At 40.3% G+C, this 115,343-nt stretch carries 112 protein-coding genes, 3 tRNA genes and 2 riboswitches (2 of these 117 cut by a window edge); of the genes, 57 read left to right on the top strand and 58 right to left on the bottom strand.

Going from position 1 to position 115,343, the window contains the following annotated elements; all coding sequences use genetic code 11:
* The 9 genes from BV375_RS28245 to ntrB all read right to left on the bottom strand — a co-directional run.
* Nucleotides 1-981: the 5' portion of a sensor histidine kinase gene (locus BV375_RS28245; protein WP_086766649.1), read on the bottom strand. 147 nt of this gene lie to the left of the window's left edge; only the first 981 of its 1,128 coding nucleotides appear in the window; the start codon lies at nt 979-981; its stop codon lies off the left edge, out of view.
* Nucleotides 982-1,013: 32 nt separating this feature from the next.
* Complete coding sequence (locus BV375_RS28240) at nt 1,014-1,415, bottom strand: hypothetical protein (protein WP_086766647.1); 402 nt, start codon at nt 1,413-1,415, stop codon at nt 1,014-1,016.
* Nucleotides 1,416-1,913, bottom strand: a complete 498-nt coding sequence (locus tag BV375_RS28235; RefSeq protein WP_086766645.1) for a Rab family GTPase — start codon at nt 1,911-1,913, stop codon at nt 1,416-1,418.
* Nucleotides 1,914-1,928: 15 nt separating this feature from the next.
* Nucleotides 1,929-3,809, bottom strand: a complete 1,881-nt coding sequence (locus BV375_RS28230) for an OmpA family protein (RefSeq protein ID WP_086766643.1) — start codon at nt 3,807-3,809, stop codon at nt 1,929-1,931.
* Nucleotides 3,810-3,995: 186 nt separating this feature from the next.
* Nucleotides 3,996-4,604 (bottom strand): hypothetical protein, encoded by a 609-nt coding sequence (locus BV375_RS28225; RefSeq protein ID WP_086766641.1) that lies wholly within the window; start codon nt 4,602-4,604, stop codon nt 3,996-3,998.
* A gap of 516 nt (nt 4,605-5,120) precedes the next feature.
* Nucleotides 5,121-5,765, bottom strand: a complete 645-nt coding sequence (locus BV375_RS28220) for a universal stress family protein (protein ID WP_086766640.1) — start codon at nt 5,763-5,765, stop codon at nt 5,121-5,123.
* 208 nt (nt 5,766-5,973) lie between these two features.
* Nucleotides 5,974-6,093: riboswitch (cyclic di-AMP (ydaO/yuaA leader) on the bottom strand.
* Nucleotides 6,094-6,124: 31 nt separating this feature from the next.
* Entirely contained in the window at nt 6,125-6,961 is an 837-nt protein-coding gene (locus tag BV375_RS28215) for an ABC transporter ATP-binding protein (RefSeq protein ID WP_086766638.1), read from the bottom strand.
* Nucleotides 6,962-7,013: 52 nt separating this feature from the next.
* On the bottom strand, nt 7,014-8,456 hold the full coding sequence (locus BV375_RS28210) for an ABC transporter substrate-binding protein (RefSeq protein ID WP_086766636.1): 1,443 nt from the start codon (nt 8,454-8,456) through the stop codon (nt 7,014-7,016).
* A gap of 99 nt (nt 8,457-8,555) precedes the next feature.
* Entirely contained in the window at nt 8,556-9,407 is an 852-nt protein-coding gene (gene ntrB, locus BV375_RS28205; protein WP_086766634.1) for a nitrate ABC transporter permease, read from the bottom strand.
* A gap of 88 nt (nt 9,408-9,495) precedes the next feature.
* Nucleotides 9,496-9,680: riboswitch (cyclic di-AMP (ydaO/yuaA leader) on the bottom strand.
* A gap of 425 nt (nt 9,681-10,105) precedes the next feature.
* Here ntrB and BV375_RS28200 point away from each other — a divergent pair.
* Nucleotides 10,106-11,305: a HAMP domain-containing sensor histidine kinase gene (locus BV375_RS28200; protein ID WP_086766632.1), complete on the top strand. Its 1,200-nt coding sequence runs from the start codon at nt 10,106-10,108 to the stop codon at nt 11,303-11,305.
* Between the two features lie 60 nt (nt 11,306-11,365).
* Here the strand turns inward: BV375_RS28200 and rnc are convergent, their stop codons facing one another.
* Nucleotides 11,366-12,046 carry a ribonuclease III gene (rnc, locus tag BV375_RS28195; RefSeq protein WP_086766630.1) on the bottom strand — a complete coding sequence of 227 codons (681 nt, stop codon included), beginning with the start codon at nt 12,044-12,046 and terminating at the stop codon, nt 11,366-11,368.
* Nucleotides 12,047-12,175: 129 nt separating this feature from the next.
* Entirely contained in the window at nt 12,176-12,784 is a 609-nt protein-coding gene (locus tag BV375_RS28190) for a hypothetical protein (protein ID WP_086766628.1), read from the bottom strand.
* A 270-nt stretch (nt 12,785-13,054) separates the two neighbouring features.
* Between BV375_RS28190 and bchD the strand changes: the two genes are divergently transcribed.
* Nucleotides 13,055-15,082: a magnesium chelatase ATPase subunit D gene (bchD, locus tag BV375_RS28185; protein WP_086766626.1), complete on the top strand. Its 2,028-nt coding sequence runs from the start codon at nt 13,055-13,057 to the stop codon at nt 15,080-15,082.
* A gap of 75 nt (nt 15,083-15,157) precedes the next feature.
* On the opposite strand, the gene BV375_RS28180 is transcribed toward bchD, so the two are convergent.
* A complete protein-coding gene (locus tag BV375_RS28180) occupies nt 15,158-15,943 on the bottom strand; it encodes an RNA polymerase sigma factor SigF (RefSeq protein ID WP_086766624.1) in 786 nt (261 codons plus the stop codon).
* Nucleotides 15,944-16,575: 632 nt separating this feature from the next.
* Here BV375_RS28180 and BV375_RS28175 point away from each other — a divergent pair.
* The 8 genes from BV375_RS28175 (at nt 16,576) to BV375_RS28140 (ending at nt 22,805) form a co-directional block, all read left to right on the top strand.
* Nucleotides 16,576-17,304 carry a Bax inhibitor-1 family protein gene (locus BV375_RS28175; protein ID WP_086766622.1) on the top strand — a complete coding sequence of 243 codons (729 nt, stop codon included), beginning with the start codon at nt 16,576-16,578 and terminating at the stop codon, nt 17,302-17,304.
* Nucleotides 17,305-17,451: 147 nt separating this feature from the next.
* A protein-coding gene (locus BV375_RS28170; RefSeq protein ID WP_143842237.1) for a PCRF domain-containing protein occupies nt 17,452-18,556 on the top strand; the annotation gives its coding sequence in 2 pieces (ribosomal slippage) (nt 17,452-17,523 and nt 17,525-18,556; 1,104 coding nt in all).
* 158 nt (nt 18,557-18,714) lie between these two features.
* Nucleotides 18,715-19,837 (top strand): peptide chain release factor 2 gene (prfB, locus tag BV375_RS28165; RefSeq protein WP_143842235.1). Its coding sequence is split into 2 segments (ribosomal slippage): nt 18,715-18,786 and nt 18,788-19,837, totalling 1,122 coding nucleotides; the frame shifts between segments, so codons are not numbered across the junction.
* Between the two features lie 191 nt (nt 19,838-20,028).
* A complete protein-coding gene (locus BV375_RS28160; RefSeq protein ID WP_086766616.1) occupies nt 20,029-20,184 on the top strand; it encodes a DUF3285 domain-containing protein in 156 nt (51 codons plus the stop codon).
* Between the two features lie 42 nt (nt 20,185-20,226).
* On the top strand, nt 20,227-20,754 hold the full coding sequence (gene ybeY, locus BV375_RS28155; RefSeq protein WP_086766614.1) for an rRNA maturation RNase YbeY: 528 nt from the start codon (nt 20,227-20,229) through the stop codon (nt 20,752-20,754).
* Between the two features lie 123 nt (nt 20,755-20,877).
* Nucleotides 20,878-21,339, top strand: a complete 462-nt coding sequence (locus BV375_RS28150) for a diacylglycerol kinase family protein (RefSeq protein WP_086766612.1) — start codon at nt 20,878-20,880, stop codon at nt 21,337-21,339.
* A 95-nt stretch (nt 21,340-21,434) separates the two neighbouring features.
* Nucleotides 21,435-22,034: an aminodeoxychorismate/anthranilate synthase component II gene (locus BV375_RS28145; RefSeq protein WP_086766610.1), complete on the top strand. Its 600-nt coding sequence runs from the start codon at nt 21,435-21,437 to the stop codon at nt 22,032-22,034.
* A 3-nt stretch (nt 22,035-22,037) separates the two neighbouring features.
* Nucleotides 22,038-22,805: an MBL fold metallo-hydrolase gene (locus BV375_RS28140; protein WP_086766608.1), complete on the top strand. Its 768-nt coding sequence runs from the start codon at nt 22,038-22,040 to the stop codon at nt 22,803-22,805.
* Nucleotides 22,806-23,253: 448 nt separating this feature from the next.
* On the opposite strand, the gene BV375_RS28135 is transcribed toward BV375_RS28140, so the two are convergent.
* Nucleotides 23,254-24,573, bottom strand: a complete 1,320-nt coding sequence (locus BV375_RS28135) for a VCBS repeat-containing protein (RefSeq protein WP_086766606.1) — start codon at nt 24,571-24,573, stop codon at nt 23,254-23,256.
* 618 nt (nt 24,574-25,191) lie between these two features.
* Here BV375_RS28135 and BV375_RS28130 point away from each other — a divergent pair.
* The gene (locus BV375_RS28130) at nt 25,192-26,499 is read left to right on the top strand and encodes an aminopeptidase P N-terminal domain-containing protein (RefSeq protein ID WP_086766604.1); all 1,308 of its coding nucleotides are present in this window, start codon (nt 25,192-25,194) and stop codon (nt 26,497-26,499) included.
* Between the two features lie 13 nt (nt 26,500-26,512).
* Here BV375_RS28130 and BV375_RS28125 read toward each other — a convergent pair whose 3' ends face one another.
* Both BV375_RS28125 and BV375_RS28120 read right to left on the bottom strand, forming a co-directional pair.
* A complete protein-coding gene (locus tag BV375_RS28125; protein WP_086766602.1) occupies nt 26,513-27,274 on the bottom strand; it encodes a DUF4058 family protein in 762 nt (253 codons plus the stop codon).
* Between the two features lie 225 nt (nt 27,275-27,499).
* Nucleotides 27,500-27,757: a hypothetical protein gene (locus tag BV375_RS28120; RefSeq protein ID WP_086766600.1), complete on the bottom strand. Its 258-nt coding sequence runs from the start codon at nt 27,755-27,757 to the stop codon at nt 27,500-27,502.
* A gap of 279 nt (nt 27,758-28,036) precedes the next feature.
* Between BV375_RS28120 and BV375_RS28115 the strand changes: the two genes are divergently transcribed.
* Nucleotides 28,037-30,430 (top strand): tetratricopeptide repeat protein, encoded by a 2,394-nt coding sequence (locus BV375_RS28115; protein WP_243714080.1) that lies wholly within the window; start codon nt 28,037-28,039, stop codon nt 30,428-30,430.
* Nucleotides 30,431-30,468: 38 nt separating this feature from the next.
* Here BV375_RS28115 and BV375_RS36305 read toward each other — a convergent pair whose 3' ends face one another.
* Complete coding sequence (locus tag BV375_RS36305; RefSeq protein WP_143842233.1) at nt 30,469-30,675, bottom strand: hypothetical protein; 207 nt, start codon at nt 30,673-30,675, stop codon at nt 30,469-30,471.
* A gap of 122 nt (nt 30,676-30,797) precedes the next feature.
* Here BV375_RS36305 and BV375_RS28110 point away from each other — a divergent pair, with 122 nt between their 5' ends.
* The 3 genes from BV375_RS28110 to BV375_RS28100 all read left to right on the top strand — a co-directional run bounded on the left by BV375_RS28110 (nt 30,798) and on the right by BV375_RS28100 (nt 32,695).
* Entirely contained in the window at nt 30,798-31,268 is a 471-nt protein-coding gene (locus BV375_RS28110) for a PIN domain-containing protein (protein WP_243714079.1), read from the top strand.
* Complete coding sequence (locus BV375_RS28105) at nt 31,258-31,494, top strand: hypothetical protein (protein ID WP_086766596.1); 237 nt, start codon at nt 31,258-31,260, stop codon at nt 31,492-31,494. Before BV375_RS28110 ends, BV375_RS28105 begins: the two co-directional genes overlap by 11 nt.
* 319 nt (nt 31,495-31,813) lie before the next feature.
* Nucleotides 31,814-32,695, top strand: coding sequence for a polysaccharide deacetylase family protein (locus BV375_RS28100; protein WP_166507545.1), 882 nt, complete (start codon nt 31,814-31,816; stop codon nt 32,693-32,695).
* A 33-nt stretch (nt 32,696-32,728) separates the two neighbouring features.
* Here BV375_RS28100 and BV375_RS28095 read toward each other — a convergent pair whose 3' ends face one another.
* The 3 genes from BV375_RS28095 to BV375_RS28085 all read right to left on the bottom strand — a co-directional run bounded on the left by BV375_RS28095 (nt 32,729) and on the right by BV375_RS28085 (nt 33,982).
* The gene (locus BV375_RS28095) at nt 32,729-33,118 is read right to left on the bottom strand and encodes an alr0857 family protein (protein WP_086766594.1); all 390 of its coding nucleotides are present in this window, start codon (nt 33,116-33,118) and stop codon (nt 32,729-32,731) included.
* Nucleotides 33,119-33,134: 16 nt separating this feature from the next.
* Nucleotides 33,135-33,653, bottom strand: coding sequence for an HNH endonuclease (locus tag BV375_RS28090; RefSeq protein ID WP_086766592.1), 519 nt, complete (start codon nt 33,651-33,653; stop codon nt 33,135-33,137).
* 80 nt (nt 33,654-33,733) lie between these two features.
* The gene (locus BV375_RS28085; protein ID WP_086766590.1) at nt 33,734-33,982 is read right to left on the bottom strand and encodes a hypothetical protein; all 249 of its coding nucleotides are present in this window, start codon (nt 33,980-33,982) and stop codon (nt 33,734-33,736) included.
* Between the two features lie 71 nt (nt 33,983-34,053).
* On the opposite strand from BV375_RS28085, the gene BV375_RS28080 reads away from it, so the two are divergent.
* The 3 genes from BV375_RS28080 (at nt 34,054) to BV375_RS28070 (ending at nt 37,792) form a co-directional block, all read left to right on the top strand.
* The gene (locus tag BV375_RS28080) at nt 34,054-34,389 is read left to right on the top strand and encodes a hypothetical protein (RefSeq protein WP_086766588.1); all 336 of its coding nucleotides are present in this window, start codon (nt 34,054-34,056) and stop codon (nt 34,387-34,389) included.
* 786 nt (nt 34,390-35,175) lie between these two features.
* The gene (locus BV375_RS28075) at nt 35,176-37,206 is read left to right on the top strand and encodes a GAF domain-containing protein (protein WP_086766585.1); all 2,031 of its coding nucleotides are present in this window, start codon (nt 35,176-35,178) and stop codon (nt 37,204-37,206) included.
* Complete coding sequence (locus BV375_RS28070) at nt 37,199-37,792, top strand: SRPBCC family protein (protein ID WP_086766584.1); 594 nt, start codon at nt 37,199-37,201, stop codon at nt 37,790-37,792. Before BV375_RS28075 ends, BV375_RS28070 begins: the two co-directional genes overlap by 8 nt.
* Before the next feature lie 110 nt (nt 37,793-37,902).
* On the opposite strand, the gene BV375_RS28065 is transcribed toward BV375_RS28070, so the two are convergent.
* Nucleotides 37,903-37,975, bottom strand: a tRNA-Glu gene (locus BV375_RS28065).
* Nucleotides 37,976-38,177: 202 nt separating this feature from the next.
* Entirely contained in the window at nt 38,178-38,327 is a 150-nt protein-coding gene (locus BV375_RS37240) for a hypothetical protein (RefSeq protein WP_166507544.1), read from the bottom strand.
* A gap of 311 nt (nt 38,328-38,638) precedes the next feature.
* On the opposite strand from BV375_RS37240, the gene BV375_RS28060 reads away from it, so the two are divergent.
* Entirely contained in the window at nt 38,639-40,558 is a 1,920-nt protein-coding gene (locus BV375_RS28060) for a cation:proton antiporter (protein ID WP_086766582.1), read from the top strand.
* On the opposite strand, the gene BV375_RS28055 is transcribed toward BV375_RS28060, so the two are convergent.
* Both BV375_RS28055 and BV375_RS28050 read right to left on the bottom strand, forming a co-directional pair.
* Entirely contained in the window at nt 40,525-41,172 is a 648-nt protein-coding gene (locus BV375_RS28055; RefSeq protein ID WP_086766580.1) for a cytochrome b N-terminal domain-containing protein, read from the bottom strand. The genes BV375_RS28060 and BV375_RS28055 overlap by 34 nt on opposite strands.
* Before the next feature lie 88 nt (nt 41,173-41,260).
* On the bottom strand, nt 41,261-42,037 hold the full coding sequence (locus tag BV375_RS28050; protein WP_086766578.1) for a lipase: 777 nt from the start codon (nt 42,035-42,037) through the stop codon (nt 41,261-41,263).
* Between the two features lie 315 nt (nt 42,038-42,352).
* On the opposite strand from BV375_RS28050, the gene BV375_RS28045 reads away from it, so the two are divergent.
* Nucleotides 42,353-43,966 carry a hypothetical protein gene (locus BV375_RS28045; RefSeq protein WP_086766576.1) on the top strand — a complete coding sequence of 538 codons (1,614 nt, stop codon included), beginning with the start codon at nt 42,353-42,355 and terminating at the stop codon, nt 43,964-43,966.
* A gap of 341 nt (nt 43,967-44,307) precedes the next feature.
* Here the strand turns inward: BV375_RS28045 and petJ are convergent, their stop codons facing one another.
* The 7 genes from petJ to BV375_RS28005 all read right to left on the bottom strand — a co-directional run bounded on the left by petJ (nt 44,308) and on the right by BV375_RS28005 (nt 49,386).
* The gene (gene petJ, locus BV375_RS28035) at nt 44,308-44,652 is read right to left on the bottom strand and encodes a cytochrome c6 PetJ (RefSeq protein WP_086766671.1); all 345 of its coding nucleotides are present in this window, start codon (nt 44,650-44,652) and stop codon (nt 44,308-44,310) included.
* A 645-nt stretch (nt 44,653-45,297) separates the two neighbouring features.
* Nucleotides 45,298-45,714, bottom strand: coding sequence for a plastocyanin (petE, locus tag BV375_RS28030; protein ID WP_086766572.1), 417 nt, complete (start codon nt 45,712-45,714; stop codon nt 45,298-45,300).
* Nucleotides 45,715-45,971: 257 nt separating this feature from the next.
* Complete coding sequence (gene psbV2 / locus BV375_RS28025; protein WP_086766570.1) at nt 45,972-46,469, bottom strand: photosystem II cytochrome PsbV2; 498 nt, start codon at nt 46,467-46,469, stop codon at nt 45,972-45,974.
* A gap of 165 nt (nt 46,470-46,634) precedes the next feature.
* Nucleotides 46,635-47,126: a photosystem II cytochrome c-550 gene (gene psbV, locus BV375_RS28020; protein ID WP_086766568.1), complete on the bottom strand. Its 492-nt coding sequence runs from the start codon at nt 47,124-47,126 to the stop codon at nt 46,635-46,637.
* A gap of 110 nt (nt 47,127-47,236) precedes the next feature.
* Entirely contained in the window at nt 47,237-47,452 is a 216-nt protein-coding gene (locus BV375_RS28015) for a hypothetical protein (protein WP_086766566.1), read from the bottom strand.
* 192 nt (nt 47,453-47,644) lie between these two features.
* Complete coding sequence (locus BV375_RS28010; RefSeq protein WP_086766564.1) at nt 47,645-48,481, bottom strand: carbohydrate ABC transporter permease; 837 nt, start codon at nt 48,479-48,481, stop codon at nt 47,645-47,647.
* On the bottom strand, nt 48,478-49,386 hold the full coding sequence (locus tag BV375_RS28005) for a sugar ABC transporter permease (RefSeq protein ID WP_086766562.1): 909 nt from the start codon (nt 49,384-49,386) through the stop codon (nt 48,478-48,480). Before BV375_RS28005 ends, BV375_RS28010 begins: the two co-directional genes overlap by 4 nt.
* A 360-nt stretch (nt 49,387-49,746) precedes the next feature.
* Here BV375_RS28005 and BV375_RS28000 point away from each other — a divergent pair, with 360 nt between their 5' ends.
* From BV375_RS28000 to BV375_RS27975, 6 genes are all read left to right on the top strand, one after another.
* Nucleotides 49,747-52,101 carry an ATP-binding protein gene (locus tag BV375_RS28000; protein ID WP_243714078.1) on the top strand — a complete coding sequence of 785 codons (2,355 nt, stop codon included), beginning with the start codon at nt 49,747-49,749 and terminating at the stop codon, nt 52,099-52,101.
* A gap of 355 nt (nt 52,102-52,456) precedes the next feature.
* A complete protein-coding gene (locus tag BV375_RS27995) occupies nt 52,457-53,839 on the top strand; it encodes a tetratricopeptide repeat-containing glycosyltransferase family protein (protein WP_086766559.1) in 1,383 nt (460 codons plus the stop codon).
* A 179-nt stretch (nt 53,840-54,018) separates the two neighbouring features.
* Nucleotides 54,019-54,585: a Uma2 family endonuclease gene (locus tag BV375_RS27990; protein WP_086766557.1), complete on the top strand. Its 567-nt coding sequence runs from the start codon at nt 54,019-54,021 to the stop codon at nt 54,583-54,585.
* Nucleotides 54,586-54,611: 26 nt separating this feature from the next.
* Nucleotides 54,612-56,054: a glycosyltransferase gene (locus BV375_RS27985; RefSeq protein WP_086766555.1), complete on the top strand. Its 1,443-nt coding sequence runs from the start codon at nt 54,612-54,614 to the stop codon at nt 56,052-56,054.
* An 81-nt stretch (nt 56,055-56,135) separates the two neighbouring features.
* Complete coding sequence (locus tag BV375_RS27980; RefSeq protein WP_086766553.1) at nt 56,136-57,257, top strand: glycosyltransferase family 9 protein; 1,122 nt, start codon at nt 56,136-56,138, stop codon at nt 57,255-57,257.
* Nucleotides 57,258-57,455: 198 nt separating this feature from the next.
* Nucleotides 57,456-58,721: a glycosyltransferase gene (locus BV375_RS27975; protein WP_086766551.1), complete on the top strand. Its 1,266-nt coding sequence runs from the start codon at nt 57,456-57,458 to the stop codon at nt 58,719-58,721.
* On the opposite strand, the gene BV375_RS27970 is transcribed toward BV375_RS27975, so the two are convergent.
* Nucleotides 58,705-59,940 carry an ABC transporter substrate-binding protein gene (locus BV375_RS27970; RefSeq protein WP_243714077.1) on the bottom strand — a complete coding sequence of 412 codons (1,236 nt, stop codon included), beginning with the start codon at nt 59,938-59,940 and terminating at the stop codon, nt 58,705-58,707. The two genes, BV375_RS27975 and BV375_RS27970, sit on opposite strands and share 17 nt — an antisense overlap.
* A gap of 174 nt (nt 59,941-60,114) precedes the next feature.
* Between BV375_RS27970 and BV375_RS27965 the strand changes: the two genes are divergently transcribed.
* Nucleotides 60,115-61,515, top strand: a complete 1,401-nt coding sequence (locus tag BV375_RS27965) for an MFS transporter (RefSeq protein ID WP_086766549.1) — start codon at nt 60,115-60,117, stop codon at nt 61,513-61,515.
* A gap of 165 nt (nt 61,516-61,680) precedes the next feature.
* Here the strand turns inward: BV375_RS27965 and accD are convergent, their stop codons facing one another.
* The 4 genes from accD to BV375_RS27950 form a co-directional block, all read right to left on the bottom strand.
* Complete coding sequence (gene accD, locus BV375_RS27960; RefSeq protein ID WP_086766547.1) at nt 61,681-62,631, bottom strand: acetyl-CoA carboxylase, carboxyltransferase subunit beta; 951 nt, start codon at nt 62,629-62,631, stop codon at nt 61,681-61,683.
* Nucleotides 62,632-62,669: 38 nt separating this feature from the next.
* Nucleotides 62,670-62,846 carry a hypothetical protein gene (locus BV375_RS37800; protein ID WP_208099202.1) on the bottom strand — a complete coding sequence of 59 codons (177 nt, stop codon included), beginning with the start codon at nt 62,844-62,846 and terminating at the stop codon, nt 62,670-62,672.
* 400 nt (nt 62,847-63,246) lie between these two features.
* Nucleotides 63,247-64,068, bottom strand: a complete 822-nt coding sequence (locus BV375_RS27955; RefSeq protein WP_086766667.1) for an A24 family peptidase — start codon at nt 64,066-64,068, stop codon at nt 63,247-63,249.
* Nucleotides 64,069-64,261: 193 nt separating this feature from the next.
* Entirely contained in the window at nt 64,262-64,531 is a 270-nt protein-coding gene (locus tag BV375_RS27950; protein ID WP_086766545.1) for a hypothetical protein, read from the bottom strand.
* 1 nt (nt 64,532) lies between these two features.
* On the opposite strand from BV375_RS27950, the gene BV375_RS37235 reads away from it, so the two are divergent.
* Nucleotides 64,533-64,694: a hypothetical protein gene (locus tag BV375_RS37235; protein WP_166507543.1), complete on the top strand. Its 162-nt coding sequence runs from the start codon at nt 64,533-64,535 to the stop codon at nt 64,692-64,694.
* A 72-nt stretch (nt 64,695-64,766) separates the two neighbouring features.
* On the opposite strand, the gene leuB is transcribed toward BV375_RS37235, so the two are convergent.
* Entirely contained in the window at nt 64,767-65,852 is a 1,086-nt protein-coding gene (gene leuB, locus BV375_RS27945) for a 3-isopropylmalate dehydrogenase (protein WP_086766543.1), read from the bottom strand.
* Between the two features lie 507 nt (nt 65,853-66,359).
* The gene (locus BV375_RS27940) at nt 66,360-67,034 is read right to left on the bottom strand and encodes a hypothetical protein (protein WP_086766541.1); all 675 of its coding nucleotides are present in this window, start codon (nt 67,032-67,034) and stop codon (nt 66,360-66,362) included.
* A gap of 433 nt (nt 67,035-67,467) precedes the next feature.
* Between BV375_RS27940 and BV375_RS27935 the strand changes: the two genes are divergently transcribed.
* Nucleotides 67,468-68,793, top strand: a complete 1,326-nt coding sequence (locus BV375_RS27935) for an Nramp family divalent metal transporter (protein ID WP_086766539.1) — start codon at nt 67,468-67,470, stop codon at nt 68,791-68,793.
* 59 nt (nt 68,794-68,852) lie between these two features.
* The gene (locus BV375_RS27930; protein ID WP_086766537.1) at nt 68,853-69,530 is read left to right on the top strand and encodes a tetratricopeptide repeat protein; all 678 of its coding nucleotides are present in this window, start codon (nt 68,853-68,855) and stop codon (nt 69,528-69,530) included.
* Here BV375_RS27930 and BV375_RS27925 read toward each other — a convergent pair whose 3' ends face one another.
* Both BV375_RS27925 and BV375_RS27920 read right to left on the bottom strand, forming a co-directional pair.
* Complete coding sequence (locus BV375_RS27925) at nt 69,531-70,721, bottom strand: hypothetical protein (RefSeq protein ID WP_086766535.1); 1,191 nt, start codon at nt 70,719-70,721, stop codon at nt 69,531-69,533.
* Nucleotides 70,722-70,900: 179 nt separating this feature from the next.
* Complete coding sequence (locus BV375_RS27920) at nt 70,901-71,092, bottom strand: CbtB-domain containing protein (RefSeq protein WP_086689557.1); 192 nt, start codon at nt 71,090-71,092, stop codon at nt 70,901-70,903.
* 12 nt (nt 71,093-71,104) lie between these two features.
* Between BV375_RS27920 and BV375_RS38885 the strand changes: the two genes are divergently transcribed.
* The 3 genes from BV375_RS38885 (at nt 71,105) to BV375_RS27910 (ending at nt 73,511) form a co-directional block, all read left to right on the top strand.
* Nucleotides 71,105-71,233 carry a hypothetical protein gene (locus tag BV375_RS38885; RefSeq protein WP_279432975.1) on the top strand — a complete coding sequence of 43 codons (129 nt, stop codon included), beginning with the start codon at nt 71,105-71,107 and terminating at the stop codon, nt 71,231-71,233.
* A gap of 593 nt (nt 71,234-71,826) precedes the next feature.
* Nucleotides 71,827-72,243: a hypothetical protein gene (locus tag BV375_RS27915; protein WP_086766533.1), complete on the top strand. Its 417-nt coding sequence runs from the start codon at nt 71,827-71,829 to the stop codon at nt 72,241-72,243.
* Between the two features lie 614 nt (nt 72,244-72,857).
* Nucleotides 72,858-73,511, top strand: coding sequence for an NIL domain-containing protein (locus BV375_RS27910; RefSeq protein WP_086766666.1), 654 nt, complete (start codon nt 72,858-72,860; stop codon nt 73,509-73,511).
* A 136-nt stretch (nt 73,512-73,647) separates the two neighbouring features.
* Here BV375_RS27910 and BV375_RS27905 read toward each other — a convergent pair whose 3' ends face one another.
* From BV375_RS27905 to BV375_RS27880, 6 genes are all read right to left on the bottom strand, one after another.
* Nucleotides 73,648-73,833, bottom strand: coding sequence for a hypothetical protein (locus BV375_RS27905; protein WP_086766531.1), 186 nt, complete (start codon nt 73,831-73,833; stop codon nt 73,648-73,650).
* Nucleotides 73,834-74,123: 290 nt separating this feature from the next.
* The gene (locus BV375_RS27900; RefSeq protein WP_086766529.1) at nt 74,124-76,661 is read right to left on the bottom strand and encodes an NACHT domain-containing protein; all 2,538 of its coding nucleotides are present in this window, start codon (nt 76,659-76,661) and stop codon (nt 74,124-74,126) included.
* A 697-nt stretch (nt 76,662-77,358) separates the two neighbouring features.
* Nucleotides 77,359-77,625, bottom strand: a complete 267-nt coding sequence (locus tag BV375_RS27895; protein WP_086766527.1) for a Precorrin-3B methylase — start codon at nt 77,623-77,625, stop codon at nt 77,359-77,361.
* Nucleotides 77,626-77,837: 212 nt separating this feature from the next.
* Nucleotides 77,838-78,230 carry a hypothetical protein gene (locus BV375_RS27890; protein WP_086766525.1) on the bottom strand — a complete coding sequence of 131 codons (393 nt, stop codon included), beginning with the start codon at nt 78,228-78,230 and terminating at the stop codon, nt 77,838-77,840.
* Between the two features lie 156 nt (nt 78,231-78,386).
* Nucleotides 78,387-79,058 (bottom strand): glutathione S-transferase, encoded by a 672-nt coding sequence (locus tag BV375_RS27885; RefSeq protein ID WP_086766523.1) that lies wholly within the window; start codon nt 79,056-79,058, stop codon nt 78,387-78,389.
* Between the two features lie 33 nt (nt 79,059-79,091).
* The gene (locus BV375_RS27880) at nt 79,092-79,589 is read right to left on the bottom strand and encodes a DUF4174 domain-containing protein (protein WP_208099201.1); all 498 of its coding nucleotides are present in this window, start codon (nt 79,587-79,589) and stop codon (nt 79,092-79,094) included.
* Nucleotides 79,590-80,336: 747 nt separating this feature from the next.
* Between BV375_RS27880 and BV375_RS27870 the strand changes: the two genes are divergently transcribed.
* The 6 genes from BV375_RS27870 (at nt 80,337) to BV375_RS27850 (ending at nt 84,138) form a co-directional block, all read left to right on the top strand.
* The gene (locus tag BV375_RS27870) at nt 80,337-80,537 is read left to right on the top strand and encodes a hypothetical protein (RefSeq protein WP_086766521.1); all 201 of its coding nucleotides are present in this window, start codon (nt 80,337-80,339) and stop codon (nt 80,535-80,537) included.
* Nucleotides 80,530-80,682: a hypothetical protein gene (locus BV375_RS37230; protein WP_166507542.1), complete on the top strand. Its 153-nt coding sequence runs from the start codon at nt 80,530-80,532 to the stop codon at nt 80,680-80,682. Before BV375_RS27870 ends, BV375_RS37230 begins: the two co-directional genes overlap by 8 nt.
* A 385-nt stretch (nt 80,683-81,067) precedes the next feature.
* Nucleotides 81,068-81,793, top strand: a complete 726-nt coding sequence (locus BV375_RS27865; protein WP_086766519.1) for a hypothetical protein — start codon at nt 81,068-81,070, stop codon at nt 81,791-81,793.
* A gap of 32 nt (nt 81,794-81,825) precedes the next feature.
* A tRNA-Leu gene (locus tag BV375_RS27860) sits at nt 81,826-81,896 on the top strand.
* An 81-nt stretch (nt 81,897-81,977) separates the two neighbouring features.
* Complete coding sequence (gene rplL, locus BV375_RS27855; protein ID WP_086766517.1) at nt 81,978-82,358, top strand: 50S ribosomal protein L7/L12; 381 nt, start codon at nt 81,978-81,980, stop codon at nt 82,356-82,358.
* A gap of 346 nt (nt 82,359-82,704) precedes the next feature.
* Nucleotides 82,705-84,138 (top strand): VWA domain-containing protein, encoded by a 1,434-nt coding sequence (locus BV375_RS27850; RefSeq protein ID WP_086766515.1) that lies wholly within the window; start codon nt 82,705-82,707, stop codon nt 84,136-84,138.
* A gap of 148 nt (nt 84,139-84,286) precedes the next feature.
* On the opposite strand, the gene BV375_RS27845 is transcribed toward BV375_RS27850, so the two are convergent.
* Nucleotides 84,287-84,841, bottom strand: a complete 555-nt coding sequence (locus BV375_RS27845) for a hypothetical protein (protein ID WP_086766513.1) — start codon at nt 84,839-84,841, stop codon at nt 84,287-84,289.
* A 364-nt stretch (nt 84,842-85,205) separates the two neighbouring features.
* On the opposite strand from BV375_RS27845, the gene BV375_RS27840 reads away from it, so the two are divergent.
* From BV375_RS27840 to BV375_RS27805, 8 genes are all read left to right on the top strand, one after another.
* A complete protein-coding gene (locus tag BV375_RS27840) occupies nt 85,206-86,039 on the top strand; it encodes a hypothetical protein (RefSeq protein ID WP_086766511.1) in 834 nt (277 codons plus the stop codon).
* A 5-nt stretch (nt 86,040-86,044) separates the two neighbouring features.
* Entirely contained in the window at nt 86,045-86,683 is a 639-nt protein-coding gene (locus BV375_RS27835; RefSeq protein WP_086766509.1) for a ThiF family adenylyltransferase, read from the top strand.
* Nucleotides 86,684-86,770: 87 nt separating this feature from the next.
* A complete protein-coding gene (locus BV375_RS27830) occupies nt 86,771-87,163 on the top strand; it encodes a hypothetical protein (RefSeq protein ID WP_086766507.1) in 393 nt (130 codons plus the stop codon).
* A 314-nt stretch (nt 87,164-87,477) separates the two neighbouring features.
* Nucleotides 87,478-88,173, top strand: a complete 696-nt coding sequence (locus BV375_RS27825) for a pentapeptide repeat-containing protein (protein WP_086766505.1) — start codon at nt 87,478-87,480, stop codon at nt 88,171-88,173.
* Nucleotides 88,174-88,345: 172 nt separating this feature from the next.
* Nucleotides 88,346-89,308 carry a MoxR family ATPase gene (locus BV375_RS27820; protein ID WP_086766503.1) on the top strand — a complete coding sequence of 321 codons (963 nt, stop codon included), beginning with the start codon at nt 88,346-88,348 and terminating at the stop codon, nt 89,306-89,308.
* 153 nt (nt 89,309-89,461) lie between these two features.
* Nucleotides 89,462-90,673: a DUF58 domain-containing protein gene (locus BV375_RS27815; RefSeq protein ID WP_243714076.1), complete on the top strand. Its 1,212-nt coding sequence runs from the start codon at nt 89,462-89,464 to the stop codon at nt 90,671-90,673.
* On the top strand, nt 90,670-92,676 hold the full coding sequence (locus BV375_RS27810; RefSeq protein ID WP_086766497.1) for a transglutaminase-like domain-containing protein: 2,007 nt from the start codon (nt 90,670-90,672) through the stop codon (nt 92,674-92,676). The genes BV375_RS27815 and BV375_RS27810 overlap by 4 nt, the downstream gene beginning before the upstream one ends.
* A gap of 223 nt (nt 92,677-92,899) precedes the next feature.
* On the top strand, nt 92,900-93,517 hold the full coding sequence (locus tag BV375_RS27805; protein ID WP_134076192.1) for a hypothetical protein: 618 nt from the start codon (nt 92,900-92,902) through the stop codon (nt 93,515-93,517).
* A 162-nt stretch (nt 93,518-93,679) separates the two neighbouring features.
* Here BV375_RS27805 and BV375_RS27800 read toward each other — a convergent pair.
* Together BV375_RS27800 and BV375_RS27795 are read right to left on the bottom strand one after the other, a co-directional pair.
* A tRNA-Arg gene (locus tag BV375_RS27800) sits at nt 93,680-93,753 on the bottom strand.
* 32 nt (nt 93,754-93,785) lie between these two features.
* Nucleotides 93,786-94,883, bottom strand: a complete 1,098-nt coding sequence (locus BV375_RS27795) for a tocopherol cyclase family protein (protein WP_086766493.1) — start codon at nt 94,881-94,883, stop codon at nt 93,786-93,788.
* A 40-nt stretch (nt 94,884-94,923) separates the two neighbouring features.
* Between BV375_RS27795 and BV375_RS27790 the strand changes: the two genes are divergently transcribed.
* From BV375_RS27790 to BV375_RS38880, 4 genes are all read left to right on the top strand, one after another.
* On the top strand, nt 94,924-96,333 hold the full coding sequence (locus tag BV375_RS27790; protein ID WP_243714075.1) for a DnaJ domain-containing protein: 1,410 nt from the start codon (nt 94,924-94,926) through the stop codon (nt 96,331-96,333).
* 113 nt (nt 96,334-96,446) lie between these two features.
* Nucleotides 96,447-97,085 (top strand): DnaJ domain-containing protein, encoded by a 639-nt coding sequence (locus BV375_RS27785; protein WP_086766489.1) that lies wholly within the window; start codon nt 96,447-96,449, stop codon nt 97,083-97,085.
* Between the two features lie 511 nt (nt 97,086-97,596).
* On the top strand, nt 97,597-98,313 hold the full coding sequence (locus BV375_RS27780) for a hypothetical protein (protein ID WP_243714074.1): 717 nt from the start codon (nt 97,597-97,599) through the stop codon (nt 98,311-98,313).
* A gap of 589 nt (nt 98,314-98,902) precedes the next feature.
* The gene (locus BV375_RS38880) at nt 98,903-99,025 is read left to right on the top strand and encodes a hypothetical protein (protein WP_279432974.1); all 123 of its coding nucleotides are present in this window, start codon (nt 98,903-98,905) and stop codon (nt 99,023-99,025) included.
* Nucleotides 99,026-99,184: 159 nt separating this feature from the next.
* Here BV375_RS38880 and BV375_RS27775 read toward each other — a convergent pair whose 3' ends face one another.
* Complete coding sequence (locus BV375_RS27775; protein ID WP_086766485.1) at nt 99,185-100,018, bottom strand: metallophosphoesterase; 834 nt, start codon at nt 100,016-100,018, stop codon at nt 99,185-99,187.
* Between the two features lie 225 nt (nt 100,019-100,243).
* Complete coding sequence (locus BV375_RS27770; protein WP_086766483.1) at nt 100,244-101,074, bottom strand: metallophosphoesterase; 831 nt, start codon at nt 101,072-101,074, stop codon at nt 100,244-100,246.
* A 340-nt stretch (nt 101,075-101,414) separates the two neighbouring features.
* On the opposite strand from BV375_RS27770, the gene BV375_RS27765 reads away from it, so the two are divergent.
* A complete protein-coding gene (locus BV375_RS27765) occupies nt 101,415-102,581 on the top strand; it encodes an AAA family ATPase (protein WP_086766481.1) in 1,167 nt (388 codons plus the stop codon).
* Between the two features lie 46 nt (nt 102,582-102,627).
* Here BV375_RS27765 and BV375_RS27760 read toward each other — a convergent pair whose 3' ends face one another.
* The gene (locus BV375_RS27760; RefSeq protein ID WP_086766479.1) at nt 102,628-103,821 is read right to left on the bottom strand and encodes an MFS transporter; all 1,194 of its coding nucleotides are present in this window, start codon (nt 103,819-103,821) and stop codon (nt 102,628-102,630) included.
* Nucleotides 103,822-104,968: 1,147 nt separating this feature from the next.
* Here BV375_RS27760 and BV375_RS27755 point away from each other — a divergent pair.
* A complete protein-coding gene (locus tag BV375_RS27755; RefSeq protein WP_086766477.1) occupies nt 104,969-105,961 on the top strand; it encodes a zinc ABC transporter substrate-binding protein in 993 nt (330 codons plus the stop codon).
* A gap of 100 nt (nt 105,962-106,061) precedes the next feature.
* On the opposite strand, the gene BV375_RS27750 is transcribed toward BV375_RS27755, so the two are convergent.
* From BV375_RS27750 to BV375_RS27740, 3 genes are read right to left on the bottom strand one after another with little or no spacing between them, the layout of a single operon-like run.
* Nucleotides 106,062-106,478, bottom strand: a complete 417-nt coding sequence (locus tag BV375_RS27750; RefSeq protein ID WP_086766475.1) for a DUF2358 domain-containing protein — start codon at nt 106,476-106,478, stop codon at nt 106,062-106,064.
* A 19-nt stretch (nt 106,479-106,497) separates the two neighbouring features.
* A complete protein-coding gene (locus BV375_RS27745) occupies nt 106,498-107,652 on the bottom strand; it encodes a family 10 glycosylhydrolase (RefSeq protein WP_086766473.1) in 1,155 nt (384 codons plus the stop codon).
* Between the two features lie 36 nt (nt 107,653-107,688).
* Nucleotides 107,689-108,504, bottom strand: a complete 816-nt coding sequence (locus BV375_RS27740; protein ID WP_086766471.1) for a DUF1206 domain-containing protein — start codon at nt 108,502-108,504, stop codon at nt 107,689-107,691.
* 229 nt (nt 108,505-108,733) lie between these two features.
* Here BV375_RS27740 and BV375_RS27735 point away from each other — a divergent pair, with 229 nt between their 5' ends.
* From BV375_RS27735 to BV375_RS27725, 3 genes are all read left to right on the top strand, one after another.
* Complete coding sequence (locus BV375_RS27735) at nt 108,734-109,600, top strand: alpha/beta hydrolase (RefSeq protein ID WP_086766468.1); 867 nt, start codon at nt 108,734-108,736, stop codon at nt 109,598-109,600.
* Nucleotides 109,601-109,911: 311 nt separating this feature from the next.
* Entirely contained in the window at nt 109,912-110,367 is a 456-nt protein-coding gene (locus tag BV375_RS27730; protein ID WP_086766466.1) for a pentapeptide repeat-containing protein, read from the top strand.
* A gap of 850 nt (nt 110,368-111,217) precedes the next feature.
* Nucleotides 111,218-111,652 carry a CAAD domain-containing protein gene (locus BV375_RS27725; protein WP_086766663.1) on the top strand — a complete coding sequence of 145 codons (435 nt, stop codon included), beginning with the start codon at nt 111,218-111,220 and terminating at the stop codon, nt 111,650-111,652.
* A gap of 215 nt (nt 111,653-111,867) precedes the next feature.
* Here the strand turns inward: BV375_RS27725 and BV375_RS27720 are convergent, their stop codons facing one another.
* The 3 genes from BV375_RS27720 to BV375_RS27710 form a co-directional block, all read right to left on the bottom strand.
* Entirely contained in the window at nt 111,868-112,929 is a 1,062-nt protein-coding gene (locus BV375_RS27720; protein WP_086766463.1) for an S-layer homology domain-containing protein, read from the bottom strand.
* Between the two features lie 141 nt (nt 112,930-113,070).
* Entirely contained in the window at nt 113,071-113,616 is a 546-nt protein-coding gene (locus BV375_RS27715) for a GIY-YIG nuclease family protein (protein ID WP_086766461.1), read from the bottom strand.
* A gap of 39 nt (nt 113,617-113,655) precedes the next feature.
* Nucleotides 113,656-113,976 (bottom strand): hypothetical protein, encoded by a 321-nt coding sequence (locus tag BV375_RS27710; protein ID WP_086766459.1) that lies wholly within the window; start codon nt 113,974-113,976, stop codon nt 113,656-113,658.
* A gap of 281 nt (nt 113,977-114,257) precedes the next feature.
* On the opposite strand from BV375_RS27710, the gene BV375_RS36300 reads away from it, so the two are divergent.
* On the top strand, nt 114,258-114,473 hold the full coding sequence (locus BV375_RS36300) for a hypothetical protein (protein WP_143842231.1): 216 nt from the start codon (nt 114,258-114,260) through the stop codon (nt 114,471-114,473).
* A 179-nt stretch (nt 114,474-114,652) separates the two neighbouring features.
* Here the strand turns inward: BV375_RS36300 and bcsA are convergent, their stop codons facing one another.
* A protein-coding gene (gene bcsA / locus BV375_RS27705) for a UDP-forming cellulose synthase catalytic subunit (RefSeq protein ID WP_086766457.1) crosses the window boundary here: on the bottom strand, nt 114,653-115,343 show its end. Its footprint extends 1,922 nt past the window's final position; 691 of the gene's 2,613 nt are visible here — the last part of the coding sequence; the start codon falls outside the window, past its right edge; it ends in the stop codon at nt 114,653-114,655.

Here is a 115,343-nt window from a genome sequence, read left to right as displayed (position 1 = left end):
ATTTTTACCTTGGGCAAATTTTTGAAATAAAGTTTCTGCTACTTCTGGCGCTACCCCTGTACCCCGATCGTCAACTGTCACCAGCACAGATGTTTCATCTTGTTGTAAACCAATTTCCACAATAGAATCTGGTGGGCTATGGCGTAGTGCATTTTCTACTAGATTTGAAATCACTCTATCTAAACGCGAGCGATCGCCAACTACTTTCCAGTCTGCTGCCAAGTCAATGTTGTTAGCAAGGTGTAATTGCATATTATTAACTGCGAAACTAGGAGTTAACAGCTTGATTACCTCTTGTACAGAAGCCAGAATACTGGGTGCTTGTTCAGGTTTGAGTGTAAATGCTTCTAGCGATCGCATCTCAGCCGAGAATGCATTTAATATTTCTCGAATCAGCATTTCTTGCTTCATTGTCTGCTGTCTGCCAATTTCTAACCGTTCTTGTCCTTTTGGTGTTAAGCTTTCAAATTCTAAAAGAGCTAGACAACAATTAATACTACTTAATTGTCCAGCTATATCGTGAATAATACAATGAATCAGAACTTCTTTTTTTTGTTTATCCTTGAGTAATTGTTGATAGCTTAATTGATTTTCTCTAGCCTTTTGAATAATGTATTGTTTTTCTGTATAAGAATTTTCTAATAATTCAATTAATAAAATATTTCTATTATTAAGACAAATTGCTGATGCTTCAAAATGATATTCTTGCCCAGTTAAATCACGATCAGTCCAGAACCCAGAACTGAGTTTTATAGCATTATGATTTCGCCAAAATTCTTCAGCATCAACCAAAAAATTTTCTAAAAAAGGAAATTGCTCTTCCGGTATTAATACCTCCATACCTGATGTAATGTTTGGATGACAAAAACGCCTTAACCAATTTGGGACTGTCCCAGTAACTTTAAAGGAACCAAGATTAAGTCGCTCTAACACCAGAATATTCAAGGCTGCGAATAGATCGTCTGTGATAGAGTCAGTCATGAGCTTAGGTTAGAATTAATTTTTTGTGTAAATTACTGCTTTAAAATTTTAATTAATTTCTCGTGCAACAAACTAAATTCATTAGCTTGTTGTTGAATGAGTGCGCAATGTTTCTCTTCCCAGGTTGCATCTAAAAGCAATACCCAATCACCTTCCTCTGAAGGAAAGAGATGGACATCTGCACAAATACCATATTCACTTTTCATTCGTGGTAGAAATATAGGAAAATCGTCTAATGGCAGTAGACCTTCTAGAAAAAAGATTTGTTCTTTGATATTTTCTTCTTCTTTCAGATTAGTAACTCCGTATGCAGCCAGTTTTCCTCCCCAAGCAGACAAACGGCCATCTTTTTTAACTAAAAGATAGGCAAGAGACCGTTCTTCTAGAATGAAACTCAATAGATAAGCAATAACAGTAGTGGGAACATCTAGCATTTATTCATCCATTATTTTCTCAGCAAGAGTTTGAAAAACTTCTGCTACACCCAGACCATTTTTAGCACTGGTTTTGATCACAGTCCAATTCTTCTGCTTGATTGCGTCGATTTCCACAGGATCAATCTCCCATTCATCTGCTATATCCCATTTGTTCAATATCATAATAAAGGGAACTTTACCAATTGTTTCTTCTACTCTTATTTGGAGGTCAAAAGCTTTTTCAAGAGTATTTTTACGAGTGCCATCCACCACTAATAAATATCCAGATGACCCTCGTAAATAAGACATACGCACTTTTTGGAATTCATCTTCCCCATAAAGATCCCAAAGAATCAGATTGATTGTTTTTTCTTGAATAGTTACTGTTTTCTTATCAATTTTTACGCCTACGGTCGTCTGGTAGTTTTCCGAAAAAATGCTACTAACAAATCTTGCTACTAAACTTGTTTTACCTGTGGCAAATGCACCTACCATACATATTTTTTTCTGGAGCATAAATTGATAATTACTTCAGTTAGAAGTGTTAGTCATGAATATTTTGAAGGATACTTTGCGATTAGCTTCTTGTGCCAATTCTGGTTGTAAAGATAGACTAGAACCTATACCCACAGCGTTAAAGTTACTGGTGTTGATTCCTTGGGAAGCCAAATAGGATAGGATTTTATTAGCACGGGCTTGGCTAAGGAAATTGTTTATTGTTTCTGTTCCAGTAGTACTAGTGTGTCCTGTTATATGCAGACGTATATCTTTACCGAGATATTTGGCAGTATCTAAAAGCTGATTTATTTTTCTCGCTAGATTAGTGAGTTTATCAGCTTCACCTGGAATCAACTCTGTTGTTCCTTCTGCGAAAAATAACTTTTCTTGTTCAATCTGCTGTTTATATAGCTCTAGTTGGCTAAGTTCAATCTCCTGAAGATTTATGTCATTAAATTGACTTACCCCTGGAATAAAACGCCATAATTTTCGTGTTTCTAAAATCCATTGACGAGGTGCAGAACCAGTGGCATTGAGAATGCCATTGTTGTCAACTGTTAATGATACTGTTTTTGGTGGTAACAGTAGTTTTTCAGATCTTATGGTAACCAGTTGTGGATCTAATGATAGATAAGGTTGCCACTGACTGATGACCTTTTGGGGATTAAGATTTTCTTGTTGTATGAGTGTTTTGGGGTCTATTGCTAAAGGATCGCGCATTCCAGAAATTAAATATTTGCCCTGGTGCTGCTTGGTATTAACCACAACGATTCCTGGTTGAGACTCAAGTTTTTGGATATAGGAATGCCAACGAAATTGCTCTCTGAGCGTCAAAATGCCCCAAATCCCACAAGCGATCGCTATTGTACTTAAAAGGCTCCACGCATAAGTATAATTTTTTTTAGGTGGAGATTTATAACCTTCTGCCAGGCAAGCTTCTAAATAAAGTCTACTAGCTGCAAATGGCTCTGTATCTCCATTAAAAGCATTAATTTCGCTACTCAGCTTCAAGTGAATTTTTTCTACTGCTTCTCGCAGAATTAACCTTAATTCTTGAGGTGGTTTTCCTCGAACAATAACTGCTAGTACAGCTTGCGGGCCTTCTTCCACCCAAACGGTGAGTTCTCCAAACTGCAAACTTTGCAGTCCTTCGCTTCTTTCCACACTGAAAGAGTCTTTCACAAAATCCTGGATAGCTGTCAACATCGCTGAGACCAAATCCGGATCTTGAGTTGTTACTTTAGGTGCTACAAGATGTTGCAGCAATAATCCAGTTTGTTTATGAATTAGGAATACTTGTTCTACTTGATAAACCAGCGTCCGGAGCAGGATAATTTCGGCAAATGATTTCCCTGTCCTTCGCGCTTCTAGCCTCCATTGCAAACTCTGTGGTGATACACTATGTTCTAGAGTTTGATTTAAAGATTGCATCATCTCCTCCATAGCTGCGGAAATCGCCTTGCGCGTGGCGGGTCCAACGATGGGAAAAAATGCTTCTGAAAGTATATTGTGGTCTTGCTTGACCGAGGAATGAATAGCTATTTCTACGGTAGATATTACTGCTTCTCCCAATTGTTTATCTTGCTTTGACCGCAAGACCACAGCTTCTGGAAGCAGGCGACTAATATCTTCGGCTTGAATTTGAGGGTTATTTAAGCGTTCATAGAGTTTGTTAAGTTGAGTCGGTTCAACACCGAGCAGCAAACTGCGAAGTGTACTTAATTCATCGCTGATTTTAAGATGATTATTTACAGATAAGTCTGTAGATGCAGAAGTATTTTCCAATTCAGGTGACTGCGTTAAGCTTTGGGTTTCTCCTATAGTTCCAGGGTTTACCGTAATGCTGATTTGGCTACTATTAATGTTAATTTTAGGGGATTCTTTAGCTATTTCATTCGTGGATTTATTACTCATTTTTAAAATCCCCCAATTTCTAACTAATAACTATTTTTAGTCTATCTACTTATATAAATTTAGCAGATAAAATACTTGCTATAATGCAGGTTTATTTTTAATTTTTAATTGATAAACTTATATCTATTGTGAAAAAATGAATAATCAGCAAGGGGATAGGAATGAACTCCTAGCTCCTTGCTTTAATTATGAGTTCGTATCAGACTTTAGCCTGATAGCCAGTTCTGTAAACAGAGATGCAAGCTTAGAACGGTCAGTTTTCTCTCTACGCAGTTCTTGAGATTCTCGTTCTAACAAAGTCAGTATTTCCTCATATTTTTGTCTAATATCATCTTGTAAGCTATTAGATTGGTTGAGGAGATGTTCGCGTAGTTCTCTTTGGCTATTAGTAGTTTGTTCATCAACTTGAGCAATTTTTTTCTCTAAAGAAATAGCAAGATTTCTCTGATCTTCAGCAAGTGATTTCACGCTTGTATCTCGTTCAAATTGCTCATTTTTTACGCGTTCTGTTAAAGAATCAACTTCTGTTTTGATATATGTTTCTAAGTAATCTAAACGCTTTTTTGTCTCATCTCGCACGTTGTTTAATTCTTTAACTAGACGTTCTTCTAAACGTGCAAACCTTTTTTCAACCTCCCGTACTTGGTTACCGAAAAGAATATCTCTGACTTTATCTAAACTGTTAATTTCGCTAAGATTCGTACCATTCAATTGTGGCTTGTTTATATCTTGAATTGATGCCCCTTGCCCTGGTTCTCTCAAATTATTATTGATGTATTCTTCAGGCGGGTTCATGATTATAATCCTTTTTCATGCTGGAATTACTTATACTTATAGTTGTTTTACCAAATCCGGAGATAAAAAATCTCTCCGTAGGTAGCATCATTGAATACAACAAACGAAAGCATCCTCCTTAAGATATAAATAGATAGGTATACTTGTTTAAATTTGTAAATATTAAGTAATGGTTAAAAATTTTCTTGTTTAGAAAAGGGTTTTGAGAATGTCAACCTCTAGCTATTTAGAGTAGAAAGCGAAACAACATATCCAAAGCCAAAGCCAAGAATTGGAATACCATCACAGGGATACTGTAGTGTAAAAATATTTTAAAAAAGATCCGGCGTCCATTCTGTCATTACTAAACTAATGAAAGTGAGAACAGTAATGATACTCAGGATCGCTTGCTAATTTTCCACACTATAGCTGTCACAGTTTATTTGCTTACATTTTAGTTAAAAAAGCCACCTAAGTTTAGGTGGCTTTTTTATAAAACTTAATTAGATGAATAGATACTGAAATTCACCCCAGAGTTTATTCATCAATACAACTAGGGATACCCAAAACAGCACAGGGAAAATCAGAACCTAGAGCCTGAATAATAGGATGATTAACAGAGCGACAACCTATAAATAGAATATCAGCAGCTTCTAATTCCACAACTTTTTTAAGTTCCGTGCCAATAGTACCAAACCGCAAATGAGATTTAAAAGAACCCTGCCATTCCTCAGCTAAACTACGTGCTTGCCAAAGAATTTTGTCGGCTTGTTGCAGGACAGCTAACGATTTTTCTTGTAAATGTGGTGCGATAGCTTGTAGTTTTGGTTGAGTTAAAACGGGTGTGACAGATTTAGATACATTGCTTACTGGGCATTCTAAAGGAGTGATATGTCTGGTAAAGCTTGAGATATCTGAATACTGACTCTTATACTTGTCTGCTACCACATAAACGGCTTGAACTGTTACTGGCTTGTTGGTAGCCAAGCGCGTTTGGTGAGCAATCCAAAAGGCTATATCTAGCGCGGTATGGCTCTTGGGAGATGCATCATATGCGACAATTAAGTTAACTGGTTTTGCTGTAGAAGCTTTTTTAGAAAAGGTTTTTTTTGGCTCTGGTAGCAATACCATTTGCTCAATTAAGTCATCTCGACCGATGGTGCTTTGAAGGCGCACTAACATTGGCTTGATTTTCACAGCGTAACTTCTCTCCCATGAAACAAATGACTAATGAGAAGCAGGGTAACCAATTTTGTCCTTTGTCCTTTGCCCTTGGTCATATGTTCGCCAATTCTTGAACCATGACTAATGACTCACGACTAATTAGTTAATAACTAAAATCGGTAAAAGAAACCCCAATAACAACTGGTATGAAAGCCAAAGTTTTGGCGGTTCCTTCCACTGCCGACGGAGTTAGCTGACGGGCTAAGACTGGAAGGTGTCTCTCATAAAGATTAGCCCCAAACATTGGTTCCTCCGCTCCAAATCCAAAATTTGCCGAATTTGAATTAGGCTACCCACTAAAAGCATGATAATCTAATTTACTCGTCTTGCGTAAAATAGCGATCAAGAAAGTTCAAGGCGTGGTTGCGCAGTTCAAAATATTCTTTTGAATTACGCATGGTAGAGCGATCGCGTGGATGAGGAAAAGGCACTTCTAATATTTCTCCAATTGTGGCGGCGGGACCATTAGTCATTAATACGATGCGATCTGACATATAAATTGCTTCATCTACATCGTGAGTAATCATCATCACTGCTTGGCGATGCTTTTCCCAGATATCTAATACTTGTCGCTGCAATTTACTTCTAGTTAACGCGTCTAGCGCACCAAAAGGTTCATCCATCAGCAACATTTTTGGGCGAATTGCCAAAGCTCTAGCAATACCCACACGCTGTTTCATCCCCCCAGAAATTTCATCGGGATATTTATCAGCAGCCGCGGTCAAGTTTACCATTGCCAAGTGTTCATTTACAATGCTAATTTTCTCAGCACGATTGGCATTTTTTAGCACTTCATCTACAGCTAACCGGATATTTTCTCGTACTGTTAACCAAGGTAAAAGTGAATAATTCTGAAATACCATCATCCTTTCTGCTCCCGGCTGACGAATTTCTTTTCCATCTAGCCGTACCGAGCCAGAAGTTGCTTTTTCTAATCCTGCTACAATTTTTAACAGAGTTGATTTACCGCAACCAGAGTGACCAATTACAGAAATATATTCGTCTTCTCCGATGGTGAGATTAACACCATTTAGTACTACAAAATTACCTTTATCTGGTGTCGGATAAGACTTGACTAAATTTTCAATTTCTAAAAATGCACTGTGGGGCTGAACCTGATTCTGGGTATTGATAGGTAATGCGGTATATTCCATCATCAAATGCTCCTGATAATTTAGTCGATAGTTATTATTGCGACTTGGGAATTTAAGACATGAAGAAACTAGTGGGAGCGTTAGCCCTAATTTCAAAACTATTTAAATAGCCAACAGGATCGCTAGGATCAAAACCTTTTTTATCGATAAATACTTCTGGGGGTTCTACTTTGTAATCATCTTTAGGAGATTCAATACCCATTTCTGAGGCTATCTCTCGATAAAGGTCTGTCCGCCAACCTTTTGCAGCTAATTGTTCAGCATTTTTGGGAAATTGATGAATTTGTCCCCAACGCGCTGCTTGTGTCATCAACCAGATACTTCTAGATCTCCACAAGAATGTCGAATGTTCTCCTGGCTGTTTGGGAAGGTTGTCAGGAATATCGAAGAAAATTGTATTGTCAGCAGCTTTAATGGTGCGATCTTTGCCATCAAACCCACCATAGTTGTAATTGCCGAGAATTGCTGGTCCCGTAAATTTGGTGATTGGGGCACCTTTCTTTTTGGGTTTTGCCCCAGTAAAGGAACGATCTGTAATTAGTTCGGCAACTTCTTGGCGGTTTTCTGGTTTGCTGCAATACTGACAAGCTTCAATCATTGCCTTGACTAAGGAACGATAGGTTTTGGGATATTGTTCGATGAATGATTCCATCACTCCCAATAGTCGATCTGGGTGTCCTAACCAGACTTCTTTACCTTGGGCGAAGGTAAAACCGACGCCTTCGTTACCTGTAATGGCTCTGGTATTCCAAGGTTCGGCAACCATGTAGGCCTGCATCGCGCCAATCCGCACGTTTGTTACCATCTGGGGAGGTGGCACAATGATGATGCGAAACTCCTTGAGGGGATCGACGCCAGCTGCCGCAGAGATGTAACGCACAAAGTATTCGTAGATAGCAGAACTCAGCACTACTGCCCAAACTTTGTTTTCTGGAGATTGCTTGTCAAAGTAGCCACGAAAATCTCTACCAAAGGTTTCTAAAGCATCATCGCCGTATTTTTCTTGGTACTCGTACCACGGACGCAGCCCAAAATCCCACATGGCTTTGTTCATCGTCATGGCGTTACCGTGGCGGTGAATTGTCATGGCAGCACATAAGGGAGCATGGCGTGCGCCTTCTGCACCAATTCTGGCGTTGGTGACTGCACCGGATACTACAGGTGAAGCGTCCAGACGACCAAATATGATGCCATCGCGGGAAGTTGCCCAACTGGCTTCGCGGTTAAGTTTGACGTTTAAACCGTATTTGCGGAAGAAGCCTTTTTTCCAGGCGATCGCAAATGGCGCACAATCATTTACAGGTACGTAGCCAACAGTAATATTAGGTTTTTCTAGGTCTTGCGATCTCACTACTGGTTCTACTGCTAAAGCTTCTTGTGTCAGTCCTTTAGCAGAGCGATCGCCTGAAATTGTACAGGAAGACAGCGCCATTGAGGCGGTTGTTGCTCCCATTCCTAAGAGAAATTCTCGTCGATTCCAGTTATTATCACCCATTTATGTAGCTCCAGCGGTGATTAATAGGGTTAATTAAGCTCATGTTCCAGACCCACACAGTTAAGGAGATTCTTAGCGTGTTGGGGTGAAAAAATCTAATTATTTAGCAACTGTGGGGCGACGGGTTACTAATTCTTGAATTTTACCTACACCGTAATCAAGAATTAATCCAGTTAAGCCAATTACCAACACAGCAAGAAAGACTGAACTCAGATTTAAACGGCTCCATTCGTCCCAAACAAAAAATCCGATACCAATACCACCAGTGAGCATTTCAACAGCTACAATCACCAGCCAGGCAATCCCTAAACTAATTCGCAATCCGGTAAAAATATAAGGCAAACTTGCAGGCCAAATAATTTTTGTAATTCTTCGCCAACGGGGCATTTCTAGTACTCTTGCCACATCTAAATAATCTTGGGGAACACTAGAAACTCCCAATGCTGTGTTAATAATTGTCGGCCATAGAGAGGTAATAAAAATTACGAAAATCGCTGAAGGATCTGCCAAGTTGAAGATAGCCAAAGCAATTGGCAACCAAGCTAATGGTGATACTGGTTTAAAAATTTGAATGATTGGATTTAACGCTAGCATTGCCGATTTGGACATACCAATCAGAAATCCCAGAGGAATCGCCACTACTGCACCTAATAGAAAACCCAGCAATACCCTTCGCAAGCTGGCCAGCAATAACCAACCGATTCCCAGGTTACCCGGGCCTCGTTCATAGAATGGATTTAAAATGTAATCCAGATTAGCAACTAGCGCCTCTGGAGGGGTGGGCATTAATTCGTGGTTGAAGAGCGCTACAACCCACCACAGTAAAATTATCCCTAAGAAGCCTAAAATAGGTAGTATGACAACATCCCTGACAACGACAGGCTTTGTTTTTTTCCAAGCTACTTGCCCAGCAACGGCAAAAACCGCAGCTAAATTTAGTTGTAATACCATTAACAACCTCAACAGATATAAGCACGGGTACACAAATCCGAGCAGTACCAGCCTTGGACACTGATGAGATTACAAAAATGTCTTCTCTTCAGTCTCCTCTCAATGCCTACGAAGTTAGCTGACGGGCTAGGGCTGAGAGATGCCCCTCTCTTTTCAATTGTGAATTCAAAGCTCAAATCCACTAATTAATTGATATAGAGATACGCCCCACAATTTGGTTCCTCCGCTCCAGCGTTACACAGTGTGATGCGCTAGATTAAGCTGACTTACTCTAATTTTGCACAATATAACATGATTTCTCAGTAAAAATATCTGTCCCTTGATTAAAATTGTTGATTTAACTACCCATGTTGCATAAATATTCTCAGTAGTTAGTTATCGTTAAAATTTATATACAGAGTTATTTTCTTTAGCTTAGTATCAATACACAGGGGTAGACAACAGCGAAAATAATCAAACTTGTCACTATTTTGATATTTGGCTATTCATTAAATCCCAATGATAAATATTATACATTCTTACTAAGCAATCGTAGCAAGCCATCAAGCAAACACAGCATTTATACAGAGGTAAGGACAACAACAATCTATATCTTTCGGTAGTTGCAGCTTTTTATATTTTTTTATTCAAACTCTACTCTTATTAAACTAATTGCATATAGAATTTAAGTCATCTGTCTATTTACAGAATTTAAAATAATGGATTTTAGTCAAGTACTGGCTGAAAAAACTGACACTATCCTCCAGCAATGGGTATCAGAGGTTCGTAAAGACAAGCATATTGAAAGCGCTGATGAGTTATCTTACACAGCAATCAAAAATCATCTTCCCGAAGTGATTAAAGCAATGGTAACAGTACTTTCAACATCTCAGGGAAATGATGTAAAATCGATAGTTGTTGCTAGTTGGCAGCATGGAATTCTTAGGGCTGAACAAGGTTTTGAACCAGCAGAAATTGCACGGGAATATCATCTGCTAAAAACAATAATATTTGAGACTATAGAAACATATTTATTGCAGGGAACTCCAGCAGCGATCGTTCGTGCTATGCGTTTGATTGATACCGTAATCGATGAAGCGATCGCTCGCTGTTTCAATAGTTATTTTGAAGAACGCTTACGGGAATTACAACAGCTATACAATTCTCTAACACTTCATAATGACGAACTAAATCGCTTAGTTAATACCAATCAAGATTATTTTACTCAACTAGCGCACGAACTCAAAAGTCCTTTGGCTTCAATTATTGGTTACTCAGATCTGTTTTTACGTCAACAACGACGGCAGAATGGTGAAAATGACACCCAAGTAAATTTAGAACATATTGAGCGCGTGCTACGCAATGGCAGATATTTACTTCGTTTGATCAACGATATACTAGAACTTTCGCGTTATGACGCAGGCAAAATACAGCCCGAATCAGAATTGACTAATGTCTGTGAATTAATCAACAATGTATTTGAAATGTTGGAGCCTGTGGCTAGGGAAAAAAACTTACCGATTGTAATTAATTGCGTTCGTGCTCCGCAACAAGTATCCACTGACGCTTTAAAATTACAACAAATTGTTACAAATCTTGTGAGTAATGCAATCCGCTACACAGAGTCTGGAAATATTAATATAACTTGTCAGGTATTGGACGATCAAAACTGGGCGATCGCAGTTACTGATACAGGAATTGGCATTCCGCCAGAAAATCAAACCCAGATATTTGAACCCTATTTTCGCGTGAATTCTGTTAATAAGTCCTACGTTCCCGGAAGTACGGGATTAGGGTTGGCAATAGTTATTCGCTTAGTAAAACTACTGCAAGGTAAAATTAATTTAATTTCTGAAATTGGTGTTGGTTCAACTTTTTATGTAACTTTTCCCTTGCAGTTGAAGATGTTAGAGAGTTGATTTCGCGCCAAGGTACAAAAGATAATTTTGTATCTTCACACTAATCAAAAATCATTTTCATTACAAACTATGTTTTTTTAATTTAGCCAGTGCATCTTCAGCCGCAGCTTTTTCAGCATCTTTCTTGTTGCGTCCCTTACCTTCTCCGTACTCTTTCTTATCCACAAAAACTTTGGCTAAGAACTCTGGCGCATGAGATAAACCACCGATTTGAACTGTTTCATATATGGGAGGATTTGGAGTAACGTTGCGTTGTACCCATTCTTGAAAGCGATTTTTTGAGTCTACACTAGAGCGAATCACAACAATTTGCTCAGGTACAGAATCAAATAGCGGTTCGACAATTGCGCGCACTGCTTCAATATTGGAATTATTATCTAAATAGTAAGCACCAATAACTGCTTCAAAGGTACTACTAAGTAAATTAGGATTTTGGTAGCCTCCATCTCGAATAGCACCTTTTCCCAGCCGCATCTTTGAGTTTAAATTTATCTCAATAGCAAACTTAGCTAATTGTTTCTCATCTACTAGTGCAGAACGCCGTCGTGTTAATTCATCTTCTCCTTTTTCTGGGTGAAGGCGATAGAGATACTCGCCACTTAAGAAAGTTAGCAAAGCATCACCAAGAAACTCTAGACGTTCGTTATGTTCACCTTCTCCTGGGTTTTCATGAACATAAGAACGGTGGGTAAGCGCACAACGTAAGAGTTTTTCGTCAGAAAATATTAGAAGTTTATGCATTGTGATGTTTTATTTGAGTTGATGCGAAAATTGATTATGGGGTAGCTGTACAAGTTTGATTATCTTAAACAATGAAAAAACCGCCAAGAGCGGTATGTTGAGAAAGCACTTACTTTCTTAATTAATAGGTTAAGATTTACTGTCTGCGATCGCACTATACAAAATGCCTAATATTTTCTTAATATCTTTAATATAATACTCACTCAAATCAATCGAAACTATATTTCCCTCAAGCTTGAGAAACTGCCAGATAGTACCGATAGTCACAGCACCATATATAGACTTAATTTGATTTTGACTTCTCTCGTTAAAAAATTGAGCAGCTACCATCTCGGCAATACACTGCGCTAAACCAGATCTTAAATTCTCATTTTTGCTTTCTACGAGAACAATTACCGGACTGCGCACAAGCAACTGCTCTGAAGAAAGACTTAAGATAAAATCACAAAAACCATTTAGTCCTCTTTGGCTATCAACAGTAAAATCTACTCCGGAAAATAAACTTATTTGATAATTAAACTTGCGCCTTATTTCTAACATAATCGGACTGATGATCATTTCACTTCGTGCTTTCTCTGAACTGATAGCCACAGCCAAATCAACGTTTTCTTTAAGAATAGTAGATAATAGTTCACTACATTCCTGTTCTTGTACACTTGCAAATAATCCAGATGACTCGTGGATAATTAAAGCAAAAGAATCAATAATTTCACTAAGTTTAAAATCGCTATAAGCCATAAAAATTAATATTTGGTCATTCTAAATAGGGCATTTGGCATTAGTAACAAGTATTCTCTGTTTGTCCGTCCGTTCGCGTAGCGTCTCCGACAGGAGAAGTTCTGTTCGTCATTTGCCCTTGGCGTACCCCTGCGCGGAAGCCATCGCTCAGACTTCTCTGTTTGTCTGCCCTACGCCTTTGCTCCCTTCGGGAAAGTTATTACAACACTTATTCTAAATGTGCCAGAACCTTGATATGCTAAGAGCCGAGACTAGCTATATTGCCAAACCATGCCTGCGCCTACTATCATCCCTAAAATCACTTCCTTTCCCCTGACAGCCGTAGTCGGACAAGAAGCGATTAAATTAGCTTTACTCTTAGCAGCAGTCGATCCGGGATTGGGTGGAGTGGCGATCGCAGGACGTCGTGGTACGGCAAAATCTGTGATGGCGCGTGCAATCCACGCCCTACTACCACCCATTGAAGTTGTTCAAGGCTCGATCAGCAACTGCGATCCCAGTCAACCCCAAGATTGGGATGACCAACTTTTAGTAGAATACGCAGATAAAGATGTTCAAGATGTCCCTACCGAAATCATCCCTGCGCCTTTTGTGCAAATTCCTTTGGGAGTGACAGAAGACCGACTCCTAGGTTCTGTGGATGTAGAACAGTCTGTCAAGCAAGGAGACACAATATTTCAGCCTGGGTTACTCGCCACAGCAAACCGAGGTGTCTTGTATGTAGATGAAATTAACTTACTAGACGACCAAATCAGCAATCAGCTACTGACAGTATTATCGGAAGGACGCAACCAAATTGAACGGGAAGGCATAAGTTTTCAGCATTCCTGCAAATCGCTGTTTATTGCCACCTACAATCCAGAAGAAGGTGCATTACGAGAGCATTTGTTAGATAGAATTGCGATCGCACTCTCAGCAGATGGAGTACTCGGCTTAGATCAAAGAGTACAAGCAGTAGAACAAGCGATCGCCTATTCCCAGTCTCCCCAAGAGTTTCTCCAGCAATATAACGAAGACTTAGACGCTCTCAAAACGCAAATTATTCTGGCACGGGAATGGTTAAAAGACGTAATCATTACACACGAACAAATTGCCTATTTAGTAGATGAGGCAATTCGAGGGGGAGTCCAAGGACATCGTGCTGAGTTATTTGCTGTCAGAGTTGCGAAAGCCGCTGCTGCTTTGGAAGGACGCAACACTGTGAATGCGGAAGACTTGCGCCGTGCTGTGGAATTGGTGATTGTCCCACGGGCGACAATTGTGCAGACACCACCACCAGAACAAGCACCGCCACCGCCACCTCCTCCCCCCCCACCAGAAAATCAGGACGAATTAGAACAAGAGCAAGAGGAAGAGGAACAGGAACAAGAGGAACAAGAACAGCAAGAACCACCCAGTATCCCCGAAGAATTTATCTTCGATCCGGAAGGGGTGATACTTGATTCTAGTGTGCTTTATTTTGCCCAAATGGCTAAACGCCAAGGTAAGTCTGGCAGTCGCAGCATCATCTTTTCTGAAGACCGGGGACGCTATATTAAACCGATGTTGCCCAAAGGAAAGGTAAGACGAATCGCCGTAGATGCCACTCTTAGAGCAGCTGCTCCGTATCAAAAAGCACGCAGACAAAGAAACCCCGATCGCAAAGTCATAGTTGAACAAGGAGACATTCGCGGCAAGCGTTTAGTACGCAAAGCTGGAGCGTTAGTAGTATTTGTGGTAGATGCTTCAGGCTCTATGGCCCTCAATCGAATGCAGTCAGCTAAAGGTGCAGTGATGCAACTGTTGACCGAAGCATATCAAAACCGCGACCAAGTGGCTTTAATTCCCTTCCGTGGAGAACAAGCAGAGGTATTATTACCCCCAACCCGTTCCATTGCTTTGGCGCGTAACCGTTTGGAAAGGCTGCCTTGTGGTGGCGGTTCGCCATTAGCACATGGTTTAACCCAAGCTGTCCGCGTTGGCATTAATGCCCAAATGAGTGGAGATATTGGGCAAGTAGTAGTAGTAGCGATCACCGATGGGCGGGGTAATATTCCCTTAGCGCGTTCCTTAGGTGAACAGCTAGAACCAGGAGAAAAACCAGATATCAAAGCCGAATTGTTAGAAATTGCTGCCAGAATCCGAGCTTTGGGGATGCAACTATTAGTAATTGATACGGAGAGTAAATTTGTTTCCACTGGCTTTGCTAAAGAATTAGCACAAACAGCCGGAGGTAAGTATTACCATTTACCAAAAGCGACCGATAAAGCTATTGCTGCCATGACCAAAGGTGCGATCGCTGATTTAAAATCTAGGTAATTAGTTAGGGTCAAAAGTCAAGAGTCAAGAGTCAACAGTTAATAAAACTTTGGACTATAGACTTTTGATTAGTGACTATGACCCTGTTGCTACAGCCTGTGGTTGCAAATAGCAAATTAGATCTTGAATACCCTTTTGCAGATATCGCGTTACTGTCATCGGACTGGTGCCAATATTTTTAGCAGCATCTTTGCGTGAAAGTTCTTTCAAAAATACTAACTCAACAGCCATACGTGGCTTTTCTTCCAACAAACTTATTGCCCCTTGGAGTTGTTGTCGTTCTTCTTCTTGTTGCTGAAGAGCACTAGAACGAGGACAAGGAAGGGCTTCACCTAAAGTTATTTGGCAATCAACATAGTGAACGGCAGTAGCATCTAAACTTAAAGGCATCCGGTTTTGCGCAGCTAACTTTGTTTCTTGCCATTCGTGCACAGATACCTGAAGCTGCTTGGCAATTTCCGAATCTTTAGGAGGTCGTCCCAAAGCAATTGCTAATTCTTTGCGAACCTTTTGCCCTTCATTATATAGTTCTTGCCAACGCCGGGGAATTTTTAATAAAGTACTGCGATCGCGCAAAAAATGCAGCATCTCACCACGAATATATGGTACAGCAAAGGAACTAAACGCATATCCTTGGCTGGGATCAAAGCGCTCAATTGCCCTAATCAAACCAAAGTAACCGATTTGTTCTAAGTCTTCATATGGTTCATTACATTGATGGCTAAATTTATGAGCCATCTTCCGCACTAAACCAGTATGTAGCTGTACAAGTTGATTACGCAGTTTAATAGAGGGATTCTGGTGGTATAAGTGTAATAACTCTATACCATCTATTCGCACAGAGGACTCACTTGCTGCCATATAAAAATTCCTTTGTGGTAACTCCTTTTTCTGAAAAAATGGAGTTGCGTATATTGTCATCAAAGCTGTCATTATTTTCCTTAGACAACGCTGAATAAACCATCGTCGTTATACTGAACTTATCAGGGTCTCTAGTCGATGATTCAGTATTTACACGCATGAATTTTTATTTATATCTGTTGTTGATTAATTTTGTTTTCTGTAAAACAATTGGCAAGGCTAATTGTCTTGAGTTTATGCAATAAAACTCAACTATTGCTGCTGAAAAATATATAAATTACTCAATGTGCACCACTCATGCTGCACAAATTTAAGATAAGTTTTGTATTAATTTTGAAACTAATTTTGTACAATACTCTTTGAATTTGACTGGCAAATCTTTGCGAGTACAGCAAGATTAACGAGCATTTTCAGACATACTTAAAGCTTAGAAAAGTTAGCTCGTAAGACAGTTTTGGCTATTTTAGGTGTATCAGAGAAGTTTATCTACTTTTAGATGTCCTACCATCTTTCTGAGTTGCCCATCAAAGTAATAAAGATTATTTCTCCAGTTTGACTTACTGGTTACTAGCCATGAATTTTAGTAAAAATAGAAGCATACAGGAAATTTATCAGCAAAACACGTTTTAAAGATGAGTAACACCAGCAATTTCCGTGACGCTATTCGTGAGGCTAAAACTCAAGCCCTCATTGGTCCAAATGTAATAGCCAATGCCCTTCCCTATGTCGGTGGCGGTCTTGTACTCACAGCACTGGGAACCTACGGTGGTTTGGGAGTTATCCGTACTAACCCCGGTTTGTTCTTCCCTACCTTCATTGGTGCAGTCATTCTAGAGTTAATTTTGTTCTTTGTTGCCCAAAATGTTGCTGAAAAAGGCAACAAGGGCCTGGCACTTCCCCTACTGGCTACCTACAGCCTCTTATCTGGATATACTCTCAGTGGCTTAGTACACCTCGCCTTGAGAACTCAAGGTGTTGGCATTCAAGGTATTGGTTTGGCTGCCCTTGGTTGTGGTGTTACCTTTATTGTTGCTCGTCAAATTGGTTCAAATCTTTCTGAACAAGACGGGATGGCTTTGACAAAAACCATCTCTCTCGGCATTATTGCCTTGGTAGTTGTCTGTCTTACTCAATTTGTATTTGCCTTGTTCGGTGTTTATACACCAACCTGGCTAGAAATCGCCATTTCTGGTTTGGGAGTATTTCTGTTTGCAGGGGCATCTGTGGTTGACTTCTACATCTTGCCACGTACTTATCGCAACGATCAGTACTTGCCTGCCGCTTTGTCTATGTACCTCACCTACATCAACCTGTTCATTTTTATTTTACGGTTGTTAATTGCCCTCAATGGCCGTGACTAAGCACCTGTAGTTACTAGAAAAAAGTAAAGTTTTATAAATTATCACCGTGGTTTAACCTCAGCAACCACGGTTTTTTAATTGGATGAGATATCGACTTGTGTAATACAATATGTAGTAAGTTATCAGCCGAAAATGAGCAAAACTATGCTGGAACTTCCCAAAATCAAACGCGAAGTAGAAAGGTTAGCGAATATCCTGGGCAAAGCTGAGGATTGTCTTTGACCAGGGAGAACTGACTGTAAGAATTCAAAAATTAGATAAAATAATTGCTCAGTCTAATTTTTGGAAAAATCCAGGGACAGCCTATCAGTTACTTCAAGAAATTGAATATTTTATATTCTATAGGCAGGAAAAATATCGGCGGTGGTGCGCCATTCTAGAAGATATAAAAGCTGCTTTAGAGCTTTTAGAATCCTCAAATGATGAGCAATTATTGCAAGAAACCCAATTAAACCTCAGGCACCTCCAACAAGAACTTGAAACAATAGAAATACAACAGTTACTATCTGACCCCGATGACCAGATGGGTACATTGGTGACCATTGCTGCTGAAGGAGATGGTGCAGAAGCTCAAGACTGGGCATATGTTTTAATGAGGTTGTATTGGAATTGGGGAAAAAATCACAATTACCAAGTTCATCTAGTAGAGATTGTTGATGGAGATGGCGGTGGAATTAACTACGCTACTTTGGAAATTGTAGGGCGTTATGTATACGGATTTCTCAAATCAGAAACAGGCATACATCAACTACAACGGATATCTCCCTTTAACGCCAATGGCAATTTGCAAACGAGTTTAGCTAGGGTAGAAGTCATACCGATTTTGGATGAATCTCTTAATTTAGAGATTCCAGAGAAGGATTTAGAGATAACTAAATGGCGTTGGCATGATGGAGGTGTTAACCGCTCAGAAACTTGGGTAAAAGTATTTCATATTCCTACGGGAATTACTATCTTTTGTGACCAAGAACGCAGTCAAATGCACAACCATGAGCAAGCCTTAGCTATTCTTAAAAGTAAGTTATGGGCTTTAATGCAATCCCAAGGTGTTCAAGATGTTACCGCCATTCAACCTAGCAGAATAAAATCGCTCTCTGAAAAGCCCATCCGTGAATATATTTTGCATCCCTATACAAGGGCCAAGGATTTGCGTACTCACGTGGAAACAACATCTGTGAGGAAGGTTTTGAATGGCAACATTGATTTGTTTATCAAAGCTTATCTGCAACAGCAATATCAAATCTGGGAGTGAGCCTATATATTTTTGTTGCTTGGTGTATTGCCGGACAGTTCCAGTAATTTTAGCCACTGGAACGAAAGAACTTGTCCAACTACAGCTAAAATCAAAAAGACAAATAGACTCAAGCGCAATCTCTCAAAAATCAAAGCGCTCTATCTTTAGTAAGCACTATGGATGTTTTAGAACTCAAACGCGAAATTGAAACGTTGTCTTACCGCCTGGGTAAAACCCAGGACTATCTTTGACGTACCTGCACTCACTGCCAAAATTCAAGACCTAGAACAAATATCAGCCCAGCCAGAATTTTGGAACGACCAAACCAACGCCCAAGAAACGCTACAAGAACTCAACGACCTCAAAGCCCACATCCAGCAGTATCATCAGTGGCAAGCTAGTCTGGAAGATACCAAGGCAGTTGTTGAGTTATTGGAGTTAGAAACTGACGAAGGGCTATTGCAAGAAGCAGAATCTACTATTACCAAGCTGAATAGCGAACTCGATCAATGGGAGTTACAACAATTACTTTCCGGTCCCTACGACGATAAAGGGGCAGTACTGACAATTAACGCTGGTGCTGGTGGTACGGATGCCCAAGATTGGGCATTTATGCTGATGCGGATGTATACTCGTTGGGCAGAAGCCCACGGTTACAAGGTAACTTTAGCTGAAGAGTCAGAAGGTGATGAAGCTGGAATCAAATCAGCTACTTTGGAAATTACTGGTCGCTATGCCTATGGTTATTTGCGATCAGAAACTGGTACACATCGCTTAGTGCGGATTTCACCATTCAACGCCAACGGTAAACGCCAAACCAGTTTTGCTGGGGTGGAAGTGATGCCACAAATAGATAGTTCTGTACAACTAGACATTCCCGAAAAGGATTTAGAAATTACTACATCCCGTGCTGGTGGTAAAGGTGGACAGAACGTCAACAAAGTAGAAACAGCAGTACGAGTTGTTCACCTTCCCACCGGTCTAGCTGTGCGTTGTACAGAAGAGCGATCGCAACTGCAAAATAAAGAGAAAGCTCTTACCCGTCTTAAAGCGAAACTGCTGGTTATCGCTCAAGAACAACGTGCCCAAGAAATTGCCCAAATTCGTGGCGATATGGTGGAAGCTTCTTGGGGTAATCAAATTCGTAACTATGTGTTTCACCCATACCAGATGGTTAAAGATTTGCGTACCAATACAGAAACGACTGCCATTACCGATGTGATGAACGGTGACCTTGACGCGTTTATCCAAGCTTATCTGCGGCAAGAAAACCAATTGGTAGAAAGTACTCCTGCTTAATTGGGAATCGACAGACAGGGATTAGGGGCTAAGAGGATAGGAAGACAGGGGAAACAAGAGAAGATACTAATAACAAATGTCTCTTGACCCTTGATCCTTGACCAATAATAAATCCCCAATCTTAAAAATGACAGTTTTACACTAGGTTAACTGTTACATTTATATATAAAAGAGTTTGTTATCAAATCATCATGAGCAACTCTCCTTCAACGGAACCTCAACCTAGCTACGTGAAACTCGCCATGCGCAACATGGTGCGCAAAGGTGGTACTTCCCTAAAGCATTTTTTGCTAACCGCTATAGGACTTTTAGCTGTCTTCGTAGGTCTTGCCTACCTAACTCGCTGATCATAAACCACCACCTCGAGTTACTAGGAGACTTTGTAGCTAGTGCAAGTTGAACTAGATGTACAAGATTGCTTTTATGAATCGTCCCCGGAAAAAACTGAAAATTTTGGGGTTATTAATTGTCGGATCTCCGGCGAAACTTGGGAACACTGGTTTGATTGCTGGTTAGAAATACTTCAACCACATCTTCCGTCAGCAGTAGGTTACGAAATCGGGCTGCGATTAACAGATGACGCTGAAATTCAGACGCTAAATTCCCAGTATCGTCACCAGGACAAACCTACAGATGTTTTAGCCTTTGCTGCCTTAGAGGTAGACTGCCCTCAAAGTGAAGAAATGTTTGCCTCTATGCCTTTGTATTTAGGGGATATTGTAGTATCGGTAGATACTGCACAGCGTCAAGCCCAACAGCAGGGACATAGTTTGCAAACCGAACTGGCCTGGCTAGTAGCTCACGGTCTACTGCACTTATTAGGCTGGGATCATCCTGATGAAGCAAGTTTGGTAAGAATGTTGAAACAGCAAGTACTATTGCTGAGAAGAATAGGTATTGCTCTTGACATAGAGTAACTACTATTATTTATCTCTGTTCTCCAAGAACTTCTCGATAAAATTGCCTAAAACTTAATTACGCCATTAAAATCGGCGAATATTCCAAACTTTACCAACTTCGACTCTATGATCTTTAAGCCTATGTCCCAACAAATTTCTCCTCCACCAACTTCAAACCGCTTACCAACACTTGTGACTAAAGAACGGGAATTCTCCTGGCAAGTCGCCACGAATTTATTGATTAGTTTTAAGTACGCCTGGGCTGGAATTAGCTATAGTTTTCAAACTCAACGCAATTTTCGTATTCATGTAGGTGTCTGCGCTGTGGCGATCGCCTCCAGCATTGTTCTACATTTATCAGCTGTGGAAATAGCGGTAATTGGTATTACTAGCGGTTTAGTCTTGGCTTTAGAGTTACTGAATACAGCCCTCGAGTCACTGGTCGATTTAACAGTAAAGCAGACATATCATGATTTGGCGAAAATTGCCAAAGACTGTGCTGCTGGTGCTGTGCTTGTCTCAGCTTTGGTAGCTGTTTTAGTAGCGGGTATGCTCATACTTCCGCCTCTGGCAACTTTAATTATCTCGGCTTTCTCAGCGTGACCTTTTCATTTCATAATTGATGACGTTTACAGCAATTCAAATCTGGTGACAACTAAACAAAATAAGAGAAGTAATATGGCCAGGAGTTATCAGCTGTGATTATAGTCATCGATAATTACGATAGTTTTACTTATAATTTAGTGCAGTATTTAGGAGAACTAGCGGCAGAGTTCCCCGCAGCAACTGATATTAGGGTTTTTCGCAACGATAAAATATCTGTGGATGAGATTCGGGCTTTAAATCCTGAGCTTGTAGTTATTTCTCCTGGGCCAGGTCGCCCTGAAGATGCCGGAATTAGTTTAGATTTAATTGAACAGCTAGGTTCTAATTTGCCAATTTTGGGTGTCTGTTTAGGACATCAAAGCATTGGTCAGGTATTCGGTGGTAAAATCGTTTCTGCTCCTGAATTGATGCATGGCAAAACTTCTCAGGTATCTCATACCGGGGTCGGAGTTTTCCGGGGATTAGAAAATCCTCTAACTGCAACCAGATATCACAGTCTGGTTATTGACCGCGAAACTTGCCCCGATGTGTTGGAAATAACTGCTTGGGTGGAGGATGGTACTATTATGGGAGTACGACACAGGAACTATCCGCACATTCAAGGCGTCCAGTTTCACCCAGAGAGTGTCTTGACATCTTCAGGCAAGCAATTGCTACGAAACTTTCTGGAACAATTACAGTCGAGAGAGTAATTAATGAAACGACGACAGTTGATGGGCTATGCTGGGGCGGGTTTGGCAACAGCTTTTCTGACAAACTTGGGTTCTGCATTTCAAGCTGACGCGCAATCTAGCGGTTTATCAGTTCAGTGGTTGGGTCATACTTGCTTTCTGTTGACGGGTAGCGGTGTGAAAATTCTTGTCAATCCATTTCGCTCCGTTGGTTGTACGGCTGGGTATCGTCCCCCAAAAGTCGCAGCAGATTTAGTCATGATTAGTAGTCAACTACTGGATGAAGGTGCAGTAGACGGACTTCCAGGAAAACCAAAACTCATTTACGAACCAGGAGTGTATGAGTTCCAAGGTATTAAGTTCCAAGGAATTGCTGTAGACCACGATCGCAAAGGTGGTAAGCAGTTTGGTATTAATACTGCTTGGAGTTGGAAACAAGGCGGAATTAATATCCTCCACTTAGGAGGCGCAGCAGCGCCCATCTCCGTTGAGCAAAAAATCCTCATGGGGCGTCCCGATGTAGCATTTATTCCTGTGGGGGGCAGTTCTAAAGCCTATAATGCCCAGGAAGCCAAGCAAGCGGTTGAAATTTTAAATCCCAAGCTGGTGATTCCTACTCACTATCGTACACAGGCAGCAGATGCTTCTAAGTGCGAAATTTCACCAGTGGATGAGTTTTTGAACTTGATGCAGGGTATAACAGTACGTCGTAGTAATAGCGATACTATTAGTATTAGCCCTGGTAACTTACCAGAAAATAGCGTAATTCAGACTTTGAGTTACAAATTTTAATGCTATGAGCAAATAGCATCCTTGTATCGGTCTAACAATTAGATCGCCAAAATAAGTTATGGTTGGGCGACAGTATCATGCAACCCAACCAAAAAATTGACTATTTTGATTCTAGAACTCCAGCAAAATTTTCTGGCAAATTGGAATCACCATATCATTTTAAGCAGAGGTATTGATATTACGGTAGAGTTACCTTGATCCTCTGCTGTGTTCCGGACTCAGATAGGACTTACGCACTCGTGACGAAAAACTAAGCCTTTGCGATTACTTCACTTCGCTCGTAATGACGTAAAATCGTAGTCCTTGCGTAAGTCCTGTCAGAATGAAACTTTCTGTTTAAAAGCCAATGAGTAGAAGCAGAAAAAATTGTGGCTCAACTCTACTCAATCTGGCTACCATAGCTTAGCTAGTCTTTGTGCGATCGCGAATAAACCAACTCAACTATTTTCTAGAAAGTCATCCACTTTTTCAGAGGCAGACCATCTGGGCCTAGGATTGGATTACCATCTTCTCCTACTTGTATTGGGGAAAGCTTATCTGTGTCAGCAACAGGAGTTCTAGTTACTGTTGTACCATCTGCATTTGTTGTCCAAATTTCGTCTGCTCCTGTTGAGTAATCGCGGAAGTAGATGTCGGTTCTACCATCGTTGTTGAAATCGCCAAATGTTGCTTGTGCGGTAGTTGAACTGGGTGCGAGGAACGTTTCAGTCACAATGGTTCCACTATCCATCAACCATGTAGTGTTTTCACCAGTGGCCTGATTGTGCCAGAAAATATCAGTCTTACCATCGCCATTGAAATCAGCAATGCTAGATGTCCAGTTTCCGTCTAGCGTTGTCAGAGATCCCTCGGTGAAGAAGACGTTATTTGGGATGAGAGAATTTGTTAGCCAAACTTTGTTTTCACCTGTTGTCGTGTTCCGCCACAAAAAGTCAGAACGCAAATCACCGTTAAAATCGCCAACGGTAAAAGTCCAGCTGGGATCTTGTGATTGAAGAGTACTCGCATTGACTTGCGTACCATTCATGAACCAAGCGACGTTTTCACCACTAGTGCTGCGCCAGAAGACATCTGTTATGCCATTACCGTCGAAATCGACCATAGTAGGAGTCCAGCTTGGATCAACAGTGTCTAGCAAGGTTCCGCTTTTAATGACTTGGCCTGGGTTGCTACCATCTACTAGCCAAACAGCGTTTTGACCTGTTTGAGTGTTACGCCAAAAGATATCAGTTTTGCGATCGCCATCGAAATCACCAATCAGCGGTGTCCAGGATGAGTCTAGTGAATCTAGCGGAATCAGATTTGCAACGTTTGTACCATCCATTAACACAATGGTATTAGCACCTGTTACTTGATTGCGTAACAAGAAGTCAGTCTTATTATCGCCATTAAAATCGCCAATTTTATAAACCGTTGAAGCTAGATCAATTTGACCCAAAGAACCCTTAGCAGCAACGGTTGTGCCATCCATTAACCAAACCTGAGTTTCACCAGTTTGAGCATCAACCCAGATTTTATCTGTTTTGCCATCGCCATTGAAATCAGGCACAATCGCGGCACTAGTTAAGTAAGGATTAGGATTAGGATTTGCTCCTCCAAATAGAGATTGTGTGGATACAGAATTTGGTGTTTCGCTTATTGGTAATTGCGAAGAACTGCTCTGACTATTAAAATAATTAGTTTGTTCATCAAAAGGTGATGCCAATATATTTGATTTTTGGTAAGGTGCTGATGACAAACTTGTATCCAAAGATGATTTCTCAGGCATGATGTGTTTTTATGACTGGTTGTGATCAAAGTTTTAACTTTTTTGGTTAATAAAATTCTGTTCTTAAATAACATTTGTTTAGCATTAAATATTTTTTATTCCGTTTTGAACACATGTCAGCATTTATCAATATTTATTCGAGCTTATGTAATCTTTTATTTTTAAGTTCATGATAAACAATAAAATAAATATTTTTGTTCATGTTATGCTTTAGAGATAAATCTACCAATTAAGATAAATCCAGCTATGTAGACCCTGTGATGTCATATGTAGCAGTTTTTTATTAAAAATAATTAACCCCATAGGCGCGGATAAAACATAATAAATAATTCTATTATTTATAAGGAATATATAATAGTTAATTTTTATAAATATTAAACAAGATAATAAATAATGAATTCAAAGTCTTCAATTTAAATATTGTATAATCGCCAACCGATTTATCCAAAAATTATCAAATGGTAACTTTTGGTTCTGGTAATAACTATAGCTGCTAGCAAAATCAAAAAATATTGCCTAAAATAGCAGAAATTACTAACACCTATAAGAGATGTGATATATGCAATCTGTAGTGTTTAAAGGTTAAGATATCACCATAATTGGAGATATAAAGTAGCTATGCAAGCAGAATATCAAAAGCGTCGTCAGCAGTTGATGTCAAAACTTGGCAATGGAACTGCCATTTTTCGGAGTGCGCCAATGGCGGTCATGCACAATGATGTTGAATACACTTATCGCCAAGACAGTGATTTCTTCTATCTGACTGGTTTTAACGAACCGCAAGCGGTAGCTGTGTTAGCACCCCATCACCCAGAACATCAGTTTGTGTTGTTTGTCCAACCCAAGGATCGGGAAAAAGAAGTTTGGACGGGTTATCTCTGTGGAGTCGATGCAGCCAAAGAGTTGTATGGCGCTGATGAAGCTTACCCCATTAGCGAACTAGATGAGAAATTACCTCAATATTTAGAAAAAGCCGATCGCATTTATTATCATTTAGGACGCGATCGCACTTTTAATGACACAGTTCTCAAACATTATCAAAGTCTGCTACGCACTTATCCGAAGCGGGGTACAGGGCCAATTGCGATTGCAGATACAGGCCCAATTCTCAACAGTATGAGATTGGTAAAAAGTGAAGCTGAGTTGGAATTGATGCGTCAAGCAGCCGCGATCGCCACAGAAGCCCACAATCATGCACTCAAAGCCACCACACCTGGACGTTATGAGTATGAAATCCAGGCAGAAATTGAACATATTTTCCGCTTACGGGGAGCAATGGGGCCTGCTTATCCTTCAATTGTCGCCTCTGGTGTTAACGCTTGCGTCTTGCACTACATCGAGAATAATCGTCAAATGCAGGATGGCGAATTACTGCTGATTGATGCAGGTTGCGCCTATGGTTATTACAACTCAGATATTACCCGGACATTTCCTGTGGGTGGTAAATTTACGCCAGAACAAAAGATATTGTATGAGATTGTTTTAGAAGCCCAGAAAAAAGCGATCGCTCAAGTTCAACCAGGTAATCCCTTCAACTTAGTTCACGATACAGCCGTGCGCGTCCTTACAGAAGGCTTAGTTGAAGTTGGTATCCTCAAAGGTGAAGTTGACAAATTAATTGAAGAAGAAAAATATAAGCCCTACTATATGCACCGTACCAGTCATTGGTTAGGCTTAGATGTTCATGATGTCGGTGTGTATCAGCACGGTGAAAACCCCCAGATTTTACAGCCAGGACAAATACTGACAGTAGAACCAGGACTTTATATTGTGCCAGATACTAAACTCGCAGAAGATCAACCAGCAACCGATCCTCGCTGGGTGGGGATTGGGATTCGCATCGAAGACGATGTGTTAGTTACCAGCACCGGACATGAGGTGTTAACGGCTGGAGTTCCTAAAGCAGTGGATGAAGTTGAGAGATAACTTTTAATACTCATCAGCCTCTCAATAAAGTTTCCGCCCACTGTCTATCATTCTCAGACAGTGGCGGCTGCGGTGGCTTAGTGTAATCAATTGCTAAGTAATAGCGCCCTTTTTCATAAACATAATCCAGTAAAGATTGTAAATTGAGAGTTGGCTCTGCTTCACCTGCCATCAACGGAATCTGTACGGGGGGAATAGACTGCCGTAAGCTAAATGCATACAGTTCTCCAGTAGGGCGGCGATCGCCCCGACAAATTAAAATGCGATAATCCCCCAAATTGTCGCTCAAAATCGGAAAAGGTTTACCACTCCGCAGTAAATCAATTTCAACTAAATGAGTAGAAGTAGCTAACACCTGATTGCGTTTGCGTTCGTAAGCTATGCGTCCCTCACCAGAACGCTTATTTTTGGGAGATAGCAGCTCAATTACAGTCACGACGGTACCAGTAGCAACTTCTCGAATTTCCAAATAGCGTTCGTTCACTTCTTCGGAAATGGGAATTGTCACCTTCTGCGGTTGTACAGGCAATGATACAGTAACAGTAGATGATGTTGGTTCCCCCGTGCCTGTTATGACTGCAACATCGGGAATACCAACTAAAACACTCTCCTCATCACTACTAAAGTAAGTCTGTTTCTCAATTTCAACTCGATATTTCTCACTTAAACGATCCACCAAATCATCTGCGATCGCTACAATTAATCGATTATGTACCGCTGACCATAGTTCTGGGTTTTCAAGATAGGGATTCATTCCCACAAAAGGCGATCGCATAATAGTAAGACTAATCTACAAAAACAACGATCAAAGTTGCTGCCCAGATCCCCGACTTTTTGAAAAAGTCGGGGATCTAAATCTCGCTAAAGTAAGTGACATTCGCCTCTATACTTTGTGATTACCATAGTTCTACTCTACCGCTTCTTCTGTTTTCCTCCAGTTCCAGCAATTCAATTAGGAAAATTAACTCAATCGCAATGGCTGAAACAGCTATGTGCTAAATTATTTTTTCCGGCTTGGTATAACATCTTTCTCTGGTGCTAAAGTTTTGACTAACTCAGTCATCGCCATAATTACAGTTGCAACTCCTGCTATACATAGAGAGCTTAAAATTGCTGTTGCGAGGATGATTTCTGTAGGACTGTAACCGTCGCGCATCCAAGCAGAAGGTTTTTCAATTATTGGGGAAGATGTAGTAATTAACTGTGCAGTTTGAGTAGATGGCTGAGAGTTGGTAGAAGTTTTTAAAGAAGTATTCATGGCGTGAATCTCCGCTTGATTGACTGTTTTTATGGTATTTCTGCCCTTAAAGCCGGAGATTCCTGACAAATAGAGATGAAGTAGAAGCAAGGTATAAGATAAGTAGAATCAACCTCTTTTCCGAATGCAAAATTTACCCTCATCCCCCAACCCCTTCTCCCTCAGGGAGAAGGGGAGTAAATTTCAAAGTCCCTCTCCCAAGCTTGGGAGAGGGATTTAGGGTGAGGGCAAATGATTCGCGCAAGAAGTCTCAATTAAGTAAAATTTTTCAGGCTGTCTATGCAATGGGATGAGTTTTTAAGACAAGAAGCTGCTACTCATGAGTTATCCCCAGAGCAAACAGCAGCCTTTATAGTCAGGTTGCAGGTAGAAAACTCCGGTAAGGGTGAAGCGAAACTAGCAAGCGAGATTGATATTAGTGCGGATGCTTTCAAAAAGCACATGACTCAGGTGTATGGTAAGTTTGCTCAGAGTTGCCCTCAGTTAGCTAGCCCTAAACGCGGAAAGCTAGAAAAATTAAAGGCTTATCTAACAGCAAAATATAACGGTAAAGGTATTCCCCGTACTCAAACAACAAAAGAAATTCATCATAATATTCCCTTCAGTGGGGTGGTGGAGTTTGTCGGACGTGAAGCGGAATTGGAAAACCTCCATCATTTGTTACAGGAAAATCAACAGGTAGCCGTTGCGGCTATTGTGGGGATGGGTGGAGTCGGGAAAACAGAACTAGCACTGCAATATGCGAATTTGCACCGCGTCACATATCAAGGCGGAATTTGCTGGTTGTCTGCATTACAGGATGTGGGGCTGCAATTGGTGCAGTTTGCGCGTAATCAGCTGCAATTAAACCCCCCAGATGATTTAGATTTACTTGGGAGAGTCCAATACTGCCTCACAAAATGGCATCAGGGTGAGGTTTTACTGGTAATTGATAACGTCACCAACTATAGAGAAGAAGTCAGGTGTTATTTAGAGTCTGTTCCTTCCCGGTTTAAGCAATTAATTACCACACGGGAAAAATTACAGTTGCCAATAGTGCGATTAGATTTAGATGTGCTGACACCACTCGCGGCAATGCAGTTATTAAAATCTTTAGTTGGTGAGGAACGACTGCGACGTGAAGCGTTAATTGCGAGAAGACTTTGTAAGTGGCTGGGATATTTGCCCTTGGGTTTGGAATTAGTCGGGCGTTATTTGTTAGGTGATGAGGAATTATCCTTAACAGAAATGCTGCGGGATTTGGAAAATGAGCGTTTGAAGAATCCGGCTTTAGATGAAGCTCAACCAGAAATGACTGATAAATTGGGTGTTGCTGCTGCTTTTGAGTTGAGTTGGCGACGTTTGGGAGAAAATGCTCAACGTTTAGGCTGTATTCTGAGTTTATTTGCCCTAGCTCCGATTCCTTGGGAGTTGGTGGAGGGTATAACAATAAATAATGAGGCTCAAGATTGGAAAAGAGCTAGACGAGGTTTGTTACAGTTACATCTACTCCAGCTCAAAGGTGAAGGAATTTATCAACTACATCCACTATTGCGGGAGTTTTTCCAAGATAAGCTTACAGGTTTAGAACAGGCAGAGGAGTTGAAGCGAAGTTTTTGCGGGGTAGTGGTAGCAGTTGCAAAAGATATTCCTCAAACTCCCACAATTCAGCAAATTAAGGATATCACTCCAGCAATACCTCACTTAGCAGAAGTAGCAAACAATCTCATTCAGTATGTCACCGATGAAGATTTAATTTGGTTTTTCGTCGGTAACGCCGGATTTTACAATGGAAAGGGATTGTATAATCAAGCTACATCTTTGCTTGAACAGTGTCGAAAAATTGTCGAACAACGCTTAGGTAACGAACATCCAGATATTGAAATTCTCCTAAACAACCTGGCAGTACTCTACCATTCACAAAGCAGATATAGCGAAAGCGAACTCTTGTTCCAGCAGATTTTGGCGCTAAAGCAACATTTACTGGGAGAAAAACATCCTGATATTGCCTTTACCCTCAACAACTTGGCAGAAGTTTACCATTCACAAGGCAGATACAGCGAAGCCGAACATCTGTCACTAAAAGTTTTGGCGCTAAGGCAACGCTTATATGGAAAAGAGCATTTAGACGTTGCCCAAACCCTTAACAGCCTAGCAGGAATCTACTTTTCCCAAAAGAGATATAAAGAAGCCGAACTTCCATTCTTACAAGCTTTTTTACTAAGACTAAGCCTACTGGGAGAAGAACATCCTGATGTTGCTATGAGTCTCAACAACCTGGCTTATTTCTACTATTCTATAGGGAGATACAATAAAGCCGAACTTAGCTACCAGAAAGCTTTGGCATTATGGCAACGCCTGCTGGGAGAAGAACATCCTTATTTTCTCACTAGCCTCTATAACTTAGTAAATCTTTACAGTTCCCAAGGGAAATATAGTAAAGCTAAACTTCTATCACTGCAATCTGTAGTATTGAGTATAAAAATCTGGAAAAAGCAAAACCCTGATGTTGCTAATAGCCTCAACAATCTAGGGAAACACTACAAATCTCAAGGAAAATACAGCCAAACAGAACCCCTCTTGCAGCGAGCTTTGGAAATTTTTGAGCAAACTTTAGGGAAGAATCATCCTGATACTGTTTATATGCGTGAAAATTTAGCAGATTTGCGCGATCGCCTAACCTCAGAACAGTAAAATTCAAGTTCCCCACTTCATCATTCAAGCTTTTATCTTCAAGTTTCGAGTTCCGAACTCGAAGTTTCATGTTCTGAACTCAAAGTTTCGTGTTCCAAACACGAATGTTCATGTTCCAAACGAGAACGTTCTTGTTCTGAGGTGGAATGATGGTGTTCCGAAGGCGATCGCTCTACCTTTTTAATCGAAGTTTCGTGTTCGGAGGTGGAATGATGGTGTTCTGAGGGCGATCGCTCGTGTTCCAAACGAGAATGTTCCTGTTCTGAAGTGGAATGATGGTGTTCTGAAGGCGATCGCTCGACTTAAATTGTAGAATGATGAGCGATCGCTTGTGAGGGTTGAGAGATGAGTGTGAGAGCGATCGCTTTTGTTGAGAGACGATGTTATAAAAAGCTATATGACCAGGGTTTATCTAGACACCAGTGTTTATAATCGTCCATTTGACGACCAAACACAGCCAAAAATCTTTCTGGAAACACAAGCAATTATCTTAATTTTACAAATGGTAGAAGCAAGATTAATAGAATTAGTCAGTTCTTCAGTTCTAGAATATGAAAACAGCCGTAACCCTTTTATTGTCAATCAGCAATCAATGGAGCGATACTTAAAAATAGCTACTTTGAGAGTATTAGTAGATGAAAATATTAGAATTAGGGCAGAACAACTACAACAACAAGGAATTAAACCTATTGATGCACTTCATGTAGCTTGTGCTGAAGCTTCTAGAAGTGATTATTTTATCACTTGTGACAGAAGACTAATCAATAGATGTCATAATTTATCACTTAAAGTCATCAATCCAAGTAACTTTATTCTTGAGGGAGAAAATGACAATTAAAGTTATTAACGAACAAGAGAATTTACAAGAAGTAATGCAGGTTTTACTCACCCATTTAGAACCATCAAAGGTAATGAAATTTTGGGCAACCTGCAAAATAAGCGAAGGTGAATATTTGCAAATTAAAGAAAAATTGTTTGCTCAAGAAACCGTTGCTAGTTTATATACCAAAATCAAAGAATATCAAGATACAAATAGTAAAGAATCACCAGAATCAAACCTATAGTTATAAAATCATAGATAAATCAGATGGCTTAGGTGTAGCCCATCGTACCCTACGAGGAAGCAAGCTAAATGTGCGTCTCCCATAGAAGACATTGCTCTTGTTCAAAGTGTCAAATTAGATGCGAGCGATCGCCGTTGTTTTCAAACTAGTAAAACTTCTTATGCTAATTGTCTTATCAGTATTCTAAGAAGTAGCTAAAATCATCCTCAAATCTGCTCGCCTATTCTCCAATGAGCTTCTCCACACACTATTAACTCATCAACTTCATTACAAATTAAAACTTGCCGCTTATGATGGTGTGAGTTTTTGGCACCCTGATGTGACACACAATCAATACCAGCGACAAAAGATAATTAGTGGAGTAGCGTTGATGCGGAGCATCTTGCCATTAGGCATCGCCTTTTCAGTAACAGCTTGTAGTATTAATCCAATAGGTATTAACTCACCATTAAAAACTCAACATATAACTACTAAACTTCACGCTGTAGCAGTACCGCAACCAAAGATTATCAGCCAAGATAATCCCCAATCGCAGCCATCAGCTAAAGTAGAAAATCTAACTTTTAGCGTTCCAGTGACATTTCAGGGAACAACAGTTTATCATGTACAACCCAGCAATAACGAGAAAGTAATTGCCCTGAGCATTGATGATGGTCCCTGGCCAAATACCACATTAAAAATGTTGGATATTCTCAAGCAAAATGATGTGAAAGCAACATTTTTTTGGGTAGGACAAGCTTTACAAGCTAATCCCAAAATTGCCAAGCAAGTTGTAGCCCAAGGTCACGCGATCGGTAATCATACTTGGCATCATTGGTATCGACACATGGATGAAGCTACAGCCAAGAGTGAAATTGAGCGCACGAACGAACTTATATACAAAACTACAGGAGTTAAAACTAATTTGTTCCGCCCTCCAGGAGGCGTTTTAAATAACGGATTAGCTGCTTACGCTAAAAGCCAAAAAGATGCTGTAATCATGTGGTCGCAAACTTCCGCCGATACCGATCCTCATGCTAAGTATCAAGTATTTATCAAGAACGTTTTAAGAGATGCCAAACCAGGATCTATTGTATTAATGCATGACGGCGGTGGCGATCGCCAAAGAACTGTCCAAGCTTTGCCAGAAATCATTAGCGGACTCAAACAACAAGGCTATCGATTTGTGACAGTTCCCGAACTACTAGAAATGCAGAAATAATGGGTAGGTACCATACCTAACCCATTACTCTGATTATTCACTGATGGCGGAGGCGCAGGCTTGCGCTTCCTGCCAAATTTTATGGAGGAAGAACTCAGTGCGATCGCTCATAGTCGTGACGAACACACCAATAGCTTCCTCTGAACCATCAGATAGCCAAGAACCCCGGAGGGTGACTTCCAGATATTCAGCATCACAGGTAGACAGTTCCATAATTTCACTGTCATCTCGTTTTACCTCAGCCTTGAGCTTTTCTACTCCTGGTAAATCAACAGGAAGCAAAAAGGAAGCAGTGCTGGGTTCAACACAAAGAGATTGACCGACTCGCAGTGCCAAAATTACGCGCTGTGCTACCCATTCCTCCAGCGATAGACTCAGGCACTCTAAGTAAAAGCTCCTTTCGGTGTAAGTTAGTTTCAGCATTCCTTCTGCTCTCCTGTTATTCCAGGTTTGCTTGCATATTGATCCAGAACTGCTCGGCAAAAGTAATCGCCGGATGCGCTGGTGCTTTCGGTTTGGTACGCAGATGCATACCAGCCTCAAAAGGGGTGCGATTCCCTTTATGGGAGTTACATTTTTCGCAAGCTATGACTACGTTATTCCATGTGTGAGGACCGCCTTGCGATCGCGGAATCACATGATCTAGTGTTAGAGATTTTTTACTACCGCAATATTGACAACTGTGATGGTCTCGCCGCAACACTTCTCGCCGATTTACTGGCGGAACTTTCCACGTCCGTTCACCAGAAGCAATTTTTAAACGAATGTGTTTTGGTACTTCAAGTATCAAGCTGGGAGAGTGGATTTTCCAACCGGCTTCTGTAGATAAACTTAATGGTTCAGCTTTGTTTGTTACTAACAGTACAATTGCCCGCTTGATATTGACCCGACACAGTGGCAAGTAATTTTGAGAAAATACCACTACGGACTGCTCTAACACTTGCATCGCGATCGTCACAGCTTGACTCCTTATTAAAAAACCCCCGCTTCTTTTTTAACTGAAGCGGGGGTGGGAAATTGACCTCAAAGTTTTCTGGTCTATATCGGTACAGTATGACTCTGCCTGTACCTCCCGCTTCTTACGTCTAGTTGTGGTTTTGCATTCAGCCTAATAATGCTGAGATATCTAAAATCATAATTACCCTCTGTGATTTGCCCATCTTTTTGGCCACCATTACCCATAAAAAAATACTCCACTCCCAAAGATGCTAATTCCCGACTGGCTCGGCAGTTGGTAGCACGCAAAGAAGTAGAGATGGAGTTAATGGATTTCACAGAAAATTTCACCTATTGAACATTCCTTTAAACATACTACACTTGTATTACTATCCTGTCTATACCTTAAAGGAGAAAAAGTCATGCATACAATCGCTCGCACCCCAACCACCGATATGGAAGTTACCAGCATCCGTCTAGAGCGCGAACTCAAAGAGAAACTCAAAGATATAGCTGGCAATCAGGGCTATCAAGCCCTAATTCGAGATATCCTCTGGAATTATGTGCAGCAAAAATCAGGTGAGTGGAAACCTCGATTTTCGCGAACTGATATTCGAGCGAGCATAGCAGCCACGGCTCAACAAGAAGAACGCTGTGTACTTACGGGTCAAGTTATTCAACCACAACAACCGATGCTCTTAGGACTCACAAGAAATGGCGATATGGTTCCTCTGAGTATCGAGAGTTTGGCTGGATAGTTTTATATTCATCAAAATGCAGCCTAGTTAGTACTTAGCGAAACTGGGCTGCATTTATTATGGAATGCTATCTAACTCATAAATAAATATTATATAAAAGTAATTAGACACATATCTCGTTAAATTTCATAGAGAACAGCCTTGACAGCTAGGCTTTCTCAAAAAAATCGCTATTTCCGGCACAGGGGGTTTCACATCACTTGACAGATTCTAACCATCGGCATATTAAATAAATGATTATCGAGCATAGGAGTTAAGCAACAATACCCATATATACTTGGTTGCTAATATCAAGCAGGTATCAACATTGTTTCTGAAACTCTGCCTAAATCGGATTTTACTTTGAGCAAGACCTACAAAAGGCTAGCTCACCGAACAATGGAATTGTGAAATAAATATGACGTTTTTTTGAATTGCTCTCAGTGTTAACACTGAGAGTACTAGCGGACTTTTTGCCTCAATTCCAGAGAAATTACGGTTTATGTATAGTTACGGACAGGATATTCTAAGTCAAAGTTAGTAAATTAACCGAAGCCAATCGAGTTAGAAATTATCTAGCAAAGGCGTTCTACTATATCTTAGGTATCTTGTTACCTGTGTAAAAATTCGTTTTAATATACCAAAAACTTAGTCATCTGAAATAGAAAGGGGCTATAACAGGTGAGAGAAAGTCTTCATCAAATATTTGTAATTCATCAGGGTGCACCAAACATAGGAAGGGTGAACAAGTAAGCCAAGAGGTTGGGTGCAAAAAAAATGGGGTCGTTATCCAAGAGCGTGCCAGGAATGAAAAAGCGTTTATCATCGCCGCCACAGTGCCCAGATGACGTAGATCGACTACAATCATACCCAGTCAAGCTGATGCAGCATCCGGAAGAACCAGCCCACCAGTTGTTACAACAGATTAATCAAATCATCGCTAACAGACCAGCGACGATATTGATGTTACAAGATCTGGCAAAATTGCTGGGAGTTGCCTTTGGAGTAGATTGCTGCTTAGTTACAGTGATGAGCGAGCCATCTACTGAAGTGACTACTGCTAGTTGGTGTACAGAAGAATATCTAGGGTTACCACACTCAGACGAAATCTTCTCAATGGAACAGTTGCTCATGGAACTGCATGTAGTTCAATGTGCGGCTGAACCATTAAATATTGAGGATATTTCCACAATTCAAAAAAGTCTGGAAATTGGTTGTCAATCTTTGCCACTACCAATAAAAGCTGTTTTAGCAATTCCTACCCGCTTTCGGGGGAAAAATAATGGGGTAATTAGTCTGATTAATTTTCAACCCCATAATTGGTCTCAGTCAGAACAACAACTTTTGAAAAGTATAGAGTCTTCTTGCGCGATCGCTGTTTCTCAAGTAGCACAATCACAGTTGATTGCGGCTCAACAACAGCATTTGAAAAAGAGCGATCAACATCAAAGCTTGATCAAGCAATTAACTATACTGAGCCGGAGCAACTTGGAGTTAAATCAAATGCTCCAGTTAGCGATCGCCTCTACTGCCGAATCGCTACAGGCAGATCGGGGTCTGTTTATCATGTTGAAATACACAGATCCGCTATTTCGGAATCGGTCTAAAAAGCAAATTCCTAATGCCAAAGCCACCGTAGTTAGACAATGGACTAGAGATATCCAGAGTTACCCTAGCAGTACATCAAATATTTTAGATCAGTCCTTTGTGATTTCAGATTGTGGTTTATGCCAGCGCGTATTCACGGAATCAGGAAAACCAGTAGTCATTAATGACTATTCAGAACAAAAAGATATTTTGACAGCGGCTCCACTGTTTGCAGTAGAGCAGTTCCCAGCTATGCTGTTAATGCCATTAGAGAGTCAAGGCAAAGTCTTAGGATTTTTAGTTTTACAGCAAGCAGTGGCTCGCACTTGGCAATCAGCAGAATTAAATCTAGTGGAAATGGTCTGTGCACAAGTAAGTAATGCGATTATTCAGTCACAGACATTGCGACAAGTGCAAAATTTGGTGGATGAGCGAACAGCAAAACTCCAAAGCAGCCTGGAACTGCAAGCAAAATTGCACGAAAGAACAAGGCAATATGTTGAGCAGTTGCGAGAACTCAATGAACTCAAAGATGAATTTTTGAGCAATATGAGCGATCGCTTACGTTACCCGTTGACAAATATGCTCATGTCAATTCGTAATTTGCGTTTACCAGGAATAGCAGCAGAGCGTCAGAATAGATATTTCGATATCTTAGAGCAAGAATGTACTAAAGAAATCAATTTAATCAATGACTTGCTTACACTCCAAAAACTAGAGTCTCAACAAGCAACTCCACAATTTGAAACTATTGATTTAAATACACGAATTCAGGATTTAGCTGTCTCTTTTGAACGAAAACTGACAGAGAAAAGTTTAAGTATTACCCTAGATTTACCAGAGGAGTCGTTAAGACTACAAACTGAAGTCGAAAGTTTTGACCGCATCTTGCAAGAGTTACTAACTAATGCCTGTAAATACTCAGAGCATGACACCATTGTTGATTTGCAAGCCACTCACCAAGTCAATCAATTGGTCGATCAAGTTATTATTAAGGTGACAAACACAGGACGAGGTATCTCTTCTGAAGAAGCGACTTACATATTTGACAAGTTCCGTCGTGGTAAAGGGCGTTGGACTCCTGGGACTGGTTTGGGTTTAGCTCTAGCCAAGTCTCTTGTACAACATTTAAATGGCACAATTGCCGTTGAGAGTATGCAAATTTCAGATTCCGATCTAAGCAAAATTTGTTTTACCCTTACTTTGCCCCAGTTTTCTGACGAAAGCAAACTATATTCTGAAAGTGACTGAACAAACTAACACTTCAGCGGGCATTGATTTCAACGCCGCTAGTGACGAAACCAACCTAGAAGCAGATTTGGTCATTAATACAGGTGCCGAGCCATCTGTGGAAATCCAAATTGAGAAAATAGCAGAGCGACAACGGCAAATCACCGCTAAAATCCATATACCTCAACCAGTAGAGCAAATCTGGAAAGTGCTGACAGATTATGAAGCCTTAGTTGACTTCATTCCCAACCTTGCTAAAAGTCGGCTCTTGGAGCATCCTAACGGTGGTATTCGTCTAGAGCAAGTAGGTTCTCAACGCCTACTAAACTTTAACTTTTGTGCACGTGTAGTGCTTGATTTGGAAGAATATTTCCCTAAAGAAATTAATTTCCGCATGGTAGAAGGAGACTTCAAAGGTTTTGCTGGTAGCTGGTGCTTAGAGCCTTATTCTTTCGGTGAGGCTATAGGCACAAATCTCTGCTATACAATCCAAATTTGGCCTAAACTCACTATGCCAGTGACAATTATTGAAAATCGCCTCAGTAGGGATCTGCGGTTAAATCTTTTAGCTGTTTATCAGCGTGTAGAACAGTTAGCTAATCAATAAGTTTGACTATAATAAACCCACCCTGAATTCACATCAATTTCCAGGATGGGTTTATCTTTTAACCAAATAAACACAAATTACAACTTCTTACAGTTGAATTTCATCTTCAATACCCCCAGGGGAATTCGAATCCCCGTTACCTCCGTGAAAGGGAGGTGTCCTAGGCCTCTAGACGATGGGGGCGTTTGGACTCAGACCTTTTATAAATTAACGAATTTTCCAGCCGATGTCAACAGTCTCTGCAAAAATTTTTTTTAGCTAAATCCGATGCGATTCACCTCTGTGTGACCTAGATTGACAGGAAATATCCGCTGATATCGTTTCCTGTGAAAATTGATCGTGTCTTGGGGAGCCACTGCGTTGGGAAAGGTTCCCTCCATTGCAGCTATTGCCTCAGATCTCCCAGCTTGTAAACCGCCTCCAAGCGGCTTCCTGTTAGTGTTTCCGTTAGAAGAAGAGTAGGATAGCGGTTGGCGTAGCAGCGAGCAGGTGAGTTTTTGCTACCGATGCTACTGGTATTACCGAGCAATGTCATCTACAAAAACTCACTGTGAAATTTGGGTTATACATAAGACATTGCCATAGCAAATTTATCAAGTTTTTTGATGAGATTTATGCGTAATTGCAAAGCCAAATTTACTCTATCGTTTACCTTTTTAGCTTGATATCAGCCATTCAAAAAATCCTGCTTTTGCCAACCAGATGGAAATAGAGTATTATCAGAAACTAAGTATGAAAAAAAGTTTGATTTTAACAAGCGAAAAGGGTGTGATGTTGTACCCTTTAAAGGTAATATTTACTCTTCTTTACAAAAGATTTTGATATTTATCGCTCAAAATCTACAACATGGAAGCATCTTTTGAAATCACCTTACAGATGGTGACTGCTGTCGTTGCAGGTATTAGCGCCCAAGTGCTCGCTGCTTATCTTCGGGTTCCTAGCATTGTTTTATTGCTGCTTTTGGGCATCTTGCTGGGGTCTGATGGTATTGGTTTATTGCATCCCCATTTGCTAGGCACGGGTTTGGAAGTTATTGTCGCTCTAGCAACGGCAATAATTTTGTTTGAAGGTGGACTTAACCTAGATTTGCGAGAGTTGGGTAGAGTTTCAGTTAGCCTACAATTGCTCGTCACTTTGGGAACGCTAATTACACTGCTGGGTGGGAGTATGGCTGCACACTGGTTAGGTGAATTTCCTTGGAATATCGCCTTTCTCTACGCTTCAATCATCGTGGTTACAGGCCCAACTGTTATTAATCCACTACTGAAACAAATCAATGTCGATCGCCAAGTGGCAACGCTTTTAGAAGGAGAAGGGGTTTTAATTGACCCAGTTGGAGCTATTTTGGCTTTTGTTGTTCTCGATACGATTTTAAATGGTGATGCAGACCCACTAAATGCCATTATCGGTTTACTCATGCGTTTTGGTATTGGTGGGGCAATTGGGGCTGCTGGCGGTTACTTAATGAGCTTGATTTTCAAACGCGCTAATTTCTTGTCTTTTGAACTGAAAAACTTGGTGGTGCTGGCGATACTTTGGGGGCTGTTTACATTAGCGCAGACTATCCGCAGTGAATCGGGAGTGATGACTACGGTGATTGCAGGCGCAGTATTTGCCAACTCATCAGTACCTGAAGAAAGACTTTTGCGACACTTCAAAGGTCAACTGACAATTCTCAGTGTTTCTGTATTGTTTATTTTGTTAGCAGCCGACCTATCTATTGCCAGTGTATTTGCCTTGGGTTGGGGCAGTTTATTCACAGTTTTGGTACTGATGTTTGTCGTCAGACCAATTAACATCCTCTTATGTACTTGGAATAGTGACCTCAATTGGCGACAGAAATTGTTTTTAAGCTGGGTTGCACCTAGAGGAATTGTTGCGGCTTCTGTTGCGTCTTTATTTGCGATTTCCTTGACACAGCGGGGGATCAACGGGGGTGATGCTATTAAAGCTTTGGTCTTTTTGACAATTATTATGACGGTTGTCTGCCAAGGTTTAACAGCCGGACAGATTGCTAAGTGGCTGCAAATTACCTCAAAAGAGGCAACTGGGGCAGTAATTGTTGGTTGCAATCCTTTGAGTCTGTTGATTGCCCGATTCTTTCAAGAACGGGGTGAAAATGTCGTGATGATTGATACAGACCCGGATTGTTTTGCTCAAGCCGAAGCCCAAAATCTGCGGGTGATTGCTAGTAGCGCATTAGATACTGTTGTTTTAGAAGAGGCGGGACTGGCCTGTATGGGTACTTTTTTGGCTATGACTAGTAATGGTGAGGTAAATTTTGTCTTGGCGCAACGAGCTGCTGAGGAATTTAATCCACCGCGTGTATTAGCGGTTTTTCCTCGTGACCCGCAAGCAACTACTTCTGCAACTAGTAAAGTTAACCAAGCTTTTGTTTCTGACTTGGCAATTAAAACTTGGAATGAGTACTTGAATGATGGGCGAGTGAAGTTAGGAACAACGACACTCAATGAGTTGGAATTTGCTAGTCAGCAAGATCACATCCAAGAAAAGATTCGGACTGGAGTATTGATACCGTTATTGGTAGAACGAGAACAACGCTTACAGGTAATGCCAGTCAACCAAGAATGGGAAGTAGGCGATCGCATTATCTACCTTTTACACGACCCCAGACCAAATCTTTTAAAACGCTTATCTGGTAGTAGTCAGTCTACTCCTCTAGCTTTGGAAAAGTTACCTGAGGTGGAAGAAGTTCCTTTGGCAAAACTGGCTCAACTTTCCACTAGTGAAGCTTCTGGTAGTTGAGTAAAGTCGCTGGGTGAAACTTCCTCTGCATACATTTCCCTCTCTTGCCACAGTAAAGCAGATAAATGCACTACAGCCAGAAATAGAGCGACAGGCGAAATAATATAACTGTTTAAGGCGTAAAGGTGTTGAACAGTGATGGTATTAATTGCTCCTCCTCCAGTCAGGATTTCTCGCAATTCTCCACCAATAAAAGGAATTGCTTCGATTGTTCCTAGCTCAATGCTAAAACGCCAGTATCCTTCTTGAGTCCAGTCTAGAAGCATTGCTGTCCAATCTAGAGCGATCGCACTCAGGGTAAACAAAATTCCACTAATCCACGCAGTTAGCCAACTCTTGCGAAATTGCCGTCCTAAAAACATCACCACAATTTGAATTAGGGCGATCGCAATTACGGCATTACCAGCAATATCATGGGTTTTGTGGAATAACCAGCCGTAGGGCACTTGTGTATTAATCATTTTCAATGACCGATAAGCGCCGCCTGCTGTTGGTTCGTAATAAAAAGACAGTAAAACTCCAGTAGTGAGGTCAATCAGGCATAAGGTCAGAATCACGACTGATAATATTGTTGCTAGTCGCCGCAAAATCCTATCGAACTGGGTACTTTGCATGGCTGACACCTCTTTATATTAGTTAAATGTGTATTATTATTACAATATTAACTAAGAAATATTAAGAAACTTTACCCTTTGGATATATTTAAGCCAAATGTTGTGCCCAAGTTTGTAGTGTTTCTGGTGAACCGTACCAAATACCAGGGCTTCTGGGTGAATGCCTAACGCCTTCGATGACAATATTTTCAGCACCATCAAGATGAGCAGCTGCAATGGGCGTGATTCCATCTCCCCAAGTGTTGCCTTGACCACAGGTTAATTGGTAGCTACTGTAAGCCAACCAGCTACCGGGTCGCCTTTTCCCAAAAATAGTTTTACCAGCTACACAAACGTAACGAACATTCTTGTAAAAAGCTCCAGGGTAATTATTGCTGACAAAATCTAAATTCCAGCGTGTCCAGCGTTCTTGGCTAACATGAGGTGTACCCAAGGTGATCAAAGTAGCAACCAAAGGGTGAGCTTGCCAAAGGGAAGATTGGACCTCACCCTTCGGGTTCGGAAGTTCGGACTCGACGGGAACCGCCCGCCGAAGGATGCCCGAAGGGCTGTAGACTCCGACTTCCTCACCGCGTCCGAAATAAGGCTTCTCTCCCATGTATATCCGAGATATCCAACCACCTGCCGAATGACCAATCAAGTTAATTTGAGAAGTGTTGTACTGCTGTAATATCTGCTTTACCGTGCGATCAAGTTGCCACAAAATTGGTGTGACTGGTCTACCGCCAAGCAAGGCTATCCAGTCGCGGCGGCGCAAAGGTACTGTAACTGTCGGAAAACCCAACTGCTGTAGAGATTGTTCTAGTTGGCGGTAAGCAATCGCGCTTTCTAAATAGCCAGGTAAAATAACTGTAGGTAAAGGCATTGGGAATTATTAAAGCAGTTATCAACGCTCAACAGAAGTTTCAGTTGGAACTGTGCAAGTCATAAAAACCGGACAGATTAATTTATCACTTGCTGAGTTGGTAAATGCAACTTTGAAGTACAATACTACTTTATTACAAAAATTAAACCTAAAAAAAATGGCAAACTGGCCGTTTTGTGTCCAGTATAGGAAGCTATTATTTTTAGAGGGATGCATCTATTAATATAGAGCCGGAAAAATAATTTAGAGCTTGAAAAATAATTTATTGATAGTCAACTAGTCAACTGCAACCGAGCCGAGTGAACGATAACAGCTATGTCTTACGTCTCCCTGCTAAAAAATCTACCAGAAATCTTAACCCAGCCAACTGGGATAGCAGCTATAGCCTCTCTTGGCATCCACGGTGCTATTGCGTTGATTGTGCCATTAGTACCTGTAGACTCCAATAAAACCAAAGAATCAGCATCATCCAAAACGGTTGGAGTCATGGAATTAAGCCAAGCTGACCAAAATCGGCTGCCACAAATTCCAGGCTCATCTGCACCAATTAATCCACAATCCTCAGTTCTGCTACAACAATCCCAAATTCCGCAGATGAATATGGGTGCCCAATCGAGTTTACCTCCTTTGCCACCACCACCTGCGCCTAGTCCTAGTCAGCTGGTATTGCCACCCATCCCCTCATCACCAAACAATTACCGCATTTCCTCCCTGCCAAAACAGCAGTCGTTACGGTCATACTCCAAGAGAGATTTTCGATTTGACACTTCTGGTTTCAATGGCAACAGCAAATTCTCTACGCCACCAGCGCCGCGTTTTAATAACAGAGAAATAGCATTAGGAGAAGCTAAGCCTTTACCTATCAACAAATTGCCCGTATTGCCAGAGGCTAAACTACCAGATGGTTTGCCAACCTCTCCAGCGCCTCTTCCTGTGGACGCTACCCCTATTACACCAGGAGATGTTAGTAGCACTGCACAAACTACTCAACCTGGCGATCATACATCTACAGTTTCTCAAAACGACCAGCTAATAGCTCGTATTGGAACTACTCCACAAGCTGGGGATAATTTAAGCATAGCCACACAAGGCATACCACAAGGAAAGTTGGGAGCTACGCCGAATATATCTAATGATTTGCCTGCGCGAGGAACAGAAAAGGCGATCGCCCAGATCAACTCTTACGAAGAACTGAGAAAAACAGTCCAGCAACAGTACCCAAATGCTGTAGAAAAAAGCGTTATCCGTGACAGTATTACTACAGATAAACCTGATATGGCAGGTTTAGTATTAGGGCGATTAGTAGTAGACCCTGATGGTAAGGTTTTAGATATCAAGTTTGAAGGGCAGTCAGTCTCGCCTGCTTTGCAAGTAAAAGCAAGAGAGTATTTCAGTACACATCCTCCAAAGGGGGATAAGCAGATTGCTCATCATCCATTTAGTCTGGATTTCAAAAATAGCAGCAACAACGCTGCTGGGGATACTCAAAAGCTTGCACCCGCATCGGCAACTACTCTCAAACCATTATTAAATTCGACAGTCAATAACAGTCAGCCTGTACCCATATCCGGGCCTACTCTCAAACCGTTATTAAATCCGACAGTCAATAGCAACCAGCCTACACCTGCATCGGCGACAACTGTCAAACCATTATCCAATTCATCAATCAATAGAATCCAGCCTGTACCTGTACCAGCGACAACTGTCAAACCATTACCCAATTCATTAATCAATAAACTTCAGCCTGTACCTGTACCAGCAACTTCTATCAAGCCATTAGCTGCGCCTGTGTCGACACCAGCAACTTCTATTAAGCCATTAGCTGTGCCGGATACCAACACAAGTCAGCCAACTCCCACTGTGGAATCTGGCAAAAAACTCATACGGCAGTTGCGTGAACTGAAGCAAGAACGGCAAACTTCTAACTAAGACAAATAAAAACAGTCTGGAATTTGTAATTGAGAAATTGAAAGAAGAGTAACAGTAAATAAGGATGAATCATACCAGCGATCGTTCATCCTTATTTCTTTTATGCAAATCTCAGCTTGTTTAGGAAATTTGCTGACAATTAAGAAACCCTCTAGTAATCTAAAGGGTTTTACTATTTCCCATGTAAACATCTGAGATTAACGTGGGATAGTTATTAATACTTGAAATAGCTAAAACAGCCTAATGATATGATGTCCCGCAAATTGCCCTTAATATGTCCGTAGCGAGTGCAACGAAGTGGAACGTAGACCCGAAGTTGAACAGACATGCTATGAGTTAGTTTACCAGCCTGTTTCTGCTTTCTGGAAAACGTAAGCTGCTACCTCTAAAATTTCCTCACTGCTTAACTTGTTTTTGAAGGCGGGCATAGCATTTTTGCCGTTCTGAACCTGGTGGATAATTGCTTTAATAGAGTCTTGATTATAATTTTCCAAATAATTCGATAATGCATCTTTTTTCAAAGTTTTATGGCTAATTAGAATGTTACCGCCACCTATATGGCAAGAAGAACAATTAGCATCAAATATTTTGGCTCCATCGGATGTTTCAGCAGCTAGTGCTGGAAGAGTAAATGTGAATCTAAATAGAGCGATCGCTAACAGTAGTATAAATAAAAGTATTCTCAATAGATTTTCCTCGCAACAACCATTCGGAAACTGCAAAACCTTCTCCAGTAAGTTTTCTATGGCTGCTAGAAGCCTTAGAGATTACTAAATGCTATGTGTACTCTACCCTATGAGGCGCTAATTTCTGTAACTTATACACTCTACAAAGCAAAAGAGCATTTAATTTATAACTTATATTTTATTTGGCTTTGGCAGCCTTCAGTCTATCCTGCTTTAGAGTTACATTGTCTGAAGAACTGACAGTACCTATTGGGGAGCCTTACTTATTAGTTAGTAGATGAACAAAGCTCAGATTAGAACAGGACTTACGCAAGCAAAATTTGTCATTGCGACCGGAACGAACGTAGTGTAGGAAAGCAATCGCAGAGTTTGAGGCGATTACGTCGCTACCCTACTCTTCGAGAACGGCTTTGCCGAACGGGAACGACTTCGTCGAACGCTCGTAATGACGTAATTCCATGACTTTTGCGTAATATTAAAATTAGCGGTGACGAGCTTATCCCTTCCATTACCAAGATAGCCCAATAGTCAGCATTCTAGGCAGAGATAGGACTCGAAACCGCTTATTATCCATCACTGTAGGATTATGGTGGTTTGCTCTGTGCTAATTTTGCTCAGCAGTCAGAAAAATCATTGACTGTCTAGTTATTCGACAACGATTTTGCCAACCATACCAGCGCCACGGTGGGGTTCGCAGTAGAAAGTATATTCACCAGCAGGTGCATCTGCGGGGATAGTGGTTTTTTCAGTTTGACCAGGACTCATCAACAAGTTCTTATGAGACAAAGATTTAGCTAAATCACCACTTTTAGCCGGGTTGAGAGCAGCATCAAACACTACATTATGGGGAGGAACTTTGTTGTTCACCCATTCAATTGTATCACCTGGTTTAACGGTTATCTTCTTGGGTTCAAATGCTAGTTGTCCTTTATCAGTACCTAGTTTCACCTTATAAGTTTCAGCTGATGCGCTGGGAGTAAAAATAGCGAAGCTGCTAACAACTAAAAGAATTGTCAACACAGCTAGGACAAAGCGACGCAAGCTTGCCGCAATTAATTTCATGGCGTTCTCCTAACAAACGGTTTTTATTTTCCCTTTCTTATTTTAAATAAAATCAACACTAAATATGACAAACTGTCGTAGATGAATTTTTTTTTAATAATGGAGCAAATTAAATAGTGAAAATTTGTGTAATCTAGGAATAAATACTAGAGTGGGTTATAACAAAATACGTCTAGTTGAAAGACAACGAAGGTAAGCATGAGGTAAAAACTAAAAGCAAGAATTTTATTTTTTCTTTAGAAATGCTCCCTAGCTTTTCAAAAATTTTCCGTACCCCAACCTGGGGCCTTTTGTGCTGCGGTGAGAATGAAAGCTGCTAAACTTTCCACTTGCTGTTGTGAGAGAAAGTTAGGGGTCAACTGACGACACCAATAAGTTTCTTGACTCCCATCATAGGTCATCGGCTGGCGCATAAAGACAACAAAAGCATTAATGCGATCGCGGGGCGGATTAGCATCCTTGAGTGTTTGAAGAGACAAAGATACTTGGGGATCGGGCAAAGTTGCACCACCAACATGACAATTAATGCAGTTGTTTTCAAACAGTTGTTTACCAGCAGACAACTCCAATGGTGAAAACAGACGAGTATTGCCTTGTCCATCTACCTCTAAAGCAATTGGCTCAGTGATATGTAAATACCTTCCTATATAAGGATCGATATTGGCAGCTTGGGCAGGTAAATTACTGCTGTTATATTCTACTAAGACAATGACTAGAACTAGGAAGAGATAACGAGCAAATAATCGATACAGCATTAGCAGCTAGTTGAGATATTGTGAGGTGCATCAAAATGTACTGCTGAGTTCTGAGTTCTGAGTTCTGAGTTTGATAGGAAGCGGGGATTCTAGAGTGGGTCTTCCAAAATCCCCAGTTCCTTTGCTCAGCACCCAGATCTCAGTACTCAGTACTAATTACTGGCTTTAGTAATAGATTTTGCCACCTCCCCACTTCTGTCCAACGACTTTTGGTTGCAGAAGAATATGACCAGCGATCGCTTTTAAGTCTTCGTCTGTGAGATTTCTCATTTCTGTGAAAATATCTGCACTCTTGGTGCTGGGATGTACTTCAGAAATCTCCTCTTCTCCATCATAAGTTGTTGGATTTTTAAGGTAGTCTACCAAACCTTCAATATTGTTACGGTTTGGTGTTGCCAGTGCTAGTGCTTCTGGTTCCAGCCCGACGTTTTGGTTAGTCTTGGTGACGCCCCCTACATGACATTGAGCGCAAGCGTATTGAAATAAGCGTTTACCTTCTTTGACTTCTTTTAGGCTGAGTACAACGGTATCACCCTTATCATTTAATGGCACTGTTCGGGTAGCTTTATCCAGTTCTACGGCTGTCGCGCTACCGACAATCAACTGAAACGTTAGCAAAACAGTAGCTACAACAACGCCAATTAATCTTCTAAACATGTTTCCCCTTAAAGATTTTGACACTCAACACAGCTAGTTAGCGTTACTCAATCTCCATGTTGCTAATTGTTCTTTGTCATGAGCTATAAACCAAAGCCCCAGATAGCCCTTCAGGTAGCTTTGGTAGCAACCATCAAGTCGCTAGTAGCTTTTGGGTATTTCTCAGACAATATTTGGAAAATAATTGCCTTTGCAGCCTCCAACGCCAAACGGGTCTTTTGGTGTTTATCGGCAATTAAGAGGTGGTTGTACAGAGAAAACCTTTTGGCCACAGGAATACTGTAGTCTGTTGCTATCTCTGCGATCGATAGGTCTGCAACACCCATAATGTTTTGTTAACTGATATATAGAGATTGAGTCGCTGTAATACCAATATCACGTTAAGAGTGCAATTTGTCGCCCAAAATACGGTTCTAGTTCCAGTGGGGATCGTGAGGGATTAAGGGAACAAGGAGGACAAGGAAGACAAGGGGATGAGGGAGATTAGGGTAAGCAGGGGGAAAAATGACAAATGACAATTACCCTTTCCCGCCAGTAAACGTGACACTTTGAATAAAGTAGCGGTTGAAAAAGGCGTATATTCCTAAAGCTGGTAAGGTAAACACCATAGAAGCGGCCATGATGTAGTTCCAATAGCTGATGTATTGACCTTTGAAGGTGTTCAGTCCTAAGGGGAGAGTAAACATTTCTGGGTCAAATAGAATTACCACAGGTAGCAAGAAATTATTCCAACTACCCATGAATACAAAAACTGCTTGTGCTGCTAAGGCTGGTTTTGCTAACGGTAAGACAATATGCCGAAAAATCCCCAAGGTATTTAAGCCATCTAGTTGCGCGGCTTCTTCTAATTCCCTGGGAAAATTAACAAAAAACTGCCGCATCATAAAAATGAAAGTGGCATTGACCATACTAGGTACAATCATGCCCTGGTAAGAATTTAACCAACCGATCGCTTTTAAAATCAAAAAGGTGGGAATGAGGGTAATCTGGGCTGGAACTGCTAGGACTGCTAGAATCAGCAAGAACCAGAAGCGTTTCCCAGCAAAGCGAAGTCTGGCTAAGGCGTAACCTGCCATTGAGTTAAGTAGCAAGTTTAAAATTGTAACGCTAACGGCAATTAGCACACTGTTAAATAGCCAGCGCCAAAACAAGGGTTCCTGTAAAAATATTTGTTTGTAGTTGTCGAGAGTAAAATTTTGTGGGAGGAAATTAGGCGTACCCCCGACAATTTCTGATAAGGGCTTAAATGATGCAGAGAGTGCCCACAAAAAAGGAATTAGAGTGATTACACCATAAATCGTGAGTAAGACATATAGCAGTACTCTGAGCCAGGAAAAGCGAGAGATGTTAGTCAAGGTTTTTCACCTCCAAAGAGTCGCTGCTGAATCAAAGTGATCGCAATAATGATCGCTGCTAATAAAAAAGCGATCGCAGCCGCATAACCCATCTGTAAATTCCGAAATACAGCTTGGTAAATTAGTAGTACTACGGTTAGGGTGGCATTGTTTGGCCCGCCAGTACCACCAGAGAAAATATAAGACTGGTCAAATAATTGAAAAGTACCAATCACCCCCATCGCTACGACAAAGAAGGTTACAGGCTGGAGTATAGGAATTGTAATGTGAATAAACTTTTGCCACCCATTCGCTCCATCCAGTTCGGCGGCTTCGTAAAGTGACTGGGAAATATCCTGCAACGCCGCTAGGTAAATCACCATATAAAACGGCGCTGTTGACCAAATATTCATGATCATGATGCCTTTGAGAGCAACAGCTGGATCTCCTAACCAGTTATATGTAGGTAGCCCTAGAGAAGCAAGAAAATCATTAAGTAGCCCATCGGTATTGTAAATCCACATGAAAATCAGTGTTAGCACGGCTGAAGAGGTGACTGTCGGCAAAAAATAAAGGATACGCCACCAGTTTTTCCCTTGAATTCCAGAATTCAGGGTGACTGCTAGGACTAAGGCGAGGACAGTTTGAGTTGGAACTACAATTGCTACATATTCTGCTGTATTTCTCAAAGCAATCCAAACTCTTTCATCATCAAGCAAGCGCGTGAAATTGCGAAAGCCGATGAACTGGTAGTCAATACCGCCGAGAAGTTGGACTTTATGTAGGGATAGGAAGACAGCATAAAGAATTGGCAAGACTACAAAAATCCCCAAAACCACAATGGTGGGCATCATAAATAGATATCCAGCCAGGTTTTCTGTAATATTCCACCTGGGTTTTCTGTGCCGCCTACTAATTTCAAACACAACTAAACCTCCGTTTAATCGCGCATCAACCCAGCTGTAGTGAATGGTTATGCATGATTATTTATCGTACTCCTACTGGGAAAGCTTTGTACTGAAATAAACGTACTAACAAAAAGCCTAAATTCTAGGAGCGATTAAGTATTTATGCTAAATAAAAACCGCTTTGTTAGGAGACATCGCCTGTTTAAGTTAACTGTATATGCAAGTTAGGGAAATATATGTTTGATATCCTTGGGGATACTCACTTAGCTAATCAAGATAAAAAGATACAAAATGTCATATATAACATACTTGCGCTCAATCAAAAACGAACTTCAGCGCACTGGTAGAGTCAAAAAAAGCTTACGAGTCAAAACAATTATGGAGCAGTTTGGCTATCAGCGCCGCAGTCAAGCGTTCATAGATGATTTTAATCATGTTCTAGATGAATTAGGACTTTGTACAGAGCCAAAATTTGATTTATATATTCCTTTAGATACTAAAATAGCTATTTCGATTAAAGGTATAGATTTCAAGAACTCAGTTGCTGATTCGCAACCCATTTTAGCCAAATTAAATGCAGCATTTCCAGTCAAACATGATTTTTTCTATTATTTATTTGATTTTGGTTCTGAGCAAGAATATGAACGCTTCCAGGCTTGTTTAGACTCAAACCAACCAGTAGGACTTTTTCTGATTCCACAGTTAGAGGATTTCTTTTCTAATATTGTTGTCAAAATTTTAAATTACGAACTAATTAGAAAATATCAATATCGTGGTAACAATACTATACCTAAATCTTCTAATCAAAAATTTACGACAAATATTGCTTCAGATGACGATGATGAACAAGAAAATACACTATCTGATGCCAATATTTATCACTTTTATCTTTCAACTATGACTAGTGTCATACTTGGTACTACTGGTATAGATCTACTAGATTCCGAAAAATTTGATGAGCAGTTTGAACAGATCTCGTTATACGCAAATAAATATAATTCTGAACAATTTTTTATTTTGTTTCATTGCCCACCAGCCGCAGAAATTCAAGCGCAGCAGCAAGAAGATGCTCTCGGACACTTAGTAGACAGAGTTTCTAGTAAAATTCCTTTTACATTTACTCTCAGATGTAAATACCCGAATGAATCCTCTATTGAGTATAAAGAAGAAATTTATGCTCATTTGCGTCTATTGCTAGAACTTCCTTATTACGACATAGAGGAAGATGAGGCTTCTTTATGGAATTACTTTTTAGAATTACAAAAAGCTCAAATTCAAGCTGAATCACAGTTATTGCTGAGGATGAGATCAGAACATTTCTACGCTTTAAAGTGGCAACAAGAAAGTACAGAGTATATCTATCTCAAATATTTTGCAATTAACACACTGGAAACTTTAGGCTATGAATTATTTAATATTGCTTGTGAAGTAGAGTTGACTTCCAGGGATGAAGAAACCACTGATGAGGATACCTCAGATTATGATGAAGAATACCAAAGTGAAATCATAGAAATATATATAGAAAAAAAAGTTATTGTTGAAATAGAGACTTTTAAATATCAAGATTTCCAGGACAATAATTTATTTTTAGACTCACTAAAGCGAATTTTAAGAAAATCAAAAGTATGGCCTAACAAGTTAGAGAGCTTTTGGCTAGTAATTCCTGGTTTTGAAATTGCACGCAACTATTACCAAATCAAAAAAGTTAAAGAAATACTAGAATATAAACTATCTAAATATTATGATAGCGACTTTAAGATTATTATTATGGCTCCCGACTATGAAAAGTACCAATTAGTTCCAGTTTCATTTGATTTTATTAAATATCCATCTTTTGAGTATCAAGATAAGCAGCCTAATTTTATTAAAGTAGGTCCACTTAGTAAACGCATCACAGACTTAGAGCTTGATTTTAGCCAAGTCAAAGGTTTAAAGGAAGAGAAAGAAAAATTAAGTAAACTCCTCAAGCTACAATCTAAAGGATATAAAGATGCTATAAGTGGAATTCTTTTCTATGGCTTGCCTGGATGTGGTAAAACTCTCTTGGCAAATGCATTCGCTAACGAGTCTGGTAGATATTTCTTTAAATTTTCTCCAGCTGATATTGTAAGTGTATGGATAGGTCAGAGTCAGAAGAATATTCGGGATATCTTTGCTCAAGCTAAAAAGAAATCTCCTTCTGTCTTATTTATAGATGAATTAGATAGTATTGGCTTTAATCGTAATGAAGACAACGCCCATACAGACCAAAAAGCCACAATTAACCAATTGCTGATTGAACTGAATAATCTGAGAAATAGTAATGTAATTGTGATTGCTGCTACTAACTATTTAAGTGGGATTGATAGTGCCTTGAAACGTTCTGGTAGATTGGATTGGAAGATTCCTATCTTCCCCCCAGATGAATCTGAAAGAAAGGAGTTGTTTAAACACTATTTATCAAAAATAGATTTTAGTCAGATTATTAACTTTGAAATTTTAGCCGATAAAAGTTCAAGATTTACTTCATCTGATATCGAATTGGTGTGCAGAGAAGTTAGAAATGCCATCTTGCTAGAAGAAATAAGTTCATCTTTGACAACTTCCGATATCATCACTTACATTAATAACCTCCAAGATGGTGGGTTAACTCTTCACGAAGAACAGGTACAAGAATTTTTGGAGGAGTGTAAGCGGTTAAGTGTGAAGAATCCTAAATTGGAAACCCTAAAGTTAGAATGGGGATTGACTTAAGAGTAAGATCAAGCTGGCGATCGCTCTTTTAAAATTATTGGAAATTAACATCTCTGGGGAATCTGGGGACTGATAACTGAAGAGAATTGAGGAGCAGAGAAAGTAATTTGTATCAATAATTTCGTGAATTGGTATAAAAGTGGTAATTTACCGGACTCTTATTGGTCTGGTTTGATAATGCGATACCAGACTTGGTGGCTACAAAATGAGATAAAACCTTCAAGGGCAGAAGTTACAGTCATAAAGTAAAGTTTTATTAACCACCAATCAGTATACTGATTATCAAAGTTATTAAACCTTGCAATTAGCTACTTGCCTGCTTATCACTACAGAACTTATACTATTCCTGCGATAAATGGCGATCGCACAAAATTATCACATGCATGATGACCAAATCCAAAAGCAGCTTGCATTAGGAACTCAGTATTATCAATCTGGAAAATTGCCAGCAGCACAAGGTTGTTTTCAGCAGGCGTTACAGATGCAACCAGATAATGCTAATGCTTGGCATTTCTTAGGACTAGTTGCAGAACAACAAAATCAATACCAAACTGCTATTAAATGCATTAATAAATCTCTAAAGATAAATCCCGAATCGGCTATCTTCCATACCAACTTAGGTAATATTTATCAAAAACAAGGAGATTTTCAACAAGCTATTTTACTTTATAAAAAAGCACTTAGCCTTCAACCTGATGATGTTCATGCTTATTACAACCTTGGTTTTGCTTATCATGAACAAGGACAATTACCGCAAGCTATAACAGCCTACAGAAAGACAATTGAGTTAAAAAATGACTTAGCTGAAGCACACAGTAATTTGGGGATTGTACTTCTCTCATGTGGTAGATTTTGCGAAGGTTTTGCAGAATTTGAGTGGAGATTTAAAACAGAAACATTTCTGCATACAAAACCTAAAAAATCCATGTGGGATGGTTCAGATATTCAGAGAAAATCTATTGTTCTCTGGAATGAACAAGGTTTAGGTGATGCGATTCAATTTTCTCGCTATGCGAAGTTATTGCGAGAACGAGGCGCTAAGGTTGTCTTTAGTATTGAGCCAGCTTTAATGGTGCTGTTTCAAAAATATCTGCAAGAAAAGTTTGAAGTGATAAACAAAAACTTTTGTAATATCTATGCTTATGATTATCACGCTTCGTTGATGAGCTTACCTCGGATTTTCAACACTACCTTTGATACCATCCCTAGGACTATTCCTTATATATTTGCACCAAATCCGTTACCTTCTCGATGTATTATTCCCGCATCTAAAGCATATCGCATTGGCATTGTCTGGTCAGCAGGTAAACTTAATCCTCAGTTTCATCAAAAAAAGTCGTGCTCACCAGAATTATTGATAGATTTATTAGAAGTAGGGAATGTATCTTTGTATAGCTTGCAAGTTGGGGATGATGCACCGCAAATTCAACCTTGGCTAAACTGTGATCGCGTTCATGATTTGAGTCCTGTACTGAATGATTTTGTCGACACAGCTAGCGTTATTCAGCAATTGGATTTAGTCATTACCGTGGATACATCTGTAGCACACTTAGCTGGCGCAATGGGTAAACCTGTATGGGTATTATTGCCTTTAATTCCCGATTGGCGTTGGCAATTAGAGAGTGAGGAAACGCCTTGGTATCCTACCATGCGTTTATTTCGCCAAACGAGTCGGGGTGATTGGAAAAGTGTTTTTTATCAAGTGAAACAGAGACTGGCGGAAGTTATCCCAGTCTAGCCATTAATTAATATCTTGAATATGTCTATGATGTGGGAATAATTTTTAGTTTTAAAAGATTATATATTTAACTGATTAGTGGTATAGATCTATCGAATGGGGAGTAGGCGATCGCTTACAAAAGTTATTCTAGAAAATACATCAAGAAATACCCATTGCTTAACCTTGAGGTTTTAAATATGATTGCTTCTCCTAAAATCTACCTCACCCCTGAAGAATACCTCCAAATGGAGGAAAAAAGCGACATCAAACACGAATACATCGACGGCTATATTTATGCAATGGCTGGAGCGCTTGACCCCCACGTTACCATAGCTGGGAATCTATTTGCTCTGCTTCGTAATCATGTACGCGGTTCAGGCTGTCGTGTGTATATCGCTGACATGAAAGCACGTATCGAAACTCTAAATCGATATTACTATCCTGATGTGATGGTGACTTGCGATCAACGAGATCAGGAAACTCCTGCATATAAAAAATTTCCTTGTTTAATTGTCGAAGTTTTATCTAACTCTACAGAAGCCTTTGATCGGGGAGACAAATTCGCTGATTATCAAAGTTTAGAAAGTTTGCAAGAGTACGTTTTAATTAACACCAAACGTCAGCGAGTAGAGTGTTTTCGCCGTAATCATGAAGGACTGTGGGTTTTGCAATCTTACACAGCAGAAACTACATCATTTCGACTACACAGTATTAATTTTGAAGGAACAATAGAAGAGCTTTACGAAGATGTAGTTTTTGAATAGGCTTACACAAATTCAGGAAATTTAACATGCTCAGTTCTTTTTCAGTTATAGTACCAGCATTTAATTGTGAGAATGTTGTAGTCAGAACCTTAGAAAGTATTATCCAGAGCATTGATTTTTTCCAGAAAAGCTACATTCATTCGCAACTAATTAATGCAGAAATAATTATTGTTGATGATGCTTCAATTGATAATACTTTATCTCTTGTAGATGAGTTTGTCTGCAAAAACTCTTTTTGTAATGTCGTAAATCACAGTTTCAATCGAGGTGCAGGATCAGCTAGAAATACAGGCGTAAAAAATTCGCAAGGTGAAATTATATTTTTTTGTGATGCAGACGATTTATTTTTACCAGAACATATCTATGTCTGCTTTATGCTATTACAAGATAAGCCTGCAAATATTTCATCTTTTCAACTTGCAAGTGATAATTATAACTTGACAATTAAATTGCCAGAAAAGCGTTTTGATGTAATTAGGTCTAAGGTCAAAACTCAAGATAAAATTCATCCATATTGGCAAGATGCTATCGAAAAAAGTCTACCTCTAAACTTGTGCGTTAGGAGAGAGTGTCATGAGTTTATTGAGGGATTTTTTGAAGATGAGATACATAAACAAACTAAAACGGAAGATTGTGCTTATCAGGCTTTGCTCTCAAAATTTTTTACTATTGGCAAAACTAACTTAGAAACTGTCGAATATATCCGATATCCTGATAATGCATTTGATAAACAAATTACGAAGTTTCAATTACCGCCAGGTGAATCTCAAGAACTATATCATATAAAGCCAAATTTATTGGAGCAGGCTTATAAAATTGAAGAGGAACATTTTTTATATTTACAGCGCCAGCAATATTTAAAAAATTGTATATATAAAGGTTATCAATTTACTCAAGATTGGTTTAGTATTCATATTTGTCTTTGGCAACAGGTATTAAAAAACTTTGCAAATTTACCAAATCTCAAGTTTTTAGAAATAGGTAGTTGGGAAGGAAGAGCGACTAGTTGGCTGCTTGATAATATCTTGACTCATGAATCAGCCAAAATTACCTGTATAGATACATTTGAGGGAAGTTGTGAGCATCAAAATTTAGATGCGGATTGTATTAAATCTCTAGAAACAAGATTTGAATTTAATATAGCTCTAACAGGCTCAGCTGATAAAGTTGAAAAAATTGTTGGTATATCTCAGGAAGTCTTGCGAACGCTTTCTTTAGATACTTATGATTTTCTCTACATTGATGGTTCTCATATAGCCTCTAATGTGCTTGAAGATGCTGTCTTGAGTTGGCGTTTAGTTAAAGTCAAAGGAGTAATAATTTTTGATGATTACAATTGGCCTGAAGTTCAGAATAATCTCACTCAACACCCTAAGCTGGCTATAGATGCTTTTTTAACAATTTTTAGAGATAAAATTCAGATTGTATTTAAAGGGTATCAGGTTATTATTCAAAAACTTACTAGCTAGATAATTTAGTAAAAAGTAAAAAGATTCCCGACTTCTTTAAGAAGTCGGGAATCTAAGAGACTGTTGCCATATTTTATCATTATGGAAATTTTTTCTAATCAACCTTTGCGTGCAAATCCTCATATAGCTGTTTTTTCTTCTACTAAAGTGGGTAATTTTGTAATAACTACACCACTTTTAAGAGGTCTGAAAGAAAAATATCCTAATTGCATATTAGATTTTTTTGGCAGTGAAATTACCAAGGATTTTGAAATTCATAGTCCATATATTGACTGGCGATTTTCACTTTATGCTGACAGTCCAGACTTCCTTGAAACCCTTGCTAAAGCTGTTCGTCAACGTTATGAAGTTGCTGGTTCTTATGATTTAGCAATTAATTGTGATGAGTTTAGTGAAATTAACTTAGTCACGGTTACTGCTATCCGCCCTACGTATGTTGCAGGAGGTGCTTTATCTGAAGATTTTCGCCTCAAGCTAGACGCTAGTCACGACCTAGTACAGAAGATTATTAGCGATCCAGACTGGAACAGTCCAGCATTTATCCAAAGACATCAAGAGATTCTTAGTAGTAACTATATCAGTGAAATTTTCTGTCGAATTGCCTATGTAGAAACCGATTTTTTAAAATTAGAATTACCTAGTAAACAGCCAAATTTTTCTGTCCCTGATGTAATCATTAGTGTTACAGCCACGCGCCCTGCCAAAATGTGGCCAGTAAGCTACTGGAAACAAGTAATTAACTGGTGTGAAAGCCAACGACTCACAGTTGGCTTAGTTGGTAGCAGTCCGAAAATTCAGCAGACTTTATACTACTCTAATAATACAGAAGAGGATTTGTTAAAAGAAAATTCCTTGATCGACCTGAGAGGGAAAACCTCGCTAACTGAATTAGCTGGTACATGCTGCCAGGCGAAAGTTTGTATTACTCTTGATAGTGGGCTACTGCACATTGCTGCTGCTGTTGGCTGCCCCACAGTCGCAATTTTTGGTAATGACGCAGATGGTGACGGTGCTAGTCCAATTAGGCTTTGGGCACCCCGACAACCCCATGTAAAAATAGCCCTGTCAGATTTTAAGTGTACCATCTGCCAGGAGCACCATTTTAAAAACAAGTTCTGCTTGGTTGAAAATCATCCTTGCATGACTCACCTAGCTCCCAAAACAGCGATTAATTATCTCAAAGAGCTTCTGGAGATTGATTAACAAAAGTCAACCAAAAGAGCGATCGCTGTTTAGAGAAGAACTCACAGAGGGATAGTGCGTCTAGATTTTTTATGAGACTTCAAGCTGCAATAATTACAGCAGATAAAGAAATAGCAATATTTGGTAAATTGCTGAAGGCAAGGTTTAAAATCAATCAATTATGTTGATTATCAGTGCTGCTGACTGAGAGACAAAAAAGTGAGTCGTATTGTTTTAACCACCATTGGTTCTTTTGGCGATCTGCATCCCAAAATTGCGATCGCACTGGAATTACAAAAGCGTGGTCATGATGTAGTATTTGCAACGCACAAAGAATATGAAAGCAAAATTACAGCTTTGGGATTCGAGTTTTATCGGATGCGCCCTGACAATACTGCTTTGAGTAATCCTCAAGAGATGACACGGATGATGGATTTAAAAGCGGGTACAGAATATGTTATCAAAAATTGGGTTGTCGCGAATTTACGTGAAACCTACACAGATTTAATCAACAGTGCGAAAGATGCAGACTTGATCGTTACGGGTGAAGGGGTCGTGGCGGCTCGGTTGGTTGCAGAAAAATTAGGGATTCCGTGGGCGTTCGCTGTCCTGCAACCTGCCTCATTTCTCTCTGTTTACGACCCATCGGTAATCCCTGTATTTCCATTTCTAGCCAAACTGCGCGGGTTTGGTTCTGTTATCAACCGAGGCATTATTCAATTATCAAAAGTAGTTGCTAAATCTTGGGCGGAACCGATTGATCAACTGCGGCGCGAACTAGGCTTACCTGCACTCGTTGGCAATCCCTTCATTGATGATAAGTATTCTCCCTACCTTGTGCTAGCAATGTTCTCGTCAGCATTCGCCAAGCCTCAACCTGATTGGCCGGTAAATACGGTCATTACAGGATTTACATTTTATGATGGCAGCGAGAGCGGAGTGAAACTGACACCAGAACTCACACAATTTTTGAATTCAGGTGAACCGCCAATCGTTTTTACCCTTGGTTCAGCCGCAGTCATGGCTCCTGGTAGCTTTTACCAAGAGAGCATCGCAGCTGCAAAGCTCCTAAATCGGCGTGCAGTTTTGCTGATTGGCAAGAATGCGCCTCCAGAGAACCTCACACAAGAGATTATTGCTGTGAACTATGCGCCATATTCTCAGATTTTTCCTCGTGCTTGTGCAATTGTTCATCAAGGTGGCATTGGTACAACGGCTCAAGCATTACGGGCAGGTTGTCCAACGCTGGTGATGCCCTATAGCCATGATCAGCCAGACAATGCAGCAAGAGTTGAACGTCTGGGAACTTCGCGTAATATTTCCCGTAAGCAGTATTTAGCGGCACGAGTAGCTAAGGAGTTACGTGAATTATTAGAAAATCCCAACTATGCAGCTAAAGCAGCAGAAATCGGACGTATTATTCAAGCAGAAAATGGGGTTGGGATGGCGTGTGATGCGATTGAGCGTATTACTGCATCGCTTTAATTTGCTTGTTCGCTTCAATTTCTGCCCGTATCATTGTCTGCTTTAATGGTTGTTGCCCTAACAAGGCGCTAATAAACTGGTTATCAAAGTTATTGACGATCGCAGCTGGATATTTACCTGCTTGCCAAGGTGTAGCGTAGGCCACACCACTGACAAATGGCGATCGCAACGGGTCTTTGTCGTAGCCTAATTTCTCTGCTACAGATTTCCTTGTTGGTAGCGCAAACCCTGTTCCCGTCCACTTTTGCATCCCTTCTTTACCTGTAAGATAGGAAATTAATTCCCAAGCTTCAGCTTTGTGTTTTGCTTGTTTATTCATCACGTAGGCAACGGTAAAAACCATAGTGTTTTTTATGCCATTCATTGTCGGCAATTCTGCGGTAGCAAACTCCAGATTGGGAAAAGTGTCATTCAGGTAAGGAATTGCCCAGTTGCCTTCAATTACCATTGCCACCTTATTCTGACCAAACATTTCGCTACCTGAACTCGTTCCCACATCAGATTTTTGGGCGGAGGAATGGTCTTTTTGATACTGGTCTACTACCAACTGCAATCCCTGCAAACTCCCTTCCCTAGCAAAGGTTGCGTAATCATTTTGACCAATGATTTGCCCGCCAAAGGCTTTGATTTTATAAGCTTGACGTGCTAGTTCGGGAATTTCCCCAAAGCCATATTTGTTCAGTTTGCCTGTTAACTGCCGAGAGTAGCTGCGTAATTCCTCCCAAGTAGTTGGCGGACTAGCCAAGCCTGCGGTGGCGAAGGCTTTTTTGTTGTAAAACAGTGACAGGGTGGAATAGTCTTTGGGGAAACCGTAAATTCGGTTTTGGTATTTGAAGCTATTAAGTAGGTTAGTTTCAAAGTCTGCTAAGTCAAATTCGGGAGTAATGTAAGCATCTAGCGGTTCCAAAACATCTTGACTCATCAGGAAAGGAGCCTCCAGCGCATCCAGATAGAAAACATCGGGTGCGGCTTCCCCAACCAAGCGAGTTTTGATTACGTCCATGTATTGGTCGGAAATCACCTCATACTTGACTTGGATCTTGGGGTGCTGTGCTTCAAAGTCTTGTAATACCTGTTTGAGGAGTTTTTGCTCAACTTGATTGCCTCCCCAACCGCTAAGTTTGACAGTAACTTTTGTGGATGCGCTTGGTAGTGATAGACTGTGGCAACCAATAATGGCGATCGCGATCGCTATTGCCAGTCCGAAAAACTTGAACAACCTGCTTCTAATCACGTAATAATTACAGTTTCTCTGTCCTTACTTATATCGTTTGTAGTTGATAACTGAGGTTTAACGAATCTGAATTTTTATTGAGAGAGGCAAGATAGAATGACGAGAAATTATCGGCAACTAGACTCATCCTACGGTACGTCATCCGTAAAAATTTAATTTATGACTTCTGTTCCGATTCAAAAAGCCGCGCCTGTGGCTCTGGAAATTACCCAGATTACTACGCCACAATCAGCACTGGCTTCTACCACAAAAACCAATCCTCAAGTTTTTAAGGATGGTATTCGCACCAGTTTGAGAGCTTCTACTCTAGATGCTGTCTTTGCGACAGTTTTCGGTGTGGCTACTGGGGGAATTTTACTCAGCAATTTTTTGTTGGAGTTGGGTGCTAGTCCAGTGGTATTTGGGATGCTGTCATCTATCCCCATGCTAGTGAATTTAATTCAGCCGTTGGGTGCTTACTTGTCAGAACGCAGCAGTAGCCGTTTCTACTATTCCGTTAGGACTCATGGGATTGCTCGTTTACTATGGTTGATTCTAGGTATTGGCATTATCGGCTCAAGCTGGCTCGGACTGACTTCTGGGCAGTTAATACTATTAACATTATGGGTTGTCCTGTTCAGCAGCCTTTTAGGGGGGCTAGGAACTGCATCATGGCTGAGTTGGCTGGCCATGATAGTTCCTCGGCGATTGCGGGGTAGCTATTTCGGCATCCGCAATAGTGCAGCTAGCTTGACTAATTTGCTCTGCGTACCTTTGGCGGGGCTAGCTGTATCACATTGGTATGGTGGAACTCTACAAGGTTATGGAGTAGTTCTGCTTGCAGGTATCGTGTTTGGGCTAATTAGCTTGGGATGTCAGTACTTTCAGGTGGACATGAATCCAGCATTACAAAACAGTAGTCTTGTAAAGTACCAGCAAAGCAGTGAATATGCTGACACTGAAAAAGACAAAATACCTACTCCACCAAACGAGTTTGCTAGCATCTGGAGTAACTGTAACTTTTTAAGGTTTTTACTTTATTTCGGCTTATGGATGCTGGCTGTTAACATCAGCGCTCCTTTTTTCAACTTCTATATGCTAGATCAGCTTCATCTAGATGTGAGTTATGTGACGCTCTACGGTAGCCTTCAGGCTGGAGCTAATATGCTTTTGATTGTTCTGTGGGGTAAGTTGGCAGACAAAATAGGCAATCGCCGGATTTTGATGTTGATTGGAATTTTAGTGGCATTGACACCGTTGTTGTGGATGGGTGTTAGTGCTAATACTTGGAATATTTGGCTGTGGTTGCCGCTATTACACATCTTCACTGGAGGAACTTGGGCGGCAATCGATTTGTGCAATAACAATATGCAACTGGGAATTGCACCAGTAAAAAATCAATCAATCTATTTCGCGATCGCATCGGCTGTAGCTGGAGTGAGTGGTGCTTTGGGCACAACTATTGGTAGCTTTATCGCTCAATTTGGTGAACAAGGCGGTTTACTAGGATTGTTTGCCCTTTCTAGCGTCTGTCGCTTAGTAGCGATTGTGCCACTCATGTTTGTTAAAGAACCGCATTAGGAGGTGGGAATTGGGGCTGACGCGGCGACATAGAGACTCAGTGACGCGGAGGATTTTTGAATGAATGTTCTCGGCGTCCTGTGTCGGCTTATTTAAGTGCCATTGAAAGCAAAAGGGCAATCTCCTCATATCCGCGTCCCCGCGTCCCCTAGTCCCTCATTCCTCTTATTCAGCAGCGGTAGAACTCAAGCTCATGCTCTCCCACAAAACCATGTGGGGGGCGGTAGGTATGGGCTGATGCAAAGCAATCAATTGGGCGAGAGTGTTCTTTAACTGGGTACGGGGCACAATATCATCTACAAAACCATGCTTGAGTAGATCTTCAGCAGTTTGAAAATCTTCTGGCAGTTTTTCCCTGATGGTTTGCTCAATCACTCGCCGACCAGCAAAACCAATAGTAGCCTTTGGTTCTGCGAGAATGATATCGCCCAACATAGCGAAACTTGCTGTGACACCACCAGTAGTGGGATGAGTCAAAATTGGAATATATAAAAGTTTAGCGTCGCGATGGCGTTGTAGGGCGGCGGAGATTTTAGCCATCTGCATCAAGGAGAGCATTCCTTCTTGCATTCTTGCTCCACCAGAAGTGCAGACGATAATTACCGGATAACGCCCCTGAGTTGCTTGCTCAATCATGCGAGTGAGTTTTTCGCCCACAACTGAACCCATACTCCCACCCATGAACCGAAAGTCCATGACTCCTAGAGCAACGGGCAAACCATTAATTTGACCCAACCCAGTTTTAACTGCATCTATTAAGCCGATTTTTTCCTGCATTTCCCGTAAGCGATCGCTGTAGGGTTTGCGATCGCGAAATTGCAGGGGATCGGTGGGACGCAGATGCTCGTCCATCGGTCTCCAAGTGTTTTGATCGATTAATTGGCGGATGCGTTCATCGCTATCCACCCGATTATGATGACCGCACTCAACGCAAACCATCTGATTTGCTTTCAGGTCTTTTGTATATGTCAATACACCACACTTAGAGCATTTATGCCATAATCCATCAGCAATTTCACGTTCTTGAGGTTCGAGGCTGATAGTTCCGGATTTCCGCCGATTTGCAAACCAATCCAATAGTGACTTTAAACCGCGTGATTCTTCGTTGTTTGCCATTTTTATCTTATCAAGTAGGTAATGAGGTCGAAAACGGGTCAAAAAGCTACGGGGATTACAAAATCGAGTGTTGAGTGTTGAGTAATACTCAGGTACTCAGTAGGTGCCGAGCCTCTGGTGTGCGAAATTTTTTGCCCAGACAGAAATTTGATACCCCGTTCTTGTGGGCGGTCTTTTAACTCAGCACTCAGTACTCTTAACTCAGCACTCTTCATTACATCGTCAAATTACGCTTGTAAGCAATTCAGACCTTATTTTGCATCTTTGGTTGCCAGCTTAACGAAAATGCTTATGCCAATACAAGTCTGTTATTTGTTTTATCTTGTGAAGGTATCGGTAAAGGTCTTGGCATATTAACCCCCCAGCAGGATGCCCTTCCCCAACCCCTCCAGGGGATACTTGCTCCCAAATCAAGAATTCGTATTGCTAGGTTATGAGCGATTAGCTCGTTAAGAGGGTAATACTGGTCACAGGATAATATTACCAAAATCTGAAGAACCGATGGCGTAATGACGGTTACAGTCATGGGGGATAGCAGTTTCTTATGATGGACTAAAGAGATGTAAAACTAGAGATTTTAAATTTTGAAATTTTAATTTATTTTTCCTCCTATATTTAACTTACTGGAAAAAATAACCGTAGGTAAGCAGATAAAATTGCTTCGCCGCCAAATAGAGCGATCGCAGCCCCAAAAGCCAGAAAAGGACCAAAAGGTATCTTTTGTCCAAATCTGCGCTGGGATAGTGTAATTGATACAACGCCTACTAACGCTCCCACGGCACAGGCCATAAAACCTGCTAAAAGCAAATATTTCCAACCCAGCCAAGCCCCCATCATGGCAGCTAATTTGGCATCTCCTGCTCCCATTGCTGTTTTACCTAGAGCAATTGAACCTAGCATGGCGATCGCATCAAATAGCCATAACCCCAGCACAGCGCCGACAATCCCCATCATCAAATGTTTGATCGATCCCACCCAGCTACCATCTGGGAAAAACCCGATAACTATTTGAAATATAATTCCCAATACCAAACCCGACTGAGTAAGTTGATTGGGTAGAGTCATCGTATCTAAGTCAATGAGTGATAGGGCTAATAACCAGCTGCAAAAAGCCCAATATCCAATTGTCAAAATAGAAACTTTAAATAATAAAAAAACTAGCAGAAAAATTATGCCTGTTAACGCTTCTACCACAGGATAGCGGACAGAAATCTTGCTTTTACAATAACGACACCGACCTTTTAACCACAGCCAACCGAACACTGGTACATTATCGTAAGCTCTTAGCTGGTTGAGGCAATGGGGACAACGGGAGGGAGGCCATAGAACCGACAAGCCAGCTGGTAGCCGATAAACTACAACATTAATAAAGCTGCCAATAGACACACCCAAGGCGAAGACAATCACACTCGCCGGGGCGATCGTTAAAATATCCATATAGTCATTGGTCATTAGTTCTGTGTCATTTGTACTTTGTCCTTTGTTCTTTGTCATTTGTTATTTGTCATTAGTCCTAGTCATGTGTCATGTGTCCAACGACCAATGACTAATGTCCAGTAATTAATATCTAATGACGAATAACTAATGAATAATGGCTAGTGACTAATGACTAATGACTAATGACCGATGACTAATACATATGAGATTCAATTTGACTCAACGGGACAAAACATTCTTGTGGCAAGAGAACTGGTTGGTTCGTAAAAATCACCTTGCCGCGATGGGTAGTGCGATTAATGGCTACTCCTGTAGCTTGCCCAGTTACTTCGGGATGTGCTTCACAAAGAGTGTAGTAAATTTGACCAGCAGCCCTGATGACAGCGGGATCAGCCAAAGGAGGCTGGAGATGCTGGTTGTTGGGAGCCGTATAGTTTTCTTGTCCTTGTCGTAAAGCGTACACTATGAATGTTATTTGCTTTCTAGATTTGTCTCTAGTTTATATGAAAGTTTCCGCAACGGTTGCCAAAATGATCCAGTTCTGTTTAGAAATTGGGCATTGGGCATTGGGCATTGGGCATGGCGCATTGGAGAGCCAGTCGCGTGAACAGGTTTCCCCCCGTTGAAGCCAGTGGCGTCGAACTGGCGTCATTGGACAGGGGAGACACTGACAACTGACAATTGACTATTGACTCTTTTTACCCTTGTATCGCTTGAATGAGTGCATCACCCATAGCACGACAACCTAAAAGCTTGGTACCGGGTGAGAGAATATCTCCAGTGCGATCGCCTTGTTCTAAAACTTTTAACACAGCATTTTCAATGGTATCTGCTGCTGCTGGTTGGTCTAAACCGTAGCGTAGCATCATCGCTGCACTCAATACCTGTGCTAAAGGATTAGCTTTATCCTGCCCAGCAATATCTGGGGCAGAACCATGAACGGGTTCAAACACACCAGGCCCGGAAGCACCTAAACTAGCAGAGGGCAGCATCCCAATACTACCAGTGAGCATGGCAGCAGCATCAGAAAGAATATCCCCAAATAAATTGCCTGTGACGATGGTATCGAATTGCTTGGGAGCGCGTACCAATTGCATCGCCGCATTATCTACATAGAGATGAGATAGTTCGATATCGGGATATTCTTGGGAGAGTTTGGTAATGCGATCGCGCCACAACTGAGATACTTCTAAAACGTTCGCCTTATCTACCGAACAAAGTTTGCCGCTGCGTTTGCGTGCTGCTTCAAAAGCTACTCTGCCAATGCGATCGATTTCCGATTCGGTGTAAACCATTGTATTTACACCGCGTTTTTCTCCAGTCTCAGTTTCAAAAATTCCCTTAGGTTTACCAAAGTAAATTCCACCAGTGAGTTCGCGTACCACCATAATGTCAACGCCTTCCACAACTTCCCGTTTCAAAGTTGAGGCGTCAATCAGCTGAGGCAAAATCTTGGCTGGGCGCAAATTCGCAAATAATCCTAAACCTGCACGCAGTCCCAACAAGCCTGCTTCTGGGCGGATATGAGATGCTAGAGAATCCCACTTGTAACCACCAATAGCAGCAAGTAATACAGCATCGCTGTTGCGACAACTCTCCAAGGTAGCAGCAGGTAGAGGTTCGCCTGTAGCATCAATTGCTGCACCACCTATCAAAGCTTCTTGAAAATCAAACTTCAAATCAAATTGCTTCCCCACGACTTTCAGCACGTCTACCGCTACAGCCATAATTTCGGGGCCAATGCCATCGCCGGGGAGTAGGGTAATGCGGTAGTTCTGGGTCATAGCTAGTTTTTACTGAGTAAATGCTTGCAGAATAAATATCATACCGAGCAAAGTGTACTGATGAGTGAATAGATCTCTGGCAAAAATTAGATTTAAAACAAAAAATAACTACAGATGAACACCGATGAACATAGATAAACCTTATCCATGTTAAAATCTGGAATTTTGAGTTATTCAGTTGTATTATTGCGGCGAAGGAAGCAATCGCAAAACTTTGGTAGGACTTACGCAAAAGTCACGGAATTACGTCATTACGAGCGTTCGACGAAGTCGTTCCCGTTCGGCAAAGCCGTTCTCGAAGAGTAGGGTAGCAACGTAATCGCCTCAAACTCTGTGATTACTTCCCTACACTACATTCCGGTTGCAATGACAAATTTTGCTTGCGTAAGTCCTGTTTGGTAAAAAACTACAGTTCTCAAGTTAGACGAGGTTTAACTTATCGATGTTTATCTGTGTGCATCTGTGGTTTGATATCAAAAATACTGCCTTATCCAAAAGCTCTAATCGCTACTGCTCTGGGTTAAGTACAACATTTATTTCTGATATACGTATTCCCAGAGGTTGCCAATGGGGGTCGCTAGAAGAAAAAGTGCCATCGCCTGATACTGCTTGGTAATCTTTTGGGTGATTCTTGTAAGCACTAGGAGCAGCATCTACTTGTAGACTCAGTTTGCCGAGATAACGAGATAATTGGCTAGTCTTCAACAAGATTACGCCGCTATAGTCCCAACCCAAACCGAAGAGTTGAAAGTTGCCTAACTTTTTGCGTAACTCACTTAATGGAGTACCTATACTTAAACCTTCAGGAGTTTTCCAACCAGAACCGAGGATATCTATACTAAGTGGTTTAGTACGAGTTTGATCGCTCCAAACTACTAGGAACGATCGCTCTTTACCGAGATTTACCTGAGTAGCAGCAAAACTACCTATCCCTTCCGCGCCAGAAATCGTTTTATCAACTAAACATGATGCACCAAACAGCTTGACTAAATCTTGCTTGGTGGTTTTGCGTGTCACGGGGCCAACTCTTTCGCCGGGAATAATTAAATTGTCTGAGACTTTTTTTGCCTGCGCGACGGTAACTGGATGATTAGGTGTTTGGGGTACAGCGAATACTGGGTTTGATGTATAGCTGAGTAGCAAAACTAAGGTAGTTGTCGCAATCTGTGTAATGGAATTCATGGGTTCTGTTCTGGTGTGTGAAGAAAGAAACAGACGCGATCGCTCGCGCCTGTAACTAAGTTAGGAGTGTTAAATGAACAAGTTTTGACTTCTTGCTGTTATCTACTACAAACTCGCAATACCTAATTCCAGATTGTCAGTTGTCAGCGATGCACTGAGTTTCGACCTCGCGGTAATCGAGCGAGATCGAGATTCAACTCCCGCTTGCCAAAGTGTTGTTGTTGGAAGGAGTTTATTACCCCATCGGTTATTACTTGTTTTACTAATGACCATTGACAAAAACTCCATCTCTCCGTGGGTGGTGTTTTTTATTATTGAAATTTGTCATTAATTTTGAGTGAAAGTTAAGATTTATAACCTTACGAATGCGGGTATATTTATCAGTACTTCTGAGAATTATGAGAAAATTATGAAAAATTGAGAGTATCAACGAATGCCTTTTTCAGAAAATCCGGACAGAAAGCCCAGTTTACCTGAAGTTCATCGCAGTATAGCGATTCCTAAGACTAAAAACATCTGGCGCAAGATGTTAGCTTATGCAGGCCCAGGATATCTCGTCTCAGTAGGATATATGGACCCTGGTAACTGGGCGACTGACTTGGCTGGGGGTGCTAAATTCGGTTATGCATTACTAACAGTAATCATGCTTTCTAACTTGATGGCGATTTTAATGCAATCGCTGTGTGTGCGGTTGGGAGTAGCAACAGGAAGAGATTTAGCACAGGCTTGTCGAGATTATTTCAGTCCGCGTGTGAACTTTTGCTTATGGGTACTTTGTGAGATCGCGATCGCGGCTTGCGACTTAGCGGAAGTTTTAGGAAGTGCGATCGCACTGCAACTTCTTTTTGGCATTCCCCTAAGTTGGGGTGTATGTATAACGGCGCTAGATGTAATTGTACTGTTGCTGCTACAACACAAAGGTTTTCGTTATACAGAAGCTTTGGTAATTATGTTAGTAGCAACTGTTGGACTCTGCTTTCTGGCAGAAATCATCTTTTCGCGCCCTGACTTTGGGGGAATTTTGTTAGGTTATGTTCCCAAAATAGAAATTTTGCAGAATCCAGAAATGCTCTACATTGCCATTGGCATTTTAGGGGCAACAGTGATGCCGCACAACTTATATTTACACTCATCAATTGTGCAGACGCGAAATTGGGAAGTAACGTCTGAAAAGAAATGGGAAGCTATTAGTTTCAGCACAATTGATTCAACAGTAGCCTTGTTTTTCGCATTGTTTATCAACTCAGCAATTTTGATTGTTTCTGCTGCCACTTTTCATTTTTCTGGTTATCACGATGTAGCAGAAATTAAAGATGCTTATAAGTTGCTCTCTCCCATATTGGGCGTGAATGCAGCGAGTGCAATTTTTGCTTTGGCATTACTTGCTTCCGGGCAAAGTTCAACTCTCACTGCAACCTTGGCAGGGCAAATTGTCATGGAAGGATTTCTCAATTTGCGCTTAAAACCTTGGTTGCGTCGGTTGATAACTAGACTAATTGCAATTATCCCAGCATTGATTTCAATTATATTTTTTGGTGAAAAAAGTACAAGCGGTTTACTAATTTTCAGTCAAGTTATCTTAAGTTTACAACTATCATTTGCGGTTGTACCTTTGGTAATGTTTACAAGTAACCGCCGCTTAATGGGTGAGTTTGTTAATCCTTTATGGCTGAAAATTTTATCGTGGTTAGTAGCGATTGTGATTGGTAGCTTAAATGTTTGGCTACTATTGCAAACTATTTCCGCGTTACTGTCCTAGTTAAAATAGTGACATGGGTCAAATCCCAACTCATGCTGCAAGTATGAAGGAGTCAAATTATGAACCATATTCAGCGCACAATCACCTACTTGGGAATCACAACTTTATTTGCTGGAACACCTATTGTTGTTAATGCACAGGCACCACAAACGCGCATCAACCAGAGGAATTTTCAAGAATACTATAACCAAGGAGTGCAAAAACTTGAGCAAGGTAACTTCAGTGGAGCGATCGCGGATTTTAACCAAGTAGTAGCGCTTAATCCTCAATTTTATGAGGGTTTCTGCCTCCGAGGTTTAGCTAAATCTCAAACAGGCAACTGGAAATCAGCTATTTTTGACTTTAACAAGGCGCTGCAACTTAATCCTCACCATGCAGATGCGTATAAAAGTCGAGGGATAGTTCATGCAGAACTAGGAAATCTTCAGAAAGCGATGTCTGACTTTAACCAGACAATAAAAATTGATCCGAAGTCCATAGATGGCTACTATAACCGAGGACTTGCCTATTTAAAACAGAGAAATCCCCAAGCAGCCATCAAAGATTTTAACCAGACACTAAGCCTGAATCCCAACCTGGCTGATGCCTACGGAAATCGGGGGCTTGCTCAATATGCTTTGGGAGATAGCAAGAGTGCTCTTGCAGATCTCCAGCAAGCTGCAAGACTGTTTCGTCAACAAGGGAATACCCAAGGCTATCAACAAACACAAGCTCTGATCCAGCAGGTTGAGCAGTAGTTAACTGTGCAAAGGCAAATTCTTTCTAAGTCGTAATCCTACTAACAATCCCACAATCACAAAAGCTGTCATGTAAGCCAGACTAATAAACCGTACTGAAAAAGGCGGTGCAACTCCTTCTACATCTATGTCTTTTTGCACTTTAAACGGCGTAAATTGGCGGGAAGCATTGGGTTGAGGAGAAATTTCCACCTCTAACTTGTGGGGTGCGCCATCAAAAAACCCTTGTTCCCAGGAAAATTGTCCTGTGGTATCGGGAACACCCTGGTATGCAAAATTAACCCAACCATCCTCAAGCTGGGTGGTTTTGATATTTAATAGTACTTCTTGGACAGGCTGATTGGTGTTTTCGTCAGTAACTTTTACCTGTAGAGCAGCAGGTTTGCCTACGGTGGCGCTATCATCTCCTAATAATTGCGCTTGGAAACCCTGTTGGCGAACAATTCCAGAGTTATCAACTGGCGCTGCGGTTGCCGCTCCATGATCGTGATGATCGTGGTTATGTGCGTGCCCTGAACTCTGTGATTGGGCAACTTCTGCACTGATGTTAACGAATAATAGAGCTGAGATCGCTACAACAATTACCCCACTCAATAATAATCGCACTTGCTGGGGTGCCATTTCTCCTGGTGCGATCGCTTGTCGTCCACCAATTATCCAACCACCACCTAGTCCAACCAGTAACAAAATTACAGTGAGAATCGCAAAATTCCGGTATTTTACCCAATTCTCTGCCACTGGTAATGTCAGGGTTTGCTGAATTGGAGTAAAGGCATTAGCTACCACTGGGGTAACATTCACCTTGAGTTGGTAATTTCCCCGAATTGGCAGTATTTGTTGGAATTCTAGCTGCCCTTTAGGAGCGATGGTCTCTATATCTAGTAGCTTGGTTCCCTCCACTATGGGAAAATCTGTTGTGAACCAAGGGGTTGGAGGTGGCGTGAAAATTTGCAGGTTAAATTTAGCATTATCTAAAGATTTATCTGTGGAATCTTCTGCTTGCAACGCCAATTTGACTGGAGATTGGGGTGTAGTGGCTTCAGCTTCAAAGGGTATTAATTGACTTGCTGGTGTTGGGCTAATCAGTCGCACATGCGGTTGAGGCGACTGGGAGAAGCCCGCAAAACTATAAAAAACTACACTCATCATACAAATAGCGCTGATGAGTGTATAAAGCTTAAATTTCGACATTGTGGCTGTGGATCTCTACAGTACTAAAGGAGCTTATCAAACTCGATTGACCCAGCGTACAAGTTTTCATGTACTGTATTTGTCGGTTGATCGTGGGAAATCTTGAGCACTAGGTCGTAACGCTGATGATTCCCCCATTCCCAGCAGGATATGGGGGTTCAAAAATAGTTGCTAACTATTTAGTGACAAGGCACCAGCAAAGTGTGGTGACGTGGGCTGTGTACGCGATCGTGGATTGCGGGATAGGTCGTAAAATAAACAGTCCAGAGTGTCAACGTGCACAGTGAAACGAAAAGTGTTGCTTGTACAGGCTTTGATAAAGTCAAGCTTGCCGTCTTTTGCAACACTGAAGGATGAGTCTGAGTTGTCATTATATACCTCGTATGAATCTAGAACAGTTAACGCATCGGCGGGCATTCCGGCTAGGGCTTGCTTTAGCAACTGCTTTCTTTTTGAACCTCGAAATTCATACCCAAGTTTTCCCATTACCTTTAGTGGTTGTTCTCCACTAAAACCGATTATTACGCAAATAACACAATATCTTAGTTTTTCCTAGCGTGCCACTCTGTATATTTATGCAAAGACATTGAGTTTGAGAGCAATAGCCCTTGTTGGTTACAGGCAACACACTCTAATACTTTGTCACAACCATAAATGTTCATAGCAAGTATGAAAGTGCTTTGAAAAGAGTCTAAGCCGCTTAATATAAGTCTTTAGATTATCAAAAAAAAGGATATAGCGTTTCTCAATTCAGCGAGGTATGGGAAGAAGTAATTAACCACAGATGAATTCGTACTTCAGTAGACTAGAAATCGCTATAATATGAGGTTGGTAAAAAAAGAAAGACATAATCTTTATTTCTAACAGTTGCGCTCACATTCATTTACTATTGCTATAGAGATGTTAATGCTTAATTAGACATATAAAGTACACAAAATTGACATTGTATTGATAAATACTAGTGGTAAGTTTTTATAAAAAAGCTATCTAAGTTATTTAGTAATTAAGTATTTACAGATTTAATGCTAAGTAATTATTTTGTATTATTTATCTACAAATAATTTTGATGCTTTTTGTTAAATGCATTTCTCTGTGGAGAGTTTGTATGAAGAGAATTGTTTCATCTTGTTTATTAGGTGTTTTACTGATTTCTAGCGTTTTGGCCAAACATGCATCCGCTGAAACTGCTGAAAGTAAAAGACATAGCAACATTGAGCGACGCGAACAACAAGAATATAGACAGCACGAGCAATTAGAGCGGCATAGTCAATGGCTCGCGCAACGTGAGCGTGAGCGTAAACATCGTGAAGAAACTGGGCTTGCGCAACGTGAGCGTCAACATCGTGAACAAAGTGAACAATTGAAGCTTAGACATAGTCAATGGCTTGCGCAACGTGAGCGTGAGCGTCAACATCGTGAAGAAACTGGGCTTGCGCAACGCGAGCGTAGACATCGTGAACAAAGTGAACAATTAAAGCTTCGGCATAGTCAATGGCTTGCGCAACATCAAAGGAGGAAATAACTTGCAAGGTATTGGAGAAATCAAAGAATACAATTAAAAACAATAAATCTGATTAAATCATTAAATAGGAGGGTATTAACCTCCTTTTATTTTTGTTAATTCAAAGGAATAGGATATTATAAAGCACATTCTTTAACGTGAGTTTGACGATTGGAAAAAGGCAGAAAGGTTGCGGTTATTCAATAATTTATATAGAAAATTTATAACAATATTTTGGCAGCAGAAGGCAAGGAGTTGGGAACTGTTGCCTATTACTCGTTCTCCATTCCCATATTCCAAACATCCACTGCCTCTCTATGCAATGTCAAGATGTTTGGCATAAGTCACGCTAATCAATATGAGGGCTATTGAGCTGCGATCGCGCTTCTAGAAAAAACTGTTCGATATACTGATTGTTTTTTTGTGGTTTTTGTGCCATCCTCCTTTACATAAGCGCTTAATACGATAAACCGATAGGTTTACAGTATTTTAATAAACGAGCTAGAAGAGGAGAAGCAGCATGAAACTTATGTTTTGTCAAAAAAATTTGCACAAACTAAATTTTGTTGGCTGTCAATCTTCTATCTTTGTTACAGCCTTCTTACACGATTCAATTCCAATGGGAGATTAAAGCAGTGTCTCCCGATAAATCGCAAAAATCCTCACCAGTCCATAGCCGTATTTTGGTACCTCAGCGATATCACAGGCAACCTGTTATTTCGCGGCTAATATCTCGTTATGGTTTAACCATAAATATTACAGCAGCATCATTAGTATCAGATAGCGAAAGCGATGGCTGGTTTGATTTAGAACTTTTAGGAAACCCCCAACAACTAACCAGTAGCCTATCTTACTTGCAAGGGTTAGGAGTAAATTTAGTAGAACTAGCGATCGCCAACCAAATTCAATCTGATCAGCATTCCCAACCATTTCCAAATTCACCGAACAAAGTAATTACCAGTCAATGTGAAACGCTTAAATCTCAGTGGACAGAAGAATTCCAAGCATGGATTTCTCAAGGTCAAACTAATCGCCTACGCCTACAAATGTGCATCTTGAAAACCTATTACGAGAAACCTGTCATTTCTCAACTAGTTTCTCGCTATGGATTAACAGTGAACATTACCAGTGCCTTTCTTAACCCTGACATGCAGGATGATGGCTGGTTTGACTTAGATTTATGGGGCAGAACAAGGCAAATTTACTCTAGCCTGAGTTATCTAAAAAAACTGGGATTACCAATTTGGCCTGATTGGTCTAGTACAGTACGGCAAAAATTTTTGGAATAAAAAGTTTTTTGAATTACTTACGCTCTAATGACAGCATTAGAGATCGCATTTTTGCTGAGGATCACCTGATAACTAATGGAAAAAATGCGATCGTTATTGCATCCAACGTTAAATCAAACCTTTTGAATCTCCTCTCTTAACCCGCTGTAGCTTCTGCTAAGCGTTGTACCTCTGTTTGCGTTGTCGGAGACTGCTCAAAAGTAGATGCGATCGCATGAGACTTGATAGAAATATCATCCACTGGGGGATTTTGGGTACAACAACCGTCTGTCCACAGTTCGCCTGATTTATGCTGACATATTTTTTTGATTTGCTGGCCCATAAAGAGTAGCAATTTTTTCCAAATGCTGTAGTGTGCTTATTGATCATAGTATTAAATGGTAAAATCCGGCAACAAGCGGTAATGAGTGGTAACACTTATACAAATACCTAGCAGAATCTATCCTTCTGGGTTGAAAAAAGGTGTATGAATATATGTATGTATTCAGTAGTGTAAAGAATATTCCTTTTTTATGCTTGATTGTAGATACAATGTGCGTTTGACGTTCGGCTGGAAAATACTACTTCGACAGATATCGATGTAGATACCCCAATGCTTCATACTTACTTTTTCTAGCTAATAGTTAAGAGTTCTGATGGAACACGTTGACTTGGGAGTAACATATGGTCAATTAGTTGATTTCGCAACTCTTTAGTAGAGTAACTATCACTTTTGATGCATTTGAGTAGCAAAATGTTTGCATAAAAATAATCTTTTAAAGCCTTGATTTCCTGTTGCGTAAATTTAACGTCATTCCAGCCAATATTTAAATATAATCTCATTGCCGATCGCAATCTATTTGCCCAGTCCAGCCAATCTGACTCCGGAGCTTGTTCATCAGGTAGACTTTCTTTTAAAAAAACAAGAAAATCTGCTAAATCCTCATTGATATTGTTTTGGTTTTCAACAGAATTGTTTTCATGATGATAGCTATGCTCGCTGTGAGCACCAGTTTGCATAAGAGGATAATCTTCGTGTTGCGGGAGATTTTTATCTTCTTGTTTGGTAATACTGATGACGTGACTATCCTTATCAAAACTTACTTTACTGCGTAGTTGAGGTATTCTAACTGGATCATCACTAGCAGGAAGTTCTTTTTTTAACAGTGGGCTTAGTTTTTGAGATTCAAACCCCTTTTCCCCAGTTTTACTAGAGACTAATTTAGCATGAAAGTCAACTAAATTGAAGGCAAAATCAGATAGTAATGACCGAGGATAAATTCGTTTTCTTTCTTTATTTACTTCTCTTAAGCTGACGGCCAGTTCCTGGGCCAGATTATAATCAACTTTTGTCTGTAAGTTGCTGTAGAGTTCAAATACCTGATCGACCAATAAATAAAATGCTCTCCATGAACTAGATTTAACAGCATGTAAACTAGTTACATCGTCCAACCAAGTCAACATATCTTGCAAAGCTTTGTTTTCTACAACCAACGTATTGATTTGGCGAAACATTAGTTTAAGAAATTCATCGGTATTTGCGAGCCGTCCAGCAATCATGAGAAATACTTCTCGCCATTGATGATTTGTTAAGTGCTGTTTAATAACTTCGTTTAAAGTTTCAGTGTTGCGTTTCTCCACTATGTAATGAGCAACGAAATATTCTTGAAATGTAAGATGAGAAAATGAGTATAAATCTTTGGCTTGCTTAATCAGTAATCCATGATTTGCCTCAATTGCTCTCAAAATATCTTGACTATGATTAACCAGAGTTTCTGGAGTTATTTCTAGAATATTTTCAATATAATTTTCAATTATTTTTTCTAGCTCTCTTTGCTGCCAAAAATACTTTTGTGGTTTTTGATTAAAAGCTTCATAAGCTATCTGACTCAGCAAATTGATTTTTCTCTGATATGGTAGGTTAAAGTTATTATGTGAATTACGCTCTATTCGCCTACCAGCATCCCATTTTCGTAAAAGTATATTTACAGCATCCTCTGTCAGTAAATACCGATTTCTGGGAAAGTCATAGTTATCCTCAAATACCAAACACAACATAGTCAGTAGCAACGGGCTTGTGGTTAGTTCTTTAAGAGAACTATTTCTTTCAATTTCAGCTAAAAATTTCTCTCCTAACTGTGGTTCTTGACATAATTCAAACCATCTATTGACAAACAGCAAAACTTGGTTTTCATTAAAATCTGCTATTTCTACCTCAGTAAAGTGCTCAAATGTATAATCTGAGGCTCCAGAACGGCAGGTTAATACAAATATATTTTTTGAATATTGTTCTACTAATGCATTAATATTGCGATAAATTCTATTGCTCTCTGTTTCTACGACTTCATCTAATCCGTCTAACAAAATTAAAAAATGACCTAGCTCTAGTAAATCTTGGACAATTTGAGATGGTTGAGAAACGAATTTAAGAAACTCTCGTTGGATTAAATCAGAAAGGTTTGGTTTATCTGCTTCCTCTGCAAATTCTTTTAATGAAATAAAAATTGGTATAGGTTGCTTTTCCAATTTAGCAGAATACATTGCCAGGTGTTTAAGAAATGTAGTCTTACCTGCTCCCGGATTTCCCCACATAAGAAGCTTTTGGTAATGATTTACGGCATCAAAAGCTGCCATATTTTTGGTGCTTACCCGATAATTAAGGCGACTAAAGCTGATATTTTCGTTTGATAAATGAGTCAGAATTTCTTCTATCGTTTTTTGCTTTTTAGCTTTAACACTTTCTAGAATATTTACATTTGTATAAATACTATCTAGTTGCACAGGCTGGGTCATGGTGAGCACTTTCATTGTGCCGCATTTTGTCCTTATATATTCTTGGTAGCGCTCAATCCACTCTGCATTGACATCAAAATCTGGCTGTTCTAAATTTTCTAAAGCTGTTTTTTGTCTTAAAGCTTCTTGATAACTTTCGCAACCTAGTAATACACCGCATAAGAAGTTAAGATTTTTCTCTTGCACCTTCATGGGTTCAGTTCTATTAAAAAAGTTGCGAACGGTTTTATCTGAGATTACGTCTTTACTACTGTTTATTTTATCTTGATAAATATGATTAAGCTCGGCAATTAGTAACTTAGGTGAACCACCAAATTTTTCTGCGTACGCTTGCTTTAATTTTTCCCATACTTGTTGATTGACTACGATTGCTGTCATTTCTATGTTCTCTACTTATTTTCAATCTTTGAGTATTCTAGAGATTAGAGCTTATGTATGAAGCAAATCATAGATAAATAATCGTTTTAACATTGAATAATTGATACTTGATAAATATAGTGTTGTTAATTATTAAAATCTCAATGTCATCTTTACTCAAGCTGAAAATATGGTTAGTACGCTCTCTGGCAAAATTCAAAAAAGATAAAGTAAGATTTTAAATTATTTTGAAGATACGGAGCAGCTTAAGGTCAAGTATTAGTTGGTTGGTGAAAGTCAAGAGCGTTTGATAAGCTCCCCTTAAACTTTGATGTTACTAATTTTGTAGGCTTTATAGGGTCATTAGTAGATGTATTTTAATGTATAAATACTCATACTACTAGTTAGCTATCATCTCAAGCTTTAGTTTTATTTTTACTTTACAAAGAGCTACTTGGCAGTGCTTAAGTATGCTCAAAGCTAGTTAGTAACATCCTGATATCATGTCCGCCTCATCGCTAACAAGTTAAACTAGGGAGGATAAATGTGACCTATGGCAGAACCAACAATCTTGCACCGAAAATCTCCTTAGCGAGTACGTCTACTATGTTGGTAATAATTAATAAAATCTTCAGTGCCGTGAATTACTAAAGCTGGAATATTTATTTCTCTAAGCCTTGATTTGAGGAGCAACAGACAAGTGTTGATTTATTAGGGGCTATTTTGATTTTCTTACCGACTTGGGCGGCGTTCGGTGTGCGCCAAAGTATTTCTCACTGCGATAGCGCAGCCATACCCGCAAAACTTGCGGAATCTGCTCTTTTTGTTCCTGCGAGAGCGTGTTGTAAAGGGCTAACGCGCGATCGCGCTCACCCCGACAAGCAGCGTTGTTATGAGCATCCCAATAGCTGCGGGCTACCCGAATTCGCCGACAGACTTCCTTAATCAGGGCTTCTCCAGTGAGTGGAGCGTCTTGCTTTCCCATACTCAGATACTATAGAGTTCTAATGCTATCGTAGCGAGTCACACTCATCCTCACAATCGCAACCAAAATTGAGCCAAACCCAGCGGAGCAGTTCAACATCTCGAACTACCTTTGGTAATTCCTAATCTCATAACTCAAGCTGTTGTGTCCAATGCATTTCCCCATGCGCTCCTGCGATCGCTGGGACTGATTTGCCAACCTATTTCACCCTTCTATACTGCATGACCCTCTTTCAGCACTTGATCTAAAAGGTTTCTAGCTGGTTGTGCTTTAGTTAGCGCTGCTTGATGGTCGCTATAAGCACGAACCAGGCGAGAAAGACCGCTGACACCTGCTTTGAGTTGTTCAAGCTCTTCACCAGCAATTAGTTCTCCATCTAGCACTCGCCCGATCAAAGGTTTGACATCACCCACTTCCTGCCGGACTTTTTGCAGTTTTTCTAAAGCACTCAGCAAGCTTTTTAGTGAGTTCAAGATCTCGTCAATATCCTGGGTTGCTTCCACTACTTCTGACGAATCTTTGACTGTCGCCGTATCCTCAGTGTCTTTGTCTGCGGGCAATTCTTGTGCAGACGTTTCAGTTTTCGCCCCATTTGTTTTTGCCATCAATACTTCCTCAAGAAATTTTCCTTAGTTTATCGCTCTTATAGCAAGTTGCCAAAATATAGTTTGCTGGTAATACCATTTAAGGTTTGTACTCTTCAAGCAGGTAGGAACTTTCTACTTGTCAAGCTTATGTACAATACAAATAATAATTTTCACTTAATTCAAAAGCTCGTAAGCACCGCCGCGATCAAGCGCACGCTGGTAAGCTGGACGTGTATGGATACGATCTAGGAATGCCATGAGTTGCGGACGGCTCGCATTCAGTCCTGCCCGTACAGCAGCCGCTTCCAGAGGGAAGCTCATCTGGATATCAGCCGCAGTAAATTCGTTACCAGCAAACCATGTGCTTTTTCCAAGCTCCGCCTCCAGATAATCTAGGTGCTGCGCGATTTGAGGTTCAATAAACGAACTCTTGACGCGTTCGGCGATCGCCTGAGCGATTGGTCGCACGAAAAAGGGCATTTGTTCATTCTCGATGCGATCGAAGACAAGCTTCAGTAGCAGTGGAGGCATTGCCGAGCCTTCTGCGTAATGCAGCCAGTAGGTGTAACGCAGTCGATCCGGTGTACCCAAAGCCGGAACTAGGCGTCCGCTACCGTAGCGTTCAACCAAATATTCAATGATGGCACCGGATTCCGCCAGGGTCAGCGCACCGTCGGTAATCACTGGTGACTTGCCTAGCGGATGTACCTTGCGAAGCGACGCTGGTGCTAACATGGTTTTCGGGTCCCGCTCGTAGCGCTTGATTTCGTACTCGATGCCGAGTTCCTTCAGCAGCCAGAGTATACGCTGAGAACGGGAGTTGTTCAAGTTGTGGACAGCGATCATCAGATTTATCCTCTAAGCTGTATATTTATGCAATTAAGGTGAATTTATGCCTTTTTTTTGCATCTCTTGCTGCCGCATGGGCATAGCATCAATTTCCGCAAAAATTGCTGTGGCTTGAACTGGTGTCACATCAGTGCGCTTAACACCACCATCTTTGCCCACCAAAATGACGCGAAAATTTTCTTTGTCAATCCCAAAGTGCTCGCGCAACTTGGCAGCAGCAGACTCATCTATTGGCTGTCCGTTGGCATAGCTCTCATCTGTTACCAGAATCTCTACGAGAACCAAATCCCGATCTGCAAAACCGCTTTTTTGCTCTTGTAATAGCTGTATCTGCTGCTGATAGGCTTGGTTATCAACCGATGGTGCAAAGACTAGTAGCACCCGGTTTTTCCATTTGTGGGAACTGAGATTAAATGAAGACATTTTGAGAGCATAATTACTTGAACCTTGAGCAGTACCCGCTTGATTAACTGGCGACAGCATTGTAAACGCTAATAGAGCAAGGGCAATTAATACTGACTTATTCACAAAGGGGGTTTTATCTGCTTTTCATGCTCTTAAGCTATCATCACCTACCCCACTCATCTTCTATCTGGTGATATATAGCAGTTAAGGGAACAGGGAACAGGGAACAGCATAGAGAATCTGTAATTAATTTTGTTTAGGTACTTATCTCTTCGCTGGCTAACAATTTTTCACTTCCCAAAAAGTTTGTAGTATCCCCTTGACATCATGTAGCGTTTGTATTACAAATGTAGTATAAACAAACAAGCTTCCTCAAGAAGCAAAAGTAAAACCTCTCAGAACCTTGACAATTGCATAGATGCCAGTTTTTGAGGATGTAGCTCAATAACTCTCATAGGCAATACCCACTTTTGGGGCCGCGATTGGCGTTCGACTGCTCCGAAACCAACAAACGGACGGTTGCAGGAGTCGGGTTCAATTCCCGACGGCTCCATTTGCTTTGACTTTGATTGAAGTCGCAATGACCTCAATCAGAGCATCGCAATCACGCAAACTTGGGTCTGTAGCTCTAACGGTAGAGATCCCGGATGTCACTTGTGCCCTAACAGAAAAAGCTTACATACTAGCTCAACAGTAGAGCGATCGCTTTCTAAACGATAAGTTGCAGGTGCGATTCCTGCGTGTGTTACCACAGCTTTTTTGACTCGCATGAGGTGTGAGTGCAACTCTCACAGGGAGGGTATCGGTTCAATTCCGATCAGATCCACTAATACAATTCGTAATTCGTAATTAAACAAAGAGGTGATGACAATGGTTCATATTCGATTTGAAGGACGTTCTGTTGATGTTGCAGAAACACAACTAGGAATTGCAGCAGGCATGAATGATGTGACAGTGAAGGAGCAGGTTGCGCGGCATTTAGATGTAAATAGCGATCGCCTCTCTGCTTACATAATTGATCGCCGCCCTAGTGGTGATTTGATAGTTCGTCCTGAAGCAGTTTATGGTTGAAGAAGGCAGATGGCAGGGAGCAGATGGCAGAAGGGAAGAAATCTGTTTTACCTGGCTTCTAACAACCATCCGTGCCCTAACAGAAGAAGCATACATACACATTGATAACGGTCCTAAGGTAGTAAAATTCGAGCGATCGAACTAGCGAAGCACGATTTCTAGGTCTCTTGCAGATTTAGCGTGCGTGCCCACTGCCAATATTTGGTAAGAGCGGCCGTGCTGTAAAAAGCTTCTTGAACTTGCACGGAATCATTTAATACTTAATTCCGCGCCCGAACTTGTAAAGCCTACACACCATCCAGCAATGGATATGCAGGTTCGATTCCTGTCGCTCCCTTTGATGGGAGCGTAGCCAAACTGGTAAAGGCAATTGTGAAAACTGCTTTGCTAACTTGCGCGGAATTTCAATTATTTAAATTGTATTTATCTACAACGTTAACTCAATCACACGGAGGTGAGTTCAATGATGTCCGCTAACTCATTTGTAATAACGACTCAATCAGTAAAACTATCTTTAAACAACATGAGTTATGAGCGAACATCGTTTGAGCGAGATTGTGATTGAACGCCCTCGCGGTGGGAGGAGAATCAGTCTCAAAAAGCTGACAGGTTTTAAAAAGCAGTTAGACAAAATCACCGAGGAAGCAACTCAGGATGGATTGTTGAATCCTTACCTGATCAAAGCTACAAATAAATCCAAGCATCTTTCAGATCATCTTGGCCCCCTGCGTCGATTTTTGCGCTCGAAAGTCGGACAGCCGTGGAATGATGTTTACAGCGAATTGTGCCAACGATTAGATCCCAGCACAATGGCAGGACAGCACGTTATCGATCATGTGTGGGATTACGTTGAACGTCATGTAGAAATAATTGATGGTGGACTTTATAGCAAGCCTTACCGAGGGTATCAACTTCAGTTAAATGGGAGTTACCGCGATCGCTTCTATATCCATCCTCAAACTGGCATTCTTTGTGCAGTCGAGAAAGTACCTCGAAAACAGAAGCGAAAGCCGGAACAACCCAATGTTGTGATTGTTGATGATTATCATCATTACCACAAGCTGAATGAGATTTGGTATCTAATTACCTTTAAAGATTTTCCCCCACCACCAACTGATTATGTGATGGATGTTTTCAAAGGTTTAATTCACCGTTCTAGCGCAACTTATAGAGGTCGCAAAATTTACGCTGCTAATAAACAGCAGTGTAATAAAAAAGAAATTCGATTTATTTTAAATCAACTTTCTAAAAAGTAAAATTTTCACTTCGTGCCCTAACCGAATAAGCTTACATACTAGCCGAATTGGAACAGGCACTTGACTTAAGATCAAGCTATTACGGGTTCAAACCCCGTGTGTGAATCAACAGCTTTTTCAACTTGCACGAAGTGATTTTATTAATTATCAATTATGAGTAAACTGCAACTCATTGGAGGTTGCCATGTCTGTGAAAACTCTAGAAATTTTAGAACAACTCAAGTCTCTAACTGTTACTGAAACTGCTCAACTAGTGAAGCAGATTGAAGCAACCTTCAATGTTGATATTTCCACACCGAAGCTCATTCAAATTGATAAGCGAGATGAAGATGAGGTTCAACCACAGATTCAGACCGAGTTTGATGTCTTGTTGGTATCGGTTCCAGCAGAGAAAAAGATTGCCCTACTCAAGGTCATTCGCACGGTGACTGGACTGGGACTCAAAGAAGCAAAAGACTTTGTAGACTCTCTTCCTAAAGTGGTGCAGACAGAATTAAACCAAGAAACTGCCCAAGTACTCAAGCAGCAGTTAGAAGAAACAGGAGCCGTTGTTTCTCTCACATAGTATCGAAATCCAAATTATCTTCTCTGCGCCTCTGCGTCTCTGCGTGAGATTCTTTTTTAAACGAACCGCAAAGGGTGCAAAGGACACGAAGAGAAGAAAAGAGATAGAGGATTTTACGAGTGAATTAGGGCTCCTATCTACAAACTCAAATTTATTAATTGGCAGTTGTTGCCGCGCCCCGATCGCAGAAGCTTACATAACTCTGAATCAGTTATACACAATGCTTCTACAACTTGCGCGGTGACTCGATCGCCCCGCGTGCAACATCTGCCTCCTTCAATGTTGGATTTTAGATTGCAATCCAAAATCTAAAATCTAAAATCTAAAATTCTTTGAGGAGGTTATTATGAATACCGCAGAACGTGACCTGCGCTTGGAAATGCTCAACAGTTTGCTGACTACCCCTCACCGCAAGCTTGAGCAAGTCGCAGAAATTCATAAGTTAATTGTTGAATTAGATCCGCTTTTTTACGGACACTTGGCAGTTTGGTATCAGCGTCATGGTGATGTTCGCGACCACAAGGAAGTATTTGTGGCTCATTTGCTCACCAGTAATCTAACCGAACACAGAGATGCTGGATTTGTAATGCTACAAGAGTTTCCGCCCTATCAGGTGGCTCGGATAGTGGACTTCATGAAGCAGCAGCAAAATAAACTGCCTCGTTCGGCTCGTACTGCGGTGCGACGTTACTTGAAGGCACGAGAAAGCAATCCGGCTCTATTCGATCGCGCAGCTTTGCGAGGTCGTAAGGCGATGAAGCACCTATATGCTTCGCTGCATATTAAGCCGAATGAACGGGCAAATGCGATTCTGTTCCGCGATACTCCGCCAGAGGGTTCGTTAGCAAATGTGCTGAAGCAGCTTGCTAAGGCAGAAAGTGCCGCAGAACAAGCACGGCTAATTGTGGAATTCAACATTCCCTACACGATCGCAATCGGTGCAATCAAGCAACTTACACCAGTTGTGTTGGTGGCGTTGATAAATAGCATGACTCCCCAGGAAACGATCAATAACCTCAAGTCACTTCAGGCGAGAGGTGCAATGGATCACCCAGAAGTCAAAAAGTTAATTGACTCCAAGCTGGAGGAAGCATCTAAGAGTGGGCGTGTGGCTGCATTCAAAGCACAGATTGCCGCAGACGCCGCAGATTTAGACGCAGACACCGTTGCAAAGTTGGAAAAAGTGACTAACGAACAGGTGAAGCGACGTGGTGTGATCGCTCGTCCAACCGCCCTACTGGTTGACAAGTCCGGCTCAATGGAGAATGCGATCGCAGTTGGTAAGCAACTTGCTGCTCTCATCTCTGGTATCACCCAGGCAGAACTATTTGTCTACGCCTTCGATACAATTCCTTACCCCGTCACCGCACAGGGCAAAGAGTTGACCGACTGGGAGCGTGCCTTCCAGCACATCAAGGCGGGTGGTGGTACTAGTATCGGCTGTGCATTGGAAGCAATGCGCAAGAAAAAGCAGGTAGTTGACCAAATCATCATAGTCACGGATGAAGGCGAGAATGGTGCTCCTTACTTCAGTGAAGTCTACAAGACCTATTGCCGAGAGATGGCAGTGATACCCAATGTAGTAATTGTCCGCGTAAGTACTTATTACAACTGGCTGGAGAGTCAACTCAAGCAGCAGCAAGCACCTGTAGAAACCTTCACTTTCCAGGGTGACTACTACAGCTTGCCTAACCTCGTTCCACTCCTAACGCGCCCCTCTCGCCTGGATTTGCTGATGGAGATTCTGGATATGCCGTTGCCTGTACGGGCAGATAAGTAAGGTTAGAATATGGCATTGCTCAATAAATAAATTTTTGGGCAGTGCCATTTCCAATTTTGCTACTGTCGTTCAATCTGGAACAGTGTCTACCGCTTTCCTAATTTTGCTAATTCTTTGAAGTCTGATTTCCGAATTCTAAAACTTAGATTTATATTAAATCATCTAATTGAGCAATCTTCTCTTTAGAGAAATCAAAGTTTTCTTGAAAGAGTCGTAGTGATTCTTGTAATTCTTGTTGAACTTTTTCTAATTTATCTATCAAAAGATCCAATTCATTTTTGCCTGGAGAAAAATTATCCTCAATATAAGCCATTACTCTCTTCCGTTGTTTTTCGGCAGATTCTAAATATACGTAAAGTTTTACTATACTATTTGATAGTTTATTATCAAAAGTAGACACTTCCTTTCTAAAAATAAAATATAAATCTTTATCTCTATATATAGAGATAACCATTATTTCAAAATTTTGCTTACCTTTAAGATTTAAAATAATTTTATTTATTAGTTTATCTCGGATAGAAAATTCTTGATACATAGCATAAGCAATATTGGTTTGCTCATATTTCTTTTGTCTTTCCCAATTTTTAGCTAGAGTACAATTAGAAGAAAAAAATCCAATTACACCACCAACGATTGTACTAGTCAAAGAAGCAATCATGATAGGCAAAGCTTTTTCCAGAATAGAAATATTTTCTGAGTGCATACTTAATCCAAAATTTTTATTACTCTTGCTCAAAAAGTGTCGAATATTTATTGTAGTATATTGTATTATATTAACATCCTGCGTGCCCTAACTCTTGGAGCCTACATACTAGTACGAGAGGAAAGGTAACACTGTCAAATACAGTGGGCGTGTGTGAACGGGGAGTGCGAAGAACCTGGAAAGTCGGCTTAGAAGTAGCCATCTTTAAAAGAGTGTGTAACAACTCACCAGCGGAGTCCCTCTAGTAACTGAGAACACGCAATGCTCCACCAACTTGCACGCGGGAAATCATTATATAAATTCTCTAACTTTGCTGAATTTACGTATAAATTCTTCTTTGCGCCTTTGCGGCTTTGCGTGAGCTATGACTGACATCCGTAAGCTAATCAACCAAATTGCTAGCGCCGAAGCACAGTTATGTGCAACCCAATTTATCGCGCCTTGCGTTAAAGGTGGACGAGTTCGCACACGGGTAGCTGGGATGGTTTACACCTTTACGCCAAAGCCTAGTCAATTTGAAGGTTGGGGTATCTTTCAGCCTGTGGATGCGAAGACAGCAACGGTTGTGGAAGAAGCAGACTTACCTCAAATTGCAGAATACTTGCAACACTTTTCCCAAATACGGCTGCGATTAGCATATCAACTGCGGGGACAAACTTGGTTAGCATATCCTGTGAATGAAGTAGATATGCGTCAACGGTTGAAGGTAGTCAAACCGATCGCAGTTCATCTAGTAACTGAGGGTGTTGTCTTTGAGCAAATTATCGCCCGTTGGAATGGACAGTCTTGCTGGTTTGAGGAAATCGATCGCCGTACCGATCCGGAAATTGTGGAAACTCTGCAATCTGCTGTTAAGCAACTGACTCCATCTGAGGAATTGCAGTTTAAAGGGATTACTCCTGAAATCCGCACAGTGTATGAATTAGCAACTCGGCGGATTGAGGGATTTGCTCAACCGCAACAGGATGAAAAGCGATTGAGAAAAGCATTGCGAATGGGTGGCGGTGAATTACGCGAATTTCAGGATCGCGGTGATTACTGGACAGTTGATTGGAGAACGGCTGATGGTGTTCGCCACACTAGTGCGATCGCCAAAACTGATTTGACTGTAATTAGTTCTGGGATTTGTCTGAGTGGACGCGATCGCGATTTTGATTTGCAATCTTTGGTAGCTGTGATGGAACAACAAGAGTGGTGAGGACAATGAGCATATTTTTTCACGAACAGCTTTACCGCAGCAATGCTGTGATGGCAAAGCTCAAGAATTATCCTATAACCATTTGTGGGGCTGGAGCCTTAGGAGCTAACATTGCTGAAAACTTAGCTCGGTCTGGTTTTGATAAACTTACAGTCATCGATCGCGATCGCATTGAGGAACGGAACCTTTCCACCCAGCCTTACTACCGTTCTGATGTCGGAGCATTCAAGGCGAAAATTTTAGCGAATAATTTATACCGAGCAATTGGTACTAAAGTTGATGGCAAAACAAAGGAGTTGACATCAGCAAATGCAGCGCAACTACTTCAAGACAGCCACCTAATTATCGATGTCTTTGACAACAGCTTGGCACGTCAAGTAGTAAAGGATTATGCCGATAAATCAAAAATTCCCTGCCTTCATGTTGGGCTAGCAGCTGATTATGCAGAAGTAATTTGGAATGATGTCTATCGCGTTCCTTCTGATGTGAATGATGATGTCTGCGATTATCCTTTAGCGCGAAACTTGGTGATGTTAACTCTTGCTGTGGCGTGTGAGGCGATTATCGCATTTATTGCTACACAAGAACAGCGTAATTTCACCATTACTCTTAAGGATTTGACTGTTCAATCTTTATTTTTGTAGGTTGCGATCGCTTTGATTAACTCCACAGATTAAATTTATGTTTTAAAGTTAAAAATAGGTTGATAAAATGCGATTTTTAGTAAACCTATGAAACTGTTAGGGTTAATTCTACCTACTTTTTTGCTGTTGAGTACGCCTGCGATCGCAGTTGAGTTCAACGGACAAAATATCGATGGTCAAAAGCTGCCAGCGAAAGCTTACTATTATGGAACTGGTGGAATTTATAACGTTCAAGTAAGCTTTCACAACAAACGAGCAACAATCTATTTTGCTGATGGCAACCAAACCACCATACAGTTGAATCAGCAGGTAATAACCGATTCCAAGAATATTGTAGGCTTTGGTAAATTAGGACAATTTCCGATAAATAGAAATTTCAGTGTTGGGTTAGTGTATGACAATGATGGGGTTGGTAGCAGTAGCAACCAATTGCAACAGTCCAATCCGCTTGAAGGTTTCTGGAGAATAAGTTTGGACTGAAGACTTGCTTAAAGAATTTGGTAATTTACAAGTGAATTTCACTTCAGTTTTATTTTCCGAACATGAGACTTTTTCCCAAACATCGAGAGGCTCAGATACCCGACTTCTTCAAGAAGTCGGGTATCTTTTTATTCGTAAATCATTTATGACTGCTATACAAATCATCTGTAGGGGGCGGGTTTTCCTGCCCTTTGCTGAAGGCATAATTGGATTCATGCAAGATATTTATTAAATACATACAATAGTAATATGACACCGATTTGTCTATCAAGTCGATGTAATGCTTGATTGTCTAAATTCATATCCAAAGATAAATGCAAAATAATATATTAATTAGCTTGATTAGCTCTTTAAATCAGAAGAAACAATCTGTTTTACTATTTGATTCAATAGCTGCTGCTAATGAAATTGCTTTGATGCTAAATGGTCAATGGGATGGCTGTAATGGAGTAATATTAGACCAATGTGATGAGGTTGCTGTTAATACTGCTACCAAACTAACAGAAGCTACATGGTGTTATCAAGGCGCTGCAAAAGCTGTTTTAGCCAGATTAACAACTGACGAATTATTGCGACGTTACGCAATAGGAGAAAGGAATTTTATTAATGCCAACTTGAGATGTGCAGTGCTGACATCAACGAAGCTGAATCAAATTAATTTCAGCCATGCAAAATTGAGTTGGGCTGTACTAAATCAAGTTGACCTCAAGCAAGCTAATTTAACAGCAGCAGATCTTAGTGAAGCTAATTTAACTGGAGCCGATCTCAGAGAATCACAGATAGTCATGACAAACCTAACTCAAGCAAACTTGCAACAAGCAAATCTGAGAGGGGCGAATCTAACTAGGGCGAATTTAAGTGAGGTTAACCTGACTGATGCAGATTTAACAGGAGCAAATCTAGCACTAGCAGACTTAAGAGGAGCAAAGTTTCACTTCTGTAATTTAAGTGGGGCTAATCTAACAGGTGCAAAGTTGATTGAATCTGACTTAGCTTTTGCTAGGCAATAATATTCTGGAGGTCATTGCGACCGTAGGGAAGCAATCTCAACAACCTGACAATTGCGTCGTTCCACTCGCAATGACATATTATTGCACTTTGCAATAACGCAGAGAAGGGCACAAAGTTATATGTGGCAAATGGGTACATTAACTTCATGACATTCACCAGTGATGAAGAAAAATGGAGAATTCTTACCCAAAAGCTCATGATTTGCCCAGCAAAGAAATTTATCAACGAATTTTTAACAATATTCAAAAGGTCATAAAAGGGCAATCAGCAGCAATCAGGAAATTGCTGTCAGCCTTTGCTAGTGGGGGACACGTGCTGCTAGAAGATTATCCCGGAACTGGTAAAACCACTTTAGCGAAAGCCCTAGCATACTCTGTAGATGTCAGTTTCAAGCGCATTCAATTTACACCAGATCTATTACCTTCGGATATCTTGGGTATTTCGATGCTTGACCCCAACGAACGCACCTTTCATTTCCACGAAGGCCCGATTTTCGCTCATATTGTTTTGGCTGACGAGATTAACCGGGCTTCACCGCGTACGCAATCTGCGCTACTAGAAGCTATGGCAGAGTTTCAAGTCAGCATTGATGGGAACTTGCGAAAACTTAAAGACCCGTTTTTTGTCATCGCTACTCAGAACCCAGTGGAATCCCGTGGTACTTACCCGCTTCCCGAAGCCCAAATGGATCGTTTTGCACTTCAATTTAGTTTGGGATACATATCACCAGAAGACGAAGTTAACCTGCTTTCAGACCAAATTCAACAACACCCTATTGATTCAATTCAACCTTGCATTGACTTGCAGGACATCATTACTTTAAAACAGCAGGTCAAGCAAGTTCGTATCTCTCAAGACTTGAAATGCTACTTAGTAGATATTGTAAATGCTACTCGGTTTTCCCAAGGCGTGCAATTAGGGGCTAGCCCAAGAGCTTCTATTGCTTTAATGAAAATTGCTCAAGCATTAGCCTTGTTTGATGGCTATGAATTTGTCACACCAGAACATATCCAAGAACTTGCAGTATCTGTAATTGCGCATCGCTTAGTTATGGAACCGCAAGCGCGTTTCTCTGGCAGAACCGCCACAAGTGTTGTTGAAGATATCCTTAAATCTGTTCCTGTTCCAGTTTGATATCAAACTTGCAAGATGAAACTTTTTATCTATCGTCTTTTCTATTTTAGTTATGGCATTTACCGCAAGCTAACAAGACGAGTTACTGTTAGTGGAAGAGTTATTTCATTATTAGCGATCGCAGCGGCTTTAACTGGGTCTAGTAATGCAAGCATGAACTATCAGATATTTACTTTTTTATTATCTATTCTTATCATATCTATAGTTTCCAGCCTGCTTTTTCGTGATCGTTTTAGTGCTAATCGCAATCTACCTAGATTTGCAACTGTGGGTGTAAAACTAAAGTACAAAATTGTCATTAATAACAAAAGCAACAATATTCAAAAAGGACTAAAACTATTTGAAAACTTTGCCGATCCTCGCCCCAATTTTAAGGAGTTCATAGAAACACTTGAAACTAGAAAAGTTCGGCACAATTCATTTATTCAAGCTTTTGGATACGATCGCTGGCTTTGGTTAATTTCTCGCAAACAATGTGCTATAGCTTTACCAATAGATTTACCCTCCCTGGCACCTAATAGTAAAACAGAAGTTATTGGTGAAATTTTACCTACTCAAAGAGGAATTTTTCGCTTGACAGGGATGACAGTAGCTAGGACAGATCCTTTTGGACTTTTTAAAGCTTGTAAAACTATTTCTTTACCCCAATCTTTATTAATTTTACCTAAGTTATATCAACTGCCATCAGTTCAACTTCCTGGTATAAAGAAACATCAATCTGGTGGTGTGGCATTAACCTCTTCTGTAGGAGATTCAGAGGAATTTAGATCTTTGCGGGATTATCGTCCGGGAGATTCGCTGCGCAAAATTCACTGGAAAAGCTGGGCAAAAGTTGGTAAACCAATTGTCAAAGAAGAACAGGATGAGTTTTTTGTCCGACACGCCTTGATTTTAGATACATTTCAAAGCGTTAACTATAGCGAAATTTTAGAAGAAGCAATATCAATTGCCGCTTCATTAGCTTGTGAAGTTCAAACCCAAGAATCATTATTAGATTTAATGTTTGTTGGTAATGAAGCTTATTGTTTTACCTTTGGTAGAGGACTCAGCCATACTGATAAAATGCTAGAAATTCTCGCATCTGTTGTCGCTTGTCGAGATAAATCTTTTGATTCTATTATTCCAGCAGTGCTTGAGAAACTATCTTTATTAAGTGGCTGTATATGTATCTTTTTGTGTTGGGACGAAGATAGAAAAAGATTAGTTAATTATCTCAAGAGTGTAGGTATCCATACCTTAGTGTTAGTCATTACAGATAAAGAAGGTAAAGTAGCTAACTTCGATTTAGATTCTATGAACGATCGATTAACAAGATCCCATATTTTAAATTTGGGCAAAATTCAAGAGGAACTAATGCATATATGAAACCGCCAGTGCTTCTCCTGAGTGGTGCTTTAATCTTTTGGGGTTGGCAGACAGGAATGTGGATTTTTGCCATACCAATGGCTGTGATTTTAGCAGGATATCGCTTGAGCAACTCGCGGTGGGATTTCTCTCATGATGACTTCCGACGCATTGCTAATCTGTGTTTGATGATTCTGATTATTGTATTTGTTTCTCTTCTAACTACTAATCGCTCAATCTACTTAGTTTACAATCTATTGCAGTGGTTTCCATTAGTCTTTTTCCCTCTGCTGGCTGCTCAAACATACTCTGTAAATGAAAATATTGATATTCGCACACTTTTTGTATCGCTAAAAAATGTCATAAAACCAGAATCAAATCACTACAATATTAGTTTAAGTTACCCCTATTTTGCCCTTTGTATGTTATCTGCTGGGGCTGCTAATACTAAAAATATCTCTTTTTATATCGGGATGTTTTTACTTACAAGTATTGCTCTATGGTTTATTCGATCGCCGCGATTTTCACCTGTTATCTGGTTATGTCTAATTATAATTGCTGGAATTCTTGGTTTCATAGGGCAAATGGGTGTGTATCAACTTCAACAGAAGTTGGAGGATACTGTTGTTGCATGGTTAAGTAATACTAATAGTATTGGACAATTAACAAACTCAATAACAAAACAAACAAGTATCGGTGAGATTGGAGTTTTAAAGCAGTCAAATGAGATTATTTTTCGAGTAGCATCTAATACTCCAACAGTTGCTCCTGGATTGCTGAAAGAAGCAACTTATGATAAGTATAAGTCTGCTTTTTGGGTAGCATCAAATTCTACATTTACTCCTGTACAACCTGATATTGACGGTAAGACTTGGCGTTTAGGAAGTAGATCAGATGATAATTCAATGCTCACAATTTCCGCAACGCTTAATCAAGGTAAAGGCTTATTAAGGCTGGCTGACGGAACATTTGAAATTGACGAATTACCAGTTAGCCAAATGGAGAAAAATAAATATGGTACGGTGAAAGTAGAAGGAAAAGATAATGCGATCGCTTACCGAGTCTTGTTTAATAAGAGTCTTTCTTTAGATAGCCCACCGACAGAAGAAGATCTACAAATCGCCAAACCTGAAACAGAAGCAATAAATCAAGTTATTAACCAATTAGATATTAAAGGCAAATCGCCCCAAGCCATCTTACAACTTGTAGATAGCTTTTTTATAAAAAATTTCCGTTATTCCTTAAAACTTATCGGTAGCAATCATCAGTCAACGCCTTTATCAACATTTTTACTAAAAACTCGCGCTGGACATTGTGAATATTTTGCGACTGCAACTACGCTGCTTTTGCGTGCTGCTGGTATACCAGCACGTTATGCTGTAGGATATTCAGTTCATGAATTTAGCTCATTAGAGAAACAATATATAGTTCGTAGCCGCCATGCTCATGCTTGGACATTGGCATATATAAATGGTCGATGGCAAGCCTTTGATACTACACCTTCTGATTGGGCTACTATTGAGAATGCAAATACTTATAAATTAGCATTTATCTCTGATTTATGGTCATTTTTTAGTTTCAAACTCTCAGGCTGGTTGCGTTCTGGTTTAGTTAGCAATCTATTCAAATATGCATGGTGGCTAGTTTTGCCATTAATATTTCTGCGGTTGTGGAAGTTTAATTCCCAGAATAAAGTTCGCCGTTTATCTACAAGACAGAAATTAAGTAAACAAGTAGTTAAATCAGATTTAGCTAAAAAAGATTACGAATTTTATTTAATTGAGAAGAGGTTAAACGAGTTAGGTTTTAGCCGTCAAAATTCAGAGTCTTTAAAAAACTGGATCAAGAGGCTGCAAGAAGAATTACCTAGCTCACCTTTAATTGATGACTTAACATCGCTAGTTGAACTGCATTACCGCGATCGCTTCGATCCTCAAGGTATTAAAGAGGCTGAAAGAGCAAGATTAAAATCTGCTGTGCAAGCATGGCTGGTTATGTTACAAAAGCGTTTTCATCAGAGTTAATCAGCGCAATCACACCACATTAAAGTACCGGAATCGCCTTTGCCTTATACTATTCCATTAGGTAGAAGCGAAATTGTATTCTAATTATTTAAAGTTAGTATACAAAGGTAATACCAGCTTTTTTTATATGTCTGGAGCGTCTCGGCATGAGATTTTTATAATCATCAAACGGGATACCCTTTAATAGCTAAATCAACTCAGTATTAAGCATATTAATCGTCAAATGTATAGTCACAAGTACAGTTTAAGCATCATGCAAAGCGATGGGAATTTTGTCAGTACAAAGTCATGGCTGAGTAGAGCAACGCTTTTAACACTGTTTGTAAGTGGGGTGACTGCTTGTGCTCCCGAACCAAAGCAACCTGATGTTGTTGTCGTTCCTACGCCACAAGCAACGGTTACTGTCACTGCTACACCACAACCAACAACTACCGTTGTCGTCACTCCTAGCCCACAAGTAACAACTATTGTTAAGACTGAACCAATCACAGACGTATTAGTAATTAGCAACGCCAATAAACAGACACTTGTAAATAGACCAGTACAGTTTACAAATGTAAATGTTCAAAGTGTAGTAGGCGATCGCACTTTCTGGGTTGGTTCAAGTAATACTCAACGAGTATTTGTGGTTTTAGCTCCCAATTTAGATGCGGGAACTGCTGAAAACAAAGTTGTTGTGAAAAAAGGACAGACCCTAGATTTAGCAGGTGTGCTCAAACCAGTGCCAAGTGTAAAACAAGCACAGCAGCAATGGAAAGGATTGACTGCTGCTGAAGCTCAAGGATTAAAAAACCAAATCATTTACCTAGAAGCAAATCAAATCAGGTTTAAGCAAACTTGACAATAATTCTGCTGTATCATCTACTCGTAACCTCGCGCTAGGGATGCAGCAACCTTATTTATTCCTCACAGCTTAGAGTATGAATTATTAAATTTCCATAAGCATCCAAGATTGCTTACTTTAGCGATAAAGGTATACTAGACACGCCATTAAAAAGGAGTACGGGACTGGTGCGTCTCGAACGCACGACCTAGCGCTTAGGAGGCGCTCGCTCTATCCAACTGAGCTACAGCCCCAAGACGAAGCATATATAATGATAGCAGTAGTTTTAACCAAACTGCCAAGAATCATCCCAAGGACCGCCACCAGTTTCTACGCCACACAAAGAACTTTGTGCTTTCAAGATGATTTGAGGTTTTCCATCACAGATTTCTCGCAACTGCAAATCTAGTTGTCCTTGCATGGTGTCTCGACAACAGTAGATTAAACCATTGGCTGTGGGCGCACGTAAAGGTGTACCGGGTAAATCTGTAGTTCCGATTAAGTCAATTTCATATTTTGAGTTTCGTGCTTGCATTTCCCATCTACCCCAAGGCTGAATATTCCAGCTAACTTGTGAGTTCCAGGGAACAAATTCATAAAACTTGCCTTGATAATGTAAGCCAATCATCGCTACAGATTCCATCCACCACAAAACACCACGTCGTCCACCACCTGCGGTTAATGCCAAATCGGGTTCGTTGTGGAAGCTATTACAATTTAGCCAAAACCATCTTTGAGGAAAAGCACCGCCCCAATTTTTCTCACCGTAGGCTGGGGCATTGGTGAATTCGTAGATTTTGCCATTCCAATCAATCCAGCCACTAGCCAAACCGTGAGCCATTAAGATTTGCCATCCAGGTTCAAAAATTTGCAAAAATGATAGCCAGCCAGCGGTTGACTGTTGCATACTGCCATGATTACCCCAACCATACACTGGCTTAATTTCATACTGCCAACGACAATAATTACCAGTAGCAGGGTCGCTAATCATGCCTTGATTTAAGGTGGCTGTAGCTTGATAGCCTTCTTGAACATGGTGTTCAAACTCTCCTGGGAGGAGGTAGAAGGGTTGGGTAGGTAAATCTGTTTTGCCCCAATGGCCTAAAGCTAAGACATCTCGACTCGCCCAAAACTTGTTGACATCAGGGAAAGTACGACACAGATATTCATCTTGAGGTCCGAGAATTTGGGCTGCACCGCCACTGTGAGGCTGATTACCAATAGGATCTTCAATAGAGTACATAAAGGCAAAGGTTTGGCCGCAATCAGGTAAGGTGACGCGATAATACCAGCCTTCAAAGAAGCGGCGGTTACTACCATCCCAGTGATAACCAGAATGGGGTGTTTGGGTAGTATCGAGTAAATTTCTGGGAATACTAAGCATAGTTTCAATGTGTTGCCTATTTTCCAGTATGCGCCTTGATATGAATCATGCCTACGAAATCCTGGAGTTAAAAGCTGATGCATCACCACAGGAAATCAAGCAAGCTTACCGTCGTTTGGCTAAAATTTGGCATCCAGATAGTTTTCTTGAACCTCAGCAAAAGCTGGTTGCAGAAGAAAAAATTAAAGAAATTAATCAAGCTTATGACAGGTTAAAGTCTAATCAGGCAGAGGAGATCAACCAATCTCCGCCGCCTCATCAAACAAAGGTTGATATTAATACATCCAATGCCGAAACTTTCTACAAACGTGGCATGGAGAATGCTCAACAAGGAAGATATACTGAAGCAATTGAGGAATTTACCCAAGCAATTCGCCTTAATCGTCACTATTTTGAAGCTTATAAATATCGTGGACTAGCCTGCTCAAAATTAGGATACGAGAATAGAGCGAAATCTGATTTTAGAAATGCAATACAGCTGGAACTTCAACAGAGAATAACACAGCCCAAAGCTGCATCTTCACCACCACAGCCACCCACATCTGAACCAAAAACTCAAGCTTCGCCTTGGAAATGTGTACATACCTTAAATCATTTGAATTGGGTTTGTACAACTGCAATTAGTCCAGATGGGCAATTACTCGCTAGCGGTAGTAGTGACAACACTGTTAAAATTTGGCATGTCAAAACAGGAAAATTACTACATACTCTGACTGGTCATACTAAGTCGGTCAGATGCGTTTCCTTTAGCCCTGATAGCCAAACTTTAGTGAGCGGTAGTAATGACTCTACCATTATGGTTTGGCAAGTATCTACTGGTAAATTAGCCAGCACTCTCAAGGTTCATTCAACCCCTGTTGTTGCTGTCGCTATAAGTTCAGATGGTCAAACTCTGTTTAGTGGCGGTAGTGATACTGTCATCAAGATTTCGCATATAGCTATGGGGCAATTACTACACATCCTGAAGGGACATTCTGATGTGATTCACTCCCTTGCTATTTGTTCCAAGCAGGAGATTTTAGTTAGTGGTAGTGGCGATCGCACTATTAAAATATGGAATTTGAGAAATAAGAAGCTGTTGCATACTTTCACTGGGCATTCAAGCTGGGTAAATTGTGTTGCTATCAGCCCTGATGAGCAAATTGTCGCTAGTGGTAGTTATGACCAGACTATCAAGCTATGGAATATAAGTACAGGTAAGGAAATTAATACCTTTGCAGGTCATCACAGCTATGTTTGGTCTGTTGCATTTAGCCCCGATGGTGAGTATCTTGCTAGTGGTAGTGCAGACCAAACTGTGAAAATGTGGCACGTTAAAACAGGACAACAGGTTTACACATTGGGCAATCATTCAGACTGGATTAATTCCATCGCTTTCAGCCCTGATGGTAAAACCCTTGCAAGTGGTAGCCGAGACATGACGATTAAAATTTGGCAGCGCGATGTTTAGTATGATGCCATCGCCAATCGTTCACAGATGAAAGCAGTTTGGCTAAAGTCCAAGAAATTTCTCTGAATCGTTAGCATAGATTTACATAGTTACCTATTTCTTCAGTCTGCGATATGTCAAATGACCAGCCGCGATCGCATTTACACCTTAATATCAATGATTCTTTGGAAATTCTAGGGCTGAAACCCGGTGCATCGCAGGCGCAGGTAAAGCAAGCTTACCGTAAGTTGGTGAAAACTTGGCATCCCGATCGCTTTTTTGACTTACAGCAAAAACAGGAAGCTGAGGAAAAAATTAAACAAATCAACATAGCTTACAACCATCTCAAATCTGAACAGCTACCTACTACTGTTGAACCTCCACCTTCGTCAACAAATCGCACCAAAGTAGCTACCAATCGCTGGGATGCAGAAACTTTTTATGATTTGGGCGTGCAGAACGCTAGCCAAGGGAGATATCAGGAAGCGATCGCAGACTTTACTAGAGCAATTCGCCTCAACCCTCGCTACATTGATGCATACAAATACCGTGGGCTAGCTTGCTCTCAACTAGGATATGAATATCGAGCTACATCAGATTTAAATAAAGCTGCACAGCTAGAACAAGATTTAACAGGTTCAAACAGTCCGTTTGCATCGTCATCTTCAAGATGGTCAACGCCATCAAGACCTGCATCAAATTCTCGACCTTTAGTCAAAAGATGGTGCCAAAAAATTAAAAGTTGGTTGAAGCTAAACTGGCGTTGGGGATGAAATGGAAATAGTTTTCAGAGTTCTGTGAATTTGAAACAACCCTTCAGATAGCAAGACTGTATGCTGTAGCTTTCAGCAGCAATAGTCAAATATTTGTCAAACGTAGGTAATATCCAGTAGAAAGTGTGCGCTAATATTGTAAATTGAGTGTTTTTGATTACCTGTACATAAAAATCTATTTTCAATTTTCTAATTATAAAGATTGCACCTTGAGTGAACTCATTACGTTTAAAGATTTCATAAATTAGCAAAACTATGAGATCGCTAACCTGTTAATAAGCTAATAGTTATCAAACTCTTGCCAATAATACACCTTTGGATGGAGGAAAAACTCCCTACCCGCGATAGAGCCATTGACGCGATCGCAGAGGTTATTCTGAATCTAGTAAAGGCGTTAGGTAACAAATAGAACACTATTTAAAACCTACATAAAAAGATTTTCAAATGCATTAAAACCTTTGGTTATTGCAAAGTTTAGTTCGTCAACTTTTTCAAATTGAGGAGTGAAATAATGACTATGAATAATCCAGGCGATCGCGAAAATTATCGCAGCGAAAATCGGCAAGAAACCTACACTGATGCTAACGGTGAGATTCGGACTCACGTGCAGAGAACTACTGAAACAGTTAACAACACCCCTAATCCTAATGCTTACAGCAGCGGTTATGTAACTGGTCGTGACAGTGAGCGCAGATATCAGCAAGCTAATTTAGCAGAGCGTGATAACACTAATGCTGCTAATGGCTTACTAATAGGTGTTATCCTCACTTCCCTAGTTACTTTGGGTGTAGGAGCATTTTGGTACTTCAACCAACGCAACAATGCAGCGGTTGACAATGGTACGCCAGTAGTAGTTCCTGTACCTGTACCAAATAGTGCTAGTCCTTCTCCGGCTGCTAGCCAATCTCCTCAATCACGAACCACAATCATTGAAAGAACCAGAGAAGTACCTGTTGTAATTCCACAACAGCAGGCTCCCTCTCCATCTGCGCCTACACAACCAAATATTAATATCACTGTTCCCTCTCAGCGACCTGCTGCTGAAAAAGCCCCAACTACATCACCGATTATTCCCAGCCAACAAAGTCCTAGTACTAAATCTCCTGTTGAAGATAACAAGAGCGACACCCCGAAAACTTCTCCGCTTACAGGCGCAGACAAGTCAAACACCAATAGCAACGGTTCTTCATCTTCTGGAAATAGCAGCACTGACAGTTCTGCTCAGTAATAACTAAGTTTCTAGCTCGGTAGCCTTTTCCACCTTTGGAGAAGGCTACTGCATTTTTGAGTGAGAGTTTGACTCTGCGGTTGGCTGAATTCTGATGGCTATCTTCTCTTAATTAAGAAAGATTGCCAAATTGTTGCAGAAAATTAATACCGTTCAAGTTTGGTAAATACATGGTGATGCATTAAAAAGTAGGTGCTACATTAAGAACAAGGTACAAAAAGGTTAAAAGTTCATCACAACATTTCAGATTAGAGCCTGTACCTCCTGCTCTAATGTCCTCGCAATCACTACTCAGTTGTCGCATCCGTTGAAAGTGTTTTCGCCTTAAACTCATCAATAATTGTTGTGGAGGTGATCGAACGCACAGCCAGAAATACCTGCCTAGTTGGATCAAGGATGCACAAGTAGTTCTGGAGAGATAGAGTTGCGAAGATTGTTCGTAAGTTCACCTTAGTTTAGCTATATTCCCTCTGATTTTTAAAATTTTCTCGAACGATTGCATATTCCACGAACCGCCCTAAGCTGCCGATATTCTCCCATCGTAGCTTGAGGCGGTTTCAACTATGATAAGTCAAGAGTCAACAGTCCAATGACAAAAGCGCAAAGTCGAGCCACTGCGTTGCGGGGGTTCCCACGGCAGTTCCTACCCTTCGGGAACGCTTCCAGCGAACAAGTCGGCAAAGCCGCCCAACGGACTGCCTCCCCATTGTAGCAAGTGGCGTCGGAGCGCCGGCTTCCGGTGATGGCTTCTGCTAAGGGAGACGCTGCGCGAACGCCAACGTCTTCGACGAACAGATGGCAATTCCTTTAAGCGGGGGAACCTCGCCAACGGACTGCCGCAACTTTGTAAGAGAGGACAAATGACCAATGACTATTGACTAATTAAAGTAATTACAGTGACTTCTGGTGGACAAAATAAGCGTCCTGGTCGATAAGTCCCTAAGCCACGATTAACGTATAACTGATTATTTCCTACTTTGTGAAACCCTTGGGCCCACTCCCAATATCGTACTACTTTCGAGAAGTCTCCTAACAAGAACGGAACCCAACGCCGCAATTTTTTGGGTAGTTTTTTCAAAAGCTTTTTATAATGGAAAACTAGAGGGCCGACACCTGGCAATACGATATGACCTCCGTGAGTATGACCAGATAGCTGTAAATCTACTCGCCATTGTTGCAATATCTTGGCTGTATCTGGGTTGTGAGATAAAACGATGCGGGGTATGGCAGAATCTAATTGAGTGATTACTGGTGCAGGTTGAAAATCTCGTGACCAATAATCGGCTAATCCGACGAATGGCAATTCTGTTCCTAGTGGATAGGCGATTTCATTCCACAAGACATGAATTCCAATCCTAGTAAAAGCGTCTGTAACTTCTGCTTGGGAGTGACTGTAATGGATGTCATGGTTACCAAGTATGGCGTAGATACCATAACGACTTTCTAAATATTTAAGCCGTTGTGCCAATTTGTGAATAGGGGTGGGATCGTCAGTAACATAGTCACCAGTTAATACTACTAAATCCGGTTCTGCTTCATTACTCAGTGCGATCGCTTCTTCTAGCATTTCTTCTGACAGCCGCAATCCATCGTAATGAAAATCTGACAATTGCACCAGCTTTGTGCCTTCTAAAGACACAGGTAAATCTGCAATCTTAACCGTGATTTTATCTACTCTTAAATGTCCTGTAAATAACCAATGCATAGCGCAACAGACACTCCTGATAGCAGCGCTTACAGCTTACCAAAAAATAAAATATATCTTGATTAATTACTATAAATTGCAGCAGTTTTTATTTAGATAGACTCTAGATATTTAGACACAATATATTATGTCTCTACAATCACCAATATGTAATACGTTTGAAAATGCTTGTATGTCACAAAAAATCAATTTAATTAGTAATTTGTTTTAAAGTTTGCCTCTAAATTACTCACTTTGTAACGTAATAAGAGTAACTTCCGGAGGACAAAATAAACGTCCAGGAAGATAAGTTCCCAAACCACGATTGATGTATAGTTGATTTTTTCCTACCTGATGTAAACCCTGTGCCCATTCCCAATGGCGGATGAAAGAGAAATCGTTTTTCAAATATGGAATTCTACGGCGTAATTTCCTGGGTATTTTTTGCACAAGTTTTCTATAATACAGTACCCCCGGCCCCAACCCTGGAATCACAATTTGGCCACCATGAGTATGACCAGATAATTGTAAATCCACTCGCCAAGCTTGCAATATTTCCGCAGTATCAGGATTGTGAGATAAAACAATCCGAGGAGTAGCGACGTTTAGCTGGTTCATCACTGCTACAGGGTTAAATTCCTTTGAGTAACGATCCGCTAATCCTACCAAGGGCAATTCTTTCCCTAATGGGTAAGCAATTTCATTCCACAGAACATGAACACCAATTTTATTTAAGGCGTTTGTAATTTCTGTTCTTGAGTGTTTGTAACATATATCATGGTTGCCCAATACAGCATAAATACCAGCACGACTTCGGAGATTTTTGAGCCGTAAAGCTAAGTCGTGAATTGGTTTTGGGGTGGTAGTTACATAGTCACCAGTCAATAAAACTAAATCAGGTTCGGCTTGATTGCTAACTGCGATCGCTTTTTCTAGCATTGCTTCCGATAGCCGCAAACCATCATAATGAAAATCCGACATTTGCACCAGCTTTTTACCATGTAACGATGCAGGTAAGTCTGCAATCTTAACCGTTAATTGCTGCGTACTCAACGGCCCAGATAGTAACCAGTGCATAAAGCGCTCAAAATCCTGAATATTAGCGCTTATAGCTTAACTAAAAATTATGCGATCGCCTGTTCAGCTTAAACAACTTCTTGAAAAGTTCATGAATGCGATCGCTTTTCTATGTATTTATACTTAGAAAATCTAAATCTAGTTGGGCTATCAAGTTATACTAAGCTGGAGTATAGCAATAGCAATTTAAAGGTGGATTTTAGACTGCAAGAGGGTTTTCCTAGAAGGTAATTTAGATTGCCTGTATAAATTTACTATAATTAAATCGCATTTCGCTTAGACAGCGTACTTAAGCACACTAACTCATCATTCTAAAGCACAAAACCAAAAGCTGTTATTTATGCCATCATCTTTAGAGCAAGAATACATTCAAGACTTTACACATTTTGAGCAGCACGTAGCCAAACTGATTTATAGAGCAGGTTGGACAGTTGAAACTGCTAAGCCTAACCAGCGTGGTTATGATTTAGTTGTAAAAAAAGGAAACCTTGTCGGTGCTGTTCAAGTTAAATGGCTCAAAAGTAATGTGACAGCACCGCAGCTTTTAAGTTTTGCTAATTTTTTAGATAGTGACGAAGGTCAAAAATTTAATTTTGGTTGGTTCATAACTACAAAAGGTTTCGGTGGCCCAGCACAGGCATTAATCAGATCCTGGGATAAAAATAGTAAAATTCGCTGTGGAATAGCTTTGGAAAATAAGCTGGTTGGGGTTGATAGTATGATTGAGATTGATGTCGGAGGTAATACGGGAGATAACCCAGAAAATCTATCAAAAAAAGTTTATTTTGGAGTTTTCACTTGCAAAGGAGGGGTGGGTAAAACAACCGTAGCAGCACACTTAGCAGGAGCATTAGCACTGCAAGGATTTAATGTTGCTATTGTGGACTTAGATCCAGAAGAAAATCTCCAAAAGTTAGTAGGAGATGGTGTGTTTGTTCCTAATCCAAAAGGTGTTGGTACGAATATTCAAGTATTTCAAGCAGAAAATTGGCATGAAGATTCCGCGCGTGATTGTCAAATAGTAATTTGTGATTGCTCACCTGCATTAGAACGTAATCCTGAAGAACTAGTTAAGCGATTAGACTATTGCATTATCCCAACAACTCTAAATCCACTAGGAATCAATAAGCATGGCAAAGTTATCCAAGAGACTGTCAGAGAAATACGTGAAATCAATAAGAATGCTCATTTATTTGTGCTAGTCAACAACTTTAAAGATCCTGGTATAAGGCGTTTCAAGCTTCTCAAAGATGTCTATTTCGATGCTTATAAAGAAATTAGTAAAATAGATGATAAATTTCATTGTATAGACCCAGAGGAAGTTTGTATCCGAGCTAGTGACTTACTTTATTACTGGGGTATACATATTCTCGAAAACCCAGACAATCCTGCCAGTAGATTAGCATTTGATCTCATTGGTGGAAGATGCTATCCGCGTGAGGATTTTATTAGCTTAGCTGATTACATTGAAACCAAAGCTGGTATAGGAGTTTTGCGGTCTTACTAAGATACTTCCTACTTTTGTTAAAAATAGAGCCAGAAGCGTGAAGGAATTAGCTAATTTGTATTTTCTTAGTAATCACAATACATCCAGCTACTACGAAAAAAGCAAACTCAGCTAATAAAAATGCTCCCAATGATGCGATCATCCCTTGTTTGATTAAAAGTGATACTAGAGCAGTAGCTCCAGCGCTACCAGCAAAATATAAGCCAGTAGCTAAACCTGCCTGATGAGAGGGAACTTTTCCTAAACAAAAGGGAATCATGCTGACAAAAATTAAGCTAAAGCTAATACCAAAAGTAACTATAAAACCTACTACGAATGTGTCGATGTCGTTTAACAATGCCAATCCCATTAAGCCGGTCATTGTACCCAAACCCAATAACATTGCTTTATTCGCACCTATTTGAGCCGTCCATTCTCCCAAAACAACTGAGGCGATCGCAGATACTAAAAGTATGCCAGAGGTAATAAATTCTAATCTAATACCAGGGAATTGAATTTGTAATTCTTGCGGAAATATCGACATTAATAGGTTTACTTCTAAGCCTGTACCCAAACCAACTACAAAAATTAAAATTAATAATAAAGTAGGCGCGCTAGATAAGACATCCTCATGGATAGTATAGGGCTTTAATGTATGTACAGGAGTTAGCGATCGCAAAATATATCCTCCCATCACCAAGGCGATCGCTCCTAACAAAAAAGTCATTGATGCACCGATACTATTGATAAAAATTTTTAATACTGGCTCAATAGCGCCGATGAATCCAAATACAAAGACCAAAACAGCACTAGCTTGGGGTAATTCGGTCATAGGTACAAACTGTGTTAATAATGCGATCGCTGGACCTCGAAAAAGAATCATGGCTATTATCCACACAGTCATCAGTACAGGTACTAACCAACGTATACCTCCTGATAAATTCTGTTCTGCTAACAGCGAGACAATCACAAAAATCGCACCTGCCAGTGTTACCCCTACACTTATAATTGGTAAGCGATTACCTAAGCGCTGTTGGATGCGATCAGAAAATTGCCCCACAAAAGGTTCGATGACTGTGGCGAGTAACCCTTGCATTATCCCTAGCCAACCTGCCAATTCTACAAACTCCAGTTTTTGTAAAATTTTTGGTTGATAAAAACTGTAAGCCATCCAACTGAAGATGATTCCAGCCACTAAAGCAGCTAATCCCCAAACTTGCCGCCATAAAATATCAGGACGGGAATCGAAAGAGTTAACCATAACTTTTCTTCACTTGCTTGCGTTAGCGGTGCGATTCTAGAACAAATCTGCTCAGAAAAATGGCATTATAAATAGCATAATGCTGAGGTCGCAAACCACATATTAATTGTTACTTAGATTTAGCTCGAAGGAAATATGCACTCCTCAATCAGAAACCCTCTTCTTTGCTAATAATGAACAAACAACTCATCTTAGAAAGAATTTTATTCTGCTGATACTAAAGTATGATTTTTAACTTTAGATGGCTATTATAATAGTCTCTCCACAGAGCAGACATTGGTAAAATCTTCCCCTGAGCAAACAACTGATATCTTTATATTTTATAATCCGTGTAGTCAATTTACCTGAGGGTTTATCCTCATTTACGAAGTATAAATATTAAACAAATCTAAAGTATAAAATTTCAATTTATTACCAATTATTAATCAGAGCAGTAGCTTTTTCAGCAACTATAATTGTTTGACATTAGTGCTGGTTTGAAACAGTTTCAGGAAACAAGCACAAATATGTATTACTTGCTGGTTGTCAGTTCTTCATGCTTCTAGCAACAGTACAGTGATGTTTAAGTCTGCTATGAGACGGTTAGTAAACACATAACCTGCTAAACTAGCATCGACTCTTGTTGAATGTGTCAATTTAGCAACTTGATGGAAATACCAGTTAATATCGCCACAGGTGGCAAAGTCATCGCTACAATTTCCTTAAATCAGGACTAGTCAAACGGAACCGCAAATCAACATACCCGTTGCATCTACAAAACAGCCCAAACGCTTATAATACAAGCTGTTTGAATTTATCGTAACGGTACTATGCTTGCAAAACTAACCCAACCTATATGAGTAATAAGCCCTCTTGATTACCAAATTCACCACCTTAACCAGAGTATCTCTGTCAGTTGGTATCCTTTGTAGTCTATTAGCGCGATCGCATAATTGTTGCTTTAACTGATGGCGAGAGAATCTCAATCAACTAATGAATTCAGGAGCTAAACCCTGCATGGTCTTTATTTTCGTAACTTACTCTTGCGCCCCTCAGGTTATCAGACTATAAAGTGTCAATATTTGACAGCAAGCCGCGAAATTTGAATACTTCACTAATTAACTAACGATCATATTTATTTTTATTTTCAAATCTACTGGAGCAGATAATGTTAAAAAAAATATTTAATTTTGGCTTTGCACGTAATGTTTCGCTCGCATTGACAATGGGATTTGTTGGCTGTGTAAACCAAGCACAAAGCACTTCATTCACTCAAACTACCACTAGGGTTAACTATAACCTTCCACAAGTAGTTGCAACTACAAGTATAATATGCGACTTAACAAAACAGATTGCGAGGAATACAATTAATCTTACTTGTTTGATTCCCCCTGGAGCAGACCCCCATCTTTATCGCCCAAAGCCTGAAGATCGTAAAGCTCTTGAACAAGCGAATCTGATTCTCTATAACGGCTATAACTTGGAACCAGGATTGGTCAAACTAATTAAAGCAACTAAGACCACTGCACCTAAAATTGCTATTGCATCACTTGCAGTTCCAAAGCCCCAAAAGTTTCGGGAAGATGATAGTATAGTAGCCGATCCTCACATCTGGCATAATGTGAAGAATGCTATCAGAATGGTAGAAGTAATTAGCAGCAACTTGGGCAAATTAGATGCAAGCAATGCCCAAACTTATAGTAATAACAAGTTAAAAATTAACAACGAACTCATCCAACTAGATCGCTGGATAAAGTCCAGAATTAATAGTATCCCCACTACTCAACGCAGATTAATTACAACTCATAATGGAATGAGCTATTATACTAAAGCTTACGGTCTTTCATTAGCAGGGACGTTAGAAGGTATTAACACCAATGAAAGAGCTACAGGTACACAAGTAAAAAATTTGGCGAAAAATATTCAGCAGGCTAAAGTGCCAACAATTTTTTCTGAGACAGCAATTAAATCTGATGTTTTTCAGTCTCTAGCTGAAGAAACCACCGTTAAGGTTTCTGAAAGAAAACTTTATGCTGATGGGCTAGGAGAAGCAGGAACTGACGGAGACAGCTATCAAAACATGATGGCTGCCAATACGCGCACAATTGTAGAAGGGTTAGGAGGAACTTACCTGATATTTGAACCGAAAGCTTCAAATTAGTGTTAATAGGCTGAAGACGGATTTGAGTAATTACTTCAGTCTTAAAAAATTCATTTAATCGTTTATTAAATAGGAATTGGAGACTAAGCGCTCGCTCAATTTATCTGTCTTCACCTTTATCTAGAAACTGTCGCAAAATTTTTCCTGGTTTTCTATCCCAAGTATCGATATGCTCATAGATTAGTCCATCTTGATTAAATTTATAATTTGAATAGCCATTGAAAAATATCTTCGCTTTCCACGGAACACGCAATACACCACGTACTGTCCATTTAGCTAAGATTGTGTTCTCGGCTGACTGATATACTTCATGTAAATCAAAGGAAATTTGAGTAAAAAATAGTCGAGCGTGAAATCGCAAAGTCCAAAATATAATGCGATAGTTAAATTTATATTTGAATTTGTTTACTGGATCTCGAAAGTAGATATCCTGAGTATATATATCATAAGAAATATCTTTCTCAAAAAGAGTCGGCAAATCATTTTTAAGAGTTTCAATTACCTGTTCTATCTGCATTGATATTCCACGTACCTAATTAAAAGAGATTTCGGAAAAACCTTAGCAACTTCTGCCAAATTGAAGCTGTCCTCCTGCTATTCACTTTACTTCCACTCAAATCTGACAAAGTAGGAAATGATGCAGACTGAGCATACGGACTACTCCGTAGTAATTTAGCTAGAGCATAATCATTTTCTCGCAAACCCTCATAGAAAAAGAATACTTCTCCTCTAATGCCGCATTTACGGTTGCATTCAATTGCTTTGATAAGATATTCAGGAGTAATACAATAAGAACCAAGCTTCATTAAAATTCCTGGTGCTAACTTTGGTATTGTCGCATCTGTGAACTGTTCGTTTACCAATTTATTAACAATACATTTATAGCTGAGGAAGTCGCGGCGATAAATTTGCGGGTGAATCATATCAACGATGCCGCGATTTAGCCAAGTGACTGAATCTTGTAGATACTCTTTAAATCCCCAATCATAAATATTAGGAGAAATTGACACGATTAAATTAGGGTTAACTTTTTTTACTTCTTGGTAGAGACGGGCTAAGAATTCAGTCAGAATATCAGCACGCCATTGTAGCCATTGCCTATCTTGAGGATTTTGGGGCGGATTTTGGTTGAACTGCTGACGATAAAGTGCCATAGTTCCCTCATCGTAGCCACCTTCACAGGGTAAGGCAGGAAAGCGATCGTCACCTTGAATGCCATCAACATCATAATTTTTCACCACTTCCAACACCAAGTTCAACAGGAATTCTTGCACTTGGGTGTCAAGGGCATTCATCCACTCAAAACCATTTTTCTTTAGTAACTTACCATTGCGATCGCGCGCAGCCCATTCTGGTTTTGTCTGCAACAGCATTCCACCATTCAAGTTATAAGAACTTGCAAAGCCGTATTCAAACCAAGGAATGACTTTTAGCCCAACCCGTCGCGCCTCTACAATTACTTCTGCCAAAGGATCGCGACCGAAAAAGCTGGGATCAATTTCAACACCAAATGTCTGCTGCATCGTTTGGCTAGGATATAAAGTGACTCCCTTATTCCAAACAACAGGAAACACTACATTAAATCCTGTCTCGGCCACAAAATTCATTGCCTCAGCAATGCGTTGCTGTGACTTGAGTACTTTACTATCGGTATTGGTAAGCCAGACACCGCGTGTTTCTATTAAGCTCATGTGCGTATCTAAAAACAATGCGTGCGAGCGTGATTTTCAATTCACGACTAGCTGACTATACCGCGCTTTAATCACCATATAAATACCATAGGCCAATAAACCCAGTGCTACAAAGCCTAAAAGCCAAGGGCCATATGGTTGTTGTGCCAAAGCCTGTAACGCCTCATCTAAGCCTCCAGCAGCTTGGGCGTTATATTGAGTTGCTGCTTGAATGAGAAACCAGCCAATAATACAGAATACAATGCCTCTTGCTAGCAAACCAAATCGGCAAATGGCTATCACCCACTTACGTTCTGTATTGCTTAACTCAGTTAAATTGAGTTTTCTGCGAAACTTGGCGCTGTAAGCTTTATAAAACTGATAAAAACCTAATCCAATAATTAATGCCCCTAAAGTTCCTACTAACCATTGACCAAAGGGTTGAGAAAGTAAGCGTGCTGTCCAATCTTGGGTAGAGTTACTATTACCACTACCTCCAGAACCAAGCAGAATTTGCACAGCGCTATAGGCTAAACTCCCGTATAAAACACCATTAATGGCATAACCAACTCGCTGTGCCAAACCTTTGGCATCTTTGCCTTTATTTTCTGGATCTTTTATTGCCTGTACAAAGCGCCAAATTACGTACCCTATTAAGCCAATTGCCACCAAAGCCAGTAGAAATTTACCAAATGGTTGTTCTACTAGCGTTTGTAAAGCTCCTTTTGTATCAGTCGTTCTACCACCTGCACCAAAAGCTGCCTGAGCTGCTAGTAACCCAACGATACCGTAAACTACTCCCTTAGATGCATAACCAAATCTTGCCAGTCTTTCTACCCATGATGAAGGATCATCTATAAGATGTTGTGTCATAGTATTTGCCTGGATATATGAGATTTTTTTTTAGCAATAATTACCTAATAAATACATCTATCTAATGGCAAAACTTACAATTATTTAAGAGATATTTTTGCAGATTATTTTTTAGAAAACTTTGAACAAACCTTTTCTTTTAATAGATGTTACCGCAAATAATTAGATAGCATAATTCAATAATCTTTTAAAGAATTTGACAGTATCTTATTTAAATGGAGTAGGATTAATGACGGCTGTTATACAACCTTCTTGGACCCACGAATATATCACCACTAATGGAGTGAAACTACACTACGTCACTCAAGGCGAAGGCCCTTTGATGCTGATGTTACATGGGTTTCCAGAATTTTGGTATTCCTGGCGACATCAAATACCAGAATTTGCCAAATATTTTAAAGTTGTTGCTCTTGATTTACGTGGTTACAATGATAGCGATAAACCAAAAGAGAAAACTGCTTATGTGATGGATGAATTTGTGAAAGATATTGAAGGTGTAATTAAAGGCTTAGGCTACGAAAAATGCGTTTTAGTTGGACATGATTGGGGAGGTGCGATCGCATGGAATTTTGCTTATGCTCATCCAGATATGTTAGAGCAATTAATTATACTCAATCTACCTCATCCGGCAAAATTTTCCCAAGGTTTACTGACTCCTCAACAACTACTTCGTAGCTCTTATATTTTCTTTTTTCAACTACCTTGGCTACCGGAATTAGTCATAAAAAGCTCAGACTATGCAGCACTTGAACGAGCTCTTAAAGGTATGGCGGTTAACAAAAATGTTTTTACTCAAGCAGATATTGCCGCTTTCAAGAATGCTGCCGCTAAAAATGGTGCTCTTACAGCAATGTTAAATTATTACCGCAACGTTTTTCAGCAGAGAATCTTAAAAAGAAATTGGGGAATTTTGGAAGTGCCAACACTGATGATTTGGGGTGAAAATGATACTGCTCTTGGTAAGGAACTAAGTTACGGTACAGAAGCCTATGTCAATAACTTTCAAATTAAATATATTCCTAACTGTAGCCATTGGGTGCAGCAAGAAAAACCAGATTTAGTTAATCAGTACATTCGAGATTTCTTAATGCTTTAAAGACTCAGTAATTGTTTGTCAAGAGTGCTACTAGACAGCATAATAATTTCTATTAAATTTCTATGACAAACTATCTCGATTTGTACAATTCCTTAATAAGATTTAACAGGAATTTGACAAGTCAAGGTTTCATGATTTACTGTGCATCTATCACTCCAAATCCTTAGTTAATAGCTGATTAGAATCAATACTAAACAAGTTCTATTTCCTTACAAGCTTGTGTACTCAATTAACATAATTACAGTAATTTAGTGAGATAATAGAATTGTGAGGAAAAGAACGGACATAACTTGAGTACAAAGGGGGAAATTATGAAACTCCAGCTATTAGCGGTTCTAGCCTTAGCAACTCCCCTATTTTTCACTAACGTAGTGAAAGCTGATAATCCGCAAGATTTACAAAAATTGTTGGCAACTGGGGAATGTATTGGGTGTAATCTATCAGGCGCCAACCTCAGTAGCGCTCATTTGATTGGTGCAGATCTTAGAGGTGCAAATCTTCAAAACGCAAATCTTACTGAAGCTAACCTGGAAGGTGCCGATCTCACTGGCGCAAACTTAGCAGGTGCTAACTTAACTTCAGCGTACATAACCAATGTAAATTTAAAGCAAGCCAATCTCAATAATGTCAATTTGACTCGTGCTAAAATTTACGATTCTAATGTGTATCAAGCATCAATGAATAACCTAACTATCACGGATGCAGAAATATATCATACCGGAATCGGCATTGGTGGAGAGGATGCAGAAATTCCCGATTGGAAATAATGCTGAACTGAGTAAGTATTAACATAACTTGCACTTAAGAGATTTAGGATAAGAAAAACTGAATTTTAGTCAGCCTGATCCTAAATCTTTCTTTGAATCATCACTAAAATATTCTCAACATTCTTATGTTTGAGAACTAAGACTTTATTTTTTCAAGTACGAAAAAATAAGTAGAAGTGTATGAGACACATAGACATCAGCTTAATACTATTTTTTCCTGCAATCCGCTAACCAGCCTCACCTACAAATAAAAATATTTCATTGGCCGCTGATATAGCTTACATATCTATGAGACAGGAGGAAATAAAACAACTCTCGATTTTTATAATCATCAAACTAAGATAGCTACATATCATAAAATAATTTTTCTGTCTAGCCCATTCAAATACATAAAAACTTTGCTTCGGTATTAATATCACTACGAATGAGTTAATTGACGAACACTGCTTAAGATAGCTTTAATATCCGATAAAATCGGGTTTTAAGCTTGTATAAATAAGAGGTGGACTGACTTTTGCATGATTTGTACTTCTAATGAGTACGATAATGGGCAACTGACACAACATGGGATAATAGCAACCTGAGGATTCCAGTTGATTTAAAAAACAGAACTCAGAAAGCTGATTTTTTATAGCTCCTGCTGCCTTTTGACTTTTATCCTCCTACTGACTTGCTACCTGGTAGTTGATGAAGTAGTGGTTAAAGGACAATTATGGTGATAGGGCACTAAAACCCTTTTAAACCCAAACTCAGTTGCACTGATGCTCTCATGCATCACCTAATCAACAGCCTTTTGGTTGTAATTGTCCAGATTAGAGAAACTCAACTGTTACAATTTATGGAAGCGAAAATGCAAGAACCGGAATTCACAGAAACCAAGTCTTCAGAGACCACGATGACAGATATCAACAATCAAACAGGTACTATCACTAAACTCCAGCCTCCCGTGCAGTCTCAAGAGCAATGGCTAAAATACGGAGAACAAATTTCTGGCTTTTTAGGAACACTGCCTGATTATCTCGGAAACTTCTTTAATCAATACAAGCAGCCCTTAATTTCCGTCGGTTTAATTGTGGGAGCAATTGTCGCGGTTAAGGTACTCTTGGCAATCTTAGATTCTTTGAACGATATTCCCTTAGTAGCACCTACCTTTGAGTTGATTGGTATTGGTTACTCCGCCTGGTTTGTTTATCGCTATTTACTCAAAGCTTCAACTAGGAAAGAGTTAACCAACGAAATTACAACTCTCAAATCACAAGTTGTGGGTAAAGGTTCTCCAGAGTAATGTATAGTTGACCACAGCTTTCAACCTAATGTGTATGCTCAGTGCTGCTGTTAGGTAAATATTAGTGAAAGTGGTTACAATGCAGTTTAGCTGTAGCCGCCACCCTCAAGGGTGCGGCTATGAAAACTTAGATCAAGACTTTAGCCTGTGGACTTATCAGAACCCTGTTGAATGTGGTGTTGCAAAATCAAAAAGTACTCAACCACTTTCACTTCTTAATACTCCTGGATTGACTGCGGCAAGCGGACAATATTTTTAGAGGGAATTTCCTCAAATCGCCCCATTCTAACTAAAGCTTGATAGACCATAGCAGCTACCTCAGCACGGGTAGCTTCTTTGTTTGGGGCAAATACTCCCGGATCGGGATAATTGACAACCAGTTCATTGGCTGTGGCAGATGCTATCTTAGCAGTAGCATATTTAGGAATATCTTTAGCATCTTGATAAATTTTTAAAACCGTCTCTGGGGATGCAGGTGTTTTGAGATTCAACCCGCTAACCAAAGCTACTAAAACTTGCACTCGCGAAATTTTTTGTTCTGGTTGAAAGGTTTGATTAGGGTAACCTTTCAAAAATCCTGTACTGATAGCCTGGTTAATTGCTGGAGTTGCCCAAAATTTTTCTTTGACATCTTTAAACTTAAGCGTATTTTTAGTAGGCTTATTTTCAAACGCTTGTTGCAGTATGGCAGCAAATTCAGCACGTTTTACAGGCTGATTTGGTCTAAAAGAATAATCTGGAAAGCCCTTGATAATACCACGGGAAGAAAGAACATTAATAAAACGTCGACCCCAAAAATCAGCCGGTACATCGTTAAATGCAATAGGTGGTGGAATTATTGACTTTTTCTTCGAGGGGGTCACCAAAGAGAATGGTTTTGGTATGACTTTGCTAGATAACGGCAAAGGTGCTTGTTCTTGTGCGGGAAAGCTTGGGGTGATATGAGTGGGTGGCAAAACTGAAGTGGAAGGCACCTGGTCAATAGTTAGTGGAACACTACTAGGTTCAACAATAGGTGTAGACAGAGGTGATGGTAAGGTACCTTGATTTGGTAGTTGCTTAAGCGTAGGAGAGGGTAACCCTTGATTTATACCAATATTAGGTGAGGCAGTTGGAGACAGTACCCCGTTTAAATTCCAGCCAGAGTCCTTACGGGACAATGACCAAAATAGAATTGTGCCAATAGTCGTGAAAGCAACCAGAACGGCTATAAATTCATCAAAGCCAAGGGCATTTTTTTGTGATGACTCAGGATCGGGAGGTGGCGTATTTGTCATCTTAGGCACCCTAATAGCATAAAATCGGCATCTAAATTTAATTAAACAATTAAATATTAATACCCAAATTGGTTTTGTGGAGCCTTTGTGACTGCATAATTATAATTTGAGTTATAAATTTAAATGTAGGGAAAACCACTCTCATTTCAAATCAAGCAGTCCTTCTTCTTTCAACTTAGGATTAAAGCGAATTTGCATTTGGCAACCACGGGTTTCTAATACAGCTAAAATATCCGCCTCTACTCGACGTGCTACATTTTTCAAAATTTTTATTTGTGCTAATTCGTCATTGACTGGCTTTTGATAATTTTCCCTTTCTTCAGTTGTCATTAGTGCTTTAACACCGATAGGATTGATCCATTTTTCTTTGTGTTTGCCATTACCTAACGGCATAGTGCCATTTTCAGCAATCCAAGCCTGCTCGATACTTTCTAAAGCAGTACGGCTTGGACGGTCAATAGTTTGAATTTTCAACCAATAGCATTGTTGTGGCTGACGTACTAAATGCTGCTTGAGGCTGAGATAAACATCACGAGAATAGCCTATAAATTGCAGTACTCTTTCTTGGTCAAAAATTGCGTAAACTCCAATTTTACCCTGAAATTGTTCCGGTAGTTGGCCAGTATCATCTATGTAAGGAACATATTCCAGTGTTGCCAACGCACGAATATTTGTTTCAGTATTCATAACCTAAATTCATAATTTGTAGTGAACAGTAAATCGGAATTACCCAATTCGGTATATTGCACACAAGCGACTGGGGTGAAAAACCTTAGCATTAAACATAAAATTTGGCGGTACGTTAATGATAGCGTATTCGTCAGATGTATGATATTTTTCAAAGTCTGCCGGCATTCCTTTAGGAGTGCTTAAACTATAAGGAACTGGCTGAAAAAGTAATTTGGTAAATTCGACTTTTTGACATTGTAATTGTTGACAAATCTGGCTAATAAAGTTTTCATTTGTTAATAATTTGAATAAATTTTCTTGAGCTTGGGGTTCAAGAGTAAAACTACTATCGAAGTTCTGGACAATTTTTAGAGGCATTTTGAAACTGGGGATTAAGCACTGAGTGATAATACAACTTAAGCGACATTTTACCAGTCGTCGCCCAACAGACAAAGTCTGTATTCTCGGAATACTAAGACGACCTGTAGCAAAAAATCGCTTTAAGTTCAGCTTATGGGATTATGTGACCTCTTCAGCAGTCTCTAGACTGAATTTAATAAAGAAATCCTCTGTGGACATGAAATTCAAAAATTCAATCTTTCAAACTCTTATTCTCTGCGCCTGTGCGTCTGGATGTGATCCTGATACCGATTTGAAAAATGATTGCGACCGATGAAAATCTGAAACGCTTATCCAATAGATGTTTCACAATCCGTCTTGGAAAGTTTGCTCAAGTCGGGAAACCCGCCCACGCAACGCCAGTTGCTACAACGGAGGGAACCTCCCTCCGGGTTCACCAGTCCCCTACGGCGGGAAACCCGCCTTCAGGGCTGGATTCACCGCAACGCACTGGCTCAACTTTCCGCAAAATCTAAAATCCAAAATGCTATGATACCGATTTAATCAATGATTGTGTCTCATGGATTGTCTTAAAGTAAAAGGCGGGGTTTCCCCGCCTCTACTTATGCAACGCCGATAAAACCGTTATAATTTTTGAATGTGATCGCCTTAAGCCTTAACTACCTGTAATCTGGCAAAATAATTTTCATGCTCACTACAGGATTTGCAAGAGCTGTTTAATTTTGGTGTCTTGGCGTTGCTTAAATTTCTCAGGAAAATGAAACTCAATCGCAATTTTACCGTTGGGTTGTTCCTCTACTGCGGTAATTTCTGCCACAAAGCGGCTAGCTTGTGGGTTATCTGCGTCGTGATTTAACAGCAAACCCACAAGCGGTTTGACCGTTCGCATGGTGTGCCAGTCCTGTTCCCTGAGTATTCTGTTAGAGGATACGGCTTTTGTATCTTCTAACTCTAACCGTAAACCTGTAACTCCTAGTTCGGTTGCAACTCCAGAGAAGAAGTGACCATCCCAATAAAGTTGACCGAGAGTTTGTACTTGCTTGCGTACCTTTTTACGGCTGGGTTGTTTGATATCGCGTAAAGAACGAGTCAGACTAGTAGCCAAAAATCCAAAGGAAGCCATTGGCTTGTCTGCATACTGCCGCTTTTGGGAATACCATTCCCGGACATCAGAATATAAAACTAAAGTTAAATCATCAAGTTGGGCAGGATTAGGATTCACAAAATCCACTGCTAAATGTGTTTCTGTATCGTTAGCCGGGGAAACACGGATAATCCGTGCTGTGAGGGTGACTCTAGCGGTAAAATCTCCCATCACTTCAATTTCTACTTCATCTGCTAAATTGGGCCAAGATTCTAAAGAAATTAACGCCCCGGTTTCTGAG

The organism is Nostoc sp. 106C (genome assembly GCF_002154725.1).
Taxonomy (GTDB): Bacteria; Cyanobacteriota; Cyanobacteriia; order Cyanobacteriales; family Nostocaceae; genus Aulosira.
This window is presented reverse-complemented; position numbering and strand designations above follow the sequence as displayed.

Coding starts and splice junctions, on each gene's coding strand:
- BV375_RS27815 (WP_243714076.1), top strand. CDS start 89,462: ATGAACTATCAGATATTTACTTTTTTATTATCTATTCTTATCATATCT.
- BV375_RS27745 (WP_086766473.1), bottom strand. CDS start 107,652: ATGAGCTTAATAGAAACACGCGGTGTCTGGCTTACCAATACCGATAGT.
- BV375_RS27940 (WP_086766541.1), bottom strand. CDS start 67,034: ATGAATTCCATTACACAGATTGCGACAACTACCTTAGTTTTGCTACTC.
- BV375_RS28125 (WP_086766602.1), bottom strand. CDS start 27,274: ATGCGATCGCCTTTTGTGGGAATGAATCCCTATCTTGAAAACCCAGAA.
- BV375_RS27920 (WP_086689557.1), bottom strand. CDS start 71,092: ATGACAACTCAGACTCATCCTTCAGTGTTGCAAAAGACGGCAAGCTTG.
- BV375_RS37230 (WP_166507542.1), top strand. CDS start 80,530: ATGGTTGAAGAAGGCAGATGGCAGGGAGCAGATGGCAGAAGGGAAGAA.
- BV375_RS37240 (WP_166507544.1), bottom strand. CDS start 38,327: ATGACATTGCTCGGTAATACCAGTAGCATCGGTAGCAAAAACTCACCT.
- BV375_RS27765 (WP_086766481.1), top strand. CDS start 101,415: ATGCCATCATCTTTAGAGCAAGAATACATTCAAGACTTTACACATTTT.
- BV375_RS27715 (WP_086766461.1), bottom strand. CDS start 113,616: ATGAATACTGAAACAAATATTCGTGCGTTGGCAACACTGGAATATGTT.
- petE (WP_086766572.1), bottom strand. CDS start 45,714: ATGAAATTAATTGCGGCAAGCTTGCGTCGCTTTGTCCTAGCTGTGTTG.
- BV375_RS28055 (WP_086766580.1), bottom strand. CDS start 41,172: ATGCAAAGTACCCAGTTCGATAGGATTTTGCGGCGACTAGCAACAATA.
- BV375_RS27730 (WP_086766466.1), top strand. CDS start 109,912: ATGAAACTCCAGCTATTAGCGGTTCTAGCCTTAGCAACTCCCCTATTT.
- BV375_RS28160 (WP_086766616.1), top strand. CDS start 20,029: ATGAGCAACTCTCCTTCAACGGAACCTCAACCTAGCTACGTGAAACTC.
- BV375_RS38880 (WP_279432974.1), top strand. CDS start 98,903: ATGACAAAAGCGCAAAGTCGAGCCACTGCGTTGCGGGGGTTCCCACGG.
- BV375_RS27915 (WP_086766533.1), top strand. CDS start 71,827: ATGAAGAGAATTGTTTCATCTTGTTTATTAGGTGTTTTACTGATTTCT.
- BV375_RS27990 (WP_086766557.1), top strand. CDS start 54,019: ATGATTGCTTCTCCTAAAATCTACCTCACCCCTGAAGAATACCTCCAA.
- BV375_RS27740 (WP_086766471.1), bottom strand. CDS start 108,504: ATGACACAACATCTTATAGATGATCCTTCATCATGGGTAGAAAGACTG.
- ntrB (WP_086766634.1), bottom strand. CDS start 9,407: ATGGTATTACAACTAAATTTAGCTGCGGTTTTTGCCGTTGCTGGGCAA.
- BV375_RS28075 (WP_086766585.1), top strand. CDS start 35,176: ATGAAAAAGCGTTTATCATCGCCGCCACAGTGCCCAGATGACGTAGAT.
- BV375_RS27870 (WP_086766521.1), top strand. CDS start 80,337: ATGGTTCATATTCGATTTGAAGGACGTTCTGTTGATGTTGCAGAAACA.
- BV375_RS27895 (WP_086766527.1), bottom strand. CDS start 77,625: ATGGGAAAGCAAGACGCTCCACTCACTGGAGAAGCCCTGATTAAGGAA.
- BV375_RS27795 (WP_086766493.1), bottom strand. CDS start 94,883: ATGCTTAGTATTCCCAGAAATTTACTCGATACTACCCAAACACCCCAT.
- BV375_RS27890 (WP_086766525.1), bottom strand. CDS start 78,230: ATGGCAAAAACAAATGGGGCGAAAACTGAAACGTCTGCACAAGAATTG.
- BV375_RS28060 (WP_086766582.1), top strand. CDS start 38,639: ATGGAAGCATCTTTTGAAATCACCTTACAGATGGTGACTGCTGTCGTT.
- BV375_RS27720 (WP_086766463.1), bottom strand. CDS start 112,929: ATGACAAATACGCCACCTCCCGATCCTGAGTCATCACAAAAAAATGCC.
- BV375_RS28240 (WP_086766647.1), bottom strand. CDS start 1,415: ATGCTAGATGTTCCCACTACTGTTATTGCTTATCTATTGAGTTTCATT.
- BV375_RS28235 (WP_086766645.1), bottom strand. CDS start 1,913: ATGCTCCAGAAAAAAATATGTATGGTAGGTGCATTTGCCACAGGTAAA.
- BV375_RS27810 (WP_086766497.1), top strand. CDS start 90,670: ATGAAACCGCCAGTGCTTCTCCTGAGTGGTGCTTTAATCTTTTGGGGT.
- BV375_RS27850 (WP_086766515.1), top strand. CDS start 82,705: ATGAATACCGCAGAACGTGACCTGCGCTTGGAAATGCTCAACAGTTTG.
- BV375_RS27725 (WP_086766663.1), top strand. CDS start 111,218: ATGCAAGAACCGGAATTCACAGAAACCAAGTCTTCAGAGACCACGATG.
- rplL (WP_086766517.1), top strand. CDS start 81,978: ATGTCTGTGAAAACTCTAGAAATTTTAGAACAACTCAAGTCTCTAACT.
- BV375_RS28175 (WP_086766622.1), top strand. CDS start 16,576: ATGAGTAACACCAGCAATTTCCGTGACGCTATTCGTGAGGCTAAAACT.
- BV375_RS28190 (WP_086766628.1), bottom strand. CDS start 12,784: ATGGCTTATAGCGATTTTAAACTTAGTGAAATTATTGATTCTTTTGCT.
- BV375_RS28130 (WP_086766604.1), top strand. CDS start 25,192: ATGCAAGCAGAATATCAAAAGCGTCGTCAGCAGTTGATGTCAAAACTT.
- BV375_RS28045 (WP_086766576.1), top strand. CDS start 42,353: ATGTCTTACGTCTCCCTGCTAAAAAATCTACCAGAAATCTTAACCCAG.
- BV375_RS28135 (WP_086766606.1), bottom strand. CDS start 24,573: ATGCCTGAGAAATCATCTTTGGATACAAGTTTGTCATCAGCACCTTAC.
- BV375_RS27790 (WP_243714075.1), top strand. CDS start 94,924: ATGAATCATGCCTACGAAATCCTGGAGTTAAAAGCTGATGCATCACCA.
- BV375_RS28180 (WP_086766624.1), bottom strand. CDS start 15,943: ATGGCAGCAAGTGAGTCCTCTGTGCGAATAGATGGTATAGAGTTATTA.
- BV375_RS28120 (WP_086766600.1), bottom strand. CDS start 27,757: ATGAATACTTCTTTAAAAACTTCTACCAACTCTCAGCCATCTACTCAA.
- BV375_RS27865 (WP_086766519.1), top strand. CDS start 81,068: ATGAGCGAACATCGTTTGAGCGAGATTGTGATTGAACGCCCTCGCGGT.
- BV375_RS37235 (WP_166507543.1), top strand. CDS start 64,533: ATGAATGTTATTTGCTTTCTAGATTTGTCTCTAGTTTATATGAAAGTT.
- BV375_RS27750 (WP_086766475.1), bottom strand. CDS start 106,478: ATGCAGATAGAACAGGTAATTGAAACTCTTAAAAATGATTTGCCGACT.
- leuB (WP_086766543.1), bottom strand. CDS start 65,852: ATGACCCAGAACTACCGCATTACCCTACTCCCCGGCGATGGCATTGGC.
- BV375_RS27840 (WP_086766511.1), top strand. CDS start 85,206: ATGACTGACATCCGTAAGCTAATCAACCAAATTGCTAGCGCCGAAGCA.
- BV375_RS28150 (WP_086766612.1), top strand. CDS start 20,878: ATGTCCCAACAAATTTCTCCTCCACCAACTTCAAACCGCTTACCAACA.
- BV375_RS27805 (WP_134076192.1), top strand. CDS start 92,900: ATGTATAGTCACAAGTACAGTTTAAGCATCATGCAAAGCGATGGGAAT.
- BV375_RS27930 (WP_086766537.1), top strand. CDS start 68,853: ATGAACCATATTCAGCGCACAATCACCTACTTGGGAATCACAACTTTA.
- BV375_RS28225 (WP_086766641.1), bottom strand. CDS start 4,604: ATGAACCCGCCTGAAGAATACATCAATAATAATTTGAGAGAACCAGGG.
- BV375_RS27905 (WP_086766531.1), bottom strand. CDS start 73,833: ATGGGCCAGCAAATCAAAAAAATATGTCAGCATAAATCAGGCGAACTG.
- BV375_RS27995 (WP_086766559.1), top strand. CDS start 52,457: ATGGCGATCGCACAAAATTATCACATGCATGATGACCAAATCCAAAAG.
- BV375_RS27925 (WP_086766535.1), bottom strand. CDS start 70,721: ATGTCGAAATTTAAGCTTTATACACTCATCAGCGCTATTTGTATGATG.
- BV375_RS27775 (WP_086766485.1), bottom strand. CDS start 100,018: ATGCATTGGTTATTTACAGGACATTTAAGAGTAGATAAAATCACGGTT.
- BV375_RS27760 (WP_086766479.1), bottom strand. CDS start 103,821: ATGGTTAACTCTTTCGATTCCCGTCCTGATATTTTATGGCGGCAAGTT.
- BV375_RS27845 (WP_086766513.1), bottom strand. CDS start 84,841: ATGCACTCAGAAAATATTTCTATTCTGGAAAAAGCTTTGCCTATCATG.
- BV375_RS28095 (WP_086766594.1), bottom strand. CDS start 33,118: ATGCTGAAACTAACTTACACCGAAAGGAGCTTTTACTTAGAGTGCCTG.
- BV375_RS27980 (WP_086766553.1), top strand. CDS start 56,136: ATGGAAATTTTTTCTAATCAACCTTTGCGTGCAAATCCTCATATAGCT.
- BV375_RS27820 (WP_086766503.1), top strand. CDS start 88,346: ATGGAGAATTCTTACCCAAAAGCTCATGATTTGCCCAGCAAAGAAATT.
- BV375_RS28210 (WP_086766636.1), bottom strand. CDS start 8,456: ATGGGTGATAATAACTGGAATCGACGAGAATTTCTCTTAGGAATGGGA.
- BV375_RS27780 (WP_243714074.1), top strand. CDS start 97,597: ATGACTATGAATAATCCAGGCGATCGCGAAAATTATCGCAGCGAAAAT.
- BV375_RS27985 (WP_086766555.1), top strand. CDS start 54,612: ATGCTCAGTTCTTTTTCAGTTATAGTACCAGCATTTAATTGTGAGAAT.
- BV375_RS37800 (WP_208099202.1), bottom strand. CDS start 62,846: ATGAAGAGTGCTGAGTTAAGAGTACTGAGTGCTGAGTTAAAAGACCGC.
- psbV2 (WP_086766570.1), bottom strand. CDS start 46,469: ATGCTGTATCGATTATTTGCTCGTTATCTCTTCCTAGTTCTAGTCATT.
- BV375_RS28105 (WP_086766596.1), top strand. CDS start 31,258: ATGACAATTAAAGTTATTAACGAACAAGAGAATTTACAAGAAGTAATG.
- BV375_RS27785 (WP_086766489.1), top strand. CDS start 96,447: ATGTCAAATGACCAGCCGCGATCGCATTTACACCTTAATATCAATGAT.
- BV375_RS28215 (WP_086766638.1), bottom strand. CDS start 6,961: ATGGAATATACCGCATTACCTATCAATACCCAGAATCAGGTTCAGCCC.
- BV375_RS27900 (WP_086766529.1), bottom strand. CDS start 76,661: ATGACAGCAATCGTAGTCAATCAACAAGTATGGGAAAAATTAAAGCAA.
- BV375_RS27755 (WP_086766477.1), top strand. CDS start 104,969: ATGTTAAAAAAAATATTTAATTTTGGCTTTGCACGTAATGTTTCGCTC.
- BV375_RS27770 (WP_086766483.1), bottom strand. CDS start 101,074: ATGCACTGGTTACTATCTGGGCCGTTGAGTACGCAGCAATTAACGGTT.
- BV375_RS38885 (WP_279432975.1), top strand. CDS start 71,105: ATGAATCTAGAACAGTTAACGCATCGGCGGGCATTCCGGCTAGGGCTT.
- BV375_RS36300 (WP_143842231.1), top strand. CDS start 114,258: ATGATTGCGACCGATGAAAATCTGAAACGCTTATCCAATAGATGTTTC.
- bchD (WP_086766626.1), top strand. CDS start 13,055: ATGCCTGCGCCTACTATCATCCCTAAAATCACTTCCTTTCCCCTGACA.
- BV375_RS28115 (WP_243714080.1), top strand. CDS start 28,037: ATGCAATGGGATGAGTTTTTAAGACAAGAAGCTGCTACTCATGAGTTA.
- psbV (WP_086766568.1), bottom strand. CDS start 47,126: ATGTTTAGAAGATTAATTGGCGTTGTTGTAGCTACTGTTTTGCTAACG.
- BV375_RS28140 (WP_086766608.1), top strand. CDS start 22,038: ATGAAACGACGACAGTTGATGGGCTATGCTGGGGCGGGTTTGGCAACA.
- BV375_RS28080 (WP_086766588.1), top strand. CDS start 34,054: ATGCATACAATCGCTCGCACCCCAACCACCGATATGGAAGTTACCAGC.
- BV375_RS28220 (WP_086766640.1), bottom strand. CDS start 5,765: ATGTTAGTGCGCCTTCAAAGCACCATCGGTCGAGATGACTTAATTGAG.
- BV375_RS27935 (WP_086766539.1), top strand. CDS start 67,468: ATGCCTTTTTCAGAAAATCCGGACAGAAAGCCCAGTTTACCTGAAGTT.
- accD (WP_086766547.1), bottom strand. CDS start 62,631: ATGGCAAACAACGAAGAATCACGCGGTTTAAAGTCACTATTGGATTGG.
- BV375_RS28050 (WP_086766578.1), bottom strand. CDS start 42,037: ATGCCTTTACCTACAGTTATTTTACCTGGCTATTTAGAAAGCGCGATT.
- BV375_RS27835 (WP_086766509.1), top strand. CDS start 86,045: ATGAGCATATTTTTTCACGAACAGCTTTACCGCAGCAATGCTGTGATG.
- BV375_RS28200 (WP_086766632.1), top strand. CDS start 10,106: ATGGATTTTAGTCAAGTACTGGCTGAAAAAACTGACACTATCCTCCAG.
- BV375_RS27825 (WP_086766505.1), top strand. CDS start 87,478: ATGCAAAATAATATATTAATTAGCTTGATTAGCTCTTTAAATCAGAAG.
- BV375_RS27710 (WP_086766459.1), bottom strand. CDS start 113,976: ATGCCTCTAAAAATTGTCCAGAACTTCGATAGTAGTTTTACTCTTGAA.
- BV375_RS28015 (WP_086766566.1), bottom strand. CDS start 47,452: ATGGGTGTTGCAGACCTATCGATCGCAGAGATAGCAACAGACTACAGT.
- BV375_RS27885 (WP_086766523.1), bottom strand. CDS start 79,058: ATGATCGCTGTCCACAACTTGAACAACTCCCGTTCTCAGCGTATACTC.
- rnc (WP_086766630.1), bottom strand. CDS start 12,046: ATGCATAAACTTCTAATATTTTCTGACGAAAAACTCTTACGTTGTGCG.
- BV375_RS27965 (WP_086766549.1), top strand. CDS start 60,115: ATGACTTCTGTTCCGATTCAAAAAGCCGCGCCTGTGGCTCTGGAAATT.
- BV375_RS27735 (WP_086766468.1), top strand. CDS start 108,734: ATGACGGCTGTTATACAACCTTCTTGGACCCACGAATATATCACCACT.
- BV375_RS28230 (WP_086766643.1), bottom strand. CDS start 3,809: ATGAGTAATAAATCCACGAATGAAATAGCTAAAGAATCCCCTAAAATT.
- BV375_RS28000 (WP_243714078.1), top strand. CDS start 49,747: ATGGAGCAGTTTGGCTATCAGCGCCGCAGTCAAGCGTTCATAGATGAT.
- BV375_RS27830 (WP_086766507.1), top strand. CDS start 86,771: ATGAAACTGTTAGGGTTAATTCTACCTACTTTTTTGCTGTTGAGTACG.
- BV375_RS27955 (WP_086766667.1), bottom strand. CDS start 64,068: ATGGATATTTTAACGATCGCCCCGGCGAGTGTGATTGTCTTCGCCTTG.